This is a genomic window from Pseudomonas sp. 1L-E-NC-VB-C3, from assembly GCF_057291535.1.
The window spans coordinates 173,015-283,971 of sequence record NZ_JBXAWD010000006.1; the positions used below are offsets into that span (position 1 = coordinate 173,015).

Consider the following 110,957-nt stretch of genomic DNA (forward strand, 5'->3'; position numbering starts at 1 on the left):
GGTGTCGACGCCATCGATTTGCGCCGCAGGAATGCCCTGCGTTCCGGTATGAAAAATACCCAGGGCGCAATCCCGGCCGGTGCATTGCGCCTGCACGAAATTCTCGACAAGGCCTCGGTGCACGAAGTCTGGAAAAACCGCGACACGATCAAGCAACAACGTGAAGCGGCAGACCCGGATAACTGGTACGGCGTCGGTTTCGCCATTTGCCAGAAAGACTTCGGTACCGGCTCCGAAGCACCGATGGCCAGCATCGAATTCACCGCTGACGGGCGCATCACCCTGCGCCATATCGGTATCGAAATCGGCACCGGCATGTCCACTTCGCAAGCCTTGGTCGTCGCCGATTTCCTCGGCAGCCCGGCGCATGATGTGAAGACCGGAGAAACCGAGTGGCAGGAAATGCAGCTGATCACCAGCGGCAACCCGTACATCATGAGTCAGGCCGAGCAGGATAATCTGCTGCGCAACCCGCGCTGGGTCGGCAAGCTGGCGTCGGCGTCTTCGGCGACCAACTCCGCCTATTACTTCAGCCATGCAACCCGTGAGGCCGCGCGCGTGCTGTTCAACCATGGTTTGTGGCCCGCGGCGCTGGAGATATGGCGTCAGGGGCCGTACGGCGGCCAGGCCAACCCTTACGTGGTGCGTCGCGAAGATGCGCATTGGGTCGACGGCAAGCTGACCGCCAACGGCATGCAGCCGCTGAGTTTCGAAGAGCTGGCCAAGCGCGCCCACGAACGCGGGCTGGTGACGGGCGCCACGGTGCACGGTTTCAACCGTTGGAGCTGGGCCGAAGCCGAATACAGCATCGACGGCGTGCGCGAGCGCTTGCCGCTCGACGGTCTGGCGGTGAAATACGGCGATGGCGCGCCACAAGCGAAGAAAGCGCAGATGAACAGCGCCGGCTTCCACTTGCTTGATCGGCAGAACGTCAACTACCCGGTAGTGCAGTTGAACAACGCTGCCGTGACCTATTACAGCCCGGTCGCCACGTTGGTCGAGCTGAAGGTCAACAAAGGCTCGGCGGAGGTTCAGGTGCTCAACCACCATTCTTGGATCGAGTGCGGGCGCGTGTTGGTTGAAGAGTTGGTCAAGGGCCAGCTCGAAGGCGGTATCGCCATGGGTATTGGTCATGCGCTGATGGAAGAAATGCCGTTGTACGAAGGCGGGCCGGGGGAGGGTGACTGGAACTTCAACCGTTATCGTCTGCCGATGGCCCGTCACGTTGCCGTGTGGAAGCAGACTGCGGAGATCCTGCCGCCGCTGTCGCCGAGCGATCCGTCCAAGGGCATCGCCGAAGTGGTGATGATCCCGATTGTCGGTGCCATCGGTAACGCCGTGGCGCACGCCATCGGTAAACGTGTTCGTGACTTGCCTATCACCGCTGCGCGCATCAAGGAGGCCCTCAATGGCTAACCGTCCGCTTCAACTGACCCTCAATGGTCAATCCGTCGGCCCGGTGGACATCCCTGATGACCTGCCGATGATCGACTATTTGCACGAATACAAAAACCTCACCGGCTCGCGGCTGGGCTGCGGTCAGGGGATCTGCCACGCCTGCGTGGTGATCGTCGATAACCCCGACGGTACCAGCGAAGAAGTGCGCACCTGCATCACCGGCGCGCACTACTTCGAGGGCAAGAAAGTCCGCACCATCGAAGGCCACGCCACTCGCGACGAGCAGGGCCAGGTCACTGAGCTCAATCCGATCCAGCAGCGCTTTGTCGACGAGTTTGCCTTCCAGTGCAGCTACTGCGCGCCAGGCTTCGTCAACGCCGCGACGGTGTTGGTCGAGAAGCTGCAGCGCCAGCCGATCGTCAAAAGTCAGCTGGAACAGGTGATCGAGGACAGCCTCGGCCATCACGTCTGCCGCTGCACCGGGTACGTGCGTTATTACAACGCCACGCGCAACGTGCTGACCGATCTTGGTCTGGTCAAGGAGGGTTGAGCATGAAGCGTTTACTGACCCGCCTGACTTTTGCGGTCGGACTGGCTGCGCCGTTTTTGGCGGTCCACGCCGATGATCAGGTCAAGCGCGGCGAATACCTCGCCCGCGCCGCTGACTGCATGGCCTGCCACACCGCACCGGGTGGCGCGCCCTATGCCGGCGGCCTGCCGATCGTGTCGCCGTTCGGCACGATCTACGGCACCAACATCACCCCGAGCAAAGAGCACGGCATCGGTCTGTACAACGATGACGAGTTCTTCGCTGCGCTGACCGAAGGCAAACGGCGCGACGGTGCGAATCTGTATCCGGCGATGCCGTACACTTCGTATCACCTGATGCCGCGCGCCGATTCCGATGCGATTCACGCGTATCTGAAAACCATCGAGCCGATCGAACGCGCCGCGCCGGTGACCAGCCTGAGCTTTCCGTTCAACGTGCGTCTGGGCCTGACCGGCTGGAACATGCTCTACGGTAAAGACGTCAAGCTGGAGCCGGCCGAAGGCAAAAGTGCGGCGTGGAAGCGCGGCCAGTATATGGTCGATGTCCTCGGCCACTGCGGTGAATGCCACACGCCACGTGGCCTGCCGGGCGCGATGCAAATGGACAAGCGCATGACCGGCGGCATTCTCAATGGTTATCTCGCGCCGAGCCTGCTGGCCACCGACCTGGCCGCGCGCGGCTGGAATCAGCAGGATCTGAGCACGTTTCTGAAGCATGGCATGAGCGCGCAAGGAACGATGTTCAACGAAATGTTCCCGGTGTTTCACAACAGCACTCAAGGTCTGAGCGATGCTGATCTGGCGGCAATGGCGACGTTCCTGCTTGGCGAGCAACCGCCACCAGCCAAAGAGCTCGTCGAAGTACCGCTGGACAAGCTCAGCGCGAGTGCTCAGCGCGGCCGTCAGGAATATCTGAACGTCTGCGCCGGTTGTCACGCGGCTGGCGGTGAAGGCAAACCGCACATCGCAGTGGCCATGCGCGGCAACACCACGTTGCGTCTGGAAGATCCGCGCAACCTGTTGCGAGTGATCTATGACGGCATCGGCGAACAGAAGTTTTCCGGGTTCGAGCACATGCAGCCGATGCCGGGTTTTGCTGAAAAGCTCAGTCCTGAGCAATTGACTGATCTGCTCAACTACCTGCGTCAGGGTTGGGGCGGCCAGAGCGCTGAGCTGGCAGTAAGTGAAGTGCAGAAGCTGCAAGCCGACGCGCCGAGCGTCGAGCACAAGGCCCACTGATATGCAGCATCTCGATCTGCAAGTGGTGCGTCGGGCGCTGGAATGGTCGGTGGCCGGGCAGCGAATCTGGCTGTGCACGGTGCTGACCACTTACGGCTCGGCACCGCGCGCGCCGGGTTCGCTGCTCGCGGTGAACGAAAGCGGGCAGTGGATCGGTTCGCTGTCGGGCGGTTGCGTTGAGGAGGATTTTCTTGAGCGCGTTGCCGAAGGTGCGTTTCTCGAAGCAGTCAGCGTCGTGCGTTACGGCGAAGGCGATGATCCGCGCTCGCGGGTCAGTCTGCCTTGCGGTGGCATTCTCGATGTGTTGGTGGAAAAACTTGACGCCGACTGCGCGGTGCAGGCGCATCTGCGTGAACTGGAATCAGCGCTGCTGGGTCAACGTCGTCTGCTTCGCGAAGTCGATCTGGCCAGCGGTGCGCGCGTTCTGTTGGCTGATCGCGAGCAGGGTGCACGGATCGAGCGTGAGATTGATCGGGTGCGCATCCGTATCGGTGCAGCACAGCGCTTGTTGCTCGCCGGCTACTCCAGTGTGGCGCAGGCCTGTGCCGAGTTCGCGGTAGGACTTGGCTTCGAAGTGATTCTCTGCGATCCGCGCGACGAGGTGCTGGAAGGTGTGGTGCTCAATGGCGTAGAAATCCGTCGGCAGCTGCCTTCGGTGTTTATTGCCGACGGTGGTTGTCATCGCGATACGGCGGTAGTGGCGTTGACCCACGATCCGCGTATCGATGATCTGGCGATGATGGAGGCGGTGCGCACCAAGGCGTTTTACATCGGTGTGATGGGATCGCTGCAGACGTCGCAAAAACGCTTTGAGCGCTTACGTCGCATTGGTGGTTTGAGCGAGGCGGAGCTGGCGCGGATTCATGCGCCGATCGGCCTCAACCTCGGCAGCAAGACACCGGCGGAAATTGCGCTGGCAGTGCTGGCGGATATCCTGCGGATTCGCAGCGGGATCGCTCGGGATCAGCTCTGATCCTAAGCCTTGCTGAATCTACTGTGGCGAGGGGATTTATCCCCGGTTGGACTGCGCAGCAGTCCCCTCCTGCTCAAGAGGGGGCGCTTCGCACCCCCAACGGGGATAAATCCCTCGCCACGATGGTGTTTATAGACCGTACTTATCGCGCAGCCCGTAATACCAGGCCCCCAGCGCGGCAAACGGTGTGCGCAGCAATTGCCCGCCGGGGAAGGGGTAGTGGGGCAGGTCGGCAAAGGCATCGAAGCGCTCGGCCTGACCGCGCAACGCTTCGGCGAGGACTTTGCCAGCCAGATGCGTGTAGGTGACGCCGTGACCGCTGCAGCCCTGCGAGTAATAGATGTTGTCGCCCAGGCGCCCGACCTGCGGTAAGCGCGAAAGGGTCAGCAGGAAGTTGCCGGTCCAGGCGTAGTCGATCTTCACGTCCTTGAGTTGCGGGAAAGCTTTGAGCATCTTCGGGCGAATGATCGCTTCGATGTTCGCCGGATCGCGAGCGCCGTAAACCACGCCGCCACCGAAGATCAAGCGTTTGTCGGCGGTCAGGCGATAGTAGTCGAGCAGATAGTTGCAATCCTCCACGCAGTAATCCTGCGGCAAAAGCGCCTTCGCCAGCTCATCGCCCAGCGGCTCGGTGGTGATCACCTGGGTACCGCACGGCATCGATTTGGCCGCCAGTTCCGGCACCAGATTGCCGAGGTAGGCGTTGCCGGCAACGATGATGAACCTGGCCCTGACCTTGCCTTGCGGCGTATGCACAACCGGATTGGCCCCGCGCTCGATGCGCACGGCAGGTGATTGCTCATAGATGGTGCCGCCGAGAGACTCGACTGCCGCTGCTTCACCGAGCGCCAGATTCAGCGGATGGATGTGGCCGCCGCTCATATCGAGCATGCCGCCGACGTACTGATCGCAGCCGACCACTTCGCGGATGCGGCGTTGGTCCATCAATTCCAGCTGGGTGTGGCCGAAGCGCTCCCACAACCGTTTCTGCGATTCAAGGTGGGCCATTTGTTTGGCGGAAAGGGCGGCGAATACACCACCGTCTTTCAGGTCGCACTGGATGTTGTATCTGGCCACGCGCTCGCGAATGATCCGGCCGCCTTCAAAGGCCATTTCGCCGAGCAGTTGCGCCTGCTTGGGGCCGACCGTGCGTTCAATGACGTCTATGTCGCGGCTATAGCTGTTGACGATCTGCCCGCCGTTTCGGCCCGAGGCGCCAAAACCGACTTTCGCCGCTTCCAGCACGGTTACGCGAAAACCGTTCTCCAACAGGAACAGGGCGGACGACAGCCCGGTATACCCGGCGCCGATCACACAGACGTCCGTCTCCACATCATCCTGCAGCACAGGGCGTGGTGGTACGGCATTGGCCGACGCAGCGTAATAAGACTCTGGGTATTGGTTGTTCGCCATCCTGCCGCCTCTGTTTAATATATTTTACGAGTGCGTCGATCCTACCCGAGTTGAAAAACCTCCGCCAGCTACCGAAAAATCTTCGTCGCTGAGGCGAAATTAAATATTTTGCATATTCATAGGGTTAGGTGAAAAAAAGGTGTTGACACCCCTCCGGAATTCCGTAGAATGCCGCCTCACAGCAGGCACGTAGCTCAGTTGGTTAGAGCACCACCTTGACATGGTGGGGGTCGTTGGTTCGAGTCCAATCGCGCCTACCAAACAAAATCCGCTCTGCTGGGCGGTCTAGAAGGGCTCACCGAAAGGTGAGCCCTTTTTTGTTGTCTGCGATTTGCGCAACGCTTGTTCCCAGTCATTTCCGCTTCGCTCTGATCAGCTCTCCATTCATTACTATTTGGGCAAAGTGATCAAGCGCCATTTTGGTGCGTTTTTCTACCATTTCGTTGTTGAAAACACCTGAATATCCAAAGGCTTACAGCTATTTTTCTCCAACCGGTTATCGAAAAAGCCTTGTTGCATATTGGGAATTTAAGTAACATCCGTTCCGCGTTCACCACCACGGTTTATGCATTTTTAAATCCCAAGCTTCCATCAGCTGCTTGGGATTTTTTTTGCCTGCGTTTTGGCGTTTGGCATCTGTCTCGCCGTCAGCTCCAAGCGAGGCCCCGCTTTTTCGTCTACTACTGACTGGCCGATTTTCAACTCTTTGTAAGGGAGTGCGTCGATGCTGAGTCAGTGGATCCTTGCGGCTGTTCATCTATTCGCGTTTGCCTTGGCTTTCTGGGCGGTGCTGACGCGCGGCACAGTGTTCAGCCAGCTCTCGGCGGGTACGGGAGAGGTCAAGCGCGTGCTGCTCGCGGATAACTTGTGGGGGCTTTCAGCTTTGACGCTGCTTATTACCGGAGCGATGCGCGCATTTGGTGGTTACGAGAAAGGCTCTGACTATTACCTGCATCAGCCGCTGTTTCATCTGAAGATGACGTTGTTAGTGCTGATCCTGCTGGTAGAGCTTGCACCCATGATCACGCTGATCAAATGGCGCATCGCATCGTCGCGCGGGGTAGCGCCTGATGCCGGGCGTGCGAAGTTGTACGCGCGCATCAGTCATGTTGAAGCGCTGCTGCTGATCCTGATGATGGTCGCGGCGACAGGCATGGCGCGTGGGGTGATATTCGCTTAGAAGGCGAAATTCTCCGTGCTCTATCGGAAACGTCCGACAGCCAGCTCCAGGAGTGAAAGGTAATATCGGCGCAAGAAAGGAGGGAGTGACAAGTGAAAGGAGTCAGTGTGCTTCAGGCGCCGTGCCCAGCGGGGTGAAATGCGGATGGCTAAACGGCGCGTGAATCTTTAGCCAGTCTTGCGCGACGGCAATAGGACTGGCTACGTAATGCAAAGTGGCTCAGGGTGTTTGCGGCTTGTCCGGAGCGGTCAGGCCGGCCTGGATGCGTTGGTAAATTTCTTCACGGTGCACTGCCACGTTTTTCGGAGCGTTGATGCCGATGCGGACTTGTTGGCCGCTGACTCCGAGGATGGTGATCGTGATGTCATCACCAATGTTTATGCTTTCACCGACTTTGCGGGTGAGTATCAGCATGGTCTTCTCCTTGATTGCTTTGTAGGGCACCTGATTCAGACAGTGCAGAGGTCGGTGGTATCTATAGATTAGTGCGAAGTCTCACGGTTTGGGTGCCTCTTTCTGACGCGCAGATGCGGCATTAATTCCCAGGGCGTAACTATACAGAGGCTGCAATCATCATTCTCGTTGTTTTGTGCCCATTTTGCGGGGCTCGCGAAGTATTTATGAATGATAAGATCGCCGCTTTGTGAATTCCGAGGAAAGCGTTGTGCGCAAATTGGTTTGGCTGGTAGCGGCACTGGCATTGGCAGGCTGCGGTGAAGGCAAGAGTGTAGATGCGCCAAAGCCTGAGACAAAGGTCGCGGCAGCGCCGGCGGCCGCCGCGCCACAGTGGGATCTGGAAGTGCGTGGCGAAACTCCGCAGGCTGTCAGTGACCTGAGCGGCTGGTTGATCGAGCATGCTTTCGTTCCGACGGTCGTCAAGGACGGCAGCGGTAAAACACGAATTCTGATCGGTCCGTTCAATTCTCAGGCTGACGCCGAGGCGCGCAAGGTGCAGGTGGATGCGGCATTGGTAAAAGCCAAGAAACAAAATATCGAGTCGGTGGTGATTGAGCATCCCCTCACGCCATAAGCGTAGCGCCTTCAAAACAGGTTGAACGCCAAACGTGAAAAAGGCCTCGAGCATAACGCTCGAGGCCTTTTTATTTGTGCTGCGATCAGCCGCAGGCTTTAAGATTTACCGAGCCGACAAACTCGTTGCCGCGCCCCATCACGCACGCCACGCTCTGGTTGCGCTGACGTTCCCAGTCCTGCACTGGATAGGTCTTGTCCCACGCTTCGTACAACTGCCGATCCTGCTTCGACAGGCGCAGTCCGTATTGTTTGCTCATGTAAAAATACGTGCGGGCGATCATGCCGCGGATCGAAGGGCGGGGCATGACCTTCTTGGCCTTGAAGTCGACCTGCGTCAGGCAGGATCCATACTGACCGGACTGCACCGGCAACCAGCCGTAGCTGAAGTTGCTGCGATCACCGTTGACCTCACCGATGCTCGGTACCAGGTTGTGCAGGTCAGCTTCGGCCTTTTGATAAACCGGATCGTAACGCGTGCAATTCTTGCGTCCGCCTTGCTGCCAGCACTGCCGCTGATGCCCGATCTGCCAGGCCGGCACGATGTGCTCCCACTCGATCCTCGATGCACGCTTGGCGTTCTTGCGCGGCACATAGCCGCAAGCCTTGAGATCGACGCGGTTGCCGGTGTACTTGCAGCCGCAGTAGAACTCCGTGGACTGCGGCGCATAAAGTTTCCATGCGGCTTTCTTGGCTTCGGAAAATGTACGTGGGGCGCCAGCCTGGGCGCCCACGGCGAAAAACAACAACAGCAAAGCAACACAGCGGACACTCATTGAATCAATCTTCCTTCGGCACAACCCAAAAAATCTGCACGCCACCGTCATCGCGATAGGCGAGGGTGACGTTGTCGTTCTCGTCGATTTCCTCGAGCAAGCGCTCCCAGTCGTCCATCGGCTCATCCGGCAGACGGAAAATCAGTGCGGCTTTGGCTTTTTGTGCGGTGGGGGAATTGATGATTTTCTGAACGCGCATACCCATGCGTTCATAAGCGTCAGGAGCAGCAGGAGAGGTGGCCACGAGGTTATCCTTATTAAGCTGTACGTGCATACAGTATTTAACTGTAAGCGATTTCGCAACTGCTTAAAATTCAAGAAAATCCTCTGACAGCGGGTTTCCGATTTTGGTGTAGGACTTGTCGAGATTTTTGTGGGAAAAGTATTGGAAGGGTGTAAGCGGGGCACCACCTGTCAAGCTGACAGGTGATGCGCAATTGCCCGATCGAGAAGTGATCAGGCGATGTTCAATCAGTATTCCCAGAACATCCGTTGCAGCTCTTTGCTGTCGTTGGTCTTGGTCAGTGCAACCATCGCCAGGATGCGGGCTTTCTGAGGGTTCAGGTCGTGAGCGACAACCCAGTCGTATTTGTCGTCGGGCTGTTCGGCGTTACGCAGGACAAAGCCGCCGGCGTTGACGTGGGACGAGCGAATGATCTGCACGCCATCCTTGCGCAGCGCTTGCAGGGATGGAACCACGCGGGAAGATACCGAACCGTTGCCAGTGCCGGCGTGGATGATGGCTTTGGCGCCGGCTTGAGCCAGTGCCTTGTAGGCGGTATCGCTGACGTTGCCGTAGGAGTAGGCAATTTCTACGTCAGGCAGGCTCTTGATGTCCTTGATGTCGAATTCCGAATCCATGGTGTGACGCTTGGCCGGCAGGCGGAACCAGTAGGATTTGCCTTCGACCACCATGCCCAGCGGACCCCAGGCGCTTTTGAATGCTTCGGTCTTGATGTTGATCATTTTGCTGACGTCGCGACCGGACTGGATCTCGTCGTTCATGGTCACCAGCACGCCTTTGCCGCGCGCTTCTTTGCTGCTCGCCACGGCGACGGCGTTGTACAGGTTGAGCATGCCGTCTGCCGACATGGCAGTGCCCGGACGCATCGAGCCAACGACGATGATCGGCTTGTCGGTTTTCTCGACCAGGTTCAGGAAGTACGCGGTTTCTTCCAGAGTGTCGGTGCCGTGGGTGATAACGATGCCGTCCACGTCCTTGCTGTCGGCCAGTTCGGAAACGCGACGACCCAATTGCAGCAGGTTGTCGTTGGTGATGCTTTCCGAAGCGATCTGCATGACTTGTTCGCCACGCACGTTAGCCAGTTTGCTCAACTCGGGAATGCCGGCAATCAGTTGTTCGATACCGACTTTTGCTGCCTGATACGTGGCGCTGTTGGCCGCACTGGCGCCGGCGCCAGCGATGGTGCCGCCTGTGGCGAGGACGACGACGTTGGCCAGTTTCGTCTGGGTTTCGGCTTCTTTTGCCTGAAGGGCAGCAGGCAGGAGCAGGAGTAGGGCCAATGCGCCCGGAATCAAAGTATTGAAAGCAGATTTCATTATTTTTCTCTCTAGTCGTGAGACGGTGCTGATGCAGGTTCATCTAGATGCGCCCCAAGCCGATCTGAATGCTCGAGGTGCAAGGACGGGAGCAGGATTCATACCATGCGTAATGTGCTGGCGGAAAATGTTTAACCCAATGATTTAAATCAATATTTGTCGAGGGCTAGAGCATCGTTGAGGATCCATCCATCCGGGATTCCGAACGACAGACGGATTCGTGTTCGGCTCGCCGATAGGCAATCTCTGAAAAGCCAGGCGGGTGACAAATCCCCGCTAAAGAAATGTGCTCTCAGGCCGATGCGTCCTCAAGGAAACCAAATCTTAGGAGTTCACATGTCACTGACGGTCGGTTTTGCCAATCCCGCTGCAGTCACCATTGGCGGTAAAACTGCAGCGACGATCAACAGCCTGAACGATGCGACCAATGAGACTTCGGCGCAGGCGCTGGGTACCGAAAAGACTGAGAAGAATCAGGTCAGAACCGGTGGCGGGCCTGTGCAGGAAAACAGTGAAACCGAGGCTGACAGCAATCTCAGCATCACCGTCAAGACGTTGCTCAAGCGGATGAAGGAACTGCAGAAGCAACTTCAGGAGCAGCAACAGCAACTGGCTGCGGCTCAGGCCGCAAGCTATCCGACTCCCGAAGCGAAATCCCAGGCAGTGATGTCGATTCAGGGCCAGATCGCGCAAACCAGCGCCGCACTGGCAGAGGTGGCGGGTGCGTTGGTCAAGGAGATGTCGAAAAGCGCTACAAGCGGTGGCCTGGTCAACACGACCGCCTGAAGCGTCTGATGGCCGACTCAGCGATTCGGCCTACAACAAAAGACGATTTCTGATTGTTGACAAATGTCAGCGGGATTCTCATAGTTCGGTCTACGCAAACGTTTGCGCGGCTTTGAAGGGCATCTGCTTCCGGAGCCGTGACGTAGCTTACGTCAGCGCAAACGTTGCTCACAATAATCATAAGATCGGAGTGAACCCATGAAGCTGCCATTCGCCGCACGTCTTCTTGCTGTCGCTATGCTGGCTGCCACAGCCGCCGCACTACCTGTCTCCTCGGCGTTCGCCGAATCCGCAGAAAAGCCCAAAGTCGCGCTGGTCATGAAATCTTTGGCCAATGAATTCTTCCTGACCATGGAAGACGGCGCCAAGGCGTACCAGAAAGAACACTCCGCCGATTTCGATCTGATCTCCAACGGTATCAAGGACGAAACCGACACTGCCGGCCAGACTCGCATCGTCGAACAGATGATCCTGGCCAAGGTGAATGCACTGGTGATCGCGCCTTCTGACTCCAAGGCCATGGTGCCTGTGATCAAGAAGGCCGTAGACGCCGGTATCACGGTGATCAACATCGACAACCAGCTTGATCCCGCCGTGGTCAAAAGCAAGAACATCAACGTGCCGTTCGTAGGTCCGGACAACCGTAAGGGTGCACGTCTGGTTGGCGAATATCTGGCCAAGCAACTGAAGGCGGGCGACGAGGTCGGCATCATCGAAGGCGTGTCCACCACCACCAACGCGCAGGCGCGCACGGCCGGTTTCAAGGACGCGATGGAAGCCGCGCAGATCAAAGTGGTCTCGCTGCAGTCCGGTGACTGGGAAATCGACAAGGGCAACAAGGTTGCGGCTTCGATCCTCAGTGAATACCCGGATGTCAAAGCGCTGCTGGCCGGTAACGACAGCATGGCGGTCGGTGCCGTTTCCGCAGTCCGTGCCGCTGGTAAGGCTGGGCAGGTGAAAGTCGTCGGTTACGACAATATCAATGCCATCAAGCCAATGCTCAAGGACGGCCGCGTGCTGGCGACGGCTGATCAGTTTGCAGCCAAGCAGGCCGTGTTCGGCATCGAAACCGCGCTGAAGATCATCAAGGGCGAGAAAGTCGACAGCGGTGCCAACGGCGTGATCGAAACACCGGTCGAGCTGGTCACCCAGTAAGTCATCTGGCGACACAACGGCGCTCGTCCGTCTGGGCGAGCGCGTGGAGATTCCTATGTCAGTTTCCGCTCCGAACGCTGTCCTCTCGGTCAGCGGTATCGGCAAGACCTATGCGCAACCGGTGCTCACCGGCATCGATCTGACGCTGATGCGCGGTGAAGTACTGGCGCTGACCGGCGAAAATGGTGCCGGCAAAAGTACCCTGTCGAAGATCATTGGTGGTCTGGTCACACCCACTACCGGCCAGATGCAATTCCACGGCAAGGATTATCGTCCGGGCAGCCGTACCCAGGCCGAAGAGCTTGGCGTGCGCATGGTCATGCAAGAACTCAATCTGTTGCCGACGCTGTCGGTGGCGGAAAACCTCTTTCTGGATAATCTGCCGAGCAGCGCTGGCTGGATCAGCCGCAAGCAGTTGCGCAAGGCGGCGATCGAAGCCATGGCGCAAGTCGGCCTCGATGCGATCGATCCGGACACGCTGGTCGGTGAACTCGGTATCGGTCATCAACAGATGGTCGAAATCGCGCGCAATCTGATTGGCGATTGCCACGTGCTGATCCTTGATGAGCCGACCGCGATGCTCACGGCGCGCGAAGTCGAAATGCTCTTCGAGCAGATCACCCGATTGCAGGCTCGCGGCGTTTCCATCATTTATATCTCTCATCGTCTCGAAGAACTGGCGCGGGTGGCCCAGCGTATTGCCGTGCTGCGTGACGGCAATCTGGTCTGCGTCGAGCCGATGGCCAACTACAACAGCGAGCAACTGGTCACCTTGATGGTCGGTCGCGAGCTGGGCGAACACATCGACATGGGGCCGCGCAAGATCGGCGCTCCGGCGTTGACAGTCAAAGGCCTGACGCGTTCGGATAAAGTTCGCGACGTCTCTTTCGAGGTGCGTGCCGGGGAGATTTTCGGCATTTCCGGATTGATCGGGGCAGGGCGCACGGAATTGCTGCGGCTGATATTCGGTGCCGATGCTGCCGACAGCGGCACCATCGCGCTCGGCTCCCCGGCCAAAGTCGTGAGTGTTCGCTCGCCAGTCGATGCCGTACGCAATGGCATCGCGTTGATCACCGAGGATCGCAAGGGCGAAGGGCTGCTGCTCAGTCAGTCGATCAGCGCCAACATCGCCCTGGGTAACATGCCGGAAATCTCCAGTGGCGGTTTCGTCAACAACGGCGACGAAATCTCCCTGGCGAAGCGTCAGATCGAAGCCATGCGCATCCGCAGCTCGAGCCCGACGCAGTTGGTTTCGGAACTGTCCGGCGGCAATCAGCAGAAGGTCGTGATCGGTCGCTGGCTGGAGCGCGACTGTTCGGTGCTGCTGTTCGACGAGCCGACTCGCGGGATTGATGTCGGCGCCAAGTTCGATATTTACGGTTTGCTCGGTGAGTTGACCCGCCAGGGCAAGGCATTGGTCGTGGTGTCCAGTGACTTGCGCGAGTTGATGCTGATCTGTGACCGGATCGGCGTGCTTTCGGCGGGGCGTCTGATCGACACCTTCGAGCGCGACAGCTGGACCCAGGATGATTTGCTTGCCGCCGCATTCGCCGGCTACCAGAAACGTGATGCGTTGCTCAATGAGGCAGCGCCTAGGGATCTCCCATGAAAACTGCATCTTCTGCCAGTAAACGTAGTGGCAATTTCTTTGGCCTGGGTACTTATCTGGGCCTGGCCGGTGCATTGCTGGCGATGATTGCGCTGTTCTCGGTTCTGAGCAGCCATTTCCTTTCGTACAACACTTTCAGCACCCTGGCCAACCAGATTCCCGACCTGATGGTGCTGGCCGTGGGCATGACCTTTGTGCTGATCATCGGCGGCATCGATTTGTCCGTCGGCTCGGTGCTGGCGTTGGCCGCATCGACGGTCAGCGTTGCGATTCTCGGCTGGGGCTGGAGCGTTTTGCCAGCGGCGCTGCTCGGCATGGCGGTGGCGGCGCTAGCCGGGACCATCACTGGCTCGATCACCGTGGCCTGGCGGATTCCGTCGTTCATCGTCTCTCTCGGCGTGCTGGAAATGGCCCGCGGTGTGGCGTATCAGATGACCGGGTCGCGCACTGCCTACATTGGCGATGCGTTCGCCTGGCTGTCGAATCCGATCGCGTTGGGCATTTCCCCGTCGTTCATCATCGCTTTGCTGGTGATCTTCATCGCGCAGGCAGTTTTGACCCGCACGGTTTTCGGCCGCTACCTGATCGGCATCGGCACCAACGAAGAAGCCGTGCGGCTGGCCGGGATCAATCCCAAGCCCTACAAGATTCTGGTGTTCAGCCTTATGGGCCTGCTGGCGGGCATTGCCGCTCTGTTTCAGATTTCGCGTCTGGAGGCGGCTGACCCGAACGCAGGTTCGGGCCTGGAACTGCAAGTGATCGCGGCGGTGGTTATCGGTGGTACCAGCCTGATGGGTGGACGCGGTTCGGTGATCAGTACTTTCTTTGGCGTGCTGATCATTTCCGTGCTCGCGGCCGGTCTCGCGCAGATTGGTGCGACGGAGCCGACCAAGCGCATCATCACCGGTGCGGTAATTGTTATCGCCGTGGTGCTCGACACCTATCGCAGTCAACGCGCCAGTCGCCGGGGCTGAACCATGGCAACGATCAAGGATGTAGCGGCGCTCGCGGGCATTTCCTATACGACCGTGTCGCACGTGGTGAACAACACCCGCCCGGTGAGTCAAGAAGTGCGGCGCAAAGTCGAGGCGGCGATCAAAAGCCTCGACTACGTGCCCAGTGCCGTGGCGCGCTCGCTGAAAGCCAAAACCACGGCGACCATCGGCCTGCTGGTGCCTAACAGCCTCAACCCGTACTTCGCTGAATTGGCGCGCGGAATCGAGGATTACTGCGAGCGCAACGGTTACTGCGTGATCCTCTGCAACTCCGACGACAATCCGGACAAGCAGCGCAGTTATCTGCGCGTGTTGCTGGAAAAACGTATCGACGGTTTGATCGTCGCCTCCGCCGGCGGTGACACTGGTCTGGCGCAAGGGCTGGCAGGCGTGAAGACGCCGATGGTTATCGTTGACCGGGGTCTGGAAGGTGTAAATGCCGATCTGGTGCGCATCGACCACGAATACGGCGCTTATCTGGCAACCCGTCACCTGCTCGAGTTGGGGCATCGCGACATCGCCACCATCGGCGGTCCGGCCAGTACCAGCGTGGCGCAAATGCGTCAGGCCGGTTATTGCCGAGCGCTGCGAGAAGCGGGAATCGAGGTGCGCGAGGAGCGTATGCTCGAAAGCGACTTCACCAGCACCGGCGGTTACAACGCCGCTGCCCGGCTGCTCGAGATCAATCCGCCGAGCGCGATTTTTGCCGGCAACGACATGATTGGCATCGGTGTGCTGCGTGCGGCGGCTGAACGTAATGTCCGGGTACCGGCCGAGCTGTCGGTGATCGGCTTCGATGACATTCAGATGAGCCGTTATGTCTATCCGGCGCTGACCACGGTCGGCCAGTCGATCCTGCAACTGGGCGAGATGGCCGCCGAAGTGCTGTTGCGCAGAATTGCTGCGCCCGATTCGGGCACCGATCAACGCATCGTGACCCCGAGCATTGTCCTGCGCGAATCGACCGCGCCGCTGTCCGGCGTGTTCACCGAATATCGCTGAAACCGAATTGATGAGTAGTGATGTATGCCAGCAAATGTAGTGGTAATAGGCAGCCTGAACATGGACCTGGTCACCCGGGCCCCGCGGCTGCCGCGCGGCGGTGAAACGCTGATCGGTCATTCCTTTGCCACGGTGTCTGGCGGCAAGGGCGCCAATCAGGCGGTTGCTGCTGCGCGCTTGGGCGCTAAGGTGGCGATGATCGGTTGCGTCGGAAATGACGACTACGGTGTGCGATTGCGTGATGCCTTGCTCGCCGAGCACATCGACTGCGAGGCTGTCAGTGTCGTAGAGGATTCCAGTGGCGTAGCGCTGATTGTGGTGGATGACAACAGCCAGAACGCCATCGTGATTGTCGCCGGTGCCAACGGCGCGATGACGCCGGCAGTGATCGACCGTTTTGATGCGGTTTTACAGGCCGCCGATGTAGTGATCTGTCAGCTCGAGATTCCCGATGCGACGGTCGGACATGCGCTCAAGCGTGCGCGTGAGCTGGGCAAAACCGTCATCCTCAACCCGGCGCCGGCCAGCCGTCCTTTGCCGGCTGACTGGTTTGCCGCCATCGACTATCTGATTCCCAACGAAAGCGAAGCCGCCGCATTGAGCGGGCTCGCTGTCGACTCGCTGCAGTCGGCAGAAACGGCTGCCACTCAGTTGATTGCCATGGGCGCGGGCAAAGTCATCGTCACGTTAGGCGCGCAAGGCTCATTGTTCGCCAACGGCAACGGCTTCGAACATTTCCCCGCGCCGACCGTGAAGGCGGTCGATACCACGGCGGCGGGCGACACTTTCGTCGGCGGTTTTGCCGCAGCGCTGGCCGATGGCAAGACTGAGGCCGAGGCGATTCGCTACGGGCAGATCGCCGCTGCACTGTCGGTTACCCGCGCCGGTGCGCAACCGTCGATTCCAACCATGTCCGAAGTACAGGCGTTCAAACCCGCATGAAAAAGACTCCTCTGCTTAACGTCGCGCTGTCGCGACTGATCGCTTCTCTTGGCCACGGTGACATGGTCGTGATTGGCGATGCCGGTTTGCCCGTGCCACCGGGTGTCGAGTTGATTGATCTGGCGCTGACCCATGGCATCCCTGATTTCGTCAGCACGCTGAAAGTTGTACTCAGCGAGATGCAGGTAGAAAGCCATGTGCTGGCCAAAGAGATCTTCGACAAACAACCCACGGCACTTGCCGATCTGGACGCGTTGAACGAAGAGGGCGCGCTGGGCCGTAGGGATCTGCTCACCCACGAGCAGTTCAAGGTGCTTAGCCGACAAGCCAGGGCGATCATTCGTACAGGAGAATGTCAGCCGTACTGCAACATCGTTCTGGTCGCCGGGGTTACATTCTGATTTCCGATATCACCTGCACAAGGAATGCGCTATGCAACGCTATGCTGCAAAACTTCATCAACTGGTCCGGAGCCTGCTGCTTTTGTCTGTGATAACTGCGACCGGCGTTCAGGCCGCTGAAAAAATCGATTTGATCATCGACACCGATCCAGGCGCTGACGACGTTGTCGCTTTGCTCTTCGCGCTGGCGTCGCCGGATGAATTGAATATCCGCGCGTTAACGACTGTCGCCGGCAACGTGCGCCTGGACAAGACTTCGCGTAACGCGCGACTCGCTCGCGAATGGGCAGGGCGCGAAGACGTGCCAGTTTACGCTGGCGCACCGAAGCCGCTGATGCGCACGCCGATCTACGCCGAGAACATTCATGGCAAGGAAGGCTTGTCAGGCGTCACGGTTCACGAACCGAAGAAAGGCTTGGCGAAAGGCAATGCGGTCAATTACCTGATCGACACTCTTAAATCGGCCAAACCGCACAGCATCACCATTGCCATGCTCGGTCCGCAGACCAACCTGGCTCTGGCATTGATCCAGGAGCCGGAAATCGTTCAGGGCATCAAGGAAGTGGTGATCATGGGCGGGGCGCATTTCAACGGTGGCAACATCACCCCTGTGGCTGAATTCAACTTGTTCGCCGATCCGCAGGCTGCCGAGGTGGTGCTCAAGAGCGGGGTGAAGCTCACCTATCTGCCGCTGGACGTGACCCACAAGGTCCTGACCAGCGATGCACGCCTGAAGCAGATCGCCGCGCTGAACAACAATGCGAGCAAGATCGTCGGCGACATTCTCAACGAGTACATCAAGGGCGACATGGAGCACTACGGCATTCCCGGCGGTCCGGTGCATGACGCGACGGTTGTGGCGTATCTGCTCAAGCCTGAGCTGTTCACCGGTCGGGCGGTCAACGTCGTAGTGGATAGCCGAGAAGGACCGACATTCGGCCAGACCATTGTCGACTGGTACGACGGCTTGAAAGCGCCTAAGAATGCATTCTGGGTCGAAAATGGCGACGCCCAGGGATTCTTTGATCTGCTGACCGAGCGCCTGAAACGCCTGAAATAAGTCGTCAACCCGCAGGCGGTTGCCTGCGGGTTTTCACTGCGGCTGTTCGGCCTGACCGATCGGATAGCGTTCGAATACCTGATTGATAAAATGCTGCGCCGCTTCTATCCCCAGCTCCTTGACCAGTAAATCAATGCCGATCAGCGCCAATTCTTCCGTCGTGCCGGGGCTGTAAGAGCTGTGTCCTTCGGCCCATTTGGCGTTGATGGCGGCGTCGATGCTTACACTGGTCATGGGAGGCTCGAAAGGTCAGGATGTCTGTTTTCGAGTTAACCATTTTGTGCGGCATTTGGCACTGCGACTTAGGCATGAGCGGAGCCCTATGCGACACTTGGTCTTTTCTGGCTTGCAAAGGACCCCGCTGTGCAGATTGATCTGAATACCCCTGACGGCCTCACACTCGAAGCAGTTCGCCAATTGCTTGCCTCGGGCAGTGACGACGTGCACAACCAATTGCGCGTGACCAAAGATGGCATTGCCTATCTGTCTACGGTGACCGGTGGGCAGGATATCGAGGGTCTGTTGTTTCGCCTGGAAACCTGGGCGAAGGGGGCGGGCTATGTGGGTAACGTCGCAGCCAGCGATGAAGTCTGGGTGATGCAGATTTTCAACGCACTCAAAGACAACTGGCCGAATCCGCCCTACGACTACATCGACGTTTATTGAGGTCGTTAATATTCAGTCACGAATGTTTGATGAGCCGGACAGGGCGGCTCAGGCACACTCGGCATTTTTCCGCTCGTGGGGCAGGGCATGGCTTGAGCCTTGAAACCAAACGCCGCATTGGCGGTCGCACGATCTCTGCTTAAACATTTGAAAACAAGGAGGCTTCATGCCTTTGAAGTTCGCGACACTGGGTGCACTTATGGCCGCTGCTTTCTTGGCTGGTTGCAGCACAACTTCCAGCGAGTCGGCAAAGGAGCCCGTGGCGGCTGAATCAGGAAATAGCCGCTGCGAAGCATCGGCGGCGCAATTTGCCATCGGCAAGAAGGCATCCCCTGAGTTGCTGGATCAGGCGCGTGCCAAGGCTGGGGCGCAAAATGCGCGCTTCCTCAAGCCGAACGACATGATCACCCTGGAATACCGCTCCGATCGCCTGAACCTGAACACCGACAACAACTTGGTAGTTACTCGCGTCAACTGCGGCTGAGTCCTTTTGCGTCAGGCATAAAAAACCCCGTCACCAGGACGGGGTTTTTTTAGTGCGCCGAGAAATTACTCTGGGCGAACCTGTGCAGCTTGCATACCCTTTTGGCCTTTCTCAGCCACGAAAGAGACGGTCTGGCCTTCTTTCAGGCTTTTGAAACCGTCGGATTCGATAGCTTTGAAGTGTACGAACAGGTCGTCACCGCCACCTTGAGGAGTGATGAAGCCGAAGCCTTTTTCATCGTTGAACCATTTAACGGTGCCGGTTTGGCGATTAGACATGGTGTATCTCCAAGAAACATATATTTTCAGTAGTGCTGTGCTGCTCAGGCCAACTGGGCACACCCGGGTATCATAGTCGAAATGTTCGCTTTGGTAGCCCCCCGGACGTGCTGTTTGCCAATCAGTCGTGTTTTCTTTACCACCTGGTTGCGCTGAAAGCCCCGGTTTGAAAGGCTTTCAGCGAAACGTAAAGACGATAAAAAAACCTGTAAAACCTGCATAAATCGTCTGAAAAGCCTCATTTCCAGCACTTTTTTCCGCCTTTCAGCCGATGTTAATGCCCGGTTTTCTTATTTTTTCGGGGCGGTATTTGCCTTGCATTTGGCGATCTGGCCAAGGGCTTTCTGTTGCAATTCAGGAGTCGCCTTGTTGTCCATCAGCGCCTGAATGTCACTGGCCGGATAGGACTTGATGGCGTCAGCTCCGCAAGCGCAGTGGGATTTCGCCGCGGCAGCACCGATTTGCTGGGTTGCAGCCTGAGTGCACTGGGCCATGTACTTCTCGCGCTCGCCTTTTGGCCAGTCGGCATGGGCGCTCAGTGGTAGCAGCAGAACGACGGGGGCGACGAGGGCGAATAAGCTTTTCAGACGCATGCGAGGATGCTCCTTGTGGGTCAATGTCTTGTTATCTGAGGGCGCAAAGGCCGATCAAGTTCAGCACTCTGGCATAAAAACGGACATTTGGCCTTCTGCCAAATCAGGGCGTAAGCGACCGCTCATCTGTGCTAGCATGCCGGGCTCAAGCGTTCTCAGGCTTCGGATGACCTTCAGTCCCGAAGCGGTCGGCGTGCGAATTTTTCCGATTTGAATCCCAGTCACTCTGGTTCGGTTTTCCGGTTGGCCGCAAGGCTCCTGCCGCTGTAAGGCAGGCGTTCGTCATTGAATGGCCTGGATCGGATCTTGTACTGGCTCATCCCAACCCACGTGACCTTTGGTAGGGGTCACCACTAGGAGAGGAGGCGCCATGCCAACTATTACTCTTCCCGACGGCAGTCAACGTTCATTCGATCACCCGGTTTCCGTAGCCGAGGTCGCCGCGTCCATTGGTGCAGGCCTGGCCAAAGCCACGCTCGCGGGCAAGGTCAATGGCCAACTGGTCGACGCCAGCGACATCATCAGCAGCGACGCGACCCTGCAAATCATTACGCCAAAGGATGAAGAGGGGCTGGAGATCATTCGCCACTCTTGCGCGCACCTGGTTGGCCACGCGGTCAAACAGCTGTACCCGACCGCGAAGATGGTCATCGGCCCGGTCATCGACGAAGGCTTTTATTACGACATTGCCTACGAGCGTCCTTTCACGCCGGAAGACATGGCGGCTATCGAACAGCGCATGCAGCAACTGATCGAGAAAGATTACGACGTCATCAAGAAAGTCACTCCGCGCGCTGAAGTGATCGAAGTGTTCAAGGCTCGTGGCGAAGACTACAAGCTGCGTCTGGTTGAAGACATGCCGAACGAGCAGGCCATGGGTCTGTACTATCACGAAGAATACGTCGACATGTGCCGTGGTCCGCACGTGCCGAACACGCGTTTCCTGAAATCCTTCAAGCTGACCAAGCTGTCGGGCGCTTACTGGCGTGGCGACGCCAAGAACGAGCAATTGCAGCGCGTCTACGGCACCGCCTGGGCTGACAAGAAACAGCTGGCGGCGTACATCCAGCGCATCGAAGAAGCCGAGAAGCGCGATCACCGCAAGATCGGCAAGCGTCTGGGCCTGTTCCACACTCAGGAAGAGTCGCCGGGCATGGTGTTCTGGCACCCGAATGGATGGACTCTGTACCAGGTGCTCGAGCAGTACATGCGCAAGATCCAGCGCGACAACGGCTACCTTGAGATCAAGACTCCTCAAGTCGTCGACCGCAGCCTGTGGGAAAAATCCGGGCACTGGGCCAACTACGCCGACAACATGTTCACCACTCAGTCGGAAAACCGCGACTACGCCATCAAGCCGATGAACTGCCCATGCCACGTGCAGGTGTTCAATCAGGGCCTGAAAAGCTACCGCGAGTTGCCGATGCGTCTGGCCGAGTTCGGTGCTTGCCACCGTAACGAGCCGTCGGGTGCGTTGCATGGCATCATGCGCGTGCGAGCGTTTACTCAGGACGACGCGCATATCTTCTGCACCGAAGAGCAGATGCAGGCCGAGTCCGCTGCGTTCATCAAGCTGACCATGGATGTCTATCGCGATTTCGGCTTTACCGAAGTCGAGATGAAACTGTCCACTCGTCCGGAAAAACGCGTCGGCTCCGATGAGCTGTGGGATCGCGCTGAAGCTGCATTGGCTGCAGCCCTTGATTCTGCTGGCCTGCCGTACGATCTGCAGCCGGGCGAGGGTGCTTTCTACGGGCCGAAGATCGAGTTCTCGCTGAAAGATTGTCTCGGTCGAGTCTGGCAGTGTGGTACCTTGCAGCTCGATTTTAACCTGCCTGTCCGTTTGGGCGCTGAATACGTCTCCGAAGACAACAGCCGCAAACACCCGGTGATGTTGCACCGCGCGATCCTCGGTTCGTTCGAGCGTTTCGTCGGGATTCTGATCGAGCACTACGAAGGTGCTTTCCCTGCTTGGCTCGCGCCGACCCAGGCGGTGATCATGAATATCACTGATAAACAGGCAGATTTTGTCGCAGAGGTTGAAAAAACTCTCAACGAAAGCGGATTTCGTGCCAAGTCCGACTTGAGAAATGAAAAGATCGGCTTTAAAATCCGCGAGCATACTTTGCTCAAGGTTCCCTATCTTTTGGTTATCGGAGATAAGGAAGTCGAGATGCAGACTGTCGCTGTGCGTACTCGTGAAGGTGCTGACCTGGGCTCGATGCCCGTCGCCCAGTTCGCTGAGTTTCTCGCGCAAGCGGTTTCCCGGCGTGGTCGCCCAGATTCGGAGTAATTATTATTAAGCGTGAAATGAGACAAGATAAACGAGCTGCACCGAAAGCCCCGATCAACGAGAATATCTCGGCACGCGAGGTTCGGTTAATTGGCGCTGATGGCGAGCAGATTGGCATCGTCTCGATTGATGAAGCGCTTCGTATCGCTGAAGAAGCAAAGCTTGATCTGGTGGAAATTTCCGCAGATGCAGTCCCGCCTGTTTGCCGGGTGATGGACTACGGCAAATCGATCTTCGAGAAGAAGAAGCAGATTGCCGCGGCGAAGAAAAACCAGAAGCAGATTCAGGTTAAAGAAATCAAGTTTCGTCCAGGGACGGAGGAAGGGGATTACCAGGTAAAACTGCGCAACCTGGTACGTTTCCTGAGTGACGGGGACAGGGCCAAGGTATCCTTGCGATTCCGCGGCCGTGAGATGGCCCACCAGGAGCTGGGGATGGAACTCCTCAAGCGGGTTGAACAAGACCTGCTCGAGTACGGTTCGGTCGAACAGCATCCTAAGATGGAAGGACGCCAGCTGATCATGGTCATCGCCCCGAAAAAGAAGAAGTAATCAACAGGGCACGGCAGGCCTTCTGATTATGTTTATCAACTGAATGCGGAGTATCCGAACATGCCAAAAATGAAAACCAAAAGTGGTGCTGCCAAGCGGTTTCTGAAAACTGCTAACGGCATCAAGCACAAGCACGCTTTCAAGAGCCACATCCTGACTAAAATGTCGACCAAGCGTAAGCGTCAACTGCGCGGTAGCAGCTTGCTGCATCCGTCTGACGTGGCAAAAGTCGAGCGCATGCTGCGCCTTCGTTAATTTAGTCAAGAATAGAGGAAGTAACTCATGGCTCGTGTAAAGCGTGGCGTCATTGCCCGTAAGCGTCACAAAAAAATTCTGAAACTTGCTAAAGGCTACTACGGCGCACGCTCCCGCGTATTCCGTGTTGCCAAGCAAGCGGTAATCAAGGCAGGCCAATACGCCTACCGTGACCGTCGTCAGAAAAAACGTCAGTTCCGCGCTCTGTGGATCGCTCGTATCAACGCTGGTGCTCGTGTTAACGGTCTGTCCTACAGCCGTTTCATCGCTGGCCTGAAAAAAGCGTCCATCGAGATCGACCGTAAGGTTCTGGCTGATCTGGCAGTGAACGAAAAAGCGGCGTTTGCTGCGATTGTCGAGAAAGCTAAAGCCACCTTGGCTTAAGTACCCCCGACAGTCACCCGGCCTCACCTCTGTGGGGCCAGGTGTTAAACGTCATAAATAGGGGAAGAGCCTTCAAGCTCTTCCCCTATTTTGTATCTGGAGTCTGTACATGGAAAACCTGGATGCGCTGGTCTCTCAAGCACTAGAGGCTGTGCAAAGCGCTGAAGATATCAATGCCCTGGAGCAAATCCGGGTTCAATACCTTGGCAAGAAGGGCGAATTGACTCAGGTGATGAAGACCCTGGGGAATCTGCCGGCCGAAGAGCGTCCGCAAGTCGGTGCGCTGATCAACGTTGCCAAGGAACGTGTTACAGGCGTTCTCAATGCGCGCATGGCATTGTTTGAAGAAGCCGAACTGGCTGCCAAACTGTCTGCCGAATCCATCGACGTGACGTTGCCGGGCCGTGGCCAGACCTCTGGCGGTCTGCATCCGGTCACCCGGACTCTGGAGCGCGTCGAGCAGTTCTTCACCCACATTGGCTACGGCATCGCCGAAGGTCCTGAGGTCGAAGACGACTACCACAACTTTGAAGCGCTCAACATCCCAGGCCATCACCCGGCCCGGTCGATGCATGACACCTTCTATTTCAATGCCAACATGTTGCTGCGCACCCATACCTCGCCGGTACAGGTCCGCACCATGGAATCCAAGCAGCCGCCGATCCGCATCGTCTGCCCGGGCCGCGTCTATCGCAGCGACTCCGATATCACCCATTCGCCGATGTTCCACCAGGTCGAAGGCCTGCTGGTTGATCGCGATATCAATTTTGCCGATCTCAAAGGCACCATCGAAGAATTCCTGCGGGTGTTCTTCGAGAAAGAACTGGCCGTGCGTTTCCGTCCTTCGTATTTCCCCTTCACCGAGCCATCCGCTGAAGTCGATATGGAATGCGTGATGTGCAGCGGCAAAGGCTGCCGCGTCTGCAAGCAGACCGGCTGGCTGGAAGTGATGGGCTGCGGCATGGTTCACCCGAACGTGCTGCGCATGTCCGGCATCGATCCGGAAGAGTTCTCCGGATTTGCCTTCGGCATGGGTGTCGAGCGTCTGGCCATGCTCCGTTACGGCGTGAACGACTTGCGTCTGTTCTTCGACAACGACTTGCGGTTCCTCGCGCAATTTCGCTAGTCGTAACGAATTCTTAGGAGAGCAGGATGAAATTCAGTGAACAATGGCTGCGTGGCTGGGTCAGCCCGCAGGTAGATCGCGATGAGCTGGTTGCTCGTCTGTCGATGGCCGGTCTTGAGGTCGATAGCGTTACTCCGGCCGCCGGCGTATTCAGTGGTGTGGTGGTGGGTGAGGTGCTGAGCACCGAGCAGCATCCGGACGCCGACAAGTTGCGCGTATGCCAGGTCAGCAATGGTGCGGAAACTTTCCAGGTCGTGTGCGGAGCGCCAAACGTGCGCCCGGGCCTGAAGATTCCGTTCGCCATGATCGGCGCAGAACTGCCGGGCGACTTCAAGATCAAGAAAGCCAAGCTGCGTGGTGTCGAGTCCAACGGCATGCTGTGCTCGCAAGCCGAGCTGCAGGTCGGTGAGGGCAACGACGGTCTGATGGAGCTGCCGGCCGATGCGCCGGTGGGCAAAGATTTCCGTGTATACCTGGATCTGGAAGACGCCAGCATCGAGGTCGACCTGACTCCGAACCGAGGCGACTGCCTGTCCCTGGCCGGTCTGGCTCGTGAAGTCGGCGCGCTATACGCCGTGCCGGTAACCCGTCCTGTGGTAGCTGCGATTGCAGCGGTGCACGACGAAGTGCGCTCGGTCGAGGTGCTGGCCCCAGCCGCGTGCCCACGTTACCTGGGTCGGGTCATCCGTAACGTCGACCTGTCCAAGCCGACGCCGCTGTGGATGGTTGAACGTCTACGTCGTGCCGAAGTGCGCAGCATCGACGCTGCGGTGGACATCACCAACTACGTGATGCTCGAGCTGGGCCAGCCACTGCACGCGTTCGATCTCGCCGAAATCAATGGCGGCATTCGTGTGCGGATGGCTGAAGAGGGCGAGAAGCTGGTTCTGCTCGACGGTCAGGAAGTCAGCCTGCGTAGCGATACGCTGGTCATCGCCGACCACACTCGTGCACTGGCGATCGCCGGCGTAATGGGTGGCGAGCACAGCGGTGTTTCCGCGACCACGCGCGATGTGTTCCTCGAATCTGCGTTCTTCGATCAGATCGCTGTTGCCGGTAAGGCACGTTCTTACGGCTTGCACACCGACGCTTCGCATCGCTACGAGCGTGGCGTTGACTGGAAGCTGGCCCGTGAAGCCATGGAGCGCGCCACTGGCCTGCTGCTGGAAATCACTGGTGGCGAAGCTGGTCCGGTTATCGAAACCGTCAGCGAGCAACATCTGCCGTCGATTGCGCCGATCACCCTGCGTGCCCAGCGCATCACGCAGATGCTTGGCATGGAAATGGATGCGGCACAGGTCGAGCGTCTGCTCAGCGCTCTGGGTCTGAACATTACCGCTGAAGGGGAAGGGCAGTGGCGTGTTGAAGTACCAAGCCACCGCTTCGATATCAGCCTGGAAGTCGACCTGATCGAAGAGCTGGCTCGTTTGTACGGTTACAACCGTCTGCCGGTTCGCTACCCGCAAGCGCGTCTGGCCCCGCAAGCCAAGGCCGAAGCGCGTAGCGATCTGCCTGAGCTGCGCCGTTTGCTGGTTGCTCGTGGTTATCAGGAAGCGATCACCTACAGCTTCATCGATCCGCGTCAGTTCGAACTGTTTAATCCGGGCGTCGAGCCGCTGTTGCTGGCCAATCCGATTTCCAATGACATGGCTGCCATGCGCTCGTCGCTGTGGCCAGGTCTGGTCAAGGCGTTGCAGCACAACCTCAATCGTCAGCAGGATCGTGTGCGTCTGTTCGAGAGCGGCCTGCGCTTCGTTGGTCAGCTTGACGGCTTGAAGCAAGAGCCGATGTTGTCCGGGGTTGTTTGCGGTAGCCGCTTGCCGGAAGGCTGGGCGCAGGGTCGCGACACCGTCGACTTCTTCGACGTCAAGGCTGACGTGGAAGCGGTATTGGGTTTCGCCGGTGCCCTGGATTCGTTCACCTTTGCTCCGGGCAAGCACCCGGCGCTGCATCCGGGTCAGACCGCGCGCATCGAGCGTGAAGGTCGCGAGGTAGGCTATATCGGTGCAATTCACCCTGAGCTGTCGAAGGCACTGGGGCTGGATCGTCCGGTGTTCGTCTTTGAGCTGGTTCTGGCGGAAGTGGCGCTCGGTAAAATGCCGAAATTCCACGAGTTGTCGCGCTTTCCTGAAGTGCGTCGTGACCTTGCACTGATCGCGCACAAAGACGTCGCGGCCTCGGCTGTACTGGACGTAATCCGTGAAAATGCAGGCGAATGGCTCACAGAGCTCAGGCTGTTTGACGTGTATCAGGGTAAAGGTATTGATCCTGATAGAAAAAGCCTTGCAGTCGGCTTGACCTGGCAGCATCCATCGCGCACTCTTAATGACGATGAGGTGAATTCGACGACGCAAAATATCCTCACCTCGCTCGAACAAAGGTTGAACGCCACGTTAAGGAAGTGACGTATGGGGGCTTTGACGAAAGCTGAGATGGCGGAACGTCTGTATGAAGAGCTGGGCCTGAACAAGCGGGAAGCCAAGGAATTGGTCGAACTGTTTTTCGAGGAAATCAGGCACGCTCTTGAAGACAACGAGCAGGTCAAATTGTCCGGTTTCGGCAATTTCGACCTTCGGGACAAACGCCAGCGGCCTGGCCGCAACCCGAAAACGGGGGAAGAAATCCCGATCACGGCTCGCCGTGTGGTCACCTTTCGTCCAGGGCAGAAGTTGAAGGCCCGAGTTGAGGCTTATGCTGGAACCAAGTCATAACGACGAACTACCCGTCATCCCGGGCAAACGCTACTTCACCATTGGTGAAGTCAGCGAGCTGTGTGCCGTAAAGCCACACGTGCTGCGCTACTGGGAGCAGGAGTTTCCTCAGCTCAACCCCGTCAAACGCCGCGGGAACCGCCGGTATTATCAGCGCCAGGACGTGCTGATGATCCGGCAGATCCGCGCGCTCCTTTACGATCAGGGTTTCACCATCGGCGGCGCACGTCTGCGCCTGTCCGGCGACGAAGCCAAAGATGACACCACACAGTACAAACAGATGATTCGGCAGATGATTGCCGAATTGGAAGATGTTCTGGTGATACTCAAGAAATAAAAAGCTGCGCTTGAATACTTCCAGTTTTCAAAAGCTTGCGATATATTCTTGAGCGTTCTTCGAGGTGAAGAACGGGATGCAACATCAGTCGGGGCGTAGCGCAGTCCGGTAGCGCACTAGCATGGGGTGCTAGGGGTCGAGTGTTCGAATCACTCCGTCCCGACCATATTTTTCAATGACTTAGGCCAATGTTCACAGCATTGGCCTTTTTCATGTGTGTGTGATTTGCGGGGCTACTCGATCACGCCTGCGACTCGCACCAAGTGTTTGGATTAGTAAGAAAGTCCGCTCGTCGAGCAAATAGCACTCTCTGTGCGCCGATCTTCTCTTACTTATTAAGCGCAGCCCCTGCGCCACTGACGGGAGAGAATGATGATCGACGACAACAACGGCCCTGAAGCGCCATATCCGGGACCAGACGAACAAACCCCTGATTCTGGCGAGGGTCATGATTCCGGCCTGGAGCAGGCTGATTCTGAGCCGAAGCAGGGCACCGACGAACGACCAGAGGACTGGAATCCGCCAGCCGGCAATCCTGGCTCTGATCAGGACGCCCAGACGGGCCGAGATAATGGCGGCGCTAAGTAAGCCCGATCAATTGTAATAGTTCACGAGACCCGGCCATCGCGCCGGGTTTTTATTGCCGCCCAACCCTCTATCGCCATCCCCGGGCGCAGACGGTTATTTGGGCTTGGGTGGGCGAAGCTGAGCGGCGCCGGCGGCTGGACGCTTCGATCCAGGCGCCGGCAACAAGCATGTTCACTCTACGATGCAGATCCAGCGATGGTTGTATCGATAGGGTGCGCGTGTGAAATGGACGTCTGAGACCATTTTCATGCCTCGCTCTTGGAGCGCTTCGGTCAGTTGTACGAGTGTCTCTGCCTGGATAGTCATTGCTGTCACCTCGTCAGATTTACTGCGTTCATAATTCTTGACCGAGAGATCAGGCGGCTAATTCATTTTTTCTACAGTCATCATTGAAGTAGTGCGATCAAGAGCGCTGTGCTTCACTTCGTGTCCACTAACTTGCCCCATTCAAGTCCGAACCGCGCCAGGTACTTCCTCAAGCGATCGGCATCATTAGGCTGCGCCTTGGCCTGCCGGGAAATGCCGAACAGCTGTCGACCGGCATCCGACAGGCTGTCCGCCTGCCGGCATACCTCAATAACCGCCTTCAGCTGTAAGCGATCGAACAAGTCCATGCTCTCGCTATCTCCCGGCAACTCAGTTGATACCGCAGTGGGTTGCGCCAAGCCCCATGCATATCGCAATCGATCGATCTCATCGTCTACCTGCGCTTCATCGATGCGTCCGCTTTCGGCCAGAGTTGCCATCCGTGTAATCGACGCGGACAGTTCGCGAAAGTTGCCCAGCCACGCTGCTTCACGTGAGCTGGCGAAGGCCAGGTAGCGTCGGCGTGCTTCGAGATTGAAACGCGCGCGTTGCCCATGTTCGCGCGCGTGGCGTTCCAGTTCGAAATCGATGTTTGGCTCGATGTCCTCGCGGCGGCCGGCGAGGCCGGGCAGGTCGAATGTCCAGAGGTTGATCCTTGCGTACAGGTCCTCGCGAAAAAGGCCTTCGGCGACGCGGCTGCGCAGGTCGCGGTGGGTGCCGGCGATTATCAGAAAATCACTCTCGACTTCCTTGTCCGAGCCCAGCGGGAAGAAGCGTTTCTCTTCGATTGCCTTTAACAGCATCGCTTGTTCGTCTGCGCCGAGCTCGCCGATTTCATCGAGAAACAGCATGCCGCCGTTTGCGGCGCGCAGCAGGCCATCGCGAGCGTTTTGCGCGTCGGTGAAGGCGCCTTTGACGTGTCCGAACAAGGCCGACATCGCGCCGTCGCCACGCAAGGTTGCACAGTTGACTTCGACAAAGCGTCCCTGCATTTGATGACGGTTACGTTTGAGTTCGTAGATGCGCCGCGCCAGGAAGGATTTGCCGGCGCCGGTCGGGCCGATCAGCAGCATGGGGGCTTTCGAGCGCAGCGCAACGCGCTCGATTTGTTCGATGGAGCGGTTGAAGGCCGGGTTGCGTGTGGCGATGCCGGACTTGAGAAATTCCAGGCCTTCGAGACGTTTGCTGGCGAAGCGTGAAGCAATCCGATCATAGCGCGACAGGTCGAGATCGATCAGCGCATGAGTGCCACAGGCGTGATCGTTTTCGTTCTTGCGCTTGGCGGGGGAGGTCTGAATCAGCCGGGCTGGCAGATAGCGCGCCTCGGTCAGCAGGAACCAGCAGATCTGTGCGACGTGGGTGCCGGTGGTGATGTGGACGAGGTAATCCTCGTGCTCGGTGTCAAAATTGTACGCAGTGGTGAAGTCGTGCAGTGCGCCGTACACCTCTTCGAAATCCCAAGGATTGCGCAGCGACATTGGATGCAGGCGCACTTCGGTGCTCGGAGAAATCTGCTGGATGTCCGCTCGGACACGCTCGGCGAGGCTGACGTCGCGCGCGTCGAGGCCGTGAATCAATTCAAGCCGATGGATAGGGAGTTCTGTTTGTTGGCACAGACCTACGCTTGGTCGCCAATAATTCCAACGGCTGGCACCTTTGCCGACACGATCCAGGGTGGCTCCGATAAATCCGATGGCGACCGTGCGTTTGTTGGGCATGCTTATCTCATAAGATAAATGACGATATGCAATGATAATTTTGCTGGTCTGATTTGTCTTCCATAGATTATCGAGACTCGTCGAATCAGAGATAAAAGCTATTAAAATCAGAAACATAGCAGAAAAAACCATAGCCGCATCCAAAGCTGGCACAGCGGCTGCAATGCTGGTGGAAACGAACATGGACACCAAGATATGAAAGACCAAACCTACCAGCTTCTCGAAGTCGCCGACGGCAAGCCAATCAAACTCTGGACCGAAGGCGTTCCAGTAGAAAATGAAGCCCGCGCGCAATTGATGAACACTGCGAAAATGCCCTTCATCTTCAAGCATCTGGCGGTGATGCCGGATGTGCACCTGGGCAAGGGGTCAACCATCGGCAGCGTTATTCCAACGGTCGGCGCGATCATTCCCGCAGCGGTGGGCGTCGACATCGGTTGTGGAATGATCGCTGCGCGTACATCGCTGATGGCTTCGGATCTGCCGGACAACCTCCACGGACTGCGTAGTGCCATCGAGCAAGCGGTGCCACATGGCCGCAGTTCGAATCGTTCGCGGCGAGACAAAGGCGCCTGGGACGAGATTCCTCAGCAAGCCGATCAGGCCTGGGCGGGGTTGCAGCCGCGCTTCAAACTGATCACCGACAAGTATCCGAAACTGGCCAACACCAACAACCGTGGGCACTTGGGGACGCTCGGCAGTGGCAACCACTTCGTCGAAGTGTGCCTGGATGAAGCCAACCGGGTGTGGTTCATGCTGCACAGCGGTTCGCGCGGTGTCGGCAACGCTATCGGCAACCTGTTCATCCAGATGGCCCAAGCTGATATGCGTCAGCATATTGCCAACCTGCCGGACCGTGACCTGGCCTATTTCGAAGAAGGCAGCCGACATTTTGATGACTATGTGGAAGCGGTGGGCTGGGCGCAGGACTTCGCCAGACAGAACCGCGAACTGATGATGCGTGCGGTGGTTCAGGCCACGCGGCAGATCATCCGCAAGCCGTTCGAAGTGGCGCTGGAGGCGGTCAACTGCCACCACAATTACGTGCAGAAGGAACGGCATTTCGGTGAGGACGTGCTGATTACCCGCAAAGGCGCGGTGTCAGCGAAGAAGGGCGAACTGGGGATTATTCCGGGCTCGATGGGCGCCAAGAGTTTCATTGTGCGCGGTCTGGGCAACGAAGAGTCGTTCAGTTCCTGCAGCCACGGCGCCGGGCGCACCATGAGCCGCACCAAGGCCAAGAATACCTTCACCGTCGCCGATCAGATTCGCGCCACGGCCCACGTGGAATGCCGCAAGGACGAAGCGGTGATTGACGAAATTCCGATGGCCTACAAGGACATCGACAAAGTCATGCACGCCCAGCGTGAGCTGGTGGAAGTGCTGCACACCCTGCGTCAGGTGGTGTGCGTCAAAGGATAAGGAGCTACAGCGCTGGCGAGAATTCTGCATCCGGCGCTGCCCCGGTTCATCGCGGCTGAGCTGAAGCGCGAATTATCAATATTGATCGTAACTCAGGAAGACCCACGACGGTTTAACGGTACCTCAGAGACACCGTCGGGCTATACGCGTAAGGATTTGCAATGAAAGAGATAATCGAACTGGACGGCGCCATCGGTGGCGGCCAGGTGTTGCGCAGTGCGTTGAGCCTGTCGATGGTGACAGGTCGGGCGTTTCGCATTAAACAGATTCGCGCCAGACGCAGTCGTCCGGGATTGCTGCGTCAGCATCTGACAGCCGTGATGGCGGCGGCCGAGATTTGTGGTGCACAGATATCTGGTGCGCATCTGGGGTCGCAAGCCCTGAGCTTCGAACCGGGCGAGATTAGCGGAGGCAACTTTCAGTTCGCTATTGGCACGGCGGGCAGTTGCACGCTGGTGCTACAGACGCTGTTGCCAGCCTTGTTGCAGGCGCCGCAGGCCAGTCGAGTGACAATCTCCGGTGGCACGCATAATCCGCTGGCGCCGCCGACGGATTTCCTGTCGCGCAGTTGGTTGCCGCTGCTGCGGCGCATGGGCGGCGATGTCGAGTTGGAGTTGCTGCGTCATGGTTTCGTACCGGCGGGCGGTGGCGAAATTGCGGTGAAGGTGCAGCCCTCGCGCCTCACGCGCCTGGACCTGTGTGAGCGCGGCGAGGCAGTCTCACGACGCGCATTGGCGCTGACCGCAGGTCTCGCACCCACTGTCGCTCAGCGAGAGCTGAGTCAGGTGGCCAAGCGTTTGAACTGGCCAGTGGAGGCGCTGCAACCTGTGGCGCTTGACCCGGCACGCGGCCCGGGCAATGTGTTATTGCTGGAGTATGTTTTCGAGCATGTCACTGAGGTGTTCAGCGCATTTGGCCAAGTGTCGTTACGCGCCGAGAAGGTGGCCGATGCCGCAATCAATCAGGCTGTCGACTGGTTGCGCAGTGATGCTGCTGTCGCTGAGCATCTGGCCGATCAGTTGCTGTTGCCGATGGCGCTGGCCGGTGGCGGATCGTTCACCACGCCGCGCATGACTGATCATCTGCGCAGCAACATCGAAGTCATTCACCTGTTTTTGTCGGTCCGTATCGATTGCCGAGAGGAGGGCGGCGATCGCTTGCGGGTAGACGTTTTCCAAACCGATTAACAGCGGCCGGCAACCGGAAAGCAGTTGCACAACCTCATCGCAGGTGAGGCTAGCCTTCAGCCATTAGCACATCCGACCTAATTGCCCCCGTTCTGGCTCGACCTTAAAGTCCTTTCGCTTGGCAGGTTATTGCCAGTATTTCTCCGGTATGAAAATCAAAAAGGTCGATCTGCAATGAACTCATCAAGGACTATCCCGGTTCTCGCTTTATTCGCAACAATGGCGCTCGCAGTTACTGGATGCCAGACCGTCAAACCGGGAGAGAGTGATCTCAAGAATCGCGCACAGACCACCATCGGTAAACCCGTAATCAAGGTTTCAAATATCCGCAGCGACTTCAATACAACCTTCTACACCGCGCAAACCGAAAGTGGCGAATATACGTGCGAACTGCCGAGCGGCCCGATGGTTGCTCTGGGTTCCATGGGCATGGGACTGGGCGCTCAGTGCACCAAGCAATGACTAATCAATCCTTTCGAAGCTGAAAGAAAAAGGCCAATGTCGATGACATTGGCCTTTTTCTTTAACGAATACTCGGCGCAGATCAGCTGGTTTTCGAGTTCAGCTTGCGCAGTTCTTCGTAGGTCGCCGATTGCACGAACCAGAAGCCGGAGACGATGCACCAGCCCAGGGTACCGCCTACGAACATGCCGAGACCCGAAAGAAAGCTCTGGCTCATCATGAAGAGGGAAACGATCAGGATGACCGCCAGTGCGATGTAGAGAACGATGTTGTTGACGCCGATGACGAAATCTTTCATTTGCATTCCTTGGATGTATTTTCCTCTGGCCACCTTCTATGGTGGCCAGTGCGCGCATCATATTGATATCACCGTGGATTGCGCTAGTTCGGCGTCGGTATTTTGTTATGAATAGCAAAGTCCGTGGTTACTGAGCGGGTTTTTTCTCAAGATCTTCGGAGTCGCTCGACGTCGCCGCATCCTTCTCCGTCTCGTGCGGTTCTGAGCCCGCATTGGCGCCTGAAGACTCTTCACCTTTCTTGTTGGCCTTCTCATCATGGTCACTAGAGCTTTGTGCATGATTGACACCGGGCAGGGCGGTGGCGGGGGTGGCAGCGCCCGCTGTCGTTTCGGCTGCCCAAGCGTGGAGCGGGCCAATCAAGCACAGACTGAAAAACGAAATTGCGAAGATTTTCTTGTTCATCACGTGGGCCTTCTACGCGGTGGGATGTACTGCTTTGGATAAGCCTGTCTGCCAAAGGTGCGCAGTACTGGACGAGCGGCGAAGCCTGATTGTATTCAGCCGGATCAAAAATCTCGCGACAGCAGGCAAATTGCTGGCCCCCATAGGTGTTTCGCACCGGCAAAATCGCCTTTTTTCAAAAGGTTAGGTTGGCTACATGCGCACGATTGTCATCACCGTTGTGACGCTCTCCCTGGCTTTGATCGCCTCGGGAGTGCAGGCAAAAGAGTTGAGCAAGGGCCATCGCTTTGCCTGCACCTGGGGCTCGGATATTGCTGCCGGTGCGCAGCGATCAAAACTGTCCGGGGTTTCGCTGTATGGCGCGCGCAAGCAATTGCAGGTTCGCCGATTCCAGCAACCCTGGATGCGCATGACAGCGATGCGGATTACCGAGCAGACCTACAACAGCAGTTCGAAGCTCAAACCGGCAGCGGTCAAGCAGACCTATTACGAACAATGCGTACGCCATGAGTTGGCTCGGCGCTGATGCCGGTTTCTCAGGACTGATTTACACAGCTCAGGAATCGCGAGAGCCCTTGGCCACTGCCGGCCCGGCAACCCGCGGCGCCGCTTTGGTCTGCATCAGTGCATCCAGAGCCTTGCGATAGCCCTGGCCGCCAAGCGCCATGCTGTTGTTGTGCGTCGCGCCGGGCACGAGCAGCAGGCGTTTGGGCTGCTCTGCGGCATTGAATAGCTGCTCGCTGAAGCGCGGCGGCACGAAGGCATCAGCCAGGCCATGCACCACCAGCAGTGGCATGTGAATGTCGGCGATCTTGTCGATGGAATCGAATTTCTGCGACAGGAGCCAACGCACAGGAAGCGAGGTGTTGGCCACGGCGGCAGCTACGTCGGCGAGAGAAGTGAAGGTAGATTCGATGACCAGACCGCGAACCGGCAGAGGTGTGTTGTTGCGCGCCGCGTTCTGTCCGAGCTCGGCCGCCAGATCAATCGCCACCGCACCGCCGAGAGAGTGGCCGTAGATCAGGCGCTTGTTCGGGTCCGGTTGCAGCAGCTGGAAGCGCTCCCAGGCCACGCGGGCATCTTCATAAACGCTGCTTTCGGATGGTAGATCACCCTTGCTTTGGCCGAACCCGCGATAATCGATGGCCAGCACCGAATAGCCCGCCGCGCGTAGTTGTTCTATGCGGAATAACTGTCCGGTGAGGTTCCAGCGCACACCATGCAAGTAAAGGATTGCCGGGGCATTGGCACGTTCCGCCGGCCACCACCAGGCATGGATGTTCTGCCCGGCCTTGAAACTCTTCGGTTGCAGATCGAGTTCCTGAACGCTGCCGGGCAGACCGCGATACCAGCCGGCGGTGCCCGGCTCGATGCGAAACAACAGTTTGCGCTCGGTGTGTTCCAGCACCGCACAACTCGTCGGCACGCCAATGATCAGCGCGGCCATCATGGCGAACGCCAAGCGGCGGCGTCGCAGACGGGTCAGGAAGGACAGGAACATTAATCGTTTCACCACAGCGCAGACAAAGAACGCTTTTTACCAGATGCCTCGGTCTGCGCGTGACTGTTTTTCGACCACCGTGCACGCCCAACGATTACAAGATGCTGCAATCGATCACGCCACCTGCAGCACAATCTTGCCGATATGATCGCCGCCCTCCATGCGGGCATGGGCCTGAGCCGCGTCAGCCAGCGGGTAAACCTTGTCGATGATCGGCAGGCAGCGCCCGGCGCTGAGGGCAGGCCAAACGTGTTCTTGCAGTTGATCGGCGATGGCGGCTTTTTCCGTAGCCGTACGCGCGCGCAGCAGCGAACCGGTGACCACCGCGCGTTTGCCGAGGATGGCCAGCAGATCGATGTCGTTGGCGCGGGCGCCGCCGAGAAAGCCGAGCATCACCAGTCGGCCATCCATTCCCAGTGCGCTGATGTTGCCGTTCAGATACGAGCCACCCATGATGTCGAGAATCACGTTCACGCCTTGATCTGCGGTCTTCTCGGCAATGACCTTGGCGAAATCTTCCTCACGATAGTTGATCGGTTGCCCGCCAAGCTGACGGATCGCGTCGCATTTTTCAGCACTGCCTGCGGTAGCAAACGCCTCGATGCCAAATTCACGACAGAGCATCAGCGCGGTGGTACCGATACCGCTGGTGCCACCGTGAATCAACACGCGCTGCCCGGCCTTGGCGGCGCCGAGGCCGAACAGGTTGGCCCAGACGGTGAAAAAGGTTTCTGGAACTGCGGCGGCCTGGACCCAATCGACTCCATCCGGCACAGGCAAAGTCTGGCCGGCCGGAACCGCGCAATACTCGGCGTAGCCACCGCCATTGGTCAGCGCGCAGACCCGATCGCCGACCGCGAAACGCGTTACTCCGGCGCCAACCGCGACCACTTCGCCAGCCACTTCCAGACCGGGGATCGGGTCCATGCCGGGCTTCATCGGGTACTTGCCGGCGCGCTGCAAGGCGTCCGGACGATTGATTCCGGCGGCGTGAACACGGATCAGCACTTGGCCCTCGGAAGCAGTGGGCAGAGATACGCGCCTGGCTTGCAATACTTCAGGGCCGCCGGGTTGGGTGATTTCGATACGGGTCATTTCTTTAGGCAGTGACATGTCGATTCCTGTGGAGAAGGTCGTGTAGATGGGAGCGCAGACAGGGTGCAATGATTCCCCTCAGTTCGCCGCGCAGCGCGTTTCATTAGCAGAGGGCAGCCAGCGCATGGCTAGCTCCAGCAGTAGAGCCACGACGATTGCGCCAGCGGCGATCACAAACAGCAGCGTGTGCTGGCCGCCCGAGGCATTGAACAATGCCGAATAGGCAAACCCGGCCAGCGCCTGAAAGGTTGCGAATGACACAGTGGCACGGCTCCAGGCGATCTGCTGACGGTGATGCGACGGCACCAGCTCATGCACGCGGGCCAAAGCCAGAGGCACGATGCCCGGCGGGAACGAGCCGAGAATCACCGCCAGTAAAGCCAGCGCCAGAAACGCATGGGAGACGGCGAGCAAACCGAGGGCAATGGCTTGAACTACCAGCACCACGCGAATGCCAGTGCGTGCACCAAGCTGGTCGGCCAGAAAACCGTACGTCACCGGCCCGACAATCGCTCCCAGGCCATACATCACCCAGACCATTGCGCCGATATGCGCCCCGGCGCCCAGTCCGCGAGCCACGTAATCCACCAGAAACACCATGGCAGGCACCAGCCCGGCGGCCATGAACGCGTATTGAGCAAACAACAGGTAGACGCCCGGCGGTGTCGGCTCATCAGCCGACGTTGCGTGCGCAGCCACAGGGTGCGCGGTATCCGCAGGCCAGCCGAACCAGCTCAACGCGGTCAGCAACAACGCCAGCGCGCCCAGCCCCAGCCATGTTGCCTGCAAGCCAAGAGTCAGCAGTGGCGGCACGATGGTGCCGGAGCCAGCAATCCCCAGGCCGATGCCAAGGAAGATTGCGCCACTGGCCAAGCCTCTGTGCGCCGCCGGAACGTGAGGCAGCACGGTTGCCGCCACCAGCACCATGATCGCGCCACCGGCAATGCCGGACAGCAAACGCCAGCCGAAGAACCAGCTCACCGAGAGCGGATAAGCACAGGCAAAAAATGCTCCCGTGACCGCGAGCATCATCAGGCGCAGGGCGTTGCGGTTACCCAGTCGATGGGCCATGGGACGACCGAGCAGGGCGCCGATCAAGTAGCCGACCAGATTGGCCGCGCCGAGATAGACGACATCATTGGCGGAAAACCACTGTGCCTGAATCAGCGAAGGGACCAGCGGCGTGTAGGCGAAACGCGCCAGGCCAATGCTGACCAGGCTGGCGCAAAGCCCGGCGAAGATCGGCAGCCAGATGCCGGAGGAATTTGCAGTACGCATGATAGCGATCTCACAAGAGGTGTATGGCGCTCAGCTTATCGGCTATCTTGGCTGCGCATATGCAGCGATTAAGCGGCAGAGTGATGCAAAAATGCTTCGATGAGGATCAGCATGAATTGGGATGATGCGCGGGTTTTTCTGGCGGTCTGTCGCGAGTCCACCTTGCGCGGAGCTGCACGAGTTCTGGGCGTGGACCAGGCCACTGTCGGGCGGCGTATTACCGCGCTGGAAAAGTCTTTGAGCGCGACGCTGTTCCTGCGTACCTCCGATGGCTACGCGCTGACCAGTGTTGGTGAAGCGGCGCGTAAAAGTGTGGAAAAAATGGAACATTCGGCACTGGAACTGGAGCGGCACATCCACGGGCTGGACGATCGTCTGACCGGTAACGTACGGGTCAGCACCACCGACTCGATGGCCATCGACTTCATCATCCCGGCGATGGCGCGCCTGCATGACCAGCACCCCGACGTGCAGATCCAGTTGGATGCGTCGACGCAAATCCTCAGTCTGGCCAAGCGCGAAGCCGATATCGCGGTGCGCAATACTCGGCCGGATAACCCGGATCTCATCGCTCGGCGAATCGCCCGTTGGCCTGTAGGACTTTTCGCAGCACAGGCCTATGTCGAGCGCCATGGAGAACCGCAGCCCGGCAACGCTTTCGGGGGCCATGATCTGGTGGTGTATCAGCCGTACTTACAGAGCAAAAAAGACCTGACGCTGGTCTCTGAACCGTTGACCCGCGGACGCATCGTCGCCACGCTCAGCTCCAGCCTCTTGGTGCGTCGAGCCCTTGCCGCAGGCCTCGGGATAGGCGAGATACCGGTATACATGGGCGAACGCGATGGCCTCGTCAGACTTTGGCCGGAGCGGACCCGGCCGCTGCCGTATGAAGTGTGGCTGGTCACCCACGCTGACCTGCGTCACACCGCGCGGGTACGGGCGGTCATCGAGCAGATCGTTGAGGCTTTTGCGCTGGAAAACGAATAAGTGGTTCAGGGTTTTGCCGAGGCTACAACTGCTGACGAAACAGCCTACGTCCGAGACAGAATGGGCCGGCTTGTTGTAGTCCGTGATGAGTTCTATTGTCACTGCAGCTCGATGCAGACCTCAGTGACGCATCGAAACGAAGAGCCAGGGAAGGCCGCGTAGCCGCAGAAAGGTGTCGAATTGAAAATCAGGGAAGTGAATCAATATGCAGTCACGGACAGATCGGACGCGGGGCGGGACAGGCAAATCATGAGCAGCATAAGTCGCGAAGAATTCGATGCCAGGATAGAAACCATCGAGACGAGGATGGATGGCCGCGTGGCAGAAATGCGCGCCGACATTCGCGGGTTCCTGGCTGCTCAGGCAGAGCGGGACAAGGTCTATCTTGAACGGGACAAGGCCCTGCAGGAACGGGACAAGCGTTATGACCTGATGTGGATGGGCGTGCAGAAAATCGCCGACGAATCGCGGGAAGCGATCAGACAGGCATCGACGGTAAAGGCCAATTACTGGGCTGCCACCACTGTGCATTTCCTCGGCGTGGCTTCCTTGCTGGTTGGCGCACATTTTGCCAATCAGGCGGCGGTGTTGACCACGATACAAACCACGCTGGCAGCGATTCAGATTGGCAAAGAGGTATCGTCACCCAAACCTGTCGTACAACCCTCAGCAGAGCCGCCGCAATAAAAAACGGCCTTCAGTGGAAGGCCGTTCTGCATCGCGCCAGATCATGGCATTTGCGGCAACTCCTGAGGCCGCAAGTCGAACACCAGCACTTCGGCATCAACCCCGTTGCTCAAGGTGAGCAGCTGTTCTTCACGAACCCGCACGCCGTCGCCTTCCTGCAAGGCTTGGCCATTGAGTTCGACGCTGCCACGCGCAACGTGCACGTAAGCGTAACGATTGGCCGGCAATTTCAGCGTGGCACTTTCCTCGCCGTCAAATAACCCGGCGTAGACCCGCGCATCCTGACGGACTTTCAGGGAGCCACTGCTACCGTCCGGCGAGATGATCAGTTGCAGGCGACCACGTTTTTTCTGCGCGCTGAAGTGTTCCTGTTGATAGCGCGGCTTGGCGCCACTGACATCCGGCACGATCCAGATTTGCAGAAAGTGCACGGGCTTGGTGGCCGAGTGGTTGAACTCACTGTGCGCCACGCCGCTGCCGGCACTCATCAATTGCACGTCCCCAGGGCGGATCACCGAGCCAGTACCGAGGGTGTCCTTGTGTTCCAGCGCGCCTTCGAGCACATAGGAAAAGATCTCCATGTCGCGGTGCGGGTGCTGGCCAAAGCCTTTGCCGGCGGCGACCCGGTCATCGTTGATCACCAGCAGATCGGAGAAACCCTGTTCACGCGGGTTGCGGTAGCTGGCGAAAGAAAAGGTGTGAAACGACTTCAACCAGCCGTGATTGGCGAGGCCGCGATCGGAGGCTTTGCGAAGAGTCAGCATGATGAAATCTCCTGGCGGGACGTGAATTCGTCCGAGTGAGGAGAAGGTTACTGGTTACCCGGTGAGGCAATAAGTAGATGGAAATTGAAAGACTGTCCGGCTCAGGTTGACAGTTTTGCGTTATGGTTCACCCATTCGATCACGCTCCTGAACACTCGGTCCGCCATAATGCCTTGGCTGAAGCGTGCGTATTGACCCTTGAATATGTGTGAAACCTCCCATGAAAACCGTGGCAATGGTGCTGTTCCCTGACTTTCTGATGCTCGACATGGCGGGGCCGCTGGAGGTGTTTTCAGTCGCCAACCGTTATCTGAAACCTGATCTGCACTATCAATTGACGACTCTCGGCACAGAGCGCGGCTTGCTGAGGGCGTCCAACGGCGTGCAGGTTCAGGCTGACTTGCACATCGACGAAGCGGCCGAGCGCTATGACCTGCTATTGGTGCCGGGCGGACCCGGCGCCTATAACCAGAGATTTCTCGAGCTGTTTGGCTGGTTGAAAAAAGCCGTGCCGCGCGCGGAGCGTTACGGTTCGATTTGCACTGGCGCATTCATCCTCGGCCACGCCTGCCTGCTTGATGGTTATCGCGTCACCACGCATTGGAACTACACCGAACGGCTGATCAAGGCTTTCCCGAAAACCACGGTGACCACCGATCAGATCTACGTCGAGGATCGTAATCTCATCACCTCCGGTGGCGTTACGGCCGGCATCGACCTGGCGCTGGCGGTGGTGGCCAGAGATCACGGCAAGAAAATCGCCCAGGACGTTGCCAAGGTCTTGTTGGTGGTCATGAAGCGCCAGGGCGGGCAAGCGCAGTTCAGCCCGTTGATGGCGGCAGTCTCACCGCAAGAAACGCCCATCACCCGCGCGCAGAATTACGTCCTTGAACATCTGGATGAAGCGTTCACCGTCGAGCGCATGGCCGGATTGGCGAACATGAGCGCACGGCACTTTGCTCGCCTGTTCGCCCGTGACGTCAATATGACGCCGATGGAGTTTTTGCAGAATGCCCGCATTGACTGCGCGCGAAACCTGTTGGAAACCGGCGATCTGCCGCTCAAGACCATCGCCTACAAAAGCGGCTTTGGCAGTGTCCGGCACATGCGCTCGTTGTTCGCCGAAAAGCTCGGTCTTACACCGTTACAATACCGTGAACAGTTCAGCTAGAGCGGTTCTGTCCGTCTGACGCAGTCGGATGTCCGTGCTGCGTCGGCTCTGGCGGTTGTATCGTCACGCGAGAGTGCCAAGATGTTTGGCATGAATAATCACAACGACACAAGCCACGGTTCAGTGCTGCGTTTCGGCCCCTACGCCTTTCATGTGCGCCAACGTCTGGTCCTTGAAGGAGAGCAGCCGTTGCGCATGGGCGGGCGCGCCATGGACATCCTTCAGGCGCTGCTCGAACACGCGGGTGAGGTGGTCAGCAAAGAGCAGTTGATTGCTCGGGTATGGCCGACCTCGGTCGTCGAAGAGATCAACCTGCGGGTGCACATTGCGGCGTTGCGCCGCGCACTGGGTGACGGCGTAAACGGGCAGCGTTTCATCATTCACGTGGCGCACTGCGGCTACAGTTTTGTCGCCCCAGTGGAGCAGGGCACCAGTGATGCGCTGACCATGCCCGCTGCCGCGCTCATGCCCCTGCACAATCTTCCGGCACGACTGACGCCAGTCAGTGGGCGCGACGCCCTGATTGGTAGTCTGGTTCGACAAATGCCGGTATGCCGCTTGATGACGATTACCGGTGCACCGGGCGTTGGCAAAACCACTGTGGCACTGCGCGTGGCGGAATTGCTCCTGCAATACTTTCGCGATGGCGCCTGGTGGGTCGACCTTGCCAGCCTCGAAGATGACATTCCATTGCTCGAGCGCCTGTTGCACACCCTGAAGACAGACTTTTTCACACTGACCGGCCGGCACGCCTTGTTGATACTGGATAACTGCGACCACCAGCGCGACAGCTGTGCGGCACTGGTGGAAACGCTGTTGCATGCTGCGCCTCGCCTGTCGATTCTGGTCACCGGCCGCGAAGCCTTGCAAGTCGCGCAGGAGACCGTTCATTACGTGCCGCTGTTGGCGATTCCCAAGCGCTCGACATTGAACACCGTCGAAGAAGCCATGGGCTATCCGGCGGTGCAGTTGTTCGTCAATCGCGCGCGGGCACGGCAGCATGGCTTCTGTTTGCGTGAGCAGGATTTGCCAGGTGTGCGCGAGATCTGCCGTCAACTGGACGGTCTGCCGCTGGCGATCGAGCTCGCCGCTGCGCAGATCGACGCGCTTGGCTTGATCGGCTTGCAGGCACAGGTTGAAAACGGCCTGCAGTTGCTTGGCCAAGGCCGGCGCACCGCGGAACCGCGCCATCAGTCGATGGCCGCTGCGATCGATTGGAGCTTCCAGTACCTGACGGAGATGGAACAGCGTGTGCTGCTGCGTCTGTCGGTATTCAGCGCGGGCTTTACCCTGGAGGCCGCACTGAGTGTGATCAGCAGCGCGGATCTGGCGGGCTCCAGACTGTCCGCGATAATCGAAGGGTTGGCGCGCAAATCGTTGCTTGTTCGAGAACCCAACCGTGCGACGGCCCGCTATTGGATGCTCAACACCGTGCGCCGCTATGCTCGTGATCAGTTCGAGCGCAGTGACGACAATTTCGAACTGAAACAGCGCCATGCGCGCTATCTCAGCAGAACGCGCAACGCTTCAGGCCGGGCACTGCTCGTGGAGGCTGTCGAGTAGCAGGCGGACCTTGCGCAAGTCCGGTGTGGCGTAGCCTTCGGTGAAGCGCTGGTAAATGGGGCTGAGCAAATCCCATGCTTCGCGATGGCGGGACTGGCGCTGCCATAATCGGGCGAGGTCCGTGGCGCTGCGCAGTTCCCAAGCGAGGGCGCCCTGGCTTCTGGCGATGGCCAGAGTTTGTTGCAGGGTTTGTTCGGCTTCTCGGGTTTCAGCGGTGTCTGAGCGGGCCGATTCGCGAGCAGGCTCGCTCCCACAGGATGAACCCTTCAACAATGCCGCCGCCCGCGCCCGCAATATCTCCGCTGCACTCCATCCCGCATCGCCATTGCGCGCGCGCTCCACCAGTGCATCATCGACAAAACGCTCATCCAGCGTAACCATCACTTCCCGAATCAGACCGCTGCTCTGTGCTGGTACGGGCATGGCATTATCCGGATCGATCACCTGCGCATACTGCCGGCCCCAGTTATTGAACAGCAGCACCGAGTGCTTCTGCGATTGTTCCAGCAGCAACTGCAGCAGCGCGCGGGCGTTTACATGGTCGCCGTTGTAATGAGCGATCAGACAACTGGCCAGCGCCAGGGTGTAACAGATCGATGTGCCGTGATTGATCTGCACGGCGATGTCCAGCGCCTGCCGTGCGGCGCGCCAGGCTTGCTCGGGCAGACCCTGCAACCACAGCACTCGGGCCAGTACTGTCAGCGAAGCGACGCTCTGGTCGTATTGCACGCCAAAACCATGGGTGAAACGATTGAGATGGCCGCTGTGCGCCATGCGTTGCAGCACCTGCTCGGCATGTACGCGTGCCTGCGGCTGGTCGCCGGCATAATGCAGGGCCAGCACGCGCAAGCGATGTGTGCTCAGTGACAGCAGCGGTTCGCCGTGCAGGCCGATGCGGTCGAATTGCTCACTCTGGGCCAAAGCCATGCGGTAATGCCCGCAACTCAGATTGACCGCCATATGCCCCGATATCGCACGCAGTTGCCCGGCCAGATCGCCGTGTTCCTCGGCCAATTGGCAGGCGTCGACGAAGGCCTGAATGGTTTGTGGCGTGCCGCCCCAGGTATGATAGCTGGCGCTACCGAGCGCCAGTTTCAAGGCGATTTGCAGGCGAGGGCAGGGCGGTAGCAGCGAGTCTGCTGGCGAAGCCTCCAGCAGACTCAGTGCCCGGCGCACATAGCGGCTGTAATCGCGCAGCAACGACAGCTCCTGCCACAAAGGCGCCGACGCGGCTGCCAGTTGCACCCCCAGCTCATCCGGTCCCGGGCCGTTGAGGCTCCAGTCCAGCGCCGCGCGCAAATCCTCCAGACCCCGGGCATAGCGCTCCATCCACAATACAGTCGGAGTATTGTCCCAATCCGCCTGCGCCTGCTGCATCAGTGTCAGGCAGCGCTCGGCGTGGCGTTGGCGGGTTGCGTTGAGCTCGTCGGCCTGTTCGAGTTTTTCCAGTGCGTAGTGGCGGGTAGTGTCGAGCAAGCGATAGAAAACATCTTCGTCGCCCACTTCGACGCTCAGCAGGGATTTGGCCACCAATTGCGTGACGGCGGTGAACACCGCGCCGGGATCAATCTGTTGACCGATGATCACCGCTGCCGCCGAGGCGAGGGTGAAGCTGCCGCGGAAAATCCCCAGTCGCCGCAGACAGGTTTGCTCGCAGACGTTGAGCAGGTTGAAACTCCAGTCCATCGTCGCGCGCAGGGTCAGGTGGCGTTCGGCGCTGCTGTGGTGTCCGGCCGACAATGGCGGCAAACCCTCGCGCAATTGCTTGAGCAATCCGTCCATGCCCAATTCGCTGACCTGCGCGGCGGCCAGTTCCAGTGCCAGCGGAATGCCGTCCAGGCGCTGGCAGATTTCGATCGCTTGCGGCAACTCGGCGTGGCTCAGTCGGAAGTTTTCCCTGGCTGCGGTGGCGCGCTCGACAAACAACTGCATCGCAGCAAAGCCCAGTGCTTGGGCCGGCTCCATCGGGGTCGACATGGACGGGCATTCGAGCGATTCCAGACGCTGCACGAACTCACCCTCAGCGCGCAGGCTCTCGCGGCTGGTCGCCAGGATATGCACCTTTGGTGCCCCCCGCAGAATCTGCTCGCTGAGCGCGGCGACCGCATCAATCAAGTGCTCGCAGTTGTCGATCACCAACAACATTTGCTGTTCTCGCAGGCCGTCGACCAGACCAGCCTGCGCATCGCCTTCAGCTGCGGACAGATCAAGCAGCGTCGCCAGATGCGAGCCGATCAGCGCGGGATCGGCGATGGGCGCCAGATCCACCAGGCGGATGCCGTCGCGATACTGGTCGAGCAATTGTTCGGCGACGCGCAGGGCGACGGTGGTCTTGCCAATGCCGCCGGGGCCGACCAGAGTGATGCAGCGTCGGCGCGGCAGTTGCTTAATCAAGTGATCGATCAGGGGTTGGCGACCAATCATCCGCGTACGACGCAGCGGCAGGTTGTGCCGGGGCGCGGCGACCGCAGGCGTTGCTTCGATGCTGTCGAGCACGAACGGTGCGACAAAGCTGTAGCCGCGCTGCGCCACGGTGACGATGTAGCGCTGGCCGTTCTGCCCGTCGCCAAGCGCTTTGCGCAGCGCTGCCATGTGCACGCGCAAATTGATGTCTTCAACGACACTGTCTGGCCAGACCCCGGCCATCAATTGCTGTTTGCTCACCACTTCACCGGCATGGGCCAGCAAAATCAGGAGGATGTCCATCGCCCGCCGTCCCAGGCGCAAAGGCTGTTGGCCTTCAAGTAGCAATCGTTGCCCGGGATGAATCCGATAGGGGCCAAACGCAATGGCCTGATTCGGGGAAAAACTCAACAGCGCGCTCCTGCGGTGATGCGGCGGACAGGGCGAATCAGTGCCTGGCGCAAGCGCAGGCCGTCTGATCCGGGGTGTCCGGGCATAATCCTCAGGTTTGAGCATCAGTGCAACGGGTGGCGTAACGGCAGCAGTCAAAACACCGCAGGCTGCGCTGCGGTGTTTTTCGGTTTATCCATGACTCGACAGCGCCAGGCGAAGGGATTGATGCCCTCGCTGCGGGTGAACATGTGGCAGAAGTGCGCCTGATCGCAGAAGCCGCATTCGAGGCTGATTTGCGTCAGGCTCAAGTCGGTGTGCTGGATCAGCAACTTGGCTCGAGCCAGGCGCTGGGCGCGGATCCAGTCCTGTGGCGACAGGCCGGTGCTGCACTTGAATGCGCGGGAGAAATGACTGCGTGACAGTGCACATGCCCGGGCCAGCTCAGCTACTTCGAGGCTTTCGCCCAAGCGATCGAGGATCAACTGTTTGATCTGGCGTTCGCGCTGCGGACTGAGTCCGCCAGTCGTGTTTTTACGCGGTTCGCTGGCAGGGGCGAGGGCGACGGATTGCTGTAGATAAGCCATGGCCAAGGTCCGTGTCGGTGGGGAAGGCACGGTCGGCGCATTCCCTCAGGTCAAAAAAGCAACGCTGCGCAGAGGGCTTCATTGTTGGGCGATGCCTTGAGACTGACGAGTTAATCGTTGTTAATTTCCTCGCTCAGGCTGGAACTCAGCACATCCTTGCAAGTCAGCGCCCGGCGCTTTGCGCGACGATGTCGACAAAGCACGGCCGCCGTTGGCCAGGTCCAAAGGGGAATGCAATGAAAAGCTTGGTGAAAGCGGCAACGACGCTGGCGGTCGTGCTGGCAATGTCCGGCGCCATGGCGCAGGCACCGCAGGTTGGCACTCAGGCGCCGGGTTATTTCCGGCTGGCTGTCGGCGATTACGAAGTCACCGCGTTGTTCGACGGTTACAACGATTTGTCGCCGAAGTTGTTGCAGGGCATGAGCCAGAGTCAGATTCGCGCGCTGCTTGCGCGCCGTTCGATTGAAACCCCTGGCGTGCAGACGGCGTTCAATGCCTTTCTGGTCAACACTGGCAAACAACTGATTTTGGTCGACACGGGCGCAGGGCAGTGCATCGGCGCCACCGCAGGCCAACTCTCGGCCAACATGCAGGCCGCCGGTTACAAGCCTGAACAGGTCGACACGATTCTGCTGACGCACCTGCACCTCGATCACGTCTGCGGTCTGGTCGACGCCGAAAAGAAACCGGTGTTCGCCAACGCCACCGTGTTTGCAGCCAAAGCCGAGGCCGACTACTGGCTCGATCCGGCAGCGCTGGCCAAGGCCCCGGCGGGCGCAAAAGAGTTTTTCAAGATAGCCCGGGACTCTACGGCGCCCTATGTTGCCGCCGGTCGCTTCAAGACGTTTGCCGCCGGGCAGTCGCCACTGCCGGGACTGGTCGAAGCAACCCTCGAAGCCGGCCACACGCCGGGCAGCACCACATATCGCTTCAATTCGCAGCAGCAGAGCATCGTGTTCATGGGCGATCTGGTGCATAACCTGGCGGTGCAGTTTTTGCACCCGGAAGTGTCGATCGGTTTCGACGTCAACAGTCAGCAAGCGATCAGCAGTCGTCAGGCAGTGTTCAGTGCTGCGGCGGCAAGCAAGACCTGGGTGACGGCAGCGCATCTGCCGTTCCCGGGCATCGGCCACATCACCGCCGAGGGCAAACATTTCCAATGGGTGCCGGTAGAGTACGGCCCCTACAAACGCGCGGCGAAAGTGCCATTGATCGAGTAAAGTGCCCAACGCCTGTGGCAAAAAGCGTCTGACACCGATAAGGAAACCACACCCATGAACCGTAACGATCTGCGCCGCGTCGACATGAACCTGCTGGTGATTTTCGAAGCGCTGATGTTCGAAAAGAATCTGACCCGTGTGGCGGAAAAACTGTTCATGGGCCAGCCGGCGGTCAGTGCTGCACTGGGGCGCTTGCGTGATCTGTTCGACGATCCGTTGCTGCTGCGCAACGGTCGCGGCATGGAGCCGACAGCGCGGGCGCTGGCGATCCTCAAGGAATTGCAACCGGCAATGGACGTGATTTCCGGCGCAGTCAGCCGCGCCAAGGAATTCGAACCGGCCAGCAGTTGCGACGTATTTCGCATCGGTCTGTCGGACGACGCCGAGTTCGGTCTGTTTCCACCGCTGTTGCGCCAGCTTCAGCAGGAGGCGCCGGGGATCGTCGTGGTGGTGCGCCGCGCCAACTATCTGTTGATGCCGGCGCTGTTGGCCTCTGGAGAAATCTCCGTGGGTGTCAGCTACACCACGGATCTGCCGGCCAATGCCAAGCGCAAGAAGCTGCGTGATATTCCCTGCAAAGTGCTGCGCGGCGACGACCGTCCGGGGCCGTTGACCCTGGACGAATATTGCGAACGTCCGCATGCAATGGTGTCGTTCTCCGGTGACCTGAGCGGCAATATCGATCTGGATCTGGCCAAGATCGGCCGTTGCCGCCGAGTCGTTCTCGGCGTGCCGCAGTTCAGCGGCTTGCGCGCCTTGCTCGCCGGTACCGAGATGATCGCGACGGTCCCGGACTACGCCGCCTGTGCCTTGGTCGAAGGCTGCGCCCTGCGTGCCGAAGATCCGCCATTCCCGATCGATGCCGCGCAATTGTCCATGGCCTGGAGCGGGGTGCATGACAACGACCCGGCGGAGAAGTGGCTGCGCTCGCGCATCAGCCAGTTCATGGCGGCGCCGCTGGATATTCCGGCGCTTTAACCGCCCTCGATTACACAAGCAGTTCTCCTGTGGCAGCGAGCCTGCTCGCGAAAGCGGTGTGTCAGTTAGTGTGGATGTGACTGGCCTGACGCCTTCGCGAGCAGGCTCGCTCCCACAGAGAAATTCGGGGCTGACCGGGCTTTGTGATTCGGCACATAGACTTGTGGGAGCTGGCTTGCCAGCGATTGCGGTGGGTCCGTCAAAGAAGGTGGTGGATGTGCCGACCAATCGCTGGCAAGCCAGCTCCCACAGGGATTCGGGGTGGAATGAACATTGTTGGTCACCACAAAAACCTGTAGGCGCGAGCCTGCTCGCGAAAGCGGTGTGTCAGTTAGTGTGGATGTGACTGACCTGACGCCTTCGCAAGCAGGCTCACTCCCACATTGTTTTGTGGCTGGCGGCAGAACATCAAAGACCTGAAAAGCAACTAAGCACACCCATCCAATTTCTCCCGCGCCGGCCTTGGCATGATTCCCGTCAATGACATTCAAAGGGTCGGGTCATGATTGCTACGAGGGATGAACAGGCGCGCGACATCGGGTTGCTGTTTCTGCGAGTCAGCGGCGGGTTGTTTCTGTTGTGGGTGCACGGCTTGCCGAAGTTGCTGGACTTCACCGCGCAGCTGCAACTGATCGAAGACCCGTTCCACCTCGGCGCTCACCTGACCCTGATCCTGGCGATTTTCGCCGAAGTCCTCTGCCCGTTGCTGATCGTCGCCGGTGTGCTGGCGCGATTGGCTTGTTTGCCTATTCTCTTTGTACTGCTCGTGGCGCTGCTGGTCGTGCATCCGCAATGGAGTGTGGCTGAAGGGCAGTTTGGCTGGTTGCTGTTGATTCTTTTCACCACCGTATTGATTGCCGGGCCGGGACGGCTGGCGATCCCTGTTCGTTTGCCCGGAGTGCTGCGTTATGCCTGAAGTCCTCAATTCACAAGCACCGGGGGCCGATGAGACCGTCACGTTGATCATCAAACACTCGGTCAAAACCGGTTTCGAATCGGCGTATGAAGCATGGCTGCGCAATATCGTGCGCGTCGCCGGGCAGCGCGAAGGGCATTTGGGTGTCGACGTGGTGCGCGGCAAGCGCGGGCGTCTGGATTTCTACACTTGCGTATTGCGCTTTAGCTCCACCGAAGCGATGCAGGGCTGGCTGGAATCCTCCGAGCGTCAGGCGCTGGTGGCTGAAGCCGCACCGATGCTGGCTGACGGTGATCAGACCGAAGTCGCGCCGGTCAATGAATTCTGGTTCACACCGCTGGCCGAGGCCGGCTCGCCGCCGCCGCGCTGGAAGCAGGCTGTCGTCACACTGTTGGTGATTCTGCCGCACACCCTGCTGGTGCCGCTGATCTGGGGCCCGCTGCTGGCGCTGCATCCGCTTCTGTCCAACTACGTGGTCGCCACGTTCCTGATCACCCTGACCATCGTCCTCTCGGTGGTCTACGTGGTGATGCCGCCGGTCACCCGTCTGTTTACCCCGTGGCTGGAAGCCAGTCAGGCCCACGAACACCTCGATTCCCAAGAAACCTCGCCGCGTTGAGCGGGGTTTGCTTCTTTTCACTTTCGCTTGAGGAACTGCGATGAGCGCCGATCTGATTTTATTCAATGGCCAATTTCATACCGTAGACCGGGAAAAACCACTGGCCAGTGCGGTGGCGATCAAGGATGGCCGTTTCGTCGCCGTCGGTAACGATGCCGAGGCCATGGCCCTCAAGGGCAGCGCCACACAAGTGGTCGACATGAAGGGCCGCTGCGTCATCCCTGGCCTCAACGACTCGCACTTGCACCTGATTCGCGGCGGTCTGAACTACAACCTCGAACTGCGCTGGGAAGGCGTGCCATCGCTCGCCGACGCGCTGCGCATGCTCAAGGATCAGGCCGATCGCACGCCCACCCCGCAGTGGGTGCGTGTGGTCGGTGGCTGGAACGAGTTCCAGTTCGCCGAAAAACGCATGCCGACCCTGGAAGAAATCAACCAGGCCGCGCCGGATACTCCGGTGTTCATCCTGCACCTCTACGACCGTGCGCTGCTCAACCGCGCTGCCCTGCGTGTGGCCGGCTACACCCGCGACACGCCAAACCCGCCGGGTGGCGAAATCGTCCGCGACAGCAACGGCAACCCGACCGGCATGCTGGTCGCGCGGCCGAACGCGATGATTCTCTACTCGACCCTGGCCAAAGGGCCGAAGCTGCCGCTGGAATATCAGGTCAACTCGACCCGCCAGTTCATGCGCGAGCTCAATCGCCTGGGCCTGACCAGTGCAATCGACGCCGGGGGTGGTTTCCAGAATTACCCGGACGATTACCAAGTGATCGAGCAACTGGCCAAAGACGACCAGTTGACCGTACGCATCGCTTACAACCTGTTCACCCAGAAGCCGAAAGAAGAGCTGACCGATTTCCAGAACTGGACCGGCAGCGTCAAGTTGCATCAGGGCGACGACTACCTGCGCCACAACGGTGCTGGCGAAATGCTGGTGTTCTCCGCCGCCGACTTCGAGGATTTCCTCGAGCCGCGTCCAGACCTGCCGCAGACCATGGAACAGGAGCTGGAGCCGGTGGTACGCCACCTCGTTGAGCAGCGCTGGCCGTTCCGTCTGCACGCCACGTACAACGAATCGATCAGCCGTATGCTCGATGTGTTCGAGAAGGTCAACCGCGACATTCCGTTCAACGGTCTGCCGTGGTTCTTCGACCACGCTGAAACCATCACCCCGCAGAACATCGAGCGTGTGAAAGCGCTGGGCGGCGGTATCGCGATTCAGGATCGCATGGCGTTCCAGGGTGAATACTTCGTCGATCGCTACGGCAAACAAGCTGCCGAAGCCACGCCACCGATCAAGCGCATGCTCGCCGAAGGCGTGCCGGTCGGCGCCGGTACCGACGCCACCCGCGTGTCCAGCTACAACCCGTGGACCTCGCTGTACTGGATGGTCAGCGGCCGCACCGTTGGCGGTCTGGCGTTGTACGAAGAAGGTTTGCCACGTAGCACCGCGCTGGAGCTGTTCACCCACGGCAGCGCGTGGTTCTCCTCGGAGCAGGGCAAGAAGGGCCAGATCCGCGTCGGCCAACTGGCAGACCTCGCGGCACTGAGCGCGGACTTCTTCAGCGTTGAAGAAGAAGCGATCAAGTGGATCGAGTCGGTCATGACCGTGGTCGGCGGCAAGATCGTCTACGCCGCCGGCGATTTCGAAGACCTCGGCCCGCGCTCGATTCCGGTGCTGCCGGACTGGTCGCCGGTAGTCAAAGTCCCGGGCCACTGGCGCCCGAACTCGCCACTGCAAGCGCAGGTTCACCAGTGCAGCGGGCCATGCGCCGTGCACACCCACAGCCATGAAAAAGCGCGGATGTCGAATGCACCGGTCAGCGATTTCGCCGGTTTCTGGGGCGCGTTCGGCTGTTCCTGCTTCGCGTTCTGAGTTTTAAAAAAGCGCCGGTCATCAGGGCCGGCGCTTCCCGCAACAACCATCCATCCAGGAGTTTTGCCATGAGCGTTCCTTACAAGCGTCTGAACAAAGATGATGCCGTCGTCCTGCTGGTCGACCACCAGACCGGTCTGATCTCGCTGGTGCAGGATTTCTCGCCGAACGAGTTCAAGAACAACGTTCTGGCACTGGGCGACATCGCCAAGTTCTTCAAGCTGCCGACCATTCTGACCACCAGCTTCGACGCAGGCCCCAACGGCCCGATCGTGCCCGAGCTGCTTGAGCAATTCCCTGACGCGCCGTTCATTCAGCGTCCAGGCCAGATCAACGCCTGGGACAACGAAGACTTCGTCAAAGCGATCAAGGCCACCGGCCGCAAGCAACTGATCATCGCCGGTGTAGTGACCGACGTTTGCGTAGCTTTCCCGACCCTGTCGGCGATTGCTGAAGGCTTCGAAGTGTTCGTCGTCACCGACTCGTCGGGTACTTTCAACACCACTGTGCAACAAGCGGCGTGGGCGCGGATGTCGGCCGCCGGTGCACACCTGATGAACTGGTTCGCTGTGGCTTGCGAGCTGCAAGGCGACTGGCGCAACGACATGGAAGGCCTGGCGCATCTGCTGTCCGAGCGTCTGCCTAACTATCGCAACCTGATCAACAGCTATACCAAGTTCACCGCCAAGTAAGAAAATCAAAAGATCGCAGCCTTCGGCAGCTCCTGCATGGGAATGCATTTTCCCGTAGGAGCCGCTGAAGGCTGCGATCTTTTGCTGTTAGCGCTTCTGCAACCACCCCAAAAAACCACCTTTCTTCACCGCCACCGGTTTGGCCATCAACGCGAGGCGACTGTTCTGCTGACGCACCGCCTGCAACTTGTTCAAGGCCCGGCCGACTTCGCTGCGCTTGTCCATGCACTCACGGGTCAACTGTTTGTCGAGACGATAAATGATGCTCGACGTCAGTGCTGTGAACGTCGCCTGCGACGGTGTATCGGCAAGAATGCTCTGCTCACCCATGACTTCGCTCGGCCCCATGCGCCCGGCCTCGGTCTGGCCATTGCCGTCCGGCACCGTCGCGCTGACCACGCCCGTGGCGATCACGAACAGACTGTCCGGCACCTCGTCCAGATCCAGCACCACCTGACCGGCCGTGTACTGCTGCGCGACCATCGACTCAGCCAGGCGATCGCGCTCTTCACTGCTCAGCGAGCGGAAAATCTTCACCTCGTCCAGCAACGCACGGGCGCGGCTCGACGGTTCGATCACGCCGTCGGGATGGCGCGAAATACCTGCGGCTTCGAGATGGCGATGGGCGAGGTCGAACAGTTGATTGCGCACTTCGCTCTTCTTGCCCAGCTCAGCGATGAAACCGCTGGCAACGTATTCCGACATGGTTTCGCCGGCTTCTTTGAGTACGGCTTTCGGCGCCGGGCTGAGCAACAGCGAACTGCTGCCCTGCAGAGTGCGATCAAGGGCATCCAATACCCGACGCGGACGAATGTGGTTCGGCACTTTGATACTGATCGAGACACCGTGCATGTTGCTCGGCCGGCTGAGATTGACGATTTTCGCCTTGGCCGCCACCGAGTTCGGTACTACGGCCATGGTGCCGGCGCTGGTCAGCAGGTGCGTGGCGCGCCAGTCGATATCGAAGACCTTGCCTTCGACGCCGTCGATCATCACCAGATCGTCCACCTGATACGGCTTGGTGGTGTTGAGGACGATGCCGGAAAACACATCGGCGAGGGTGCTTTGCAGCGCCAGACCGACCACGATGGCGACCACCCCGGAAGTGGCCAGCAGACCTTTGACCGGCAGTTCCAGCACGTAACCGGCCGCCGCGACAATCGCGACCAGAAACACCAGCGCACCGATGACATCCTGCAGCAAGCGACCGCTGTGACCGATGCGGCGCATCAGCGCCAGGCCGATCACTTCGGTCAGCACCCGTGCTGCGTACAACCACCAGAGAATCCCCAGCGCCGTCGCCCCCAGTTGTGCCACGCGATCATCAGCGAAAAGCGGCGCCTGCAACGGGCTGACACCGGCGTTGATCACCAGCGCGCTGAATGCCAGAAACAGTGCCAGACGCACACCGACTCGCGGCGCGCGATGGCTGAAGGGCGAGAAATGCCAGAGCGCGGCGTCGAGCAGCAACAGCACAGCGCTCCAGGACAGCAGGTGGGCGTAGAAAAGGGTCATGACCGAAGCTCCGCAATGGCTGCAAATGAAAAGATCGCAGCCTGCGACAACTTCTACTTTGGAATGCGTTTTCCTGTAGGAGCTGCCGCAGGCTGCGATCTTTCGCTTTTATGGATTCAGATGAGTCTTCAGTTCAGCCGCCGCTTGACGCACCGCCGCTTTGACTTCCGGAATCTGGCTCAGGGGATTGAGCAGGCCGAAGTCATGAATCATCCCGTTGTAACGCACCGAGGTCACCGGCACGCCGGCCGCATCCAGGTGCCGCGCATAGCCTTCGCCTTCGTCACGCAGCACGTCGAACTCGGCGGTCTGCACCAGCGCAGCGGGCAGGCCCTTGAGCTGTTCGGCGCTGGCGTTGAGTGGCGAGGCATGGATCTGCGCACGCTCGGCCGGGTTGGTTGTGTAGTTGTCCCAGAACCACTGCATCATGCCCTTGGTAAGGAAGTGTCCCTCGGCAAATTGCTGGTAAGAAGCGTCGTCGAATTGCGCATTGGTTACCGGCCACATCAACAGCTGGAAGCGCAGGGCAGGGGTTTTCTGCTCCTTGGCCATCAACGCCACGACCGCCGCCATGTTGCCGCCGACGCTGTTGCCGGCCACTGCCAGACGTTTGCCATCGACACCGATGTCCTTGCCGTGCTCGGCCACCCATTTCGTCGCGGCGTAAGCCTGATTGATCGCGGTCGGGTACTGCGCTTCCGGCGATGGCGTGTAATCGACATACACCGCAACAGCGCCAGAGCCGACCACCAGATCACGGATCAGGCGCTGGTGCGTCGGGAAGTCACCCAGCACCCAGCCGCCACCGTGGAAGAACATGAACACCGGCAACTCGCCTTTGACCTTGGCCGGGCGCACCACTTTCAGGTTGATGGTCTGGCCGTCGACCTTGATCGCCTTGTCGCTGACTTCCACGCCGGACAGATCAACCTTTACCGACGCTTGGGCACCAGTCAGCACTGCACGGGCGTCCTTCGGGCTCAGTTGCTCCAGCGGACGACCACCACCAGCGGCGAGGGCATCGAGGAACGCCTGGGTGTTGTGTTCGACGCCAGGACTGCCAGCGGCGAAAGCGCTGCTGACGGACAGGGCGAGGAGGGACGCGGCTAGGGTTTTCTTGATGCTCATGTTCAATTCCATTTTTGAATGTGTGATGTAGGAGCTGCCGAAGGCTGCGATCTGATCGTTCCCACGCTCTGCGTGGGAATGCAGCCGGGGACGCTCCGCGTTCCAACGATCAGATGGCTGCCTTCGGCAGCTCTTTGTGTTCAGGGTTGTTTTCAAACCGTGAGCACAGATTAATGGGCTGCTGAGAAGCGAAAAAGCGGCTATAAAGCGTTTAACTGTCCACCAGAGAGTGACAATGAACCCGTTCGAAGACATGCGTATTTTTTGCCAGGTCATGGACTCCGGCAGCTTCACCGCCGCGGCCGATCAGTTGGGGCTGTCCAAGCAGTTCGTCAGCCGCCGTTTGATGCAACTGGAAGAGCGCCTCGGTGTGCGCTTGTTGAATCGCTCGACCCGCCGCCTCGACGTCACCCCGCTGGGGCAGAGCTATTACGAATCGGCGTTGCGCTTGTTGGGTGAGGTGGAACAGGTCGAGCAGGGCATCGCCGGCGAAACCGCCGAGCCGCGCGGCACGATTCGCCTCAGCGCGCCGTTGTCGTTTGCCGTGGCGCATCTGGGTTGTCTGCTACCGCTATTCCTGCAGCGTTATCGCGAAGTCACCGTCGAAGTGGATCTGAGCGATCGCCCGGTCGATCTGCTCGGCGAAGGCTACGACTTGGCCCTGCGCATCGGCGTGCTGGAGGACTCGACATTGATCGCCCGACGTATCGCCAGCATCGAACGGGTATACTGCGCCAGCCCGGCCTACCTCGCCGAACGCGGCACACCACTCAAACCCGAAGACCTGCACAGCCACGACTGCCTGCCTTACGGCCACGGGCGCTCGGTGCAATGGCGTTTCAACGAAGCGCCGGGCAAACCGCTACTTATCAACGTCACCGGCCGCATGCGCGTCAACAACGGCGAACTGCTGCGGGACGCAGCGGTGCAGGGGATGGGCATTACCTATCTGCCGACCTTCATCGTCGGTGCGGCGCTGAAGGACGGGCGGCTGGTGCCAGTGCTGGATGAGTTGCGCCCGGAGCCACTGACCCTGTCGGCGGTTTATCCGCAGCATCGCCAGGCTTCGCGGCCGGTACAGGCGCTGGTGGAGTTTTTGCGTGAGCGGCTTAACCAGAGTCATGTGAATCTTTGATAGTGGGGCCTGCTGGGCAAACGGCGTGTTATCGATCGGGCGAACGTCCTACCGTTTTTTCCTGCGATGTCTTTATGGATATTCCTGTCGGGTATGCAAAACGCTAAGTATCTCGATTCGATCCGTCACCTCATAAATCACTACGTAGTTAGGATGTACAACGATTTCCCGGGTGCCGGGAGATCGACCTTTACGGTAGAGATGGGGATGAACGGAGAGTGAGGTTGTGGATTCTTCGATGGATTTCGAGAGACTCACTGCGGCTGCAAAGTTTCTCTCGCCAATGTATCTGAGGATGTTCGAAAGATCGGCCTTGGCTTCGGGCCGCCACTCAATCTGCATCGACCTTTTTTCGCATGGATTCGATCAAGGCATGCATGTCCGCCATCACGTCCTCATGGGTGAGACTCGGATGGGGATCATCTCTGGACGCCTGCACCTTGGCTCGCAACCAGCGATCATGACTGGCAGCCTGCTCGTCGCTTTCAAACCCTGAATCGTCGGGAAAGATTTTGCCGTCCATAGTGCCTCCGGGATCAATGCCTGGCAGTCTATTCGGTACAGGGATTGCTGTCGTCGTTGTCTGGATGAACTGCATCTTGGTCGAGCTCCATGAGTACTTGTAGTTCGACAAATCCTAGACTGAGCGCTTCCGACGGCCAACCGACGGAAGATGTAGGAAAACGGTTGGGGTTTCCCGAGTTCCTTCCTTTTTCTGTAGGACTCGCTGAAGAGGACTGCGCAGTGTGATTACAACATTGGAACAACCGCCACCCCGCGTCTGTTCTACACTCACGCCGCTCAATCACGAGCTTCACCCGGAGTAGCGCCATGGAAGTGCCCAACCCCAAAACCGCCATCGAAAGCAATCGACAGGCGTGGAACGATTCCGCTCGCCATCATCAGGATTCACCGGACTGGCAGGCATTGCTCAGCGATGTTGCGCAGGGGGAGTTTTGCTGCCTCGATGACACCTTGCGCGGCTTGCTGGAAGTCGACGGCAAAGACGTGATTCAACTGGGCTGCAATAACGGTCGGGAGAGCCTGTCGCTGTTTGCGCTGGGTGCGCGCAGTGTCGTCGGCGTCGATCAATCGGTAGCGTTTCTTGAGCAGGCCCGCGAGCTCAACAGCCGCTCGCCGCATACTGCCGAATTCGTCGAGAGCGATATCCACCATCTGCCCGCATCGCTGCATAACCGCTTCGACGTCGGCCTGATCACCATCGGGGTACTCAACTGGATGCCTGACATCGGCGAATTCTTCCGTCATGTCGCGCAGGTGCTCAAGCCGGGCGGCAAACTGGTGATCTACGAAACCCATCCGTTTCTGGAAATGGTTGATCCACGGGCTGAAGATCCTTTCCGCCTCGCCAGCTCGTATTTCCGTGCCGAGCCGTTTGTGCAGCAAGAGCCGATCGTTTACGTAGGTAAAGTCGAGCAGCCGGCGGCAAAGTCGTACTGGTTCGTGCATACGCTGGGCGCGATCTTCAGCGGCGCCATTGGAGCGGGGCTGAGCATTGTGGATTTTCAGGAATATGCGCATTCGAACCGGGAAGAGGTGTATGACTGCTACCTGAACCAGCAGGCGCAGCTGCCGATGTGCTTTAGCCTGGTGGCAAGCAAGGCCTGAGAACCTTTTTTGCGACGGCTGGCCTCTTCGCGAGCAGGCTCGCTCCCACAGGGAAACGCATTCCAATGTGGGAGCGAGCCTGCTCGCGATGGCGGCCTTGCGACCGCCAGAAAATTCAGGAAACGGCGTGATTGACTGCGTGCCCCGGCTGCGCATAAAGATCAATGCCCAGCGCATGAATCACCTTCAACACTGTGTCAAAGCGCGGCTTCGCTCCGGGAGCAAAAGCTTTGTACAAACTTTCACGACCCATGCCTGAATCCTTGGCGATCTGCGTCATTCCTCGCGCCTTTAACACGTAGCCGATTGCGCGAAGGAATTCTTCGCTGTCTCCGTCTGCAAGCACCTGTGACAGGTACTCACTGATGGCTTCATCACTGTCGAGCAGCGCGACCATGTCGAAATTCGTCAAAGTCTGGCTCATGGTTAAACCTCCTTTGCCATTTTTTGTGCGCGTCGGATGTCTGCGCTTTGTGAGGATTTGTCGCCTCCGGCCAGCAGAATGATTACTGCGCCATTGCGGATTGTGAAATACACCCGGTAGCCCGCGCCAACATCCAGACGCATCTCAGAGACTCCATCGCCCACCGATTTGGCGTCGCCGAGATTGCCTGTTGACGCCCGATCAATACGCCGGGCGATAGCCACTTTGGCGCGCAAGTCTCTAATCGAACGGTGCCAAGCCTGGAATATTGCGGTTTGCTGGATAAGATAAGACATTGCTCGACTGTATCCAAGTGGATACGGAAAAACAGTCGGCCAAGTCTTTACTGGATGTTGGAAGTGTCGTCACAGTTTGTAGGCAACCAGCCAATCGCTTGTGAGAGCTGCGGGTGCAGCTACTGGCCTCTTCGCGAGCAGGCTCGCTCCCACAGGGAAATGCATTCCAGTGTAGGAGCGAGCCTGCTCGCGATGGCGGTATCAAAACCGCCGCAAATATTCAGCCTGAATCAAGCCTGCGCGGGCGTACTTACTACTGGTCTTTCCGGCTTGCGCAGCGCCTCCAGCCTCGACTCGCTGTAGCGCGTTTCGCGGAAGAAGCGCCAGTGGCCGAACAGGTCGTAAACATGCGTGATCCGCCCTTGTTCCTTATAGCCCAGGCGCACATGCATCTTCAGAGCCTGGATATTGGCGTTGTCACAGATATCCACCACCTTTTTATACCCCCCGGCGTCCATGACTTGCCAAAGTGCGGTCTGTGCGTCGACGGTCAAGGTGCTGCCGAAATAGGGCCGGGCAATTTCGGCACCGAACTGGAAGTACTCACCGGGCTGGATCGTGAACGTGTAGCGGTAGAAGTGCCGATCGTAATAGTCGCGGGTACTGGCCCAGACGAACCCGACGGTGTGGCCTTCCTGGTCCAGGTACATGTGCCCCGTGTGCCCTTCAGCGGCCAATTCGGCCATGGTCTGCACACGGTCACCAAAGTACTTGCCGAAAGCCTTGGCGTTGTCCTCGGTGATGTCGACTCTATGTAAACCTTCACAGGGGCGCAGTTTGTTCGGCGCGATCGGCGTGACCAGATCGCGCTCCATCCACAGCAATTCACGGTGAGCGAAGACATAACGTTTGCCGAAAGCGCCAAGGGTGCGGCGCAGGCCTTTTTGTTTGATGCGCAGAAGCAGTTTGTCGATGACGTTCATGATGCTCTCCGAGGCGCTAGCCCTGGTGTGGTGGATGATGTTGCCGGTTGAGTTGCGCAGGTATTTACCGCTTTCGGTTTGCCGGCACGCTGTGCGCGCCATTTTTGCAGGGCCGGTTTGACGCAGTACCAAAGACGCAGGCCCAGGCCCAGCAGCAAGCCACTGGGGCGCCATGAGTAGAAGCTCCAGCGCCAGTGTTCCAGTTGTCCGGTCATGCGCTCGTGCAGTTGATGACTGGAGTTTTCCAGGCTGACCCGCGAGGCATCGATCCAGTGCCATTGCTCGTCCAGGCCCCAGCGAATCCATTCCTCCAGCAGCACTCGACCACTGCCCAGATCGGCATGTTGCGGCAGGAACGCCAGGTTGTAGTCGTAGAGGCGGCCCTGCTCGAGCAGGCCCAGCCGATAACTGATGCAGCGGCCGTCCAGCTCCAGTGTCACCACTCGCACCAGCCCTTGAGCGGCGAGGGCGGTGAAGGCGTTCTGTATCCATTGACGACTGTGGTCATTTGCGAAAATGCCGACGCCCTCGTCGCCTTTCCAACTGACCGACTCGACTTCTTGCAACGCCTGTAAAACCGGAGGCATCGACAGCGCATCGGGGGTGATTCGCCGTACTTGAGCGCCGCACGCGGCAATCCGTTTGCGCGCACGACGCAGTTTGTAGCGCGGGTCGCCGGAAACTTCCTGCTGGTCGGCGTCGCTGATCAGATGCACCGGCACCCGGCAACTCAGGCGCCGTTCAGCGGTGGAGCTACGCGCCATCCAATCGGTGAGGGCACTTTCTTCCCCGGCAGGTTCCGACAGTTCGTTGAGTTGCAGCAGCGCATGGGGCAGGCGCTGACGGATCAGCATCAGCGCATCGCGCATATCCTCTGCGCCGAGCAACGACAGCAGGGCCAACCGATCGGCCAGCGGATAACCCAAGTGGCGCAAGACGCGAAATGGCACGCCCGCGAAGCGTTCGCGGCTGGACACCAGGGGCAGGCACAGGCGCAAAGCCTCTGCTTCCCAGCCGAGCAGAACGTGCAGGCACTGATTCTCTTCCAACGCCTGCTCTGCTGCGCACAACCAGCCGAGGTGGTTGAACGGCGTGTGATCGGCTACGTGAAGGCGCAGCGTTTCATACGCGGTTGCCGGGAAGTCGGCAGCGCACAGGGAGGTGCGCCATTCAAATCGCATCACCATAGGTTCAGACCGCCGTTGCTGGGACAGGTGGACGAGAATTTTTCCGCAGTGCCTCCAGGCGCGAGCCGCTGTAGCGGGTTTCGCGATAAAAGCGCCAGCGACCGAACAGCGTGTAGATATTCATGATCCGCTGTTGCTCGGTATAGCCCATGCGCAGGTGCAGCTTGAGCGCCGGGATGTTGCTCGAGTCACAGACATCGACCACTTTGCGGCAGCCTTTCTCAGCCATGGCTTGCCACAGGCGCACTTGCACATCGACTGACAATTCGCTGCCCCAGTAGGCACGGGTCATTTCGCCACCGAATTCGAAGAACTCGCCAGGTTTCACCGGGAACCGGCAACCGTAGTAATGCCGATCAAAATAGTCGCGCGGCGTACCCCAGATGAACGCAACGGCATCACCTTGCTCGTCGACATGCATATGCCCGGTATGACCCTCACTGGCCAGCTCGGCCATGACGCCGACACGGTCGCCGAAGTAACGGGTGAAGGCGCTGGCGTTGTCTGCGGTGATCTCCATTACGCGCAGCGGCGGGTAGGGTTTGAGGCTATGCGGCGGCACGGGGCTGACCAGATCACGTTCCATCCACAGCAGTTGCTGATGGGCAAAAATGTACATTCTGCGGATCTTCCCCAAGGTCGCTCGCAGACCTTTGCGACGGATATGTCCGCTGAGTTTTTTAAAGATATCCATGGTCTCTTCTCCTGATGAAAGTGCCGCGCGCAGCATCACGCTCGCAGGGCGGAGGGGCGGTTCATGAAGCGTTCCAGTTCAGGGCAAACAGGGTTTGCCCGGGTAATTCGAAACGCACGCGCCCGTGTTCGCAGGCAAATGGTGCGTCGCGGGCGCGATTGTCAGCGCCGAAGAAATGCAGGGCGCCTTGGTTGAGCGGGCACTTGGCACCGCTCAGAGCAACGCGTTGCAGGCGCGTGCCTTTGTTCACCCCGAGCAACGTGCGCTGCTCGTCGCCGGCCATCGCCAGTACGTCCACTTCGAAGGCGTCGTTATCCAGTTGCAGCACGTGCGGCAGCCAATGCCGGGCGATGAATTGCTGGGCCAGGCCCACCGGTTTCAGCTCGAAGCGATCGCCGGCCAACACGCGCACCATGCCCTTGGCGTAGGGCGGTTCGTCGGCCGCCTGAAACCAGTTGAGCATGCTCAGCAAACCGTCCTGAGAAGCATTGATGACCACCGATGCCCACCACAGCGCGGCGTAATGAGTTTCCTGGTCGTACGGGCTCAGGCTCGAGCCACTGGACAGATTGGTCTGATCGAGCAGCAAGGCTTTGCGCGGCTGACCCTTTGCGTCGAGGCCGACCAGTTGCGCGGCGCGGCGCACGCTGTCGCGGTAGACGCGAGTGGCGAGCAGGTCGCGGATCATCCATTCGTGCCAGGCCAACGCGTCAATCTGATCGGGCGCTTCACTGAGCAGACGCCGTGCCCAATCGATCCCGCGTTTGTCTGCGGCGTTATTGGCGAACGGGCCGTTGACCAGGCGCGAACTGGCCGGCATGGCGATGCGCACGCCGGCCCTGGCGTTGGCGGGATCGCTGCGCACCTGGCGGGCCATGCTGACAAAAATCGAGCGGTATTCGTCGTAGCTCGAATAGTTGAGGTTCGGCTCGTCGGCGAAGCCGATGTAATGCGTGCCTTGACCACCCAAGGCACGCGTGCCGGCGAGCCATGTCTCAAGGCCGTTGCTGCTTTGCACATCGGCGCGCAGATTGGCCTGACGCCCGGTGCCGGCGAGCAGGGTGATGTCCTGGCGGATGGCGAAGCGAGTCTGATAGAGCTGGCGAACCGGGTCTTCGACGCGGGCACTTTTCGACGTTATGTCAACGTAGCTGTAGTAGCTCGCCGCACTCGGTTTCAACGCATCCAGTACGGCATGACTGCTCGCGGGCGGCATCAGATTGGGCAGCGCGATGCCCAGATCCGGAGTGCGCCCGAGTGCCTTGGCGTGCAGGGTCAGGCGGACTTCACCCGATTCTTCATGCACTGGCTGCAGCTGCTGCGGATTCTGCGCAAACAGGTTGGCCGTGCCATCGAGCCAGAACGCGGCTTTACCGCTGCCCTGCAGGCGCAAGCGCCAGGCCTGAGGCCGGTCACTGACCGGCAACGCCACTTGATCGAATTGCCAATAGGCGCGGTAGGGCTTGAGGGCCAGCGACAGCTGTTGTCCATCGTCCATGCGCTGCGCTTGCAGCGCGTTGACGCCGCCATGGTATTTGCCGTTCAGCACCGCGTGTTCCCCAGGGGCGACCTGGAAAAACAGCTCATCGCCCTTGCGGGTTTCGATACTGAAATGCACTTTGGCCGGACTGAACAGCGCCACGGTCGTGGCGTCATGCTCGACGCGGTAACTGCGGAAGCTGTAGCCGGGAATCTCCAAGCGATAACCGGCAGCTCCCGGCACCAGCGGCCAGCTTTGCGAACCGCGGACCTCACTGGCCTTGATGAAGCGGTCACCTTGCAAGCGGCCATGGCCGTCAAGCAGATAGATATGCTCTTCATTGGCCTCGGCCTGCCACGCCGGAACCCAGCGCACGGTGACTGTATCCGGGCGGTCGGCTTGCAGATACAGGCTGCCATCGCGGATGTCGCCCCACTGCATGGGCGCAGCGAAGGCGTTCAGCGTCATGCCGAGTCCGAGTAGCAGGGCCAGGCGCTTCATGCGGCTTTCCTGCGGTGCAGCATCAGCCACATCGGGCTGATGTCACCGGGCAGAATGAACAGCGTGTGCCAGAACGGCACGCCGCTCAGTCTGCAATAAAGCACCAGCATCGCCACGGTCACTGCCAGATAGGCAATCGAGGACGCCGCCGCTGCGCCGACGATGCCGTAGCTCGGGATCAGCAGCAGGTTCAGGCCCAGATTGAGCAACGCCCCCACCCCCATCATCATCGAGACGGTGGCAGGGCGGTTCTTGCCGATCAGGTCCAGGCGCAGAATGCTTGCGTAGCACAGGCCCAACAGCCCCGGCAGCAAAGCCAGCAGCGCCGGATATGCCGGTTGGTAGGCGACGCCGAACAGGGTGATGATCAGCCATTCGCCGATCAGCGCCATGGCGATGCAGGCGCAGAGCATTACCGTGGCGGTCAGACGCAGCGCCAGCGGCGTAACCTTGTCCATGCCCTTGTCCTGTTGTAGCAGACGCTTCATCAGCGGCGTGGTGACCGCTTCCGGAACGATCAGCAACAGTTCAGCGGCGGCGCTGGCCATGGCGTAATGGCCGAGCGCGCTGCTGCCCAGCAGGGCGCCGATGAACAAGTAATCGGAGCGCAGAATGACCTGTTGGAACAGCAAGTCCGGATGGCTGCGTGCACTGAATTTCAGCAGCTCCTTCTGGCTTGCACGATCCCATTGCAGTTGCAGCGGCTGTGCGCGTTTGAGCCACATCCAGCCCACCAGCACCACCAGGCTGATACCGGCCAGCCAACTGATGAGCGCCGCTTCGAGTGCCGCCTCTTTCCACATCCAGAACAGCGCAATAAAAAGCAGAAGTGGTGCCAGCGATTCGATCAGGCGCAGGACATTGAAGGCGACCACGCCACCCGACGCGTTGTGCAAGGTCAGCAGGCCGCTTTTGAGCACGGTCAGCGGTACCGCCAGCAGCAACAGCCACGCCAGCAGACCGAGCTGCATCGTGACATCGAGTTCGCTGCCGAATTCTCGCGCCAGTGCCACCACCAATAACGTCAGTAGCCCGGCCAGCAGACAGCCGAACACCAACACCTGAGCGAGCAACACCCCCATCGGCCGCTGGTTGGCCGCTTGATAACCCACTGCCGAATTCAAGCCGCCGCTGGTGGCCGCACTGATCAGATCCGGCAGGGTGCTGAGCAGGGCGAACAGACCGCGTTCGCTCGGCCCGAGAATCCGCGCCAGCAACACATTGCGCAGCAGGCGCAGGGCAATCATCGCCAGTTTGGTGCCCATGCTCAGGGCCAGATGCCGGATGTAGCTGCCGCGACTCATGGCCGTGCCCCGCGAAAGATCCGTAGCGACAGCAGCTCCGGATTGCGCGCGGTGCGTTGGCTGACGCCGAAGCGCGGCAGGTTCAGCGGGTCGCCGGCGCCGCGATAGAGTCCGGTGGACGTGCCAAGAGCAAACGGATAATCGTGATTGGCGACCTGCTCGCGCACGCGCTCATCGTTGTCGCCGTTGGGGTAGCAATACACCGGTAAAGGCCGATTGCAGCCGTTGTGCAAGGCATCGCGGCTGCGGCTGATTTCTTCGTGCAGACGCATGTCATCCAGGCCAGTGAGGATCGCATGACTGGCGCCGTGGGGGCCGAAGCGCACCAGACCGGACGCTTCCATGGCGCGCACCTGATGCCAGTCCAGCGCTTGCGGCAGAGAATCCGGCGGACACTCATTGGTCAGACGTTCGAGTTCCTGCGGATCGAGGCTCTTCAGCCCTTGCAGGTAATGCAGCAGTGCCAGGCTGCGCCGGTCGACATCGATATCGTCGAGCAACACCGGCAGCGGATGACCGGTGATGCGCAGGTGCTCGATCAGGTGCATACGGGCCTTTTCGCCATGGCTGCCCCACAGCGTTTCACCGACGCTTTCCCACCAGAACCGCTGCCGGCTGCCAATGAAATCGGTGGAAAGAAAAATGCTCGCCGGCACCTGATATTTTTGCAGCAGCGGATAGGCATTGACCGCGTTGTCACGCCAGCCGTCATCGAAGGTCAGCGCCACGCGCGGGCGCTCGGTGCGCAGGGCGTTGGGCTGCAACAACTCCATCAGCGGCACGCAATCGAAATGCTTGCGCAGCCATATCAGCAAGTGTTCGAACGCCTGCGGGCCTACGCACAGTTCATTGCGGTGCGGCAGGTTGGCCGCACGGTCGTTGGCCAGCACTCGGTGGAGCATCAGGATGACTCCGGCCCCGTGCAACTGGCTGCGCCCCACGGACGAGTTGAGATAGAGCCAGCCGCTGGTGCGTTTTATCAGTTGTTTGATAGCCATGGCATGCGCCCTCTCAACGATTCTGGTCAGGATTCCACTGTGCGTACCGTTGCCCGCGCAGGAACTGCCACAGGCCGACGCTCATGCCTGCCAGCGTCACCAGCAGGAAGGCCGCGAGGCGGAACGGTTTCGGTAAACGGTGGTGCGAATCCAGCAGGCCTGCGATGGCAATCGAGTAGCCGATCAATTGCGCGACCAGGCTCAGGCGATAGAAACCGTGCTGGTTCCACAGCCAGAAATTGCTCAGCAGCAGCGGCAACAACAGCACCGGCGCCAGTCGACGAATCAGTTTGTGGCTGATCAACGCGATCGAATACAGGCCGTGCTTGAAGGGATTGAGCAGTTCACGGCGTTGCGCCAGGCTCTGCAGGCCACCGACGGTGACCCGCTGGCGGCGACGCCATTGCTTGTCCGCTTCGTCGACGCCTTGATCGATCACCTGCGCCTCGGGCACGTAGACGATGCGTTTATGCGCCACCGGTGCGCAGGTACTGATGAAGAAATCATCGTTGACCTCGGCCGGCACGGTCTGGAACAGCTCGCGACGCAAGGCGAGCAGGGCGCCGTCGGCGGAGACCATGCAGCCGGTGCGATTCTCGACCCGGCGCAACCAGCCTTCGTAATGCCGATACAGACTGTCGCCGATGCTCAGCCCGCCACCGGTAACCGGGATCACCATGTGCCCCGCGCAGGCGCCGACCTGCGGATCGCTCAGCGGCGCGAGCAAGTGGCCGAGGGTGTCGCGCGACCATTGGTTGTCGGCATCGGTGAACACCAGAATGTCGCCGCTGCTCAGGGCCGCGCCGGCATTCAGCGTGGCGGCTTTGCCCTGACGCGGCAGGTCGAGCACGGTGATGCGTGGATCAATCACGTTGCGCGCGCAAGCCACCGTGTCATCGGTCGAACCGTCGCTGGCCAGAATGATCTGCAACGCGGCCGGCTGATAGTCCTGAGCCAGCAGCGTGCGCAGCTTGTGCTCGATATGGCGTGCCTCGTTGTGCGCGGCAATCACGATGCTGACGTTCAGCGGCGGTGCGGGGGCATGTCGCCAGGCCGGGAACAGTGGCGCGAGCAAGGTGAGCAGCAGCGGATAGCCGATGTAGGCGTACGCTGGCAACAACAGGCACAGGCAAAAAATGAGTTCAGCCACGGGCAGGCCTCCTTGCATTCCAATGACACAGACCGAGAATCAATGCCGCGCTGGCCAAGTGCAGGCGCACCCAGTGCAGGCCCCAGAGTTGCAAGGTCAGGCCGACGTTATGCTGACGAATGCTCTGCCGCACACTGAGCAGCAGACTGGGCAGCAAGCCCGCCATCAACAGCATCAACGCCTGATGCGCGTTGCCGCCCAGCAATGCGACGAGCGCCAGAGCATCGAGCAACCACACCAGCAATGACAGCAGCGGAAACCGCAGCAGACGCAAGCTCATGCCGTGGGCTCGGAGCAGTTGCAGATGACTGCCTTGACGCCACAGTTCCTTGCCGACCCATTCGCGCCAGGTCATTTCGTAGCCCCAATGCAGAGCGACGCTGGTATTGACCGACAGCAGGCGAGCACCGTGCCTGTGCAGACGCAGGGTGTATTCCTTATCCTCGCCGGTGCGCAGGGTTTCGTTGAATCCGCCGACCTTGTCGAACCACTGCTTGCGCATCAGCAGGTTGGCACTGGGCATCCATTGCACAGTGCGCGTGGCACGGCTCGACGGCCGCAACGAGCGGCGCTGCCACGCGGCAGCGAACCATGGCGCGGCGGCAGGGGTGTGCAGGTCGAGGCCGAAGACGTCGCCCTGGTCGCCCGTAGCCAAAGCGAACATCTGCTTCAGCCAGTCTTCCGGCATCTCGATATCGGCATCGATGAACGCCAGCCATTCACCGCGGGCAACCGTTGCGCCACGATTGCGCAAGGCGCCGATCAGCAGCCCGGGCAACAGCAGGACCTGCGCGCCGAATGCGCGGGCGATCTGCGGCCCTTCGTCGGTGGAGCCGTTGTCGACCACGATCAGTTCACAGTCGATGTCGGCTGCGTGCGCGGCCTTGCTGGCGGCCAGCAGCGTGCGGCCGATGTGCCGGGCTTCGTTGTACATCGGAATGACAATGCTGATCCGGCTCATGCTTTGGCCTCCGTCAGCGCTGCCTGCTCGGCTTTCAGGCGCAGCACCCAGGTCAGCGCCAGCATGATCCACAGGTATTTCAGGTTCGGCGCACTGAGGAACATCAGGAACAGCGTCAATGACAGAAAGCTCATGCCCAGATGGGTAACCATGCCTGCGTGCTGCCACTCGCGCCGTTGCAGCCAGGTGCGTCGTGCGCGGATCAGGTTGTAGAAACCCTGCACCAGCATGCCGACAAACAGCAGGCCGGCGGGAATCCCCAGTTCGCTGAAGATCTCCAGATAAGTGTTATGCGCCCGGCGATACAGGTCGCCGATCTTGCGGTTGGCCGAGAACGCCTTGGCATAACCGGTGGTCGCGTAGTGCAGCGGAAAGGTGCCAGGTCCGGAGCCGAGCAGCGGATGCTCGCGGATGATCTGGCTGCCGACGACAATGTAGGAGGCGCGTCGACCGAGGGATTCGTCCTGAGCCTTGGCCCCGGCGCTGAGGATGCTCAGCGATTGAATGCGTGCCAGATAACCGGCCGGCATCGCATAGATCGCCAAGGGCAGGATGATCGCAGCACCGAGCATGGCGAAGCCGAAATGCCGTGGACGAATGCGGGTCAACTGCTGGCGGTAGTGCCAGACCCCGATTGCCAGACTCAACGCCAGTACGACCAGCCCTGAGCGAGACTCGGTTTTGGTCATGCCGCCGAGCAGCAACAGACAGCAACCAGCCCAGAACAAACGGTGCGGCAGGTTCGGGCTGCGAATCACCAGCAGCAGGCCCAGCGGCATGGCGAAAGCGATCAGCAGGGCAAAGGCATTCGGGTCTTCGAGCAGGCCGGCGGCGCGGCCCTTGTCCTGGAATCGGCTGGAAAACATCGCCATCGCGCAGGTCGCGCTGACACTGAGCGTGACCAGTCGGGCGAACAGATCCAGATTCAACTCACGGCCGATCAACAGGGTGATCACGAACAGGACCAGACCCACGCTCAGTTCCCGCAGATGAGTTTGCGACATGCCCAGATTGTCGCTGGCGAACAGGCTCAGCAGGTAAAGGGCCATGAAACCGATCAGGTAGCGCCACAGATTGCTGCGCAGGCGCTGCGACGGAATCTGATGCAGCGCCAGTTGCAGCATCACGATTACCGCCAGCGAAGCACCGATCAATTTGCTGCCCGATACCGAGCTGTCCTTGAAGAAACCTTCGAACGGCACCAGCGCAGCAATGCCGAGCAGGCCCCAGGTCGGCTTGCGGTACAGGACGGTGAAACCGACCAGGCCAATCACCGCCCCCGGCGCCAGATACGGCCAGGGACTGGCCAGCAGACCGAGGCTGACCAGGGCGAACAGACTGACGATCGAGAGCGGGAAAATCATGCGCGTGTCTCCCGTGCCGTGTGGATGTACAGCTGCGACCAGCGTTCGGCCAAAGCCTTGAGGTCGTAGCGTTCCTGTTGGGTGCGTCTGGCGTTTTCACGCAACTGCGCGGCCAGCTTCGGTTCGGCCAGCAAGGTGTCGAGCTGGCGGGCGAGGGCGGCGGTATCCGTCGGCGCCGCGAGCAGGCCGTTGTGACGGTCCTGCAGGACATCGGGAATACCGCCGACCGCGAACGCCACCACCGGCACGCCGGCCTGCATCGCTTCGAGCAGAATCATCGGCGTGCCCTCGGTGCGCGAGCTGATCACCAACGCATCGAGTTGTTGCCACCAGCCTTGCATCGCCGTCTGGTAGCCCGGCAGGCGAATCCGCTGCTGCAAACCGGCAGCATCGATGCGCGCCTGCAAGGCCTCGCGTTCCGGTCCGTCACCGAGCATCACCGCGTCCAGTTGCGGATGCTGGTGACACAGGCCGATCAGCGCATCGAGAAACAGGTCCGGGCCTTTCTCGCTGCTCAACCGACCGACGTAACCGGCCAGCCAGCGTTGCCGGTCCGCCAGCGGCGGCATCGCTGGCGCCGCTGGCAAACCGTTGGGAATCACCTGCAACTTCTCCGCGCTCACGCTGGCCTTCAGATGCAGCGTGGCGATGCTGTGCGCCACGCAGACCACCTGTTTCACCGACGCTGTGCGGCACAGTTGCAGGCTCAGCCAGGTGTAGAACTTCTGCTTGCGACTGCGCGGGGTGAAGCCGTGCTGAGTGATCACCAGCGGCAGGCGCAACAGCGTGGCGCCGACCCAGCCGAACAGCAGTCCTTTGAAGTTGTGGGTGTTGAGCAACGGTTTGTCGCCACGGCGCTGACGCAAGTGCCGCAACAGCTCGCCGAGCCCGGCACAAGCGAGAGCGCCCACCCCGGCATCACGAAAGCGCGCGATCAGTTCTGGCGGCGCGTCGAGGAACAGCACTTGGTGCTGCCCCGGCGTGGCCAGGCAATGATCCAGCAACATCCGCTCGGCCCCGTAGAAGCCGCCGCTGCTGAGCAAATGAATGATCGGCAGGGCGACGATTGGGGTGGACACCGCGTTCAATTGCGCACCCAGTGAACCAGGCTTGGCATGGTCCAGTTCTTGTGCGGATTGCCCGGCTGCGACGTTTCTTCGTTGAGCACCAACAACACTGGCACGCCCAGTTCATGGCTGATTTGCGCCGGATGCTTGAAGCGATGGTCGAAGAACTCACGCACGTAGACGAACGCGATTGCCAGCAGCAGCCCGGTGAACAGCCCGAACGGAATGATCAGCATCGGCTTGGGAAAAGCCGCCTCGGTCGGCTCGAACGGTGGACTCAATACCCGGGCGTTGGATAGGTCGTTGTCCAGCGCGCGTGTCGTACTGCTCTCGGCAAAGCGTTGCGCATAGGTGGAAAACGCGGCGTGCAACGCGCCGATCTCGGTGTCCATCTGACGCAGCTTGCTTTGGGTCTGCTGCAGCTGATGGATGCGGTTCTTGAACTCGGCAATGCGCGCGGTTTTCTGCTCAATGACCTGGCTCACCACCGAAAGGTCGATCGTGCGTTCCTGGATGCGGTTGTTGACCACTTTGAGGAACTGTTGGCGGGTGCGGGCAATTTGCTCGCGGGCCAGCAACATGGGCTCGCTACCGGGCTGAAATACCGCCAGGTCATTCATATAGCGGCTGACCTGAGTGGTCAGCGCCTCGCCCATCTGCCTGATCTCGCGGTCCTCGAAGGCAATGTTGTCCACCGTCGTGGTGAAGGTGAACGGGAAGGTGTAGTCGTTGAGTTTGTTGGTGTTGGCGGCAGCCAGGCTGGTTTTCAGGTAATCGAGCCAGCGTTGGCTTTGCAGCAAGCGATCGCGATACAGGTTGAGTGCCTGCTCTTCGGTGTTGATCGCGTTGAGGCGAAAGGTGATTTCCTCTTTCGGGTCGGAAGAACCGACGCTTTCCAGCAGGCTCAGCCGCGCGCCTTCAAGACCATCGAGCCGCACCTGATACTGATGCTTCTTGGTTTCGTAGAACGAATGCGGCAGCTCGATCGATTGCAACGCCTGACGATCGACCAGATAGTTCTGCAGCAACGCGGCAACAAATGTTGTGCCCTGGGCCGGATCGGGGAAGCTGTAGACGATCGAGATCACATTGGAACCCGGCAGGGTTTCGATCTTCAGGTTGTCGATGGCGTCTTGGGTCAAACCGTCCAGTGCCGTGTCGCGCACCGGATCGGTTTGCATGCCCAGCGCATTACGCAGCGGATTGATCACGTATTCGCGCAGCGGCGTGCTGACGTAACGCTTGAAAGGCTCGCCCGCCAGCTTGCTGAGCATCCCCGGCGGCGGGTTGTACTGACCCATGTCGCGCAGTTCGCTGATGGTCTGACGTATCAGTGCCGGCGAACGGAGGATGTTGCTTTCGGTTTCCATGTCCGCCAGCGATGGCGGAATGAAGGTGGCGCTGTCCTGGGTCAGCGAGGTGGTCGCATCGCCCTGAGACAGCTTTTTCGACTGCACGATGACCTGCGCGGTGATATCGAAGCTCTGTTTGAGCAGCAACGGCAGGAGCAGGGCGATCACTGCAAAGGTCAGGAAGATGCGCTTCACCGTTTGCTTGTTGGCGAAGAAAATCCTGAAGAACTCGTGCAGGTAATTTTCTTTTGGGTTCATGTCGGTCACCTGAGAGTCAGTTGTCACTGCCTTTGTTGTCGACGCGGTAGCCGAAGCTGAAACCGACGCCCTGGAACAGCACCACATCAGCCAGTTGGCGGGCGAGTTCGCCGGCGCTGGCCAGTTTGGTTTTTGGCACGTAGAGCATGTCATCCGGCTGCAGATAGGCGATTTGTGGCGCGTCACCGGACAGTGCTTTCTCGACGTCGTAGTTCATCGCCTGCACCTGATTGCCGTTGCGCCGCATGATCACTACCGAATCCAGCCGCGCCTTGACGTTGGTGCCGCGCGCCAGAGTTAGCGCCTCGAGCACCGACACCGGCCGGCGGATCGGATACGAGCCCGGTTGTGCGACTTCACCCAGCACGTAGATCTCGTTGCCGGCGGTGGACTTGAGCAGCACATCCACAGTCATGCGGCCCGGCAGTTGCGCGTATCTCTGATTGAGGAAGGTTTCCAGCTGATTGACGGTCATGCCTTGCAGCGGCACCGCGCCGATTTCCGGAAAACTCGCGTAGCCATCAGTGCCGACGGTGATCTCGCGGCTCATGCCGGTGGCCGGATGGTTCAGCGCACTTTTAAGGTTCTGCTCGTTGCTCAGCGGGCTGAGAATCTGTACCGAGAGCTGATTGCGGTTGGGTTGGAACAGTTGCTTGCGCTGATACGCACGCTGGATTTCCTGACGGGCTTCTTCGCTGGTCAGCCCGGCGATTTTCACCGAGGTGTTGGCGCCCGGCAGTTCGATAGTGCCGTCGGGCAGCACCAGTTGCGTGCCGTTGAGCTGACTGGCGGCGGTGAAATTCAGGCCGATCTGGTCACCTGATTGCACGCGGTAAGCGTCCGAACCGCTGGTGCTGATGTGAAAGATCACATCCAGCACGTCTTTCGGGCGCAGGGTCTGTTCGACCCGCGGCATGTCGGTGGCCTGGGCGTTGGCCGGTGTGGCGGTGAGAATATTCACCGGCATGTTGCGGGTCTCGGAAGTGCTGGTGCAGCCCGCAAGCGGCAGCAACAGCAGGACAAGCATTCTGGCGTTCATGGCGTCATCCTTTGCGTTCGCTTACAGGTTTTTGTAAAGCCATTTGGGCATGTAGTACTTGCGCCGGTTGAACACGCTGCCGACCACTTTCGCCCCGGCCTGAGTCAGGCGTTGCACAGCGGCCTGGGCGACTTCCCAGCGGGTGTCTTCGGCGCGCACGACAAACACCACACCGTCGACCTGAGTACTGATGACCAGGGTGTCGGCGGCGGAATACACCGCGTCGCCGTCGATCACCACAAAGCGGTACTGGCTGCCCAACTGGTCGAGCAATGGGCTCAGGCGCTCGGCGGTCAGGTGTTCCAGCGTGCGGATCGGCCGGCCGTTGGGCAGCACATGGAAGGGCAGGCTCGAGACCTGCACCACGCAGTCCTGCAACAGCGGCGGGTTGCCCGGATTGAACAGCAGGTCGCGCAGGCCGCGCTCCTTGCCGAGGTTCATCTGCTGGGTGAGGTTGTTCGCCGACTGGCTGGCGTCGACCAGCAGCACCTGGCCGCTGCTCATCTGCGCCAGCTGACTGGCCAGTGCCAGAGCGCTGGTAGTGGTGCCGGCGCCGGGGTTGGCGGCGGTCAGGAACAGAATGCGCAGATCGAGATCCAGCACGGTCGAAGTCAGATTCGATTCGCTGGGGCTGGCGATGCTCAGGCTTTTATTGGTTGAACCGTCCATTAGCTTGCTCCGTGGCCGCTGAATACTTTGAAGGGGGTTTTCAACAGAATCTTCAGATCAAGCAGAAGGCTCTGCTCGGCGATGTAGCTGAGGTCCAACTCAACGCGCTGGTCGAAGTCGATGTTGCTGCGTCCGGAGATCTGCCACAGACCGGTCATGCCGGGGTAGATCGCCAGACGCGCGAGGTGATTGTCCTTGTAGCGGTAAGCGTTGAACGAGGTCGGGCGAGGGCCGACCAGGCGCATGTCGCCGGTCACTACGTTGATGAGGTTGGGCAGCTCGTCGAGGCTGGTGCGCCGCAGAAAACTGCCGATGCCGGTGACGCGCGGGTCTTTGTCGATCTTGAAGTCGATGGCGTCTGCCCCGTGCTTGTTCAGGTGGCGCAGCGACTCTTTGAGTTCTTCGGCGTTGCTGACCATGGTGCGGAACTTGAACATGCCGAACTTGCGGCCGCGATAACCGGTGCGTTTCTGCACGAACAGCACCGGCCCCGGGCTGGTGAACTTGATGGCCAGGGCCAGGCCCAGCAGCACTGGGGAGATCAGCACGAGAATCGTCAGCGCACCGAGGCAGGCGACCACCCGATTGGTCCGCGACAGCTGCCATGGGCGGCCGCCATCGCGGCCGCTGAGCCAGCCGCGACCCTGACGGTGGATCGCCGCGTCGAGGCGCATGCGATGTTCCGGGTCGACGCGCTTGTCAGGGCGCATCTGTGCAATCGACACACTTCTTTCATGTCCAGTCATGGCGTCCTCCGCATTCAATCAGCCGCAAGCGGCGCACGGGCAGTGGGGTAGTAGTCGCGGAACCAGGCGATGAAGCGGCCCAGTCCTTCATCCAGTTCTATCCGGGGCTGGAATCCGGTGGCCTGGGCCAGATCGCTGGCCTCGGCGCAGGTGTTGAGCACGTCGCCCGGTTGCAGCGGCAGCAGCTCGACAATGGCTTGCCGATCGAGATGTTTTTCCATCAGCGCGAGGTAGGTTTTCAGTGCAACCGGCTGCTGCCCGCCAATGTTGAACAGACGCCACGGCGCCATGCTGCTGGCCGGGTCGGGCTGCTCGCGATCCCACTGCGGATTGGCTTGCGGTGGCTGATCGATGAGGCGTGCGATGCTTTCGATGATGTCGTCGATGTAGGTGAAATCGCGCTGGTGCTCGCCGTAATTGAACAGCTTCAGCGGCTCGCCCTCGCTGATCGCCCGGGCGAACTGGATCGGCGACATGTCCGGCCGACCCCAAGGCCCGTACACGGTGAAAAAGCGCAGGCCGGTGCAGGGAATGCCGAACAGATGGCTGTAGCTGTGCGCCATCAGTTCATTGGCTTTTTTGGTCGCGGCGTACAGCGACAGCGGATGGTTGACGCCATCCTTGACCGAGTAAGGCGTGTGTTGATTGGCGCCGTACACCGAACTCGACGAGGCGTAGATCAGGTGTTCGACCGGGTGGTGGCGGCAGCTCTCGAGAATGTTCAGGAAACCGTAGAGGTTGCTGTCCAGATACGCCCGTGGATTGTCCAGCGAATAACGCACCCCGGCCTGCGCAGCCAGATGGATCACCACTTGTGGCTGCTCGCGGGCAAACAGCGCATCGATCGCTGAAGCGTGGGCCAGATCCACCGTGGCCAGCGGAAAATCGCCGACCTGCTCGCGCACCCACTGCACGCGGTCGTGCTTGAGCTGCGGGTCGTAGTAGTGGTTGAAATTGTCCAGGCCGACCACCGAATGCCCGTCGCGCAGCAAGCGCAGGACGCAATGGGCACCAATGAAACCGGCGGCACCGGTCACCAGAATCTTCATGGCCGCAGCCCTTCAGGGGCGATGTGGCGCAGGCCGATGCCGCTGTAATGCAGGCCGGCGGCGGCTACTTGTTCCGGGTTGTAGAGATTGCGCCCATCGATGATTACCTTCGAACGCAGCTTCTCGGCGAGCAGCTCGAAATCGACCACGCGGAAGTTTTTCCACTCGGTGCAGATCACCAGCGCGTCGGCGTCTTCAAGGGTGTCGTCGCGGGTCGCGCACAGGTGCAGGTCGTTGCGATAGCCGTAGATGCGTCGGCACTCGGACATGGCTTCCGGATCATAAGCCTGCACGCTGGCGCCTTCGGCCCACAACGCGTCCATCAGGTAACGGCTGGGGGCTTCGCGCATGTCGTCGGTGTTCGGTTTGAACGCCAGGCCCCAGACCGCGATGGATTTGCCGGCCAGGCCTTGCGGAAACTGCGCGCGCAATTTGCTGAACAGGATGTGCCGTTGGCTGTCATTGACGTCGGTGACGCTGCGCAGCAGTTTCAGCGGCATGCCGTTGTGTTCGGCGGTGTGCAGCAAGGCACGCAGATCCTTGGGAAAGCACGAGCCACCGAAGCCGCAGCCCGGATAGATGAAGTGGTAGCCGATGCGCGGGTCGGAGCCGATGCCTTTGCGCACCGCTTCGATGTCGGCGCCGAGCAGCTCGGTGAGATTGGCCAGTTCGTTCATGAAACTGATGCGGGTGGCGAGCATCGCGTTGGCCGCGTACTTGGTCAGCTCGGCGCTGCGGTTGTCCATGAACATCAGTTTTTCGTGGTTGCGGCAGAACGGCGCGTACAGCTCGCTCATCTGCTCGCGGGCAGCGTCGTCGCGGGTGCCGATGATGATCCGGTCCGGGCGCATGCAGTCGGCGAGGGCGCTGCCTTCCTTGAGAAATTCCGGGTTGGATACCACCCGCACCTGCAGCTCGGTTTTGCCGCGCAACAGCAATTCGCTGGTGGCCGTGGCCAGAACCTGGTCGGCAGTCCCGACCGGCACCGTGGATTTGATGATCAGCGTACGATCGGCCTCCATCAGACCGGCGATCTGCCGGGCGACGTTGAGTACATGGCTGAGGTCGGCTGAGCCGTCTTCGTCCGCCGGGGTGCCGACGGCGATGAAAATCAGCTCGGCGTGAGTCACCGCATCACTGGCCTGGGTGCTGAACAACAAGCGCCCGGCCTTGATGTTTTCTTCAAGTGTTGCGGACAGGCCTGGTTCACTGATGGGCGGTACCGCTTGTTGCAGTTGTTTGATCTTGTTGGGATCAATATCAATGCATAAAACCCGATGACCGACATCGGCAAGTGCAGCGGCTTGTATAAGTCCGACATAGCCAGTGCCAAATACGCTCACGTCCATCTGCGCACCTCAATAAAACCAGAAAAGTTAACTACGGAATGAGATTGTTAAAGGGGTATAGCGCAGGGTTTGAAAAGCGTGTCAGCAAAATGACATGTTGCACGGGTATAACACTTGAGGCGTTTTTGGCGATTGGCCATCAAGTCATTGCTGCGATTGAATTTGTTCTTTCTTTGCAGATTTGTTCAGATTCAATTTAACCGACAGACGGTCTAAGTCCCCGAAATTAAAGGCTTTCATCCCCCCGGGTGTGTCAGATTTGAGTCACCGTTTTTTTGACGCTTTACCCGGCTATCAGTCATTTCTTGCGCTTTGATGGCCGGGTGCTAGTGTCAGGTTCTGACCGACAAAGCTTTGACAACCTCCCATTTCGGACGGCCGGTATCGCCATGTTCAAATACGCCAAGGAACTGCTTTTAGTTACCTATCTATTGCTCTTTTCCGACTATTATCTGGAACGGTTAAATGCTATCGGGTGGGGTTTCAATACACTTGTTTTTGGCGCGATGTTTTTGGCGCTTACTTTCGCGTTATATCTAACTGCCTATATACGTCAGGCTCTTGTTCGACATGCGTTCGCATTAACGCTGTTTGTGGCGGCGGTTTTTTTCGATGTCTATACCCGGGTCACGGCGGATTACCTGAGGTACAGCGATTTTGTCTCGCTGGTGTACTCCGGCGGCTTCATTCAGGAAGCGGCCTATCAGTACCGCGACGCGATCCTGCGCGCGCTGCTCAGTGGCTTGCTGCTGTTGTTCGGCATCGGGCTCAAGCCGCGTCATGCGCTGTTCATACCCAACACGTTGCGGGTCGCGGCGCCCCTCGTCGGCGTATTGATGCTCAGCGGATTGTTGTTTCTACGAGCGGGTGAGGGCGCACGTGGTCTGCCGATCATGTACACGCCGCTGGCCTACCTCAACCTGTTTGCTTACGAAGCGTTGCATGACACCGTCGGCCCGCGTGAATCGGTGACGCTTGCGCGCGCCACGCCTGCCGTCGGCCACGATATCGTGCTGATCATCGACGAAAGCATTTCCGGCAATTACCTCGACATCAACGCGCCGTTCGGCGTGCACAGCAACCTCAAGCAAGCGCCGGCCGGGGTCGATGTCTTCAACTTCGGTTATGCCGCGTCCATTGCCAACTGCAGCGCCGACACCAACGTCACCTTGCGCTACGGCGGCACCCGCGCCGATTACAGGCGCATCAACAGCACGTTGCCGTCGATCTGGCAGTACGCGAAGAAGGCCGGGCTCGGCACGGTCTACATCGACGCCCAACGCACGGCCGGCAACCTGCAGAACCTGATGACCGCTGCCGAGAAAAACGACATCGACAGTTTCGTGCAATTCGACCAGACCAGTGTGCGCGACCGCGATATGGCGGCAGCGGCGAAGCTGATCGAATTGCTCAATGACGATCGCCCCGAGCTGATCGTGATCAACAAGGTCGGCGCGCATTTTCCGGTGCATGACAAATACCCGGACGCGTTCATGGCCTACCGGCCAACGCTGCCGCGCGGGCAGTTCACTGAAGTCGCCGATACTGGCGAACGCACCGGTTTCAACGGCCAGCCGGATGACTGGGTGCTGTATCGCAACGCCTACAAGAACACGCTGTTGTGGAACGTCGGCGAGTTCTTCGCCCGGGTGTTTGCCCAGGCCAATCTGGACAATGCGCTGCTGATCTACACCTCCGATCATGGCCAGGATCTGCATGAGCGCGGCAACCCGGGCTTGAATACCCACTGCGGCGGCGACCCGGTGGAAGAGGAGGGGCTGGTGCCGCTGGTGGTGATTCAGGGCCGTGGATTGCAGACGCCGGACTGGGCAGCGAATCTGCCGGCAAACAAGGACCGCTCCAGCCACTACAACATCTTCCCGACGCTGTTGCAGGTGATGGGTTATGACCTTGCGGGGATTGAAGCGGTATATGGCAAACCGCTGAGCGTGCCGACGGCGGATGAGTTCACTTTCAACTACCGCTTCAATGCGCGCTTGGGTGCCAAGCCTGAGTGGAAGCATATCGATCTGGGCAGCATCGTTACGCCTGAGCGGGCACCGGCGAGTGTGGCTGCGGGGCAGTGAGTTTTTGATTGCTCGGGCGGGCCTCTTCGCTGGCAAGCCAGCTCCCACAGGGTTCGAGGTTGTTCACAAATCCTGTGTCAGCACTGGCCTCTGTGGGAGCTGGCTTGCCAGCGATGGGACCAGCACTGACACCAGCCAATTCAAAGCTTCAGCCACCGCGCGCGATACTCCCCAGGCGCGCACCCCAGCCAGCGCGCGAAAGCCCGGTTGAATCCCTGCACATCGCTGTAACCCAACCGATCAGCCACTTCGACCAGCTCCAGCGCCCCGGATTGCAGCAGGTCCTCGGCACGATAGCGGCGATGCTCATCAAGCAGTTCGCTGAAAGTCCAGCCCAACGCCTTCAAACGCCTTGCCGCCGTGCGCTCAAGCAAATGCTGTGTAACACAGAACTGCTGCCAATCCGCTGAAGCCAGATCTTCGATCAGATAATCGCTGAGCTGTCCGAGCAAGGTCGATTCACTGAGACGTCGGGTCTGTTCCAGCAGATCGACAAGCGTTGTCTCCAATGCCGGATTGCCCGGTGTCAACGGCATCACGAACAGCTGAGGATCCAGATAAATCGCCGCGCATGATTGCTCTGCGCTCACCGGGGCGCGCAATGCCGATTGATGCTGCTCGCGGCTTGCCGATGCCAATGCCACACCTAGCACCGGATCACGATTCACGCCGCTGGCGAGCAATTTGCGTCGTACCAGGCTGCACAGGCTGACAAGGATGTAATCGGTCAGCGCCGCCGGAGCACCCAGACTGCCGGCTTCGACCAGACGCAGTGTTACGCCGTCATCTTCACGCAGGATTTGCACACGGAAATGTCCGTTGAAAAACGCAAAGTACTCGGCGAAAAACGCACAGGCACGTTCCAGCGACACGGCGACATCGAACAGATAGGTCAGCCCGTTGGTGGCCGTCGAAACGAAACGTTCACCCGCCGCCAGACCGATCAGTGGATCCCCGCTCTGTTCCACGGCAAACGCCCAGAAGCGCCGCGACATCAGCAGCGGCATGCGCGTGAACGGCGTGCGCAGATCGAACAGGCTGCGGCGCAGCTGCGCTTCGATTGCGCCTTGGGTAACGCCGCGCGCGAGCAATTCTTCAATGGCCGGCAGCAGGGTCGGCGCGTAAAAAGCGTTGACGGGTTGCGGATCGATTTTGCTCATGTTGTGCGCGCGTCTCCCGTAGCTCCGTTAGCCGCCAGCAAACGCTGATCGACGCTGAGGATCGCCTCGATCATCGCCCGCGCTGCTGGCGTCAGGGTAAAACCGGCGCGGCTGACGATGCCGTAACCCAGTTGCAGCGCAGGCTCGTCATGGGGGACGTCGACAAAGTCGAGCAGCTCGATCAGGCCTCGATCAAGTTGTTCACGCAAGGCCTCAAGCGTGGCGAGCCCCACCGCGTCTGAACGCAGCACTACGCGCTGGATCGCGTCAAATTGTGCGCACTCGACGCTTGGGGTGAAGTCCTGCTCACCGAGGATATCGGCGAGCACCTTGCGGATCATCGGTGGAATGCGCGTGCCGACGATCGGGTAATCGAGCAGGGCGCGCAATCGCAGGTCTCGTTGCGCGAGGAGCGGATGGCCGGCGCGACAGAAAAACCGTCCCGGCCGCGTGCGCAGCAGATGCACCTGATACTGCGGATCGCTGACAAAGTGCCGCGCATCGGCGACGAAAAACTCGATCTGCTGCTCGCGCAACCACAGCGTCAATTGCTGCCAGTCGCCCTGATGAAACCGCGTGCGAATCGCCGGATGCGCATCAATGAAGTCGGCCAGCGCTTCCGGCACCAGCACCTGCGCCGGATACGGGCCGCAACCGAATTGCAGTTCGCCGCCGGTGAGGCCGTTGTATTGCGTCAATTCGTTGTGCAGCGCCTGACTGCCAGCGAGCAGGCGCCGCGCATGTTGCAGCACCAGTTGGCCTTGCCCGGTCAGGCGAAACTCACGGCTGCTGCGCTCGACCAGCTCGCAGTCAAGGTCACGCTCCAGAGTCTGGATGCTGCGGCTGAACGCCGGTTGGCTGAGGTTGATCGCCTCGGCGGCGCGACCGAAGTTGCGGTAATCAGCGAGGGCGACCAAGTGGCGAAGCTGGCGAAGATCCATCATGCGTCTCCTGCATTTTGCGGATACTTTTAATGCATTGGATCGATAGCACGTCCGCTGGCATAAGTACACGCCTGTTCTTCGATGGCACGCCTTCATGTCTCAGTCTCTGTTCGCCTCCAGCGCGTTTACCCGCACGATTCTCGCGCATGCTCGCCAGTCCGGACTGTGCCCGCAACGCTTGATGGCGCGCGTGGGGATCTGCCCGTCAGTGCTCGCCGGGCAGCATCAAATGATTGCCGCACAAGAGGTTGAACAGTTGTGGCGTGAGTGTGAACGGTCAGGGGTAGCGCCGACGTTTGGCTGTGAACTGGCCGACGGGATGGCGACCGATTGCCTGCAAGGACTGAATATCCTGCTCGACTCGTCCGCGACCTTGCGGGCCAGTCTGAAGTGCTTCATCGACTGCTTGCCAAGGGTGATCAATTACGTTGCGATGGAACTGGTCGAGGCGGGCGATTTCGCTCATTTGCGCCTGCGTTCGCTGCAGGGGCAGCTCCATCATTTCGCCCTGGATGCGGCGGCGATAACGCTGGTGCGCAACATTGCCCGTCGACTCGGCGGGGCGCCTGGAGATTTGTTTGTGAGTGTCAGCCTGCGCCCGGCGCAATTGGCCGGTGGCTGGCTGCGTGGAGTGGGTATCGCGGTGGAGCAGGGCGAACATCTGTGCCTGACCTTGCCGAGATATAGCCTCGATCAGGTCTTGCTTGGCGCCAACCCGTTTCTGCACCAGAGCATGCTGCGTCACTGGCACGCTGAAACTCGCGCACCTGCGCGTGAGGACAATCTGACAATGGCGCGGCACTGGCTGACGGCGGGTGATCAACCGATCGAACGGATAGCTGAGCGGCTGGGTTATCGCCAGCCGAGCAACTTTATCCGCGCGTTTCGCAAACAGTTCGGGATTACGCCGAAGCAGTTCCGGTTGAATCCGGGGCAGGTTTGTTGAAAGCAGAATTGAGGTAATTGATCGTTATTGAGGGTGCCAGCAAGATTTACCCCCTCACCCCAGCCCTCTCCCCCAAGGGGGCGAGGGGGAAAGGGAGCCGATCTTCATGGCGTTCGGAATCTGAGTTCAACTCGGTATCCCACGTCGGCGTATCTCGTACATCCAACACGGTCAGTCCCCTCTCTCTCCGGGAAGGGGGCTTATGAATCATGGGAGCTGATGTGCGTGTTATTCAAAATTGCATTCAACTCGTTATCCCACGTCGGCGTATCTCGTACATGCAACTCGGTCGGTCCCCTCTCCCTCCGGGAGAGGGCTAGGGTGAGGGGCTTTTGACTTACGGCGTGACGATATTGAACTGCGGCCCGAACGTATCCAGGCTGCCCATCAATAATCCGAATTTCTGACCATTGCCCTGCAACTTCACCAGCCCTTTTTGCATCGCCGTCGGGAAGTCCAATTGCTTCAGGCTGATCTTCTCCAACGTATCGCGGCTCAGGCTGACGCTCGCATCCGCCGCCGGATTCAGACCGGCGCGGTGAGTCAGCACGCCGTTGCGCAAGGTCAGGGTGAAATCCTTTTGCACATCGTCGAACGTCCAGTTCAGCGTCAGGTCATGGGCCATGGCTTTGTCGCTGTCCAGGCGTACCGCGAGGTAATCGAAGAACATTTCCGGACTCATCGCCCGGACCATGTCCACCGATACGGTATTGGCAGACTGCGGTGGTACGCCGTTGCGCAGTTCCATCGCACCGGTCAGGTACATGTTGCGCCAGGTGGCGTTCTCGCTTTGATAGCCCAACTGTTCCAGCGTCTCGGCTTGAGCGTTGCGGGCATCCGCGTTGTCCGGATCGGCGAACAGCAACTGGTTGCCCAACTGAGCGGCCCAGCGGTAGTCAGCGCTGGCCATCGCACTGCGCATTTTCTCCAGCACCGACGCGGCACCGCCCATGGCCTCGACCGAGCGTTTAGCCGCATCGACCGGGGGCAGCGGATTGAGGTTGGCCGGGTTGCCGTCGTAGAAACCCATGTAGCGCTGATACACCGCGCGCGTATTGAAACTCAGCGAGCCGTAATAACCACGGGTGTACCACTTCTGATCGAGCGAGCCGGGCAGTTTTTTGATTGCTTCGGCAATTTCCAGCGGCGTCAGGCCCTGGTTGAGCAAGTGCAGGGTGCGGTCGTTGATGAACGCGTACATGTCGCGCTGATCGGCGAGCAAAGTACGAATCCGCTCGCCACCCCAGGTCGGCCAGTTGTGTTGGGCGAACAGCACGTCGGCCTTGTCACCGTAGCGCATGAGGCTGTCGTCGAGGTATTGCGACCAGGCTTTGGCGTCACGCACCTGCGCACCGCGCGGGGTGAGGATGTTGTGCATCATCTGCGTGGCGTTTTCGGCCATGCACAGGGCTTTCAACTCCGGTAGATAAAGGTTCATTTCCGCTGGCGCTTCGGTGCCCGGGGTCAGCTGGAATTCGACTTGCAGGCCAGCGATGGTGCGGGTTTCCAACGGCTCGGCAATCAGATCGGTAGGCGCAATCAGTGTGACCGTGCCACCGCTGGGCGCACTCTTGCCGAGGCCGGCATCGACCTGACCTTTTTCACTGCGCGGCAACAGGCTGCCGAACTGGTACTGCGCGCGGCGGCTCATGGCATTGCCGGCCATGACGTTCTCGCTCATCACGTGTTCCATGAAGCCGACCGGCGCGTAGACCTTGACCTTGCCGGACTTGACATCGGCCTCGTCGATTACCCCGCGCACGCCGCCGAAATGATCGACATGAGTGTGGCTGTAGATCACCGCGACGACCGGTTTGCGCGGGCGATTGGCGTAGTACAGATCCAGCGCCGTCCTGGCGGTTTCGGCCATGGTCAGCGGATCGATGATGATCAGCCCGTCGTCACCTTCGATGATGGTCATGTTGGCGAGGTCGAGGCCGCGCACCTGATACAGCTTGGGGCTGACCTCGAACAGACCGGCGTGGGCATTGAGCTGGGCCAGCCGCCACAGGCTCGGATTGACCGATTCCGGCGCCTTGTCTTTGACGAGGAAGTCATAGGCGTTGACGTTCCAGATGACTTTGCCGGCAGCGTCCTTGATCTGACCCTTGAACGGTGCGATCAGGCCTTTGCTGACGGATTCGAAATCGGTGCGGTCGCTGAAAGGCAGGGTTTGCAGGACGGCAGCGTTGCTTGCGGCGGTTTGCATGCTCGGCGCAACCGGACCGTCAGCAGCGAGCAACGGTTGGCTCAGGCAAGCGGTGATCAGGCAGGTCAGCAGGCCGCGCGGGCTCAGGATGAAACGGGGCATGGGTGTCTCCGGTTTTTTATCGTTATGGCCGAACAGCCAGCAGCGTATGGCGCGTCCCGGAGTTGGCGATGATCATCAGCGGACAAAAACCATTCAGGGCCGCTATCCTAGGCCCAGGTTCACTGATCGGGTTTGCCCATGCTTGAGGTTCGCGACGTTTTCAAAAGCTATGCCACGCCACAGGGATTATTGCCGGTGCTGCAAGGCGTCGACCTGACGCTGGAGGCCGGTGGCAGCCTCGCGCTGATGGGCGAATCGGGCAGTGGCAAAAGCACGCTGCTGCATTTGGTGGCGGGGCTGGACAAGGTCGACAGCGGCAGTATTCGCAGCGGCGAACATCGCCTGGAAGCCATGAGCGAAGCGCAACTGGCGAACTGGCGGCGCACGGAAATCGGTCTGGTGTTTCAGCAGTTCAACCTGATCGGCAGCCTGCGCGTGGAAGACAACCTTGCCTTTCAGGCGCGCCTGGCCGGGCGCCATGAGCCGCGCTGGCAAGCGCATCTGGTGCAGCGTCTGGGTCTTGGCGATCTGCTCTCGCGGTACCCCGAGCAACTCTCTGGCGGCCAGCAGCAACGAGTCGCATTGGGCCGGGCATTGGCTTCGCAGCCGAAATTGCTCTTGGCGGATGAACCCACCGGCAGCCTCGATGAAGCGACCAGCGATGAAGTGCTGCGGCTGTTGCTGGAATTGCTCGATGACACGCCGACGACTTTGTTGATGGTCACTCACAGTCAGCGCGTTGCGGCGCGTCTGGCTCAGCGCGTGGTGTTGTCGAACGGGCGGGTCGCCTGATGATCTGGCGGCAAACCCTGCGCGCGCTGCTCAGCCACTGGCGGCGCCATCCCGTGCAGTTTTTCAGCGTGCTGACCGGGTTGTGGCTGGCCACCAGTCTGCTCACTGGCGTCGAGGCGCTGAACAGTCAGGCACGTGACAGCTACGCGCGGGCCAGCCAGATGATCGGCGGCGAACCGCAAGCCAGCCTGAGCACGCCGAATGGGGCGCTGTTTCCACAGCGCTGGTTTATCGAATTGCGCCGTCAGGGCTGGCCAATGTCACCGGTGTTGCAGGGCCGGCTGACGCTCAAGGGCCAGGAAGATCAACGCATTCAGGTGATGGGCATCGAGCCGGTGTCGCTGCCGTCGGATTCGGCAGTAGCCGGGCAGGCGATGCCGATCGAGCGCATCGTCGAGTTTTTCAGCCCGCCGGGCAGCACCTGGATTTCCCCGGACACCCTGCAAATGCTCGGCTTGCGCGAAGGTGATACACCGCAAACCGTAAACGGCCAAACCCTGCCGCCACTGCTCGCGCAGAAGGACATGGCGCCGGGCCTGTTGCTGGTCGACATCGGCGTAGCGCAGCGCCTGCTCGAACAACCCGAGCAATTGTCGCGACTGCTGCTACCCAAGGACTTTCATCAAGAATTACCAGCGAGTTTCACCGATCGCTTGCAGCTCAAGAGCAGCGGCGAAGAAAACAACCTCGCGCGGCTGACCGAGAGCTTTCACCTCAATCTCGATGCCCTTGGATTTCTGTCGTTTCTGGTCGGCCTGTTCATCGTCCACGCCGCCATCGGCCTCGCTCTGGAACAGCGCCGAGGTTTGCTGCGCACCTTGCGCGCCTGTGGCGTCAGTGCACGAATGCTGATCGCATGTCTGGTGGTTGAACTGGGTGTGCTGGCGCTGATCGGCGGATTGTTCGGTGTGATCAGCGGCTATTGGCTGGCCAGCGTGCTGCTGCCGGACGTCGCCGCCAGCCTGCGCGGTTTATATGGCGCGGAAGTGGCGGGGCAGTTGCGCCTGAGTCCCTGGTGGTGGTTCAGCGGCATAGGGCTGAGCCTGCTCGGCGCGTTGCTGGCCGGGGCCAACAGTCTGCTGCGGGCGGCGCGTCTGCCGTTGCTGGCGGTGGCCGATCCGCAGGCCTGGCATCAACAGTATTCGCGCTGGTTGCGCCGACAGGGTTGGCTGGCGACAGCGCTGCTGACAATTGCGCTGGCAGCGCTGATCTGGGGCGACAGCCTGAGCAGCGGTTTCGTGCTCATGGCCGGGCTGTTGCTCGGTGCCGCGCTGGCCTTGCCGGTGTTGCTCAGCGCGTTGTTGAACCCGTTGCTCGGGCGCAGTCGGTCGGTGCTCGGCCAGTGGTTTCTCGCCGACTGCCGCCAGCAATTGCCAGCCCTGAGTCTGGCGCTGATGGCGCTGCTGTTGGCGCTCGCCGCCAACATCGGCGCCGGCAGCATGACCGCCGGTTTTCGCCAGACCTTCAACGACTGGCTCGAACAACGCCTGAGCGCCGAGTTGTACATCAACCCGGCCAATCCGGCGCAGGCCCGCGAGATGCACGACTGGCTCAAACAGCAGCCGAATGTGACCGCTGTGCTGCCCAACTGGCAGGTTTCGGTGACGCTGCAAGGCTGGCCGGCGGATGTCTACGGCATCATCGACCACTCCTACTATCGCCAGCATTGGCCGTTGCTCGACAGCAGTGGCAGCGATCCGTGGGGCAAACTGGCCACGGACGATGCGGTGATGCTCAGCGAACAACTGGCGCGACGCCTGAAAGTGAAGCCGGGCGAGCATCTGAACATTCCCACGCCGAACGGCACATGGTCGCCGCGCATCGTCGGCATCTACGCCGACTACGGCAATCCGAAGGGTCACGTGCTGATCAGCAGTGAGCACCTGCTGCGCGGCTGGCCGCAACTCACGCCGAACCGCTTCAATTTGCGTGTCGATCCAGCACAGATTCCAGCGCTGCTCAACGCCTTGCAGGCGCGTTTTGCGCTGGATGACAACCGCATCGTCGATCAGGCGCGGCTCAAGGGCTGGTCGGTGCAAGTCTTCGAACGCACCTTTGCTGCGACGGCGGCGTTGAACAGCCTGACCTTGGCCGTGGCTGGCGTGGCGCTGTTCATCAGCCTGCTGACCCAGAGCCAGAGTCGCCTCAGTCAACTCGCACCGCTGTGGGCGCTGGGCGTGACGCGCAAACAATTGATGCTGCTCAACCTCGGTCAGACCTGGCTGCTTGCCGTATTGACGTTGCTGTTGGCGCTGCCGTTGGGCATCGCTTTGGCGTGGTGCCTCGATGCGGTGATCAACGTGCAGGCGTTCGGCTGGCGCTTGCCGTTGCGGGTGTTCCCGTTGCAGTTGCTGCAACTGACGGGCCTGGCCTTGCTGGCGACTCTGTTGGCTTCGGCATGGCCGCTGTATTCGCTGTACCGCACGCAACCGGCGGACTTGCTGAGGACGTTTGCCCATGAGGACTAAATGGCTCGTGCTGATGATTGCGCTGCTGCTCGCTGGCTGCGATCAGCCTGCACCCGAGGAAAAGGGTTTTGCCGGCATGGGCGATCAGGCGCAATCCTTCACCCCGGTGGTGCCCGGTCGGGTATTCAGCTTTCCGGCCGATCATGGCGCGCATGATGGTTTTCGCATTGAGTGGTGGTACGTCACCGCCAACCTCAAGGATCAGCAGGGCAATGATTTCGGCGTGCAATGGACGCTGTTTCGCAGCGCCCTGAAACCCGTCGCCGAGCAGGCCGGTTGGGGCAACCAAACGATCTGGCTGGGCCATGCGGCAGTCACTTCGCGCTCGGTGCATCATGCCGCCGAGCGCTACGCCCGGGGCGGAGTAGGCCAGGCCGGCGTGCGCCTGGCGCCGTTCGAGGCGTGGATCGATGACTGGATGTTTGCCAGTCAGGCGCAGGATCCGTTGCGCGACATGCAACTCAGTGCTCGTGACAAGAATTTCGCTTATCAACTGCGCCTTACCTCCAGCCGACCGCTGGTGCTGCAAGGCGACCAGGGTTTCAGCCAGAAATCCGAAGAAGGCCAGGCGTCGTATTACTACAGCCAGCCATTTTTCCAGGCCAGCGGCACGCTGCAGATCGACGGCCAGACCTACACCGTCAGCGGCCCGGCGTGGCTCGATCGCGAGTGGAGCAGTCAGCCACTCACCGCCAATCAAACTGGCTGGGACTGGTTCTCGCTGCATCTGGACAGCGGCGAACACGTGATGCTTTATCGCATGCGGCAGAAGACCGGCGCGCCTTATCTGACCGGCACCTGGATCGCCGCTGACGGGCAGATTCAGACGTTGCGCAGCGAGCAGATCAGCCTTGTGCCGCAGGATACGGCCAAGGTTGCTGATCGGCCGATGCCGGTGAAATGGTCGATCCGTATTCCTGACAAGAAACTCGATATCAGCGTTGACGCGATCAACCGCAATGCGTGGATGAATTTGCGTATCCCGTACTGGGAAGGGCCGGTGAAGATTGATGGCAGCCATCCTGGCCAAGGCTATCTGGAAATGACCGGATATTAACGGCGGCACCGCTTTCTTCCCTGTGGGAGCGAGCCTGCTCGCGAAAGCGTCAGCGCTGTGACCGCTGAGTTAACTGACTGGAACTCTCGCCAGCGCTCTCCGCTCTACCCAGAAACCCGCCATTTTCGGACTCACCCATGAGCGACGACCTGCAACCCCCAGACCTCGACACCTGGCAGCGCCTGTTCGACGATCAAGCCTACTGGCAGAACTCCCCTGACGCTCACTACCTCGATCTGCAACGCATCGCCGATGACCTGCTCGGCCAAGGCGCAATCGATCTTGAGCAATGGCAGTTGATGCGCGCCAAAGCCGACGATCTGCACAAGCAGTCACCCGAGGTCAACGTCGCCCGCGAACTCGAAGATCCCGAAGCCTGAGGACTCCTGCCATGAATACCACCAGCAACCAGAACGACAACCCCGACGAACCACGCCCGGCCGGTGAAACCGAGCGCGACAATGATGCCCTGCGCCCGACCGATCCCAAGCAGCGGCAGGACAGCGGCAAAGGCACGCCGAGTGGCGAATCCACTGCGCAAGAGACCGCCAAGCCACATACCCGTGGGCCACAAACCCAAGTCAAGCCCTGAACAGCGTCTATGCTCACTGGCACGCCTGCTGCTGAAGTCGTTTCGGCGGTGGGCGTCGCCATTTCATCACAGGGAAAGTAATGCATATGAAGCTCGACGCTCTGGCCAAGGCCATCACTCTCGCAACGCTGCTTTCTGCTGCCAGTTTCGGCGCTTTAGCTGCCGACATTCCGTTATCCGCCGTCGTTGAGGCCGATTCCGTTACCACCAAAGTGCTCGCCGTCGACCCGGCCCATCACCAGGTCGTGCTGGAAGGCCCCGAGGGACGTCAGGTCCACGTTCAGCTCAGCGACAAAGCGAAAAATCTTGCCAATCTCAAAGTAGGGGACCTGGTGAAGATCGAGGTGCAGCGATCTGTCGCCGCTTATCTCGATACAGACGTGGATAAAGGTCTGCCGGGCACCACCGAACGTACCGGCGAACTGCGCAAGGCCCCGGGCAGCGATAACCCGGGCGGCGAGGCCTATCGTCAGGTTCAGGTGCAGCTGAAAATCAGCAAAATCGATTTGAAGACCAATCAGGTCACCCTCCAAGATCCGTCCGGACAATCGAAGACGCTCGATGTGAAGAAGCCGGAGATTCAGGCCAAGTTGAAAGATCTGAAAGTAGGACAGAGCGTTATTGTCACTTATACCGATATCCTGAAAGTGACCAGTCAGCACGATAGTTGAGTATTAACTCTACAAGTTTATTGCTCTTGTACAACTTTATGTATGAGAGCAATCATATAAAGGTTTTTGTAAGACAATTCCCGGGATAAATCGGCAAAACACAGTTTTTAACTTTTCAGTGCAAAAATTTCATGTTTGCCCAGGACGACAGGTCCACTTGTTTGAATTAAAATCCTCGGCGTTCGCCCAGTGTCAGGGCTCTTTACCGGTGCAAGGATTGCCAGGCCGTAACACTGGGCGAACTCCACTACTGACGAAAGTTGTATACAGAATCTGCAAACAAAAAGGGCGACTTTGCAGTCGCCCTTTTTTATTGTTTTCGATCAAGTCGAAGCTTGCATACCGGTTTTGCCATGCTGCCCCTGCAAGCGCTTGAGTGTCTGCTGGTACATTTTTGTACGGCGATGATCCTTGCCATATGTGCCTGCCGCCGCGACGGTGCCGGCCTGGATGTGATCAAGGTAGCGGAAGATCTTCCGCGGCGAGAGAAACCTGACGCCATAGCCCAACCCGACCATTCGATCCTGAAGCGTGTAACCAGGCACCTCCTCATCCATGCAGAAGTGCAGCCCGAGCGACTTCATCAAACGTGCATTCCACAGCGTACAGAAACTTTTCAGATGCGTTTCTTTATACGGGCGTGGTGGTTTCGAACGCAGGCCGAAATGAACTTTTAGCCGACGAACATGATGTTTGCAGAACCGCGAAGTTAACCGCCAGGTATCACGCAGTAACCCACGATCAAGTTGCTCAACACAACCGACCGCCGCCATGTCCGCACTTTTCGTGCATTCGCGCATCATCATCGCAAACACTTCCATGTCGTAGACAAAGGTGTCGGTGTGCAGCAGAAACAAATAATCGGTCTCAACTTTCGCCAAGGCCAGATCCAGCGCCTTGCCATGGGCAATATGCCCCATTTCCTTGCCCGGCGACGGCCGCTCGATCAAATTGATCCAGTCCAGCGAACGCAAATAATCGAGGCTGGCATCCGCCGAATCGTTATCCACCACCCATACTGGAATGCCCTGCGCCTGGACATGCTCGCGCAACAGCTCCAGACACATGCGGGTAATGTCCGGGGTTTTGTAATTGACCAGAACCAGACTGAAGTCGGGATGCGGCTGGGTAGGCAGATCGAAGGCTTTCATGTCGGAGGGACTCATCACGGCTCAAGACGACAGGTTGATGAGCCGGGATGCTAGCGGGGGAAGCTTAGGTGAAGCTTAATTTGCCGATCTGATTGGTTTGTGAAAACAAGCGGGATAATTCAGATCCGACATTGTTTTCCAATAGATGCAGCGACCATTTGGTTTTGTCGCTTGTCCTGAACGGCGGTCCATCCGCAAAACCTGTGGGAGCGAGCCTGCTCGCGAAGGCGTCTTTCCAGTCACATCATCGGCGACTGTTACACCGCTATCGCGAGCAGGCTCACTCCTACAGTAGAGCGGTGCAAAATTCAGGTGAGTTTGATCCGCAGCACTTCGGCACATTCCTCAATCGACCGCCGTTGCGTCTCGGCGTACAACCCCAACTCATCAATGGTCGAACGCCCCAGCGCCTGTTCGAAAGCATGTCGATTGGAGTGTTCGGCGTAATGCGCCTGTGCGGCATCCCCCAGGTTCGACTGAAAAATCCCCGCCGCGCTCACCGGCAGGAAATCTTCGTACACCAGCGGCTCCGCTTTCACGTAGCCATCGCGCAGCAAATCCTCCAGTGACGATTCGCCAAGTCCGTGCGCCGCGATGCCCTTTTCCGTAGCGAAATAACGAAAGTACGCCAGCCCCTGTTCGCGCATGCCCTCGATGCTGTCAGGAAATTCGGCAAAGTGCTGCGTCATCAGCGCGTCGTAGCGTGCGGCATTGGCTTCATTGGGGAAGTCGCCCAGTTCATCGCGAGCGGCATTCAACAAGCGGTCATACAGCGCGCGACCCTTGGGTGTCAGAGCTGCGCCGCGTTGTTCGATTTCGCCGAAGCGCGCGCTGTGGCTGCCACGGGTTTCGGGCTGATCGGTGAAGGCGATCGGCTCGTCCAGCGCTTTGAAGCTGGTCTGGCGCAGCAGGATCGGGCAATTGCGGCGTGGTGGACCTTCGATCACCGCTTTGGGTGTGATGCCATGGGCAGGCATCTGCTCCTGAACGGTGTCGATGTCCAGCGTGCGTGGGGTCAAGTGGTTGATGTGCGGGCCTTTGAACGCAACGACATCGGCGATCAAGCGGTGCTGGGCGCTGAGTTTCTGGTACTGCGCGGCGCTGACGGTGGCGCTGTGGTGCCAGCGAAAAGTCTCCAGTGCCTGTCGGACGAATTCTGCGGCTTCGTCGTCATTAAGTCCGCCTGCCGTTTCCGCCTGTTCAATCAGGCGCAATGCGGAGTCAGTAAAAATCGTACGACGGGCCAGCACCGACTCGGCAAACGAACGCAATTCGGCGTCTTCAATCAGCTCCAGGCGCAGCAACGAGGTAAACACGCGAAACGGGCTGACCTGCAGCGCTTCTTCATGCACCGCGCGAAACGCCGTTGAATGCACCGGCACGCCCGCCGGGGTCAGGTCGTAATAACCCACCGGTTGCATGCCCATCACCGCGAACAGGCGGGCGAGGGTAGCCAGTTCGCTCGCGGTGCCGACGCGAATGGCGCCGTGGCGTTCCATGTCCAGGCGTTCGATTTCGCCGGTGCGCTTGAGCTGTCCGGCGATGTCAGGCTGACGTGCCAGCACTTCGCGATTGGTTTTCTCCACCAGTTCCATCAGCGCGCCGTACAGCGGCACCTCTTCGCGGTACATGTCGGACATCGCTCGGGAGAAGCGTTGGCGGATCAGGTCGGGGCTGACGAACGGCTGCACGGTCATGAAAAAAATTCCTGCCACGGTGACGAAATGGATGCCCGAAAAGATCGCAGCCTTCGCCCACTCGGGCAAACGAAGAATCCTACGAACTTCATTCTGCCAACGACTGATCCACCAGCTCGATCCAGTGTCTGACCGGCGTGCGCCCGGCGCTCGCCAGATGGCTCTGACAGCCCACATTGGAAGTGACGATCAACTCGGGCCGGCCGCTTTCCAGAGCGTTGAGTCGATGGTCACGCAGTTGCCGCGCCAGCACCGGTTGGGTCAGCGAGTAGGTGCCCGCCGAGCCGCAGCACAAATGGCCGTCCGGCACTGGTGTGAGGTTGAAGCCGAGTCGGGTCAGCACGGCTTCCACGGCGCCGCCGAGTTTCAGTGCGTGCTGCAACGTGCACGGGCAATGCACGGCGATGCGTCGTTCGCTGGCGGCGCAGACCTGTTCCAGCGGTTCCTGCGCGATGACTTGCACCAGGTCCCGAGTCATTTCGCTGATCTGCCGGGCTTTCAACGCGTAGATCGGATCGTCCGCAAGCAAATGCCCATAATCCTTGATGAACGCGCCACAACCGCTGGCCGTTTGCACGATGGCTTCGGCGCCATTCTGCAAGTGCGGCCACCAGGCGTCGATGTTCTGTCGAGCGCGGTCAAGACCTTTGGCCTGGGCGTCGAGGTGATAGTCGAGCCCACCGCAGCAACCGGCCTCGTTCACCGGTGTGACGCTGATGCCCAGGCGATCGAGCACCCGCGCGGTCGCGTCATTGGTGTTCGGCGACAGGCCCGGTTGCACGCAGCCTTCGAGCAATAACACTCGGCGCGGATGCCGAGGAGCGGGGCGCGACCCCATAACACCCAAGTGCTGCGGCAATTTGCTTTCCAGCAGGCGCGGCAGCAGTGGTCGAAAGGTCGCGCCCATGCGCAGCAAGCCTTTGAACAAACCGGGATTGGGCGCCAACGCACGCAAGCCTTCGCGCAGCAAGCGCTGGGCGGCCGGGCGCGGCACCGCGCTGTCGACCACCGCACGGCCGATGTCGAGCAGGTTGTGATAATCGACGCCGGACGGGCAGGTGGTTTCGCAGTTGCGGCACGACAGGCAGCGATCCAGATGCAGCTGCGTCTGCTCGGTGGCCGGTGCGCCTTCCAGCACTTGCTTGATCAGATAAATGCGCCCGCGCGGGCCATCGAGTTCATCGCCGAGCAATTGATAGGTCGGGCACGTCGCGTTGCAGAAGCCGCAATGCACGCAGGTGCGCAGGATCTTTTCCGCTTCGCCAGCCCGGGGCAATTTTCGCGATTGCTCGCTGAGGGTGGTTTGCATGGCTAGACCTCCGCGTACATGCGTCCGGGGTTGAACAGCCCTTGCGGGTCGAGTTGCGCCTTGAGTTGCCGGTGGTAGCGCAGCAAGGTTGGCGCCAAGGGTTGAAACGGCGAGTCGGTGGCACCGTGGGTAAAGCACGTTGCATGGCCGCCCAAGGAATGGGCGAGTGCGTGAATCTCAGAGCTTTCGGATTTCACCCAGCGTTGCGCGCCGGCCCAGTCGATCAGTTGCTCGCCGGGCAACTCGAGAGGGCCGAGATTGTTCGGCAATGACAGGCGCCACAGCGGCAAACCTTCGTCGAAAAAACTCAGGCGCTGTTCGTTGAGGTCGCGCCAGAAAACCGAGTCCAACGGCTCACCACCGAGCCGTTGATGCGCCGCCGTTACCGAACCTTCGCCGCCTTCCAGACGCAGATACAGACTCTGGCCATCGTGACATGCCGCGCTGATCGGCAGCGGTTGCTGGCCCCATTCGGCAAGTTTGCTCAAGGCCCGAGCGCAGTCGATATCGAGGCGAATGCTCAGGCACTGGCGCGGTTTCGGCAGGACTTTCAGCGACACTTCGGTGAGCACACCGAGGCAACCGAAACTGCCGGCCATCAGCCGCGACAGGTCATAACCGGCGACGTTCTTCATCACTTCTCCACCGAAGCGAAGATGCTGACCGAGGCCGGTGATCACCCGCGTGCCGAGAACGAAGTCGCGCACCGAGCCGGACCACGGCCGGCGAGGTCCGGACAGTCCCGTGGCGACCATGCCGCCGACCGTGGCGCTGTCGGCGAAGGATGGCGGTTCGCAGGGCAACATTTGCCCGGCGTCATCCAGCGCCGCAAGCAGCGCGGACAACGGCGTGCCGGCACGTGCGGTGACCACCAGTTCGGTCGGATCGTATTGAACGATGCCGCGATGAGCACGGGTGTCGAGCACTTCGCCGGCCACCTCGCGACCGAGAAAGGCCTTGCTGTTGCCGCCCTGAATCTTCAGCGGCGTGGCATTGGCCCGCGCGGCGTTGACCTGATCGAGCAGGGCGTTGGCGGCGTCGAAATCAGCCATCAGAATCGCTCCAGCTCGGGGAAGGGCAGTTGCCCGGCGTGAATGTGCATCGCGCCGAATTCGGCGCAGCGGTGCAGGGTCGGAATGTTCTTGCCGGGATTGAGCAAGCCCTGCGGATCGAACGCGGCTTTCACTGCATGAAACAGCAGTAACTCGTCGCTGTTGAACTGCGCGCACATCTGATTGATTTTTTCGCGGCCGACGCCGTGCTCGCCAGTGATGCTGCCGCCGACCTTCACGCACAGTTCGAGGATCTTGCCGCCCAATGCCTCGGCGCGATGCAGCTCCCCCGGCTGGTTGGCGTCGAACAGAATCAGCGGGTGCATATTGCCGTCGCCGGCGTGGAACACGTTGGCCACGCGCAAGCCATATTTTTCGCCGAGGCTGGCGATACCTTGCAGCACAGCGGGCAATTCGCGGCGCGGGATGGTGCCGTCCATGCAGTAATAATCCGGCGACAACCGGCCGATCGCCGGAAACGCATTTTTGCGCCCGGCCCAGAAACGTACGCGCTCGGCCTCGTCCTGGGCCTGGCGCACTTCAGTGGCGCCGGCCGCTGTCATGACTTCCCGTACGCGCTGGCAATCGTCGTGCACGTCGGCTTCGACACCGTCGAGTTCGCACAGCAGAATCGCCTCGGCGTCGACCGGGTAACCGGCGTGGATAAAATCTTCGGCGGCGCGAATGGCCAGGTTGTCCATCATTTCCAGGCCTCCGGGAATGATCCCGGCAGCGATGATTTCGGCAACCGCTCGGCCGGCCTTCTCGACTGAATCGAAACTGCCGAGCAGGACCTTGGCGACTTGCGGTTTGGGCAGCAGTTTCACCGTGACTTCGGTGATGATCCCCAGCAGGCCTTCGGAGCCGGTGAACAAGGCGAGCAGGTCGAAACCGGCTGAATCGAGCGCCTCGGAGCCCAGCGTCAGGCGTTCGCCCTCGATGGTCAGCACTTCGATTTTCAGCACGTTGTGCACGGTCAGGCCGTACTTGAGGCAATGCACGCCACCAGCGTTTTCCGCGACGTTGCCGCCGATCGAACAGGCGATCTGCGATGACGGATCCGGTGCGTAATACAAGCCGAACGGGGCCGCCGCCTGGGAGATAGCAAGATTGCGCACCCCCGGCTGAACCCGCGCGATACGTGCAGCGGGGTCGATGTGCAGGATGTTGTTGAACCGCGCCATCACCAGCAGCAGGCCCTTTTCCAGTGGCAGGGCGCCGCCGGACAACCCAGTGCCGGCACCCCGCGCGACCACGGGCACGTTGTTTTGATGGCAGAGTTTCAGCAGGGTTTGCACTTGCTCCAGGCGCCGGGGCAGGGCGACCAGCATCGGCGTGGTGCGGTAGGCGGAGAGACCGTCGCATTCGTAGGGTTTGAGTTCATCTTCGCGCCAGAGGATGTCCAGGTCCGGCAGGGCTTGTTGCAGAGCCTTGAGCAATTCGCCCTTGTTCACCTCGGGCAACGGACCGTCGAGGCGTTCGTCGTAAAGGATGTTCATGGGAACGCCAACCTTCTGTCTCCGCTGATCGTTCCCACGCTCTGCGTGGGAATGTAGCCCGTGACGCTCTGCGTCACTGGACGCAGAGCGTCCCCTGAGGCATTCCCACGCAGAGCATGGGAACGATCAGTTGCGCAACCTGGGGCATTGCGAATATCCATCTTCATCGCTGTCGTTCCAGAAATTCCCCGTACAGACGCGCGGTATTTCCCGGCTGTTCGACCATCGGCATGTGCCCGACGTGATCCCACACATCCACTTCGAGATTGGCGATGCCTTTGCTCCACACCGGCACGCTGCTGACGTCGATCAGGCGATCCTTGCGCCCCCAGAGCAACAGCGCCGGGCATTTGATCTCGGCCAGTTTCGGCTCCATCGGCGGGCTCGCGCGGAAGTCGCGGAAGATTTCTTCGAGCTCGTCACGTTGTTGCTCGTAGCGCTGGGCGACGGCGTCCAGCACCAGTTTCGGTACCCACGGCGGCGACTCCATGGTCATCGCGTAGAAGCGCTGGAATTCTTCGCGGGAGTTGATCAGGAACGGGTTGTGCCCGCGCGCCAGATGGCGCTCCATGTCGCTGGGCTCCGGTGCGGTGACGCCGGCCGGGTCGATCAGCGCCAGCGATGCGATCCGCTCCGGATAGGTCGCCGCCAGCCACGCGGCGATGTAGCCGCCCATGGAGTTGCCAATGACATGGACTTTCTCCACGCCGCAGACGTCGAGCAGTTGAATCATGCGTTTGGCCTGAACCGCAATGTCGTAACCGCCGCCAGCCTTGAAGCCAGTCTCACCGTGGCCGGCCAGATCCGGAATGATCACCCGATACTGACGGACGAAATGCCGGGCGCAGCGCAGCCAGAGGTTTTTGTCGGCGCTGAAGCCGTGCAGCATCAGGATCGCGCTGGACGCCTCGTACGGCCCGCCTTGCCAGGTCGACACGGTCATCTCGGCGATCGGCACTTCGATCTTGTGCAATTTGTACAACCTGGCCTCGCTGGCCATGGCCAGGTTGTACAACCAATGGCCGACCGCCGGGTAACTCAACCAGCTCCAGGCCACGAAAACCGCGAGTGCGACAAACAGCAAAAGCATCGACGTCTTCCTTATACGTGTTCAGGACAAAATATGGTCGGCCGGTTTCAGCGCCCGGGTCAGCAGGTGATAGCTGAAACTGAAGCCGGGAAACATCGCGATCACATGACCGCTCTTGCTCTGGTACCAACTGTGGCAACCACCGGATTTCCACACCGTGCGCTGCATTTCCCGGTGGATCATTGCAGTGTAGGTACGTTCTGCGTCACGGCGCACTTCGATGCTGCTCAGGCCTTTGGCCCGTACGGTGCGGATGCAGTCGAGGATGTAGTTCATCTGCGATTCGATGATGAACAGTGCCGAGGTGTGGCCAATGCCGGTGTTCGGCCCGGTGACGATAAACAGGTTGGGGAAATCCGGCAGGCTGGTGCCGAGGTACGCGCGCGGGTATTCGGCCCAGACATCTCTGAGTTGCACCGCGTTTTTGCCGCTGACCGGGTAGGAAATCACCCCGTCGGTGGCGTCGTAACCGGTCGACCAGACGATCAGATCAACATCGAGATGCTCACCGTCCACGGTGTTGATCCCGCTTTCGTCGATCGAAGCGATGCCGTGCTCGCGACTGTGCAACGTGACGTTGGCGCGGCTCAGCGCCGGGTAGTACGTGCTGGACACCAGCACCCGTTTGCAGCCGATGGTGAAGTCCGGGGTGAGTTTCTGCCGCAGTACCGGGTCCGGAACCTGGCGTTTGAGAAAACGCAGCGCATGTCGTTGGACCAGATGAATCGCCGGTCTCGAGTATTTGAAGGCGATCACCCGTGTTTCGAATTGCCAGTAGATCAGCCAGCGCAGCAGCTTGTACGCCGGCTTCAGACCGAGCAGCCAGCGCTGGAAACGGCCGAATTTGCGATCGGCACGCGGCAGCACCCAATGCGGCGTGCGCTGGAATACATGCAGGTGTTCGACTTGTGGCGCAATCGCCGGGATCACCTGCGCGGCGCTGGCACCACTGCCGACGATCGCGACGCGTTTACCGCGATAGTCGTAGCTGTGATCCCAATTGTTTGTGTGAAAAGTCTTGCCTTGAAAGCGATCCATCCCAGCAAAGTGCGGGATGACCGGCTGACTCAATGGCCCGGAAGCGTTGATCAAAAACTGCGTGTGAAAGATGCCTTTGGCGCGGGTGTGCACCGTCCAGTGTTTTTCCGCCTCGTCCCACTCGACGCGCTCGACATCCGCCCCCAGCTCCACGCGCTCACGCAAACCGAACTGCTCGATCAGCTGTTCGGTGTAGCGACGCAATTCCGCCTGTTCGGCGAACATCTGCGACCAGCGGTAGGGCGCGAATGACAGCGAATACAGCGGCGACGGGACGTCCACCGCTGCGCCGGGGTAGGTGTTCTGGCACCAGGTGCCGCCGAAGAAGTCGCGTCGCTCAAGAATGCGAAAATCGTCGATTCCGGCCTTGAGCAGGTTGACCGCCGCGCACTGGCCGCCGAAACCGCTGCCGATGATCAACACAGCGTAGGTATGCATGTGCCCCCTTTTTATAGTTGTTTTTCCATTTCCCCTCTTTCATTTATAGCCAACTCTGGGCCGCGCGTGCGGCGCTGATAGCGCTCTATTCAGGCCGCTGGCCGGTGATGGCTATTTAGCGGCGCCCTGATAGACTCCGGACACATCCTTGTCGGGATGTAACCATGCATCGCGCGGTCGAGGCCCTTATGGGAAATACGCGAGGAAAGGGACTTTCACTGGCCAGGAGGCTGTACAGGTCGCGGGTGTTCGGGCTGCTGCTCGGGCTGATGTGTGTCAGCGTGGCGATGCATGCGCTCGATCCGCCGCTGTGGGTGTGGGGCCTGATGCTGTTCAACGGCCTGGTCTGGCCGCATCTGGCCTTTCAATGGGCGCGAAGCTCGAGCGTGCCGTTTCGCGCCGAACACCGCAATTTGCTGATCGATGCATTCATGGGCGGCTTCTGGGTCGCCGCCATGCAGTTCAATCCCTTGCCCAGCGCTACCACGATTTCGATGATGGCGATGAACAACGTCGCCATCGGTGGCGGGCGTTTTTTGCTGGCGGGCACGGCGGCACAGCTATTCGGTATGGGCGTGGGGCTGGTGGTGTTTGCTCCGGCGTTCATTCCACCGACATCGCCGCTGCAGCTGTACGCCTGTTTGCCGTTGCTGTTGCTATATCCGCTGGCGCTGGGCTGGATCTGCTTTCGCCAGGCCTCGACCCTCGGTCGGCACAAGCGCGAGCTGCTAGCGTTGAGTCGCACCGACAGCCTCACCGGCCTGCTCAATCACGGCGCGTGGAAGGATCAACTGAACCTCGCGTTCCAGCGCTGCAAACGCCAGCAGCAGGGCGCGGCGATTGCGCTGATCGACATCGACCACTTCAAAGCGATCAATGACACCTATGGGCATGTCGCTGGCGATATCGTCCTGCGCCAGTTGAGCAAACTGCTCAAACAGAATCTTCGCGCCACGGATGTGGCCGGGCGCTATGGCGGGGACGAGTTCTGCGTGATTCTGCCGGAGCTGCCACTGTTCAACGCGGCTCAGGCGATGGAAGCCTTGCGCGAGCGTTTTGCGGTGATGGGCTACGAGCAGAACCCCGCGTTGAAGGTCAGTCTGAGCATTGGCCTGGCCGCGTACGACCCGAGCCATGCCGACGCCACGCGTTGGCTGGATGAGGCCGATCAGGCGTTGTACGAAGCCAAGGCCAGTGGGCGCAATCGGGTGATCTGCAACAGCGACAACAAGCCGAGGCAGGCGCTGCTGGATTCGGTCTGACGGGCGAGCTGATACCTGTGGGAGCGAGCCTGCTCGCGAAAGCGCTGGGTCAGGCGGTATCAATATCGTTTGCCACGACGCCTTCGCGAGCAGGCTCGCTCCCACCGGGGTATGTGTTGTCGGTTAGATCAGTGTCGCATCCGCTATAGAGCCTTGCGCCGATGTCGGTTACGGTTGAATCCCTCCGACACGAAACAAGGACTGCTTCATGACGTTCTCATTTTCCCGCTCTCTGCTGGCCGCCAGCCTCGGTCTGTCCCTCGCATTCTCGGCAGCAAACGCCGCCGAACCGCACAAACAAGTGCTCGCCGATGCCGAGCAGTATCAGCCCGAAGCCCTGAAAATGTTGGAGCGACTGGTCAATATCGACTCCGGCTCAGGTTATGAGCCGGGCCTGAAACAGGTCAGCGACATTGCCATCGATGAACTGAAAAAACTCGGCGCCACCATCGAACTGGTGCCCAACACCCCGGAAAAATCCAACCACGTGCTGGCCACGCTCAAAGGCACCGGGAAAGCGAAGATTCTCCTGATGGCTCACATGGACACTGTGTTCAAGGAAGGCTCCGCCGCCGAGCGGCCTTTCCACATCAAGGACGGCCGCGCCTACGGGCCGGGTGTAATGGACGACAAGGGCGGCATCGTCGCCGGCATCTACGCATTGAAAGTGCTGAAGAACCTCGACTTCAAGGATTACGCGCAGATCACCTTCCTGCTGGATGCCAGCGAAGAAACCGGCTCGGACGTCGCCACCGACCTGATCAAGAAAACCGCCAAACAGCACGACGTCACCCTCAACCTCGAACCGGGGCGCCCGGCCGATGGCCTGGTGGTGTGGCGCAAGGGCAGTGCGACGGCGCTGGTCGAAGTCAAAGGCAAGGCCGCCCACGCCGGCGTCGCGCCAGAGTTGGGACGGAACGCGGCGATGGAAGCGGCGCATCAGATTCTGCAACTGGGCAAGCTCGGTGACGAGGCGAAGAAGACCACCATCAACTTTACCGTGCTCAAGGCCGGTGATCGCACCAACGTGATTCCTGATCAGGCCACGGCCAAAGCGGATGTGCGTGCGGCAGTGCCGGAGGAATTTGATCGCATCGAGAAGGATCTGGCGCGGGTCTCGCAGGACAAGTTGATTGCCGAGACCGAGGTGAAAACCTCTCTGCAGCGCGGTTTGCCGCCGATGCCACAAACGGCCGAGTCGGATCGCCTGATGGCCATGGCCCAGGGAATTTACGGCGAGATTGGCCGCAAGCTGACCGAGGAGGGCAGTGGTGGCGCGGCGGATGCCAGTCTGTCCGCAGGCGTAGGGACGCCGACGCTGGATGGCTTCGGCATTGTCGGCGGCAATATTCATACGCCGGAGGAATATGCCGAAGTGGCGAGCGTGGCGCCGCGGATTTATTTGTTGTCACGGATGATCATGGAGTTGGCCAAGCCGCGGTGATGGGGTTGGTGGTGTGAATGCTTGGGATGGGGTGTCAGTTGACTCACCCCTCACCCTAGCCCTCTCCCCCAGGAGAGGGGACTGACCGTGTTGTTTATAGTCAATGCGGCAAGCTTAAGATTTTCTGCTGAATTCAATTTCGCATTCAACACGGTCCACCACGTCGGCGCAGATCCTGAGCATCCCCCAATCGGTTCGCTCTCCCTCTGGGAGAGGGCTAGGGTGAGGGGCTTTTGTGGGAAAAGTGGCAGTCGAGGACGGCGTACAAAAAATACCGAAAAGTCCGACAGAAGCTCTCGTTGCGGCCGTCGGGCGCGGCTCTTATAGTCTCGGTTCGCAGATAACCCTGCGACGATCTTGGCCGGTCGAATACAGAACCTGACCTTTCTGGAGTGAACTCTATGACCGACCAAGTAATGCCGCGCTATCTCCCCATCGACACCTACGACGCCGAATCGCCGGTGCTCTTCATCAATACCCACACTGAACTCAGCGACATGGCCGCCTGTGCGATGCACCGGTTTTTGGTCGTGCGCGATCTGGCCGACACTTTCGCCAGCCTCAACCTCAAGGGCATCTCCGATTGTGATCTGACGCGGGTGACCAGCGCGGTTCATCTGCTGATGCGCGAGGGCTGCGCGATTCTGAATGTGATTCAGGCGCGGGCGGCGCAGCGGGAGGAGGGGTATAAGACGCCGGTTTAGCGGTGCCGCAATAGACGCTTTCGCGAGCAGGCTCGCTCCCACAGGGGACCGCATTTCAACTGTGGGAGCGAGCCTGCTCGCGAAGGGGCCGGTGCAGCGTGTGCATCACTCCTTGACGCTCATGTACTCCTTGGCCCAGAGAATGTATTCCTCGGGTTGGGTATAGGTGTGGGTCAACTCGGTCGCGCTCAGATCGGCGGCCTGGGTGAAGATCTGTCGCTGTTCGCGCAGGCTGTCGTAGGTTGCTTTGATCGCGGCGAAGTAGGCGCCATGGCCGTCGATGGTCACGCGCACGCCCAGTTCGGCCAGGCGTTTGTCGTCGCGCAGGGCCGGGTTGCCGTAGGTGACCAGCATCAGCGGCACGGTCAGATGTTCGGCGATCTGTTCCAGCTGATCGAAGTCCTGCACGCCGACCATGCAGATACCGTCAGCGCCCGCCGCCTGATATTGGCGGGTGCGGCTGATGATTTCCTGATTCGGCAGAATGCCAGCGTTGGTGCGGGCGATGATGGCCATCTCGGTGTCGACCCGGGCTTCCAGCGCCGCGCGGATCTTGCCGACGCCTTCGGCCACGGTGATCAGGTCGGTGGATTTGCGCCCGAATTGCGCGGGCAGCAGGGTGTCTTCGATGGTCAGTGCAGCGACGCCGGCGCGTTCCAGTTCGACGATGGTGCGCATGACGTTAAGAGCGTTGCCGTAGCCGTGGTCGGCGTCGGCGATCACTGGCAATTGGGCGACGCGGCCAATGCGCGTGGCCTGTTCGGCGAATTCGCTGAGGGTGATCAGGGCGAAGTCCGGCGCGCCAAGCACCTGCAGGGAGGCGACGGAACCGCCGAGAATACCCACTTCAAAACCCAGGTCAGCGGCGATGCGGGCGGACATCGGGTCGAATACCGAAGCCGTGTGGTAGCAGGTGTCGGAGGCCAGCAGCTGACGGAAATTGCGGCGCAAATCTTGATGGGAAAGCCTGGTCATACGAGTTCCACCAATACATAAGGAATGGAAAGGCTTGAGCAAAGGTGTCAACGCCGAAGAGTGAAAAGGCTATCACGCGAATGGGTCAAGAATCATGACGAATTTGCGCGGCAGGACTGGCGGCTGAAAGGTTTAATCTCCCGTGCTGGAAATATCAGGCCGCCACGGCATGTTGCTGTTGATGGGGCAGGAGCACTGCGCGCACTGAATTGCCCGGCTGAAGTTGCAGGCGTTTGGCAGTGAGACGATCGACAACCAGGCTATTGCCCACCAGGCGCCCGGGCGCCACGGTGATACGGCAGTTTTCCAATCGGCGGTTGTGAATCAGCCATAGCGGCGCCTGCTCGTCCGGGGTGCCGAGGCTCAGGGTCAGTTCAAGACTGTCGCGCACCGTGCGGATGCTGCGGATCGGCGCTTCGATGACCGGGCCACCGTCGAAAATGTCGATATAGCCTTTGTGCGTGAAGCCCTCGGCCTGAAGAATCTTCAACGCCGGCTGGGTGTTCGGGTGAGTCTGGCCTATCGCCGCCTGCGCCTGTTCGGTGAGGAGGCAGGTGTACAGCGGCTGGCGCGGCATCAGTTCGGCGATAAAGGCTTTGTTGCCCAGGCCGGACAAGTGATCGGCGTGGGTGAAATCCATCTGGAAGAAGTGCCGGCCGAGGCTGTCCCAAAATGGCGAGCAACCGTTTTCATCGGCACTGCCTCGCAGTTCGGCGATCATCTTCTCGCCAAACAGATGCGGAAATTCGGCGACGAACAGCAGACGACCCAGCGACAACAGGCGGCCATTGCTGCCGTTGCGCTGGTCATGGCGCAGGAACAGCGAGCACAGCTCCGATTGCCCGGTCAGTTCGTTGTTGAGGAACAACGTTGGGATCTGCCGCTGAATGCCCAGGTCCGGTGCCGAACTGACGGTCACCCCGAGCCGGTAGTTGTACCAGGGCTCGCGCAGGCCAACGGCGCCGGCCATCGCGCTGACACCGACCACGCGCTGCTCATCATCCTCGAGGACAAACAGGTAATCGGCATCGGCCCGTTCGACCTGTTCGGCGAACGCCCGTTGCGCCCAGCGCACCCGGTGCGCAAGTCGGTCCTCGTTGGCCGGAAGGGTGGTGAAACCTGGCCCGGCCTGTTCGACGAGGGTCATCAAGGCAGGCAGGTCGCTGACTTTTACCGGACGGACAATCATGCTCCAACTCCTTTGGCGTACCGATTCAGGCGCGGATGGCTAACGCGGCTCACAGAGCGACCAGCCGTATCGAGCTGCCTTCGCTGACTTTCAGCGCCGCGCAGATGGCGGGCGTCAGGGGCAGCGGCTGATCGGGGTGATAATCAAGTTCGGTGACAATCGCGCGGTAGTCATGCAGGGCGTCATTGCTCAGCAGATAACGGCCACGGGCGTCGGTCGATACTTGTTGGCGGACAATGGCCGTTTGGCTGTCAGCGATCGAGCGAATGTTTGCGGTACGCGCATACAGGGTCGGGCCGGCGTCGAACAGGTCGATGTAGCTGTTGGTTTCGAAGCCTTCCCGCGCGAGGATGTCGAACGCTTCCTGGCCGTCCGGGTGCACGCGGCCGATGCAATCCTGCGCCGCTTGCGGCAGCATCGGCACGTAGATTGGGTATTGCGGCATCAGTTCGGCGAGGAACGTGCGGCTCTGCAATCCGCACAGACGCTCGGCTTCCGCGTACGGCAGGTCGAAAAAGTGCTTGCCCAGCGCATCCCAGAACGGCGAGTGACCCTGCTCGTCGCTGTAGCCGACGATCTCGGTGATCACCGCCTCGGAGAACCGCTGTGCATGCGCAGCAATGAACAGCAGGCGCGCTCGCGACAGCAGTTCAGAAAACGGCGTGCGCACCAACGCGGTGTCAATGTGGAAACCGCGCAGCAAGGTATGCCCGCTGAGGTCATGGCACAGCGACAACGCCGGCACGCCATGCTCGATGTTCAATTCCCGCGATGCACTGGTGAAATGGCGGTTGCGCAGGCTGTAGAACGGCTCCTTGAAGCCGGCGGTGGCAAGGATTTCCGAGCAGCCGACCAATTGCTGGCGTTCGAGATCTTCCAGTACAAAGAAATAGTTTTCCGGCCCCTGGGCTGTGGCGGCGCTGTCGAGAGACGCGCACGACGCGGCGATTTTTTCGCGCAGGTGTTCGCTGTCATCCGGCAGCGAAGTCACGCCGATCAGGCTCTCGCGGGCCAGGCGCTGTAGCTGGGGCAGATCATTCTGCTCGACTGGGCGTAAGACCAGCATGGATGTACTCCTGTATCAAAAGATTCGGCCCATTCGCCGAACCTGACTATCACTGTCGGTTTCCACGCGTTGAATCGGCGGTCGCCTGATTTGTTGTCAGACGCCGCTCTTTTTCTTGTCAGCCTTTGCTCGGATCGGGCAGCGCTGTACTGGCGCCGAGCTTGTTGAGAAAGAACAGGTACACAAGGCCAAGGGCAATCCAGATCAGGCCGAGTTTCTGCGCATCGACGCCCATGTTGTACATGATGGCGGCGACGATGATGAAGCCGATCACCGGGCAGAGCAGATGGCGCACAAACTGCCCCGACTTCTGCCGACGCCAGTAGTGGTTGATCACCGTCAGGTGCAGCAGCATGAAACCGCTGAGGGCGCCGAAGTTGATCAGCGAGGTGAGGATGTCGACCGCGTCGATGAACAGGTAGCAGATCAGCAGCGACAACACGGCCACCAGATAAATGCTCAGGTACGGCGTGTTGTGTTTCGGGTGGACCTTGGCCAGCACCTTCGGCAGCTTGCCGTCGCGGGCCATGCCGAACAGCAGACGCGAGACGGCGGCCTGCGAGGTGATTGCCACGGCCACGCCCCAGGCCAGCGCCGTGGCGACGGCTGTCAGGGTCGCCAGCCAGCTGCCAGCGGCGATTTCGGCAATTTCATAAAACGCGGTGTCGGCGGATTTGAAGCCCATGCCCGCCGCCAGATCGGTGGCAATCCACGTCTGTACGACGAAAATCGTGCCCATCACCGCCAGGGTGATCAGCGCTGCCTTGCCGACGCTGCGGCCCGGATCTTCCTTGATTTCTTCGGCGAGGGTGGAGATCGCGTCGAAGCCGAGGAACGACAGCACGGCGATCGACACCGCTTGCATCAGCAGAGCGAAGTTGAAGGTTTCCGGGTGATACAGCGGCGCCAGCGTCAGCTCACCGTTACCGCCACCGTTGTGCAGGGCGTTCCAGGCGTAGAACAGGAAGATGCCCAGCACCACCAGTTGTGCCAGCAGGAACAGCATGTTCATCCGCGCGGTGAAGGTGATGCCGCGCAGGTTGACGAATGTTGCGCTGACCAGAAACGCCAGAATGAAGCCGACCTTGGGGATGTCCGGGTACAAATGGTTGAGCGCCATCGCCGAATACAGGTACAGCAGCGGCGGAATCAGCAGGTAATCGAGCAGCATCAGCCAGCCAGCGATGAAGCCGACGTGTTGATTAAGGCCGCGTTGCGCGTAGGAATATACGGAGCCGGCAACCGGAAAGGCCTTGGCCATGCTGCCGTAACTCAGGGCGGTGAACAGCATCGCCACCATGCCGATGATGTACGCCAGCGGCACCATCCCCGGTGCTTCGGCGTTGACGTAGCCATACACACCGAACGGGGCGATGGGGATCATGAAGATCATCCCGTACACCACCAGATCGGTCAGCGTCAGGCTACGTTTCAACTCTTGCTTGTAGCCGAATTCTTCAATTTCCATGAAGCGCAACTCCTTGTCAGCCATCGGTCGGTTTATGTTTTATCGGTCCGTCATTTACAGCAAAGGTGCGAGGTAGCCGGCCCAGCGCGACACTGCTTCGGGGCTGCGCAGCAGATCGTTGCGCACCTCGATCAGCACCGCCTCAAGCCCCCGGGCATCGCCGTGCACCGGCACGGTCATGTCGCCCAAGGGATCAATTCTGTACGGTTGGTTGCCCGCCACTTTCAACGGTTGCGCTTGCAGGCCGTCGAGCAAACGCAGGGCATAGTCTTTGGCCTGGCCGAACAACACGCCGACTTCCAGCGGTCGCGGCTGGCCGTAATACACCGGGGTGAAACTGTGAATACCGACCACCCGCACCGGCAGACCTTTGGCAATGCGCTCGTCGATCAACATCTGCAAGCGCGCATGAAACGGTTTGAACAGCGTTTGCCGGCGGTACTCGCGGGTTGCTTCGTCGAGCTCGCGGTTGCCGGGTATCGGGTAGATCTCGCTCTGCAACGGAATGCTGTCCGGCGCATGTCGCGGGCGGTTGAGGTCGATCAGCAGCCGTGAGTAATTGGCGCTGAGCAACGTGGCGCCAAGCTGTTCCGACAACTGTTCGGCCAGTTGCAGCGCGCCGATGTCCCAGGCGATATGTTCGCGTGCGGCCGCCTCGTCCAGGCCCAGATTGTTCAGGGCGTCGGGGATGTATCGACTGGCGTGTTCGCACACGAGGATCAACGGATTCGTCGAGTCCTCGCGGCTCAGGGTGTAGACCGGGCGGGTATACAACCCCAGCTCGGCGGATTCAGTACAGGCGTGCATAGTGCTCACACAGGTCAGCGGGCGAGAGCTGTTCCGTCAGCGCCAGTTCCTCGGTTTTCAGGGCGTAATACGTGTCGAGCAACGGCTTGGGCAGCCATTCATTGAACGCTGCACTGTCGCGCAGGCAATCCAGCGCCTGGGCCAGCGAGGCGGGCAGGGCGACGATGCCCCGGGCCTTGCGTTGCTCGTCGTTGAGTGAATCGGGAATTTCATCGGTGATCGCGTTCAGCGCCAGACGTTGTTCGATCCCCAGCCGCCCGGCAATCAGCAGCGCGGCCATGGCCAGATGCGGCGAGGCGGTGGCGTCCATGGCGCGAAATTCCAGGTTGAACTGCTGCGCGGCGGACTTGCCGCCCAGGGTCACGGTCGGGCAGATGCGCAGCGCCGCTTCACGGTTCTGCTGCCCCAGACACGCATAGGAGGCGCTCCAGTGGTGCGGCTGCAAACGCTGGTAGGACAGCGGCGTCGGCGCGGTGAACGCGCACAGCGCCGGTAGAAAATGCAGGACTCCGGCAGCCCAATGCTGACCGATGCTCGACAGGCCGTTGCTGGTGCCGGCGTCGTACAACATCGGCTGGCCGGCCAGGTCGAGCAGGCTGACGTGCAGGTGCACACCGTTGCACACCGCTTCGGCGGCAGTCTTCGGCGCAAAACTCAGGTCGAGGCCCATTTGCCGGGCGATTTCCCGGGTGATTTCGCGCACGTTGACCGCACGATCCGCCGCCGCTACGCCAAGAGTCGGGCGGCAGGTGATTTCGTATTGGTGCTTGCCGTATTCCGGCAGAAACATTTCCGGCTCGACGCCGCCGGCGCGCAGGGCGCTGAGCAGCCAGCCGCCGAATTCGGCGCCCTGGCGCTGCGCTTCGAGAGAGAACGCCGCGTGTTCGGCAATGCCTGCGTGCAGGTTGAATTCATGTTCGAAGGCGGCGTTGACCTGCAACCCCAACTCATCGTGATAGCGCTCGATTTCATCGCGCAGCAATGTGCGTGGGCAGGCGCCCCAGGCCTGGCCGTCGGTCTCGCGAATATCGGCGTGGATGAAATCCAGCACCGGTGCATTGGCGTCCGGGCCGCTGCCGACAGTGACGCGGCTGCTCAGATCCGGAATCAGCCGCAGATCGCCGTACGCGCCCCACGGACTGCTCGAGGCGATGATGTCCTGCGGCGTCAACGCGCTGTTGGCGGGGACCCAGCCGCAACCCGCCGCCTGGTAATGCTCCAGCTCATCGCTAGGAAACGAGCGGCCCCGGGTGATGCCGATCAGGTCAGTTGTCACCAGCGTGGTCATCGGTAAAGGCGTCAGGCGCGGGCTCATGGCTGCATCTCCCGCAGACGACCGAGCACGGTGTCGGTGTCGGTGATCCAGCAGTAACCCTTGATCGCGTTGAGGCAGGCGTGATGGCGTTCGGCGCTGTAAGTGGCGCAGGCGTCTTCTACCAGCGTCACCAGATAACCACGGTCGGCGGCGTCGCGCACGGCCATGTCCACACATTGGTCGGTGACGATGCCGGCGATGATCAGATGCCGGGTTTGCAGATTGCGCAGCACGTAATCGATGTTGGTCGAGTTGAACACCCCGGAGGAGGTCTTCGGCAGCACGATTTCGTTTTCGGTCGGGGTCAGTTCAGCGATGACCTGAGCCTGCACGCTGCCCTTGGGCAAGTGCATGTCAGACAGTTTGTGATCCAGCGAGCGGTCGCGACCGTCGGCGGTCAGGCTTTCGATAATCGTGTGCAGCACGTTCTGCTGCGCCTGACGAAAGGCGCCAAGCAGGCGCTGTTGGTTGGGCACCACCTGGCTGCGCGTGCGCTGGAGAAAATACTCGGCATCCGCGCCGCTCAGGTGCGGGTCGAATTGCGGTTCGAGCCAGGCGCGCTGCATGTCCACCAGCAACAAAGCGGTGTGGTCGGTCGCAAACGGCAGGTCCCGTGGCGAGCGGTGGGGAAGGCTGAACATCCTTATTTGTCCTCCAGCAGGTGAGTCGCAAAATCGTTGCGCAGGGCATCGATGCCTTCCAGGCGATCGGCCGGGTCCGGCACGCGCAAGGTCAGGCAGGCAATCAACGCCTCGACCTGCGCCAGCGCCGGCACCATGGTGTCGAACGGCGACGCCGATTCCACCGGCGCGCTGATGATCAGGTCGGCCAATTCGCGCAGCGGCGAGGCGTAGACATCGGTGAACAACACCACTCGCGCGTTGTTGTTTTTCGCCGCCTGCGCAACGCGCAAAGCTTGGGTCTGGTAGCGCCGGTAGTCGAACACCAGCACCACGTCCTGACGTTGCAGGTCGAACAAGCGGTCAGGCAGCAGCGCGTTATCTTCCATGGCGAAACAGCCGGGACGCAGCAGACGCAGGTGGTTGAGCAGGTAGTTGGCGAGCAGAATGCTGAAGCGGCCACCAAAACAGTAGACCTGATGGCGGCTGTCGAGCAGCCATTCCACGAGGATGCGCACGTCCTCAGGCTGGGTCAGGGCTTGGGTGTCGACCAGCAAACGCTGGCTGTCCGCCAGGTAATGCGCCCAGGCATCGTCCTTGTTCTGCTGCGAGCGCGGCTGCAACAGCGTGCGCGGTGAACGCAGGCGATGGTCCATGTCGCTGAGCAGGGCTTCCTGGAATTCGGCATAACCGCCGAAACCGAGCTTTTTCACCAGACGCACGATGGT

Annotated in this window: 109 protein-coding genes and 2 tRNA genes (2 of these 111 running past the window's edge); 54 read left to right on the forward strand and 57 right to left on the reverse strand. The window is 59.9% G+C overall.

What is annotated here, in order from left to right; translation table 11 throughout:
• The 4 genes in view from AC0Z5Z_RS12215 to AC0Z5Z_RS12230 are tightly spaced (at most 2 nt apart) and all read left to right on the forward strand, a layout consistent with a single transcriptional unit that may run on beyond the window.
• Positions 1-1,416, forward strand: the end of a protein-coding gene (locus AC0Z5Z_RS12215) for a xanthine dehydrogenase family protein molybdopterin-binding subunit (RefSeq protein WP_252869129.1). Its footprint begins 1,416 nt before the window's first position; the window shows 1,416 of its 2,832 coding nt (coding positions 1,417-2,832); the start codon falls outside the window, past its left edge; the stop codon is at positions 1,414-1,416.
• On the forward strand, positions 1,409-1,948 hold the full coding sequence (locus tag AC0Z5Z_RS12220) for a (2Fe-2S)-binding protein (protein WP_016773947.1): 540 nt from the start codon (positions 1,409-1,411) through the stop codon (positions 1,946-1,948). Before AC0Z5Z_RS12215 ends, AC0Z5Z_RS12220 begins: the two co-directional genes overlap by 8 nt.
• Positions 1,949-1,950: 2 nt before the next feature.
• Positions 1,951-3,186, forward strand: coding sequence for a c-type cytochrome (locus AC0Z5Z_RS12225; RefSeq protein ID WP_485611152.1), 1,236 nt, complete (start codon positions 1,951-1,953; stop codon positions 3,184-3,186).
• Between the two features lies 1 nt (position 3,187).
• Complete coding sequence (locus AC0Z5Z_RS12230; RefSeq protein ID WP_353188884.1) at positions 3,188-4,159, forward strand: XdhC family protein; 972 nt, start codon at positions 3,188-3,190, stop codon at positions 4,157-4,159.
• Between the two features lie 129 nt (positions 4,160-4,288).
• Here the strand turns inward: AC0Z5Z_RS12230 and AC0Z5Z_RS12235 are convergent, their stop codons facing one another.
• Positions 4,289-5,572, reverse strand: a complete 1,284-nt coding sequence (locus tag AC0Z5Z_RS12235; protein ID WP_252869132.1) for an NAD(P)/FAD-dependent oxidoreductase — start codon at positions 5,570-5,572, stop codon at positions 4,289-4,291.
• A 183-nt stretch (positions 5,573-5,755) separates the two neighbouring features.
• Between AC0Z5Z_RS12235 and AC0Z5Z_RS12240 the strand changes: the two genes are divergently transcribed.
• A tRNA-Val gene (locus AC0Z5Z_RS12240) sits at positions 5,756-5,832 on the forward strand.
• A gap of 464 nt (positions 5,833-6,296) precedes the next feature.
• Positions 6,297-6,752 (forward strand): DUF2214 family protein, encoded by a 456-nt coding sequence (locus tag AC0Z5Z_RS12245; protein ID WP_252885703.1) that lies wholly within the window; start codon positions 6,297-6,299, stop codon positions 6,750-6,752.
• Between the two features lie 219 nt (positions 6,753-6,971).
• Here the strand turns inward: AC0Z5Z_RS12245 and csrA are convergent, their stop codons facing one another.
• Positions 6,972-7,166 carry a carbon storage regulator CsrA gene (gene csrA / locus AC0Z5Z_RS12250; protein ID WP_003179932.1) on the reverse strand — a complete coding sequence of 65 codons (195 nt, stop codon included), beginning with the start codon at positions 7,164-7,166 and terminating at the stop codon, positions 6,972-6,974.
• 250 nt (positions 7,167-7,416) lie between these two features.
• Between csrA and AC0Z5Z_RS12255 the strand changes: the two genes are divergently transcribed.
• On the forward strand, positions 7,417-7,782 hold the full coding sequence (locus tag AC0Z5Z_RS12255; RefSeq protein ID WP_056784413.1) for an SPOR domain-containing protein: 366 nt from the start codon (positions 7,417-7,419) through the stop codon (positions 7,780-7,782).
• An 85-nt stretch (positions 7,783-7,867) separates the two neighbouring features.
• On the opposite strand, the gene AC0Z5Z_RS12260 is transcribed toward AC0Z5Z_RS12255, so the two are convergent.
• From AC0Z5Z_RS12260 to AC0Z5Z_RS12270, 3 genes are all read right to left on the reverse strand, one after another.
• On the reverse strand, positions 7,868-8,557 hold the full coding sequence (locus AC0Z5Z_RS12260; RefSeq protein WP_041478547.1) for an endonuclease: 690 nt from the start codon (positions 8,555-8,557) through the stop codon (positions 7,868-7,870).
• A 4-nt stretch (positions 8,558-8,561) separates the two neighbouring features.
• Complete coding sequence (locus tag AC0Z5Z_RS12265; protein ID WP_016774035.1) at positions 8,562-8,831, reverse strand: DUF1654 domain-containing protein; 270 nt, start codon at positions 8,829-8,831, stop codon at positions 8,562-8,564.
• 197 nt (positions 8,832-9,028) lie between these two features.
• Positions 9,029-10,117: an asparaginase gene (locus AC0Z5Z_RS12270; protein WP_095179504.1), complete on the reverse strand. Its 1,089-nt coding sequence runs from the start codon at positions 10,115-10,117 to the stop codon at positions 9,029-9,031.
• Between the two features lie 336 nt (positions 10,118-10,453).
• On the opposite strand from AC0Z5Z_RS12270, the gene AC0Z5Z_RS12275 reads away from it, so the two are divergent.
• From AC0Z5Z_RS12275 to AC0Z5Z_RS12310, 8 genes are all read left to right on the forward strand, one after another.
• The gene (locus AC0Z5Z_RS12275) at positions 10,454-10,903 is read left to right on the forward strand and encodes a hypothetical protein (protein WP_041478549.1); all 450 of its coding nucleotides are present in this window, start codon (positions 10,454-10,456) and stop codon (positions 10,901-10,903) included.
• Between the two features lie 198 nt (positions 10,904-11,101).
• Positions 11,102-12,058: a sugar ABC transporter substrate-binding protein gene (locus tag AC0Z5Z_RS12280; protein ID WP_024012403.1), complete on the forward strand. Its 957-nt coding sequence runs from the start codon at positions 11,102-11,104 to the stop codon at positions 12,056-12,058.
• 55 nt (positions 12,059-12,113) lie between these two features.
• A complete protein-coding gene (locus AC0Z5Z_RS12285) occupies positions 12,114-13,667 on the forward strand; it encodes a sugar ABC transporter ATP-binding protein (protein WP_485611153.1) in 1,554 nt (517 codons plus the stop codon).
• The gene (locus tag AC0Z5Z_RS12290) at positions 13,664-14,641 is read left to right on the forward strand and encodes an ABC transporter permease (RefSeq protein WP_056784425.1); all 978 of its coding nucleotides are present in this window, start codon (positions 13,664-13,666) and stop codon (positions 14,639-14,641) included. Before AC0Z5Z_RS12285 ends, AC0Z5Z_RS12290 begins: the two co-directional genes overlap by 4 nt.
• 3 nt (positions 14,642-14,644) lie before the next feature.
• Positions 14,645-15,664 (forward strand): LacI family DNA-binding transcriptional regulator, encoded by a 1,020-nt coding sequence (locus tag AC0Z5Z_RS12295; protein ID WP_252869136.1) that lies wholly within the window; start codon positions 14,645-14,647, stop codon positions 15,662-15,664.
• A 24-nt stretch (positions 15,665-15,688) separates the two neighbouring features.
• Positions 15,689-16,606, forward strand: coding sequence for a ribokinase (gene rbsK / locus AC0Z5Z_RS12300; protein ID WP_056784430.1), 918 nt, complete (start codon positions 15,689-15,691; stop codon positions 16,604-16,606).
• Positions 16,603-17,007: a D-ribose pyranase gene (gene rbsD, locus AC0Z5Z_RS12305; protein ID WP_041478553.1), complete on the forward strand. Its 405-nt coding sequence runs from the start codon at positions 16,603-16,605 to the stop codon at positions 17,005-17,007. The genes rbsK and rbsD overlap by 4 nt, the downstream gene beginning before the upstream one ends.
• A 31-nt stretch (positions 17,008-17,038) precedes the next feature.
• Positions 17,039-18,067, forward strand: a complete 1,029-nt coding sequence (locus AC0Z5Z_RS12310) for a nucleoside hydrolase (protein ID WP_041478554.1) — start codon at positions 17,039-17,041, stop codon at positions 18,065-18,067.
• A 33-nt stretch (positions 18,068-18,100) separates the two neighbouring features.
• Here the strand turns inward: AC0Z5Z_RS12310 and AC0Z5Z_RS12315 are convergent, their stop codons facing one another.
• Positions 18,101-18,301, reverse strand: coding sequence for a hypothetical protein (locus AC0Z5Z_RS12315; protein WP_016774045.1), 201 nt, complete (start codon positions 18,299-18,301; stop codon positions 18,101-18,103).
• A 129-nt stretch (positions 18,302-18,430) separates the two neighbouring features.
• On the opposite strand from AC0Z5Z_RS12315, the gene AC0Z5Z_RS12320 reads away from it, so the two are divergent.
• Positions 18,431-18,733 carry a hypothetical protein gene (locus AC0Z5Z_RS12320; protein WP_252885707.1) on the forward strand — a complete coding sequence of 101 codons (303 nt, stop codon included), beginning with the start codon at positions 18,431-18,433 and terminating at the stop codon, positions 18,731-18,733.
• Between the two features lie 166 nt (positions 18,734-18,899).
• Complete coding sequence (locus AC0Z5Z_RS12325) at positions 18,900-19,217, forward strand: I78 family peptidase inhibitor (protein ID WP_476249179.1); 318 nt, start codon at positions 18,900-18,902, stop codon at positions 19,215-19,217.
• A 65-nt stretch (positions 19,218-19,282) separates the two neighbouring features.
• Here the strand turns inward: AC0Z5Z_RS12325 and AC0Z5Z_RS12330 are convergent, their stop codons facing one another.
• Positions 19,283-19,495: a cold-shock protein gene (locus AC0Z5Z_RS12330; RefSeq protein WP_003179963.1), complete on the reverse strand. Its 213-nt coding sequence runs from the start codon at positions 19,493-19,495 to the stop codon at positions 19,283-19,285.
• A gap of 290 nt (positions 19,496-19,785) precedes the next feature.
• The gene (locus AC0Z5Z_RS12335) at positions 19,786-20,088 is read right to left on the reverse strand and encodes a hypothetical protein (RefSeq protein ID WP_041478556.1); all 303 of its coding nucleotides are present in this window, start codon (positions 20,086-20,088) and stop codon (positions 19,786-19,788) included.
• Between the two features lie 370 nt (positions 20,089-20,458).
• On the opposite strand from AC0Z5Z_RS12335, the gene thrS reads away from it, so the two are divergent.
• The 10 genes from thrS (at position 20,459) to AC0Z5Z_RS12385 (ending at position 28,333) form a co-directional block, all read left to right on the forward strand.
• Positions 20,459-22,381, forward strand: coding sequence for a threonine--tRNA ligase (gene thrS, locus AC0Z5Z_RS12340; protein WP_024012407.1), 1,923 nt, complete (start codon positions 20,459-20,461; stop codon positions 22,379-22,381).
• Positions 22,381-22,932, forward strand: a complete 552-nt coding sequence (gene infC / locus AC0Z5Z_RS12345) for a translation initiation factor IF-3 (protein WP_169432615.1) — start codon at positions 22,381-22,383, stop codon at positions 22,930-22,932. The genes thrS and infC overlap by 1 nt, the downstream gene beginning before the upstream one ends.
• 60 nt (positions 22,933-22,992) lie before the next feature.
• Positions 22,993-23,187, forward strand: coding sequence for a 50S ribosomal protein L35 (gene rpmI / locus AC0Z5Z_RS12350; protein WP_002553160.1), 195 nt, complete (start codon positions 22,993-22,995; stop codon positions 23,185-23,187).
• A gap of 27 nt (positions 23,188-23,214) precedes the next feature.
• The gene (gene rplT, locus AC0Z5Z_RS12355) at positions 23,215-23,571 is read left to right on the forward strand and encodes a 50S ribosomal protein L20 (RefSeq protein ID WP_002553161.1); all 357 of its coding nucleotides are present in this window, start codon (positions 23,215-23,217) and stop codon (positions 23,569-23,571) included.
• A gap of 109 nt (positions 23,572-23,680) precedes the next feature.
• The gene (gene pheS / locus AC0Z5Z_RS12360) at positions 23,681-24,697 is read left to right on the forward strand and encodes a phenylalanine--tRNA ligase subunit alpha (protein WP_105708849.1); all 1,017 of its coding nucleotides are present in this window, start codon (positions 23,681-23,683) and stop codon (positions 24,695-24,697) included.
• Between the two features lie 26 nt (positions 24,698-24,723).
• The gene (gene pheT, locus AC0Z5Z_RS12365) at positions 24,724-27,102 is read left to right on the forward strand and encodes a phenylalanine--tRNA ligase subunit beta (RefSeq protein WP_485611154.1); all 2,379 of its coding nucleotides are present in this window, start codon (positions 24,724-24,726) and stop codon (positions 27,100-27,102) included.
• Between the two features lie 3 nt (positions 27,103-27,105).
• On the forward strand, positions 27,106-27,408 hold the full coding sequence (gene ihfA / locus AC0Z5Z_RS12370; RefSeq protein ID WP_002553164.1) for an integration host factor subunit alpha: 303 nt from the start codon (positions 27,106-27,108) through the stop codon (positions 27,406-27,408).
• Entirely contained in the window at positions 27,389-27,745 is a 357-nt protein-coding gene (locus AC0Z5Z_RS12375) for a MerR family transcriptional regulator (RefSeq protein WP_485611155.1), read from the forward strand. The genes ihfA and AC0Z5Z_RS12375 overlap by 20 nt, the downstream gene beginning before the upstream one ends.
• A gap of 89 nt (positions 27,746-27,834) precedes the next feature.
• Positions 27,835-27,911, forward strand: a tRNA-Pro gene (locus AC0Z5Z_RS12380).
• A gap of 206 nt (positions 27,912-28,117) precedes the next feature.
• Positions 28,118-28,333, forward strand: coding sequence for a hypothetical protein (locus AC0Z5Z_RS12385; protein WP_485611156.1), 216 nt, complete (start codon positions 28,118-28,120; stop codon positions 28,331-28,333).
• Between the two features lie 419 nt (positions 28,334-28,752).
• On the opposite strand, the gene rtcR is transcribed toward AC0Z5Z_RS12385, so the two are convergent.
• Entirely contained in the window at positions 28,753-30,357 is a 1,605-nt protein-coding gene (gene rtcR, locus AC0Z5Z_RS12390) for an RNA repair transcriptional activator RtcR (RefSeq protein WP_485611181.1), read from the reverse strand.
• 195 nt (positions 30,358-30,552) lie between these two features.
• Between rtcR and AC0Z5Z_RS12395 the strand changes: the two genes are divergently transcribed.
• The 3 genes from AC0Z5Z_RS12395 to AC0Z5Z_RS12405 all read left to right on the forward strand — a co-directional run bounded on the left by AC0Z5Z_RS12395 (position 30,553) and on the right by AC0Z5Z_RS12405 (position 33,428).
• Positions 30,553-31,779, forward strand: a complete 1,227-nt coding sequence (locus AC0Z5Z_RS12395; protein WP_485611157.1) for an RtcB family protein — start codon at positions 30,553-30,555, stop codon at positions 31,777-31,779.
• Between the two features lie 161 nt (positions 31,780-31,940).
• Positions 31,941-32,966, forward strand: a complete 1,026-nt coding sequence (gene rtcA / locus AC0Z5Z_RS12400; protein WP_485611158.1) for an RNA 3'-terminal phosphate cyclase — start codon at positions 31,941-31,943, stop codon at positions 32,964-32,966.
• Between the two features lie 174 nt (positions 32,967-33,140).
• Positions 33,141-33,428 (forward strand): hypothetical protein, encoded by a 288-nt coding sequence (locus tag AC0Z5Z_RS12405; RefSeq protein WP_041478565.1) that lies wholly within the window; start codon positions 33,141-33,143, stop codon positions 33,426-33,428.
• An 82-nt stretch (positions 33,429-33,510) separates the two neighbouring features.
• Here the strand turns inward: AC0Z5Z_RS12405 and AC0Z5Z_RS12410 are convergent, their stop codons facing one another.
• Together AC0Z5Z_RS12410 and AC0Z5Z_RS12415 are read right to left on the reverse strand one after the other, a co-directional pair.
• The gene (locus AC0Z5Z_RS12410) at positions 33,511-33,726 is read right to left on the reverse strand and encodes a hypothetical protein (protein ID WP_041478566.1); all 216 of its coding nucleotides are present in this window, start codon (positions 33,724-33,726) and stop codon (positions 33,511-33,513) included.
• A gap of 127 nt (positions 33,727-33,853) precedes the next feature.
• Positions 33,854-34,129: a hypothetical protein gene (locus AC0Z5Z_RS12415; RefSeq protein WP_423662872.1), complete on the reverse strand. Its 276-nt coding sequence runs from the start codon at positions 34,127-34,129 to the stop codon at positions 33,854-33,856.
• A 196-nt stretch (positions 34,130-34,325) separates the two neighbouring features.
• On the opposite strand from AC0Z5Z_RS12415, the gene AC0Z5Z_RS12420 reads away from it, so the two are divergent.
• Positions 34,326-34,655 carry a hypothetical protein gene (locus AC0Z5Z_RS12420; protein WP_485611159.1) on the forward strand — a complete coding sequence of 110 codons (330 nt, stop codon included), beginning with the start codon at positions 34,326-34,328 and terminating at the stop codon, positions 34,653-34,655.
• Between the two features lie 30 nt (positions 34,656-34,685).
• Here AC0Z5Z_RS12420 and AC0Z5Z_RS12425 read toward each other — a convergent pair whose 3' ends face one another.
• From AC0Z5Z_RS12425 to AC0Z5Z_RS12435, 3 genes are all read right to left on the reverse strand, one after another.
• A complete protein-coding gene (locus tag AC0Z5Z_RS12425) occupies positions 34,686-35,630 on the reverse strand; it encodes an alpha/beta hydrolase (protein WP_041478569.1) in 945 nt (314 codons plus the stop codon).
• A gap of 114 nt (positions 35,631-35,744) precedes the next feature.
• On the reverse strand, positions 35,745-36,743 hold the full coding sequence (locus AC0Z5Z_RS12430; RefSeq protein WP_315435650.1) for an NAD(P)H-quinone oxidoreductase: 999 nt from the start codon (positions 36,741-36,743) through the stop codon (positions 35,745-35,747).
• A gap of 60 nt (positions 36,744-36,803) precedes the next feature.
• Entirely contained in the window at positions 36,804-38,003 is a 1,200-nt protein-coding gene (locus tag AC0Z5Z_RS12435; protein WP_485611160.1) for a YbfB/YjiJ family MFS transporter, read from the reverse strand.
• 111 nt (positions 38,004-38,114) lie between these two features.
• On the opposite strand from AC0Z5Z_RS12435, the gene AC0Z5Z_RS12440 reads away from it, so the two are divergent.
• Both AC0Z5Z_RS12440 and AC0Z5Z_RS12445 read left to right on the forward strand, forming a co-directional pair.
• The gene (locus tag AC0Z5Z_RS12440; RefSeq protein ID WP_375123402.1) at positions 38,115-38,990 is read left to right on the forward strand and encodes a LysR family transcriptional regulator; all 876 of its coding nucleotides are present in this window, start codon (positions 38,115-38,117) and stop codon (positions 38,988-38,990) included.
• Positions 38,991-39,170: 180 nt separating this feature from the next.
• The gene (locus AC0Z5Z_RS12445) at positions 39,171-39,677 is read left to right on the forward strand and encodes a hypothetical protein (RefSeq protein ID WP_252869157.1); all 507 of its coding nucleotides are present in this window, start codon (positions 39,171-39,173) and stop codon (positions 39,675-39,677) included.
• 41 nt (positions 39,678-39,718) lie between these two features.
• On the opposite strand, the gene AC0Z5Z_RS12450 is transcribed toward AC0Z5Z_RS12445, so the two are convergent.
• Complete coding sequence (locus tag AC0Z5Z_RS12450; protein ID WP_252869158.1) at positions 39,719-40,441, reverse strand: pirin family protein; 723 nt, start codon at positions 40,439-40,441, stop codon at positions 39,719-39,721.
• Positions 40,442-40,661: 220 nt separating this feature from the next.
• Here AC0Z5Z_RS12450 and AC0Z5Z_RS12455 point away from each other — a divergent pair, with 220 nt between their 5' ends.
• A complete protein-coding gene (locus AC0Z5Z_RS12455) occupies positions 40,662-41,612 on the forward strand; it encodes a GlxA family transcriptional regulator (protein WP_460060537.1) in 951 nt (316 codons plus the stop codon).
• Positions 41,613-41,702: 90 nt separating this feature from the next.
• Positions 41,703-43,175 carry an ATP-binding protein gene (locus AC0Z5Z_RS12460; RefSeq protein WP_252869159.1) on the forward strand — a complete coding sequence of 491 codons (1,473 nt, stop codon included), beginning with the start codon at positions 41,703-41,705 and terminating at the stop codon, positions 43,173-43,175.
• Here AC0Z5Z_RS12460 and AC0Z5Z_RS12465 read toward each other — a convergent pair.
• A complete protein-coding gene (locus AC0Z5Z_RS12465) occupies positions 43,140-45,989 on the reverse strand; it encodes an ATP-binding protein (RefSeq protein ID WP_485611161.1) in 2,850 nt (949 codons plus the stop codon). The genes AC0Z5Z_RS12460 and AC0Z5Z_RS12465 overlap by 36 nt on opposite strands.
• Before the next feature lie 134 nt (positions 45,990-46,123).
• Complete coding sequence (locus tag AC0Z5Z_RS12470; RefSeq protein WP_041478577.1) at positions 46,124-46,555, reverse strand: helix-turn-helix domain-containing protein; 432 nt, start codon at positions 46,553-46,555, stop codon at positions 46,124-46,126.
• 236 nt (positions 46,556-46,791) lie between these two features.
• Here AC0Z5Z_RS12470 and AC0Z5Z_RS12475 point away from each other — a divergent pair, with 236 nt between their 5' ends.
• From AC0Z5Z_RS12475 to ycaC, 6 genes are all read left to right on the forward strand, one after another.
• Positions 46,792-47,775 carry an MBL fold metallo-hydrolase gene (locus AC0Z5Z_RS12475; protein WP_056784490.1) on the forward strand — a complete coding sequence of 328 codons (984 nt, stop codon included), beginning with the start codon at positions 46,792-46,794 and terminating at the stop codon, positions 47,773-47,775.
• A gap of 54 nt (positions 47,776-47,829) precedes the next feature.
• Positions 47,830-48,753 carry a LysR family transcriptional regulator gene (locus AC0Z5Z_RS12480; RefSeq protein ID WP_039762138.1) on the forward strand — a complete coding sequence of 308 codons (924 nt, stop codon included), beginning with the start codon at positions 47,830-47,832 and terminating at the stop codon, positions 48,751-48,753.
• A 502-nt stretch (positions 48,754-49,255) separates the two neighbouring features.
• Entirely contained in the window at positions 49,256-49,669 is a 414-nt protein-coding gene (locus AC0Z5Z_RS12485) for a DoxX family protein (RefSeq protein ID WP_024012430.1), read from the forward strand.
• Positions 49,662-50,288: an antibiotic biosynthesis monooxygenase gene (locus tag AC0Z5Z_RS12490; RefSeq protein ID WP_110646470.1), complete on the forward strand. Its 627-nt coding sequence runs from the start codon at positions 49,662-49,664 to the stop codon at positions 50,286-50,288. The genes AC0Z5Z_RS12485 and AC0Z5Z_RS12490 overlap by 8 nt, the downstream gene beginning before the upstream one ends.
• Positions 50,289-50,328: 40 nt before the next feature.
• Positions 50,329-52,167 carry an amidohydrolase gene (locus AC0Z5Z_RS12495; RefSeq protein WP_042609477.1) on the forward strand — a complete coding sequence of 613 codons (1,839 nt, stop codon included), beginning with the start codon at positions 50,329-50,331 and terminating at the stop codon, positions 52,165-52,167.
• A 68-nt stretch (positions 52,168-52,235) separates the two neighbouring features.
• Entirely contained in the window at positions 52,236-52,859 is a 624-nt protein-coding gene (gene ycaC, locus AC0Z5Z_RS12500) for an isochorismate family cysteine hydrolase YcaC (RefSeq protein ID WP_016774080.1), read from the forward strand.
• 87 nt (positions 52,860-52,946) lie between these two features.
• On the opposite strand, the gene AC0Z5Z_RS12505 is transcribed toward ycaC, so the two are convergent.
• Both AC0Z5Z_RS12505 and AC0Z5Z_RS12510 read right to left on the reverse strand, forming a co-directional pair.
• On the reverse strand, positions 52,947-54,374 hold the full coding sequence (locus AC0Z5Z_RS12505) for a mechanosensitive ion channel family protein (RefSeq protein ID WP_073474277.1): 1,428 nt from the start codon (positions 54,372-54,374) through the stop codon (positions 52,947-52,949).
• 108 nt (positions 54,375-54,482) lie between these two features.
• Positions 54,483-55,502 carry an alpha/beta hydrolase gene (locus AC0Z5Z_RS12510; RefSeq protein ID WP_310215527.1) on the reverse strand — a complete coding sequence of 340 codons (1,020 nt, stop codon included), beginning with the start codon at positions 55,500-55,502 and terminating at the stop codon, positions 54,483-54,485.
• Positions 55,503-55,737: 235 nt separating this feature from the next.
• On the opposite strand from AC0Z5Z_RS12510, the gene AC0Z5Z_RS12515 reads away from it, so the two are divergent.
• On the forward strand, positions 55,738-56,637 hold the full coding sequence (locus AC0Z5Z_RS12515; RefSeq protein WP_056784501.1) for a LysR family transcriptional regulator: 900 nt from the start codon (positions 55,738-55,740) through the stop codon (positions 56,635-56,637).
• Between the two features lie 72 nt (positions 56,638-56,709).
• Here the strand turns inward: AC0Z5Z_RS12515 and AC0Z5Z_RS12520 are convergent, their stop codons facing one another.
• Together AC0Z5Z_RS12520 and relB are read right to left on the reverse strand one after the other, a co-directional pair.
• Positions 56,710-56,979, reverse strand: coding sequence for a type II toxin-antitoxin system RelE/ParE family toxin (locus AC0Z5Z_RS12520; RefSeq protein WP_082228561.1), 270 nt, complete (start codon positions 56,977-56,979; stop codon positions 56,710-56,712).
• Entirely contained in the window at positions 56,969-57,160 is a 192-nt protein-coding gene (gene relB, locus AC0Z5Z_RS12525; RefSeq protein WP_460160590.1) for a type II toxin-antitoxin system RelB family antitoxin, read from the reverse strand. Before relB ends, AC0Z5Z_RS12520 begins: the two co-directional genes overlap by 11 nt.
• A gap of 308 nt (positions 57,161-57,468) precedes the next feature.
• Between relB and AC0Z5Z_RS12530 the strand changes: the two genes are divergently transcribed.
• Positions 57,469-58,266 carry a class I SAM-dependent methyltransferase gene (locus tag AC0Z5Z_RS12530; protein ID WP_252877831.1) on the forward strand — a complete coding sequence of 266 codons (798 nt, stop codon included), beginning with the start codon at positions 57,469-57,471 and terminating at the stop codon, positions 58,264-58,266.
• A gap of 115 nt (positions 58,267-58,381) precedes the next feature.
• On the opposite strand, the gene AC0Z5Z_RS12535 is transcribed toward AC0Z5Z_RS12530, so the two are convergent.
• From AC0Z5Z_RS12535 to AC0Z5Z_RS12620, 18 genes are all read right to left on the reverse strand, one after another.
• Positions 58,382-58,690 carry an addiction module antidote protein gene (locus AC0Z5Z_RS12535; RefSeq protein ID WP_485611162.1) on the reverse strand — a complete coding sequence of 103 codons (309 nt, stop codon included), beginning with the start codon at positions 58,688-58,690 and terminating at the stop codon, positions 58,382-58,384.
• Between the two features lie 2 nt (positions 58,691-58,692).
• Positions 58,693-58,986 (reverse strand): type II toxin-antitoxin system RelE/ParE family toxin, encoded by a 294-nt coding sequence (locus tag AC0Z5Z_RS12540; RefSeq protein ID WP_485611163.1) that lies wholly within the window; start codon positions 58,984-58,986, stop codon positions 58,693-58,695.
• Between the two features lie 230 nt (positions 58,987-59,216).
• Positions 59,217-59,909: a hypothetical protein gene (locus tag AC0Z5Z_RS12545; protein ID WP_056784508.1), complete on the reverse strand. Its 693-nt coding sequence runs from the start codon at positions 59,907-59,909 to the stop codon at positions 59,217-59,219.
• On the reverse strand, positions 59,906-61,096 hold the full coding sequence (locus tag AC0Z5Z_RS12550; RefSeq protein WP_056784511.1) for a GNAT family N-acetyltransferase: 1,191 nt from the start codon (positions 61,094-61,096) through the stop codon (positions 59,906-59,908). The genes AC0Z5Z_RS12545 and AC0Z5Z_RS12550 overlap by 4 nt, the downstream gene beginning before the upstream one ends.
• Positions 61,097-61,100: 4 nt before the next feature.
• The gene (locus tag AC0Z5Z_RS12555; protein ID WP_056784514.1) at positions 61,101-61,790 is read right to left on the reverse strand and encodes a GNAT family N-acetyltransferase; all 690 of its coding nucleotides are present in this window, start codon (positions 61,788-61,790) and stop codon (positions 61,101-61,103) included.
• 61 nt (positions 61,791-61,851) lie between these two features.
• Complete coding sequence (locus AC0Z5Z_RS12560; protein WP_485611164.1) at positions 61,852-63,771, reverse strand: hypothetical protein; 1,920 nt, start codon at positions 63,769-63,771, stop codon at positions 61,852-61,854.
• Entirely contained in the window at positions 63,768-65,075 is a 1,308-nt protein-coding gene (locus AC0Z5Z_RS12565; protein ID WP_485611165.1) for an oligosaccharide flippase family protein, read from the reverse strand. Before AC0Z5Z_RS12565 ends, AC0Z5Z_RS12560 begins: the two co-directional genes overlap by 4 nt.
• A complete protein-coding gene (locus AC0Z5Z_RS12570; RefSeq protein WP_024012445.1) occupies positions 65,072-66,073 on the reverse strand; it encodes a polysaccharide deacetylase family protein in 1,002 nt (333 codons plus the stop codon). Before AC0Z5Z_RS12570 ends, AC0Z5Z_RS12565 begins: the two co-directional genes overlap by 4 nt.
• A gap of 13 nt (positions 66,074-66,086) precedes the next feature.
• Positions 66,087-67,223, reverse strand: coding sequence for a glycosyltransferase (locus tag AC0Z5Z_RS12575; protein ID WP_485611166.1), 1,137 nt, complete (start codon positions 67,221-67,223; stop codon positions 66,087-66,089).
• Positions 67,216-68,184, reverse strand: coding sequence for a glycosyltransferase family 2 protein (locus AC0Z5Z_RS12580; RefSeq protein ID WP_485611167.1), 969 nt, complete (start codon positions 68,182-68,184; stop codon positions 67,216-67,218). The genes AC0Z5Z_RS12575 and AC0Z5Z_RS12580 overlap by 8 nt, the downstream gene beginning before the upstream one ends.
• The gene (locus AC0Z5Z_RS12585; RefSeq protein ID WP_485611168.1) at positions 68,181-69,548 is read right to left on the reverse strand and encodes an O-antigen ligase family protein; all 1,368 of its coding nucleotides are present in this window, start codon (positions 69,546-69,548) and stop codon (positions 68,181-68,183) included. Before AC0Z5Z_RS12585 ends, AC0Z5Z_RS12580 begins: the two co-directional genes overlap by 4 nt.
• Positions 69,545-70,636, reverse strand: a complete 1,092-nt coding sequence (locus AC0Z5Z_RS12590; RefSeq protein WP_485611169.1) for a glycosyltransferase family 4 protein — start codon at positions 70,634-70,636, stop codon at positions 69,545-69,547. The genes AC0Z5Z_RS12585 and AC0Z5Z_RS12590 overlap by 4 nt, the downstream gene beginning before the upstream one ends.
• The gene (locus AC0Z5Z_RS12595; protein ID WP_485611170.1) at positions 70,633-72,225 is read right to left on the reverse strand and encodes a GumC family protein; all 1,593 of its coding nucleotides are present in this window, start codon (positions 72,223-72,225) and stop codon (positions 70,633-70,635) included. The genes AC0Z5Z_RS12590 and AC0Z5Z_RS12595 overlap by 4 nt, the downstream gene beginning before the upstream one ends.
• A 16-nt stretch (positions 72,226-72,241) precedes the next feature.
• Positions 72,242-73,264, reverse strand: a complete 1,023-nt coding sequence (locus AC0Z5Z_RS12600) for a polysaccharide biosynthesis/export family protein (protein WP_016774099.1) — start codon at positions 73,262-73,264, stop codon at positions 72,242-72,244.
• A gap of 21 nt (positions 73,265-73,285) precedes the next feature.
• Positions 73,286-73,933: a CpsD/CapB family tyrosine-protein kinase gene (locus AC0Z5Z_RS12605; RefSeq protein ID WP_024012451.1), complete on the reverse strand. Its 648-nt coding sequence runs from the start codon at positions 73,931-73,933 to the stop codon at positions 73,286-73,288.
• Positions 73,933-74,679 (reverse strand): sugar transferase, encoded by a 747-nt coding sequence (locus tag AC0Z5Z_RS12610; protein ID WP_110646483.1) that lies wholly within the window; start codon positions 74,677-74,679, stop codon positions 73,933-73,935. Before AC0Z5Z_RS12610 ends, AC0Z5Z_RS12605 begins: the two co-directional genes overlap by 1 nt.
• Before the next feature lie 14 nt (positions 74,680-74,693).
• Positions 74,694-75,728: an NAD-dependent epimerase gene (locus tag AC0Z5Z_RS12615; protein ID WP_485611171.1), complete on the reverse strand. Its 1,035-nt coding sequence runs from the start codon at positions 75,726-75,728 to the stop codon at positions 74,694-74,696.
• The gene (locus AC0Z5Z_RS12620; RefSeq protein WP_016774103.1) at positions 75,725-77,077 is read right to left on the reverse strand and encodes a UDP-glucose dehydrogenase family protein; all 1,353 of its coding nucleotides are present in this window, start codon (positions 77,075-77,077) and stop codon (positions 75,725-75,727) included. The genes AC0Z5Z_RS12615 and AC0Z5Z_RS12620 overlap by 4 nt, the downstream gene beginning before the upstream one ends.
• Positions 77,078-77,466: 389 nt before the next feature.
• Between AC0Z5Z_RS12620 and AC0Z5Z_RS12625 the strand changes: the two genes are divergently transcribed.
• Positions 77,467-79,164: a sulfatase-like hydrolase/transferase gene (locus tag AC0Z5Z_RS12625; RefSeq protein ID WP_485611172.1), complete on the forward strand. Its 1,698-nt coding sequence runs from the start codon at positions 77,467-77,469 to the stop codon at positions 79,162-79,164.
• Positions 79,165-79,304: 140 nt separating this feature from the next.
• On the opposite strand, the gene AC0Z5Z_RS12630 is transcribed toward AC0Z5Z_RS12625, so the two are convergent.
• Both AC0Z5Z_RS12630 and AC0Z5Z_RS12635 read right to left on the reverse strand, forming a co-directional pair.
• Positions 79,305-80,324 (reverse strand): AraC family transcriptional regulator, encoded by a 1,020-nt coding sequence (locus tag AC0Z5Z_RS12630; RefSeq protein ID WP_460093657.1) that lies wholly within the window; start codon positions 80,322-80,324, stop codon positions 79,305-79,307.
• Positions 80,321-81,265: a LysR family transcriptional regulator gene (locus AC0Z5Z_RS12635; RefSeq protein WP_122707110.1), complete on the reverse strand. Its 945-nt coding sequence runs from the start codon at positions 81,263-81,265 to the stop codon at positions 80,321-80,323. The genes AC0Z5Z_RS12630 and AC0Z5Z_RS12635 overlap by 4 nt, the downstream gene beginning before the upstream one ends.
• A gap of 97 nt (positions 81,266-81,362) precedes the next feature.
• Here AC0Z5Z_RS12635 and AC0Z5Z_RS12640 point away from each other — a divergent pair, with 97 nt between their 5' ends.
• The gene (locus AC0Z5Z_RS12640) at positions 81,363-82,214 is read left to right on the forward strand and encodes an AraC family transcriptional regulator ligand-binding domain-containing protein (RefSeq protein ID WP_122747242.1); all 852 of its coding nucleotides are present in this window, start codon (positions 81,363-81,365) and stop codon (positions 82,212-82,214) included.
• Positions 82,215-82,551: 337 nt separating this feature from the next.
• On the opposite strand, the gene AC0Z5Z_RS12645 is transcribed toward AC0Z5Z_RS12640, so the two are convergent.
• Positions 82,552-84,525, reverse strand: coding sequence for an alkyl/aryl-sulfatase (locus tag AC0Z5Z_RS12645; RefSeq protein WP_485611173.1), 1,974 nt, complete (start codon positions 84,523-84,525; stop codon positions 82,552-82,554).
• Positions 84,526-84,663: 138 nt separating this feature from the next.
• Between AC0Z5Z_RS12645 and AC0Z5Z_RS12650 the strand changes: the two genes are divergently transcribed.
• The 6 genes from AC0Z5Z_RS12650 (at position 84,664) to AC0Z5Z_RS12675 (ending at position 90,105) form a co-directional block, all read left to right on the forward strand.
• Complete coding sequence (locus tag AC0Z5Z_RS12650; RefSeq protein ID WP_016774109.1) at positions 84,664-85,317, forward strand: ABC transporter ATP-binding protein; 654 nt, start codon at positions 84,664-84,666, stop codon at positions 85,315-85,317.
• The gene (locus AC0Z5Z_RS12655; RefSeq protein ID WP_485611174.1) at positions 85,317-87,785 is read left to right on the forward strand and encodes an ABC transporter permease; all 2,469 of its coding nucleotides are present in this window, start codon (positions 85,317-85,319) and stop codon (positions 87,783-87,785) included. Before AC0Z5Z_RS12650 ends, AC0Z5Z_RS12655 begins: the two co-directional genes overlap by 1 nt.
• Complete coding sequence (locus AC0Z5Z_RS12660) at positions 87,775-88,842, forward strand: lipocalin-like domain-containing protein (protein WP_252879844.1); 1,068 nt, start codon at positions 87,775-87,777, stop codon at positions 88,840-88,842. Before AC0Z5Z_RS12655 ends, AC0Z5Z_RS12660 begins: the two co-directional genes overlap by 11 nt.
• 137 nt (positions 88,843-88,979) lie before the next feature.
• Complete coding sequence (locus AC0Z5Z_RS12665; protein WP_056784562.1) at positions 88,980-89,222, forward strand: hypothetical protein; 243 nt, start codon at positions 88,980-88,982, stop codon at positions 89,220-89,222.
• An 11-nt stretch (positions 89,223-89,233) separates the two neighbouring features.
• A complete protein-coding gene (locus AC0Z5Z_RS12670) occupies positions 89,234-89,434 on the forward strand; it encodes a hypothetical protein (RefSeq protein ID WP_056784567.1) in 201 nt (66 codons plus the stop codon).
• Positions 89,435-89,520: 86 nt separating this feature from the next.
• Positions 89,521-90,105, forward strand: a complete 585-nt coding sequence (locus AC0Z5Z_RS12675) for a hypothetical protein (protein ID WP_056784570.1) — start codon at positions 89,521-89,523, stop codon at positions 90,103-90,105.
• Between the two features lie 323 nt (positions 90,106-90,428).
• On the opposite strand, the gene AC0Z5Z_RS12680 is transcribed toward AC0Z5Z_RS12675, so the two are convergent.
• The 7 genes from AC0Z5Z_RS12680 to AC0Z5Z_RS12710 all read right to left on the reverse strand — a co-directional run bounded on the left by AC0Z5Z_RS12680 (position 90,429) and on the right by AC0Z5Z_RS12710 (position 99,379).
• The gene (locus tag AC0Z5Z_RS12680; RefSeq protein WP_056784574.1) at positions 90,429-91,256 is read right to left on the reverse strand and encodes a glycosyltransferase family 2 protein; all 828 of its coding nucleotides are present in this window, start codon (positions 91,254-91,256) and stop codon (positions 90,429-90,431) included.
• A gap of 308 nt (positions 91,257-91,564) precedes the next feature.
• The gene (gene hglS, locus AC0Z5Z_RS12685) at positions 91,565-92,953 is read right to left on the reverse strand and encodes a 2-oxoadipate dioxygenase/decarboxylase HglS (RefSeq protein WP_485611175.1); all 1,389 of its coding nucleotides are present in this window, start codon (positions 92,951-92,953) and stop codon (positions 91,565-91,567) included.
• Between the two features lie 88 nt (positions 92,954-93,041).
• Positions 93,042-94,262 (reverse strand): glycolate oxidase subunit GlcF, encoded by a 1,221-nt coding sequence (glcF, locus tag AC0Z5Z_RS12690; protein WP_423662816.1) that lies wholly within the window; start codon positions 94,260-94,262, stop codon positions 93,042-93,044.
• Between the two features lie 2 nt (positions 94,263-94,264).
• Positions 94,265-95,314 carry a glycolate oxidase subunit GlcE gene (glcE, locus tag AC0Z5Z_RS12695; protein ID WP_252869183.1) on the reverse strand — a complete coding sequence of 350 codons (1,050 nt, stop codon included), beginning with the start codon at positions 95,312-95,314 and terminating at the stop codon, positions 94,265-94,267.
• Complete coding sequence (gene glcD, locus AC0Z5Z_RS12700; RefSeq protein ID WP_457263581.1) at positions 95,314-96,813, reverse strand: glycolate oxidase subunit GlcD; 1,500 nt, start codon at positions 96,811-96,813, stop codon at positions 95,314-95,316. Before glcD ends, glcE begins: the two co-directional genes overlap by 1 nt.
• A gap of 163 nt (positions 96,814-96,976) precedes the next feature.
• Positions 96,977-97,903, reverse strand: coding sequence for an alpha/beta fold hydrolase (locus AC0Z5Z_RS12705; protein ID WP_016774118.1), 927 nt, complete (start codon positions 97,901-97,903; stop codon positions 96,977-96,979).
• A gap of 21 nt (positions 97,904-97,924) precedes the next feature.
• Positions 97,925-99,379 carry a flavin-containing monooxygenase gene (locus tag AC0Z5Z_RS12710; RefSeq protein ID WP_460093641.1) on the reverse strand — a complete coding sequence of 485 codons (1,455 nt, stop codon included), beginning with the start codon at positions 99,377-99,379 and terminating at the stop codon, positions 97,925-97,927.
• Positions 99,380-99,567: 188 nt separating this feature from the next.
• Here AC0Z5Z_RS12710 and AC0Z5Z_RS12715 point away from each other — a divergent pair, with 188 nt between their 5' ends.
• The 3 genes from AC0Z5Z_RS12715 (at position 99,568) to AC0Z5Z_RS12725 (ending at position 102,789) form a co-directional block, all read left to right on the forward strand.
• On the forward strand, positions 99,568-100,641 hold the full coding sequence (locus AC0Z5Z_RS12715) for a diguanylate cyclase (RefSeq protein ID WP_150635710.1): 1,074 nt from the start codon (positions 99,568-99,570) through the stop codon (positions 100,639-100,641).
• Between the two features lie 208 nt (positions 100,642-100,849).
• A complete protein-coding gene (locus tag AC0Z5Z_RS12720; protein ID WP_485611176.1) occupies positions 100,850-102,085 on the forward strand; it encodes a M20/M25/M40 family metallo-hydrolase in 1,236 nt (411 codons plus the stop codon).
• A gap of 401 nt (positions 102,086-102,486) precedes the next feature.
• Complete coding sequence (locus tag AC0Z5Z_RS12725) at positions 102,487-102,789, forward strand: hypothetical protein (RefSeq protein WP_056784599.1); 303 nt, start codon at positions 102,487-102,489, stop codon at positions 102,787-102,789.
• A 105-nt stretch (positions 102,790-102,894) separates the two neighbouring features.
• Here the strand turns inward: AC0Z5Z_RS12725 and AC0Z5Z_RS12730 are convergent, their stop codons facing one another.
• From AC0Z5Z_RS12730 to AC0Z5Z_RS12765, 8 genes are all read right to left on the reverse strand, one after another.
• A complete protein-coding gene (locus tag AC0Z5Z_RS12730) occupies positions 102,895-103,764 on the reverse strand; it encodes an isocitrate lyase/PEP mutase family protein (protein WP_024012471.1) in 870 nt (289 codons plus the stop codon).
• 154 nt (positions 103,765-103,918) lie between these two features.
• A complete protein-coding gene (astA, locus tag AC0Z5Z_RS12735; protein WP_041478621.1) occupies positions 103,919-104,953 on the reverse strand; it encodes an arginine N-succinyltransferase in 1,035 nt (344 codons plus the stop codon).
• A gap of 49 nt (positions 104,954-105,002) precedes the next feature.
• The gene (locus AC0Z5Z_RS12740) at positions 105,003-106,019 is read right to left on the reverse strand and encodes an arginine N-succinyltransferase (protein WP_095179554.1); all 1,017 of its coding nucleotides are present in this window, start codon (positions 106,017-106,019) and stop codon (positions 105,003-105,005) included.
• 118 nt (positions 106,020-106,137) lie between these two features.
• Positions 106,138-107,487, reverse strand: coding sequence for an APC family permease (locus AC0Z5Z_RS12745; RefSeq protein WP_076567476.1), 1,350 nt, complete (start codon positions 107,485-107,487; stop codon positions 106,138-106,140).
• A gap of 54 nt (positions 107,488-107,541) precedes the next feature.
• A complete protein-coding gene (locus AC0Z5Z_RS12750) occupies positions 107,542-108,294 on the reverse strand; it encodes an N-formylglutamate amidohydrolase (protein WP_252877853.1) in 753 nt (250 codons plus the stop codon).
• On the reverse strand, positions 108,278-109,609 hold the full coding sequence (locus tag AC0Z5Z_RS12755; protein WP_041478625.1) for a type I glutamate--ammonia ligase: 1,332 nt from the start codon (positions 109,607-109,609) through the stop codon (positions 108,278-108,280). Before AC0Z5Z_RS12755 ends, AC0Z5Z_RS12750 begins: the two co-directional genes overlap by 17 nt.
• Positions 109,606-110,250, reverse strand: a complete 645-nt coding sequence (locus AC0Z5Z_RS12760) for a cysteine hydrolase family protein (RefSeq protein ID WP_252869191.1) — start codon at positions 110,248-110,250, stop codon at positions 109,606-109,608. Before AC0Z5Z_RS12760 ends, AC0Z5Z_RS12755 begins: the two co-directional genes overlap by 4 nt.
• A gap of 2 nt (positions 110,251-110,252) precedes the next feature.
• Positions 110,253-110,957, reverse strand: the 3' portion of a protein-coding gene (locus AC0Z5Z_RS12765; RefSeq protein ID WP_256811151.1) for a MurR/RpiR family transcriptional regulator. 150 nt of this gene lie beyond the right edge of the window; only the last 705 of its 855 coding nucleotides appear in the window; the start codon falls outside the window, past its right edge — the gene reads right to left on this strand; its stop codon occupies positions 110,253-110,255.

Coding starts and splice junctions, on each gene's coding strand:
- AC0Z5Z_RS12220 (WP_016773947.1), top strand. CDS start 1,409: ATGGCTAACCGTCCGCTTCAACTGACCCTCAATGGTCAATCCGTCGGC.
- AC0Z5Z_RS12225 (WP_485611152.1), top strand. CDS start 1,951: ATGAAGCGTTTACTGACCCGCCTGACTTTTGCGGTCGGACTGGCTGCG.
- AC0Z5Z_RS12230 (WP_353188884.1), top strand. CDS start 3,188: ATGCAGCATCTCGATCTGCAAGTGGTGCGTCGGGCGCTGGAATGGTCG.
- AC0Z5Z_RS12235 (WP_252869132.1), bottom strand. CDS start 5,572: ATGGCGAACAACCAATACCCAGAGTCTTATTACGCTGCGTCGGCCAAT.
- AC0Z5Z_RS12245 (WP_252885703.1), top strand. CDS start 6,297: ATGCTGAGTCAGTGGATCCTTGCGGCTGTTCATCTATTCGCGTTTGCC.
- csrA (WP_003179932.1), bottom strand. CDS start 7,166: ATGCTGATACTCACCCGCAAAGTCGGTGAAAGCATAAACATTGGTGAT.
- AC0Z5Z_RS12260 (WP_041478547.1), bottom strand. CDS start 8,557: ATGAGTGTCCGCTGTGTTGCTTTGCTGTTGTTGTTTTTCGCCGTGGGC.
- AC0Z5Z_RS12265 (WP_016774035.1), bottom strand. CDS start 8,831: ATGCACGTACAGCTTAATAAGGATAACCTCGTGGCCACCTCTCCTGCT.
- AC0Z5Z_RS12270 (WP_095179504.1), bottom strand. CDS start 10,117: ATGAAATCTGCTTTCAATACTTTGATTCCGGGCGCATTGGCCCTACTC.
- AC0Z5Z_RS12275 (WP_041478549.1), top strand. CDS start 10,454: ATGTCACTGACGGTCGGTTTTGCCAATCCCGCTGCAGTCACCATTGGC.
- AC0Z5Z_RS12280 (WP_024012403.1), top strand. CDS start 11,102: ATGAAGCTGCCATTCGCCGCACGTCTTCTTGCTGTCGCTATGCTGGCT.
- AC0Z5Z_RS12285 (WP_485611153.1), top strand. CDS start 12,114: ATGTCAGTTTCCGCTCCGAACGCTGTCCTCTCGGTCAGCGGTATCGGC.
- AC0Z5Z_RS12290 (WP_056784425.1), top strand. CDS start 13,664: ATGAAAACTGCATCTTCTGCCAGTAAACGTAGTGGCAATTTCTTTGGC.
- AC0Z5Z_RS12295 (WP_252869136.1), top strand. CDS start 14,645: ATGGCAACGATCAAGGATGTAGCGGCGCTCGCGGGCATTTCCTATACG.
- rbsK (WP_056784430.1), top strand. CDS start 15,689: ATGCCAGCAAATGTAGTGGTAATAGGCAGCCTGAACATGGACCTGGTC.
- rbsD (WP_041478553.1), top strand. CDS start 16,603: ATGAAAAAGACTCCTCTGCTTAACGTCGCGCTGTCGCGACTGATCGCT.
- AC0Z5Z_RS12310 (WP_041478554.1), top strand. CDS start 17,039: ATGCAACGCTATGCTGCAAAACTTCATCAACTGGTCCGGAGCCTGCTG.
- AC0Z5Z_RS12315 (WP_016774045.1), bottom strand. CDS start 18,301: ATGACCAGTGTAAGCATCGACGCCGCCATCAACGCCAAATGGGCCGAA.
- AC0Z5Z_RS12325 (WP_476249179.1), top strand. CDS start 18,900: ATGCCTTTGAAGTTCGCGACACTGGGTGCACTTATGGCCGCTGCTTTC.
- AC0Z5Z_RS12330 (WP_003179963.1), bottom strand. CDS start 19,495: ATGTCTAATCGCCAAACCGGCACCGTTAAATGGTTCAACGATGAAAAA.
- AC0Z5Z_RS12335 (WP_041478556.1), bottom strand. CDS start 20,088: ATGCGTCTGAAAAGCTTATTCGCCCTCGTCGCCCCCGTCGTTCTGCTG.
- thrS (WP_024012407.1), top strand. CDS start 20,459: ATGCCAACTATTACTCTTCCCGACGGCAGTCAACGTTCATTCGATCAC.
- rpmI (WP_002553160.1), top strand. CDS start 22,993: ATGCCAAAAATGAAAACCAAAAGTGGTGCTGCCAAGCGGTTTCTGAAA.
- rplT (WP_002553161.1), top strand. CDS start 23,215: ATGGCTCGTGTAAAGCGTGGCGTCATTGCCCGTAAGCGTCACAAAAAA.
- pheS (WP_105708849.1), top strand. CDS start 23,681: ATGGAAAACCTGGATGCGCTGGTCTCTCAAGCACTAGAGGCTGTGCAA.
- pheT (WP_485611154.1), top strand. CDS start 24,724: ATGAAATTCAGTGAACAATGGCTGCGTGGCTGGGTCAGCCCGCAGGTA.
- ihfA (WP_002553164.1), top strand. CDS start 27,106: ATGGGGGCTTTGACGAAAGCTGAGATGGCGGAACGTCTGTATGAAGAG.
- AC0Z5Z_RS12375 (WP_485611155.1), top strand. CDS start 27,389: ATGCTGGAACCAAGTCATAACGACGAACTACCCGTCATCCCGGGCAAA.
- AC0Z5Z_RS12385 (WP_485611156.1), top strand. CDS start 28,118: ATGATCGACGACAACAACGGCCCTGAAGCGCCATATCCGGGACCAGAC.
- rtcR (WP_485611181.1), bottom strand. CDS start 30,357: ATGCCCAACAAACGCACGGTCGCCATCGGATTTATCGGAGCCACCCTG.
- AC0Z5Z_RS12395 (WP_485611157.1), top strand. CDS start 30,553: ATGAAAGACCAAACCTACCAGCTTCTCGAAGTCGCCGACGGCAAGCCA.
- rtcA (WP_485611158.1), top strand. CDS start 31,941: ATGAAAGAGATAATCGAACTGGACGGCGCCATCGGTGGCGGCCAGGTG.
- AC0Z5Z_RS12405 (WP_041478565.1), top strand. CDS start 33,141: ATGAACTCATCAAGGACTATCCCGGTTCTCGCTTTATTCGCAACAATG.
- AC0Z5Z_RS12410 (WP_041478566.1), bottom strand. CDS start 33,726: ATGAAAGATTTCGTCATCGGCGTCAACAACATCGTTCTCTACATCGCA.
- AC0Z5Z_RS12415 (WP_423662872.1), bottom strand. CDS start 34,129: ATGAACAAGAAAATCTTCGCAATTTCGTTTTTCAGTCTGTGCTTGATT.
- AC0Z5Z_RS12420 (WP_485611159.1), top strand. CDS start 34,326: ATGCGCACGATTGTCATCACCGTTGTGACGCTCTCCCTGGCTTTGATC.
- AC0Z5Z_RS12425 (WP_041478569.1), bottom strand. CDS start 35,630: ATGTTCCTGTCCTTCCTGACCCGTCTGCGACGCCGCCGCTTGGCGTTC.
- AC0Z5Z_RS12430 (WP_315435650.1), bottom strand. CDS start 36,743: ATGTCACTGCCTAAAGAAATGACCCGTATCGAAATCACCCAACCCGGC.
- AC0Z5Z_RS12435 (WP_485611160.1), bottom strand. CDS start 38,003: ATGCGTACTGCAAATTCCTCCGGCATCTGGCTGCCGATCTTCGCCGGG.
- AC0Z5Z_RS12440 (WP_375123402.1), top strand. CDS start 38,115: ATGAATTGGGATGATGCGCGGGTTTTTCTGGCGGTCTGTCGCGAGTCC.
- AC0Z5Z_RS12450 (WP_252869158.1), bottom strand. CDS start 40,441: ATGCTGACTCTTCGCAAAGCCTCCGATCGCGGCCTCGCCAATCACGGC.
- AC0Z5Z_RS12455 (WP_460060537.1), top strand. CDS start 40,662: ATGAAAACCGTGGCAATGGTGCTGTTCCCTGACTTTCTGATGCTCGAC.
- AC0Z5Z_RS12460 (WP_252869159.1), top strand. CDS start 41,703: ATGAATAATCACAACGACACAAGCCACGGTTCAGTGCTGCGTTTCGGC.
- AC0Z5Z_RS12470 (WP_041478577.1), bottom strand. CDS start 46,555: ATGGCTTATCTACAGCAATCCGTCGCCCTCGCCCCTGCCAGCGAACCG.
- AC0Z5Z_RS12475 (WP_056784490.1), top strand. CDS start 46,792: ATGAAAAGCTTGGTGAAAGCGGCAACGACGCTGGCGGTCGTGCTGGCA.
- AC0Z5Z_RS12480 (WP_039762138.1), top strand. CDS start 47,830: ATGAACCGTAACGATCTGCGCCGCGTCGACATGAACCTGCTGGTGATT.
- AC0Z5Z_RS12485 (WP_024012430.1), top strand. CDS start 49,256: ATGATTGCTACGAGGGATGAACAGGCGCGCGACATCGGGTTGCTGTTT.
- AC0Z5Z_RS12490 (WP_110646470.1), top strand. CDS start 49,662: ATGCCTGAAGTCCTCAATTCACAAGCACCGGGGGCCGATGAGACCGTC.
- AC0Z5Z_RS12495 (WP_042609477.1), top strand. CDS start 50,329: ATGAGCGCCGATCTGATTTTATTCAATGGCCAATTTCATACCGTAGAC.
- ycaC (WP_016774080.1), top strand. CDS start 52,236: ATGAGCGTTCCTTACAAGCGTCTGAACAAAGATGATGCCGTCGTCCTG.
- AC0Z5Z_RS12505 (WP_073474277.1), bottom strand. CDS start 54,374: ATGACCCTTTTCTACGCCCACCTGCTGTCCTGGAGCGCTGTGCTGTTG.
- AC0Z5Z_RS12510 (WP_310215527.1), bottom strand. CDS start 55,502: ATGAGCATCAAGAAAACCCTAGCCGCGTCCCTCCTCGCCCTGTCCGTC.
- AC0Z5Z_RS12515 (WP_056784501.1), top strand. CDS start 55,738: ATGAACCCGTTCGAAGACATGCGTATTTTTTGCCAGGTCATGGACTCC.
- AC0Z5Z_RS12520 (WP_082228561.1), bottom strand. CDS start 56,979: ATGCAGATTGAGTGGCGGCCCGAAGCCAAGGCCGATCTTTCGAACATC.
- relB (WP_460160590.1), bottom strand. CDS start 57,160: ATGGACGGCAAAATCTTTCCCGACGATTCAGGGTTTGAAAGCGACGAG.
- AC0Z5Z_RS12530 (WP_252877831.1), top strand. CDS start 57,469: ATGGAAGTGCCCAACCCCAAAACCGCCATCGAAAGCAATCGACAGGCG.
- AC0Z5Z_RS12535 (WP_485611162.1), bottom strand. CDS start 58,690: ATGAGCCAGACTTTGACGAATTTCGACATGGTCGCGCTGCTCGACAGT.
- AC0Z5Z_RS12540 (WP_485611163.1), bottom strand. CDS start 58,986: ATGTCTTATCTTATCCAGCAAACCGCAATATTCCAGGCTTGGCACCGT.
- AC0Z5Z_RS12545 (WP_056784508.1), bottom strand. CDS start 59,909: ATGAACGTCATCGACAAACTGCTTCTGCGCATCAAACAAAAAGGCCTG.
- AC0Z5Z_RS12550 (WP_056784511.1), bottom strand. CDS start 61,096: ATGGTGATGCGATTTGAATGGCGCACCTCCCTGTGCGCTGCCGACTTC.
- AC0Z5Z_RS12555 (WP_056784514.1), bottom strand. CDS start 61,790: ATGGATATCTTTAAAAAACTCAGCGGACATATCCGTCGCAAAGGTCTG.
- AC0Z5Z_RS12560 (WP_485611164.1), bottom strand. CDS start 63,771: ATGAAGCGCCTGGCCCTGCTACTCGGACTCGGCATGACGCTGAACGCC.
- AC0Z5Z_RS12565 (WP_485611165.1), bottom strand. CDS start 65,075: ATGAGTCGCGGCAGCTACATCCGGCATCTGGCCCTGAGCATGGGCACC.
- AC0Z5Z_RS12570 (WP_024012445.1), bottom strand. CDS start 66,073: ATGGCTATCAAACAACTGATAAAACGCACCAGCGGCTGGCTCTATCTC.
- AC0Z5Z_RS12580 (WP_485611167.1), bottom strand. CDS start 68,184: ATGAGCCGGATCAGCATTGTCATTCCGATGTACAACGAAGCCCGGCAC.
- AC0Z5Z_RS12585 (WP_485611168.1), bottom strand. CDS start 69,548: ATGATTTTCCCGCTCTCGATCGTCAGTCTGTTCGCCCTGGTCAGCCTC.
- AC0Z5Z_RS12595 (WP_485611170.1), bottom strand. CDS start 72,225: ATGAACCCAAAAGAAAATTACCTGCACGAGTTCTTCAGGATTTTCTTC.
- AC0Z5Z_RS12600 (WP_016774099.1), bottom strand. CDS start 73,264: ATGAACGCCAGAATGCTTGTCCTGCTGTTGCTGCCGCTTGCGGGCTGC.
- AC0Z5Z_RS12605 (WP_024012451.1), bottom strand. CDS start 73,933: ATGGACGGTTCAACCAATAAAAGCCTGAGCATCGCCAGCCCCAGCGAA.
- AC0Z5Z_RS12610 (WP_110646483.1), bottom strand. CDS start 74,679: ATGACTGGACATGAAAGAAGTGTGTCGATTGCACAGATGCGCCCTGAC.
- AC0Z5Z_RS12615 (WP_485611171.1), bottom strand. CDS start 75,728: ATGAAGATTCTGGTGACCGGTGCCGCCGGTTTCATTGGTGCCCATTGC.
- AC0Z5Z_RS12620 (WP_016774103.1), bottom strand. CDS start 77,077: ATGGACGTGAGCGTATTTGGCACTGGCTATGTCGGACTTATACAAGCC.
- AC0Z5Z_RS12625 (WP_485611172.1), top strand. CDS start 77,467: ATGTTCAAATACGCCAAGGAACTGCTTTTAGTTACCTATCTATTGCTC.
- AC0Z5Z_RS12630 (WP_460093657.1), bottom strand. CDS start 80,324: ATGAGCAAAATCGATCCGCAACCCGTCAACGCTTTTTACGCGCCGACC.
- AC0Z5Z_RS12635 (WP_122707110.1), bottom strand. CDS start 81,265: ATGGATCTTCGCCAGCTTCGCCACTTGGTCGCCCTCGCTGATTACCGC.
- AC0Z5Z_RS12640 (WP_122747242.1), top strand. CDS start 81,363: ATGTCTCAGTCTCTGTTCGCCTCCAGCGCGTTTACCCGCACGATTCTC.
- AC0Z5Z_RS12645 (WP_485611173.1), bottom strand. CDS start 84,525: ATGCCCCGTTTCATCCTGAGCCCGCGCGGCCTGCTGACCTGCCTGATC.
- AC0Z5Z_RS12650 (WP_016774109.1), top strand. CDS start 84,664: ATGCTTGAGGTTCGCGACGTTTTCAAAAGCTATGCCACGCCACAGGGA.
- AC0Z5Z_RS12655 (WP_485611174.1), top strand. CDS start 85,317: ATGATCTGGCGGCAAACCCTGCGCGCGCTGCTCAGCCACTGGCGGCGC.
- AC0Z5Z_RS12660 (WP_252879844.1), top strand. CDS start 87,775: ATGAGGACTAAATGGCTCGTGCTGATGATTGCGCTGCTGCTCGCTGGC.
- AC0Z5Z_RS12665 (WP_056784562.1), top strand. CDS start 88,980: ATGAGCGACGACCTGCAACCCCCAGACCTCGACACCTGGCAGCGCCTG.
- AC0Z5Z_RS12670 (WP_056784567.1), top strand. CDS start 89,234: ATGAATACCACCAGCAACCAGAACGACAACCCCGACGAACCACGCCCG.
- AC0Z5Z_RS12675 (WP_056784570.1), top strand. CDS start 89,521: ATGAAGCTCGACGCTCTGGCCAAGGCCATCACTCTCGCAACGCTGCTT.
- AC0Z5Z_RS12680 (WP_056784574.1), bottom strand. CDS start 91,256: ATGAAAGCCTTCGATCTGCCTACCCAGCCGCATCCCGACTTCAGTCTG.
- hglS (WP_485611175.1), bottom strand. CDS start 92,953: ATGACCGTGCAGCCGTTCGTCAGCCCCGACCTGATCCGCCAACGCTTC.
- glcF (WP_423662816.1), bottom strand. CDS start 94,262: ATGCAAACCACCCTCAGCGAGCAATCGCGAAAATTGCCCCGGGCTGGC.
- glcE (WP_252869183.1), bottom strand. CDS start 95,314: ATGGCTGATTTCGACGCCGCCAACGCCCTGCTCGATCAGGTCAACGCC.
- glcD (WP_457263581.1), bottom strand. CDS start 96,813: ATGAACATCCTTTACGACGAACGCCTCGACGGTCCGTTGCCCGAGGTG.
- AC0Z5Z_RS12705 (WP_016774118.1), bottom strand. CDS start 97,903: ATGCTTTTGCTGTTTGTCGCACTCGCGGTTTTCGTGGCCTGGAGCTGG.
- AC0Z5Z_RS12710 (WP_460093641.1), bottom strand. CDS start 99,379: ATGCATACCTACGCTGTGTTGATCATCGGCAGCGGTTTCGGCGGCCAG.
- AC0Z5Z_RS12715 (WP_150635710.1), top strand. CDS start 99,568: ATGGGAAATACGCGAGGAAAGGGACTTTCACTGGCCAGGAGGCTGTAC.
- AC0Z5Z_RS12720 (WP_485611176.1), top strand. CDS start 100,850: ATGACGTTCTCATTTTCCCGCTCTCTGCTGGCCGCCAGCCTCGGTCTG.
- AC0Z5Z_RS12725 (WP_056784599.1), top strand. CDS start 102,487: ATGACCGACCAAGTAATGCCGCGCTATCTCCCCATCGACACCTACGAC.
- AC0Z5Z_RS12730 (WP_024012471.1), bottom strand. CDS start 103,764: ATGACCAGGCTTTCCCATCAAGATTTGCGCCGCAATTTCCGTCAGCTG.
- astA (WP_041478621.1), bottom strand. CDS start 104,953: ATGATTGTCCGTCCGGTAAAAGTCAGCGACCTGCCTGCCTTGATGACC.
- AC0Z5Z_RS12740 (WP_095179554.1), bottom strand. CDS start 106,019: ATGCTGGTCTTACGCCCAGTCGAGCAGAATGATCTGCCCCAGCTACAG.
- AC0Z5Z_RS12745 (WP_076567476.1), bottom strand. CDS start 107,487: ATGGAAATTGAAGAATTCGGCTACAAGCAAGAGTTGAAACGTAGCCTG.
- AC0Z5Z_RS12750 (WP_252877853.1), bottom strand. CDS start 108,294: ATGCACGCCTGTACTGAATCCGCCGAGCTGGGGTTGTATACCCGCCCG.
- AC0Z5Z_RS12755 (WP_041478625.1), bottom strand. CDS start 109,609: ATGAGCCCGCGCCTGACGCCTTTACCGATGACCACGCTGGTGACAACT.
- AC0Z5Z_RS12760 (WP_252869191.1), bottom strand. CDS start 110,250: ATGTTCAGCCTTCCCCACCGCTCGCCACGGGACCTGCCGTTTGCGACC.